The sequence below is a fragment of the Microbulbifer thermotolerans genome, assembly GCF_900112305.1.
GTDB lineage: Bacteria > Pseudomonadota > Gammaproteobacteria > Pseudomonadales > Cellvibrionaceae > Microbulbifer > Microbulbifer thermotolerans.
Map to the genome: position 1 here is coordinate 57,672 of NZ_FOKT01000009.1, position 115,343 is coordinate 173,014.

101 protein-coding genes and 1 other RNA gene (2 of these 102 cut by a window edge) are annotated in these 115,343 nt (G+C 57.9%); 55 read left to right on the top strand and 47 right to left on the bottom strand.

Annotated elements, in window-relative coordinates; genetic code table 11:
* Together BM155_RS14440 and BM155_RS14445 are read left to right on the top strand one after the other, a co-directional pair.
* Positions 1-349 carry the final stretch of a hypothetical protein gene (locus tag BM155_RS14440; protein ID WP_067156055.1) on the top strand. Its footprint begins 2,426 nt before the window's first position, so 349 of the gene's 2,775 nt are visible here — the last part of the coding sequence; its start codon lies off the left edge, out of view; it ends in the stop codon at positions 347-349.
* Between the two features lie 145 nt (positions 350-494).
* Complete coding sequence (locus BM155_RS14445; RefSeq protein WP_067156052.1) at positions 495-1,442, top strand: hypothetical protein; 948 nt, start codon at positions 495-497, stop codon at positions 1,440-1,442.
* A 367-nt stretch (positions 1,443-1,809) separates the two neighbouring features.
* On the opposite strand, the gene BM155_RS14450 is transcribed toward BM155_RS14445, so the two are convergent.
* From BM155_RS14450 to BM155_RS14490, 9 genes are all read right to left on the bottom strand, one after another.
* Positions 1,810-2,064 carry a hypothetical protein gene (locus BM155_RS14450; RefSeq protein WP_067156049.1) on the bottom strand — a complete coding sequence of 85 codons (255 nt, stop codon included), beginning with the start codon at positions 2,062-2,064 and terminating at the stop codon, positions 1,810-1,812.
* Between the two features lie 24 nt (positions 2,065-2,088).
* On the bottom strand, positions 2,089-2,844 hold the full coding sequence (locus tag BM155_RS14455) for a gluzincin family metallopeptidase (RefSeq protein WP_074903893.1): 756 nt from the start codon (positions 2,842-2,844) through the stop codon (positions 2,089-2,091).
* Positions 2,845-3,062: 218 nt separating this feature from the next.
* Positions 3,063-6,188, bottom strand: coding sequence for an efflux RND transporter permease subunit (locus tag BM155_RS14460; protein WP_074903895.1), 3,126 nt, complete (start codon positions 6,186-6,188; stop codon positions 3,063-3,065).
* 12 nt (positions 6,189-6,200) lie between these two features.
* Positions 6,201-7,376, bottom strand: a complete 1,176-nt coding sequence (locus BM155_RS14465) for an efflux RND transporter periplasmic adaptor subunit (RefSeq protein ID WP_074903897.1) — start codon at positions 7,374-7,376, stop codon at positions 6,201-6,203.
* Positions 7,377-7,624: 248 nt separating this feature from the next.
* A complete protein-coding gene (gene pepN / locus BM155_RS14470; RefSeq protein ID WP_067156034.1) occupies positions 7,625-10,306 on the bottom strand; it encodes an aminopeptidase N in 2,682 nt (893 codons plus the stop codon).
* 498 nt (positions 10,307-10,804) lie between these two features.
* Positions 10,805-11,833, bottom strand: coding sequence for a hypothetical protein (locus BM155_RS17155; RefSeq protein ID WP_139223286.1), 1,029 nt, complete (start codon positions 11,831-11,833; stop codon positions 10,805-10,807).
* 16 nt (positions 11,834-11,849) lie between these two features.
* A complete protein-coding gene (locus tag BM155_RS14480; protein WP_074903901.1) occupies positions 11,850-13,124 on the bottom strand; it encodes a hypothetical protein in 1,275 nt (424 codons plus the stop codon).
* A gap of 381 nt (positions 13,125-13,505) precedes the next feature.
* Positions 13,506-14,069 carry a phosphoribosyltransferase gene (locus BM155_RS14485; RefSeq protein WP_067156025.1) on the bottom strand — a complete coding sequence of 188 codons (564 nt, stop codon included), beginning with the start codon at positions 14,067-14,069 and terminating at the stop codon, positions 13,506-13,508.
* A 10-nt stretch (positions 14,070-14,079) separates the two neighbouring features.
* Positions 14,080-15,426 (bottom strand): NCS2 family permease, encoded by a 1,347-nt coding sequence (locus BM155_RS14490; protein ID WP_175487810.1) that lies wholly within the window; start codon positions 15,424-15,426, stop codon positions 14,080-14,082.
* A 403-nt stretch (positions 15,427-15,829) separates the two neighbouring features.
* Here BM155_RS14490 and BM155_RS14495 point away from each other — a divergent pair, with 403 nt between their 5' ends.
* Together BM155_RS14495 and gst are read left to right on the top strand one after the other, a co-directional pair.
* On the top strand, positions 15,830-16,243 hold the full coding sequence (locus BM155_RS14495; protein ID WP_197463000.1) for a cupin domain-containing protein: 414 nt from the start codon (positions 15,830-15,832) through the stop codon (positions 16,241-16,243).
* A gap of 33 nt (positions 16,244-16,276) precedes the next feature.
* On the top strand, positions 16,277-16,966 hold the full coding sequence (gst, locus tag BM155_RS14500) for a glutathione transferase, Atu5508 family (RefSeq protein WP_067156019.1): 690 nt from the start codon (positions 16,277-16,279) through the stop codon (positions 16,964-16,966).
* A 100-nt stretch (positions 16,967-17,066) separates the two neighbouring features.
* On the opposite strand, the gene BM155_RS14505 is transcribed toward gst, so the two are convergent.
* The 4 genes from BM155_RS14505 to BM155_RS14515 form a co-directional block, all read right to left on the bottom strand.
* The gene (locus BM155_RS14505) at positions 17,067-18,032 is read right to left on the bottom strand and encodes a linear amide C-N hydrolase (RefSeq protein WP_074903903.1); all 966 of its coding nucleotides are present in this window, start codon (positions 18,030-18,032) and stop codon (positions 17,067-17,069) included.
* A gap of 308 nt (positions 18,033-18,340) precedes the next feature.
* Positions 18,341-18,859: a DUF1993 family protein gene (locus BM155_RS14510; RefSeq protein WP_067156014.1), complete on the bottom strand. Its 519-nt coding sequence runs from the start codon at positions 18,857-18,859 to the stop codon at positions 18,341-18,343.
* Positions 18,846-18,977, bottom strand: coding sequence for a hypothetical protein (locus BM155_RS17740; protein WP_265965485.1), 132 nt, complete (start codon positions 18,975-18,977; stop codon positions 18,846-18,848). The genes BM155_RS14510 and BM155_RS17740 overlap by 14 nt, the downstream gene beginning before the upstream one ends.
* A 17-nt stretch (positions 18,978-18,994) precedes the next feature.
* Positions 18,995-20,137 carry an acyl-CoA dehydrogenase family protein gene (locus tag BM155_RS14515; RefSeq protein WP_074903905.1) on the bottom strand — a complete coding sequence of 381 codons (1,143 nt, stop codon included), beginning with the start codon at positions 20,135-20,137 and terminating at the stop codon, positions 18,995-18,997.
* Between the two features lie 299 nt (positions 20,138-20,436).
* Here BM155_RS14515 and BM155_RS14520 point away from each other — a divergent pair, with 299 nt between their 5' ends.
* A complete protein-coding gene (locus BM155_RS14520) occupies positions 20,437-21,639 on the top strand; it encodes an OmpA family protein (protein WP_074903907.1) in 1,203 nt (400 codons plus the stop codon).
* A 73-nt stretch (positions 21,640-21,712) separates the two neighbouring features.
* On the opposite strand, the gene BM155_RS14525 is transcribed toward BM155_RS14520, so the two are convergent.
* Positions 21,713-22,774 (bottom strand): AraC family transcriptional regulator, encoded by a 1,062-nt coding sequence (locus BM155_RS14525; protein WP_083421216.1) that lies wholly within the window; start codon positions 22,772-22,774, stop codon positions 21,713-21,715.
* Positions 22,775-23,090: 316 nt separating this feature from the next.
* Between BM155_RS14525 and BM155_RS14530 the strand changes: the two genes are divergently transcribed.
* Positions 23,091-23,417 (top strand): helix-turn-helix domain-containing protein, encoded by a 327-nt coding sequence (locus tag BM155_RS14530; RefSeq protein ID WP_067155999.1) that lies wholly within the window; start codon positions 23,091-23,093, stop codon positions 23,415-23,417.
* A 152-nt stretch (positions 23,418-23,569) separates the two neighbouring features.
* On the opposite strand, the gene BM155_RS14535 is transcribed toward BM155_RS14530, so the two are convergent.
* From BM155_RS14535 to rpiA, 3 genes are all read right to left on the bottom strand, one after another.
* Complete coding sequence (locus tag BM155_RS14535; RefSeq protein WP_067155996.1) at positions 23,570-23,938, bottom strand: DUF4168 domain-containing protein; 369 nt, start codon at positions 23,936-23,938, stop codon at positions 23,570-23,572.
* Between the two features lie 204 nt (positions 23,939-24,142).
* A complete protein-coding gene (locus BM155_RS14540) occupies positions 24,143-24,772 on the bottom strand; it encodes a transglycosylase SLT domain-containing protein (RefSeq protein WP_074903909.1) in 630 nt (209 codons plus the stop codon).
* A gap of 8 nt (positions 24,773-24,780) precedes the next feature.
* The gene (gene rpiA, locus BM155_RS14545; protein WP_067155991.1) at positions 24,781-25,455 is read right to left on the bottom strand and encodes a ribose-5-phosphate isomerase RpiA; all 675 of its coding nucleotides are present in this window, start codon (positions 25,453-25,455) and stop codon (positions 24,781-24,783) included.
* A 155-nt stretch (positions 25,456-25,610) separates the two neighbouring features.
* Between rpiA and ilvA the strand changes: the two genes are divergently transcribed.
* Both ilvA and BM155_RS17330 read left to right on the top strand, forming a co-directional pair.
* Complete coding sequence (gene ilvA / locus BM155_RS14550; protein WP_265965608.1) at positions 25,611-27,173, top strand: threonine ammonia-lyase, biosynthetic; 1,563 nt, start codon at positions 25,611-25,613, stop codon at positions 27,171-27,173.
* A gap of 238 nt (positions 27,174-27,411) precedes the next feature.
* Positions 27,412-27,549: a hypothetical protein gene (locus BM155_RS17330; protein WP_175487808.1), complete on the top strand. Its 138-nt coding sequence runs from the start codon at positions 27,412-27,414 to the stop codon at positions 27,547-27,549.
* Positions 27,550-27,620: 71 nt separating this feature from the next.
* Here BM155_RS17330 and BM155_RS14555 read toward each other — a convergent pair whose 3' ends face one another.
* The 4 genes from BM155_RS14555 to BM155_RS14570 form a co-directional block, all read right to left on the bottom strand.
* On the bottom strand, positions 27,621-28,214 hold the full coding sequence (locus BM155_RS14555; protein ID WP_074903913.1) for a 5-formyltetrahydrofolate cyclo-ligase: 594 nt from the start codon (positions 28,212-28,214) through the stop codon (positions 27,621-27,623).
* 21 nt (positions 28,215-28,235) lie between these two features.
* A non-coding RNA gene (gene ssrS / locus BM155_RS14560) (6S RNA) lies at positions 28,236-28,416 on the bottom strand.
* 304 nt (positions 28,417-28,720) lie between these two features.
* Positions 28,721-29,041 (bottom strand): cell division protein ZapA, encoded by a 321-nt coding sequence (locus BM155_RS14565; protein WP_067155981.1) that lies wholly within the window; start codon positions 29,039-29,041, stop codon positions 28,721-28,723.
* Entirely contained in the window at positions 29,041-29,244 is a 204-nt protein-coding gene (locus BM155_RS14570) for a TIGR02449 family protein (protein ID WP_067155979.1), read from the bottom strand. Before BM155_RS14570 ends, BM155_RS14565 begins: the two co-directional genes overlap by 1 nt.
* Before the next feature lie 182 nt (positions 29,245-29,426).
* Between BM155_RS14570 and BM155_RS14575 the strand changes: the two genes are divergently transcribed.
* The 9 genes from BM155_RS14575 (at position 29,427) to gcvH (ending at position 38,968) form a co-directional block, all read left to right on the top strand.
* On the top strand, positions 29,427-29,975 hold the full coding sequence (locus BM155_RS14575) for a UPF0149 family protein (protein WP_074903914.1): 549 nt from the start codon (positions 29,427-29,429) through the stop codon (positions 29,973-29,975).
* Positions 29,975-31,336, top strand: coding sequence for a Xaa-Pro aminopeptidase (pepP, locus tag BM155_RS14580; protein ID WP_074903916.1), 1,362 nt, complete (start codon positions 29,975-29,977; stop codon positions 31,334-31,336). Before BM155_RS14575 ends, pepP begins: the two co-directional genes overlap by 1 nt.
* Positions 31,337-31,341: 5 nt before the next feature.
* Positions 31,342-32,577: an FAD-dependent monooxygenase gene (locus tag BM155_RS14585; RefSeq protein WP_254773205.1), complete on the top strand. Its 1,236-nt coding sequence runs from the start codon at positions 31,342-31,344 to the stop codon at positions 32,575-32,577.
* Between the two features lie 36 nt (positions 32,578-32,613).
* Positions 32,614-33,846, top strand: coding sequence for a UbiH/UbiF/VisC/COQ6 family ubiquinone biosynthesis hydroxylase (locus BM155_RS14590; RefSeq protein WP_074903919.1), 1,233 nt, complete (start codon positions 32,614-32,616; stop codon positions 33,844-33,846).
* A 171-nt stretch (positions 33,847-34,017) separates the two neighbouring features.
* The gene (locus BM155_RS14595) at positions 34,018-34,962 is read left to right on the top strand and encodes a rhomboid family intramembrane serine protease (protein ID WP_074903921.1); all 945 of its coding nucleotides are present in this window, start codon (positions 34,018-34,020) and stop codon (positions 34,960-34,962) included.
* 5 nt (positions 34,963-34,967) lie between these two features.
* Positions 34,968-36,095 carry a hemolysin family protein gene (locus BM155_RS14600; protein WP_067155963.1) on the top strand — a complete coding sequence of 376 codons (1,128 nt, stop codon included), beginning with the start codon at positions 34,968-34,970 and terminating at the stop codon, positions 36,093-36,095.
* A 453-nt stretch (positions 36,096-36,548) separates the two neighbouring features.
* Entirely contained in the window at positions 36,549-37,115 is a 567-nt protein-coding gene (locus tag BM155_RS14605) for a CBS domain-containing protein (RefSeq protein ID WP_067155959.1), read from the top strand.
* Positions 37,116-37,425: 310 nt separating this feature from the next.
* Positions 37,426-38,514 (top strand): glycine cleavage system aminomethyltransferase GcvT, encoded by a 1,089-nt coding sequence (gene gcvT, locus BM155_RS14610; protein WP_067155956.1) that lies wholly within the window; start codon positions 37,426-37,428, stop codon positions 38,512-38,514.
* Positions 38,515-38,578: 64 nt separating this feature from the next.
* Positions 38,579-38,968 (top strand): glycine cleavage system protein GcvH, encoded by a 390-nt coding sequence (gene gcvH, locus BM155_RS14615; protein ID WP_067155953.1) that lies wholly within the window; start codon positions 38,579-38,581, stop codon positions 38,966-38,968.
* A gap of 90 nt (positions 38,969-39,058) precedes the next feature.
* On the opposite strand, the gene ptsP is transcribed toward gcvH, so the two are convergent.
* Both ptsP and BM155_RS14625 read right to left on the bottom strand, forming a co-directional pair.
* The gene (ptsP, locus tag BM155_RS14620) at positions 39,059-41,353 is read right to left on the bottom strand and encodes a phosphoenolpyruvate--protein phosphotransferase (protein ID WP_067155950.1); all 2,295 of its coding nucleotides are present in this window, start codon (positions 41,351-41,353) and stop codon (positions 39,059-39,061) included.
* A gap of 78 nt (positions 41,354-41,431) precedes the next feature.
* Positions 41,432-41,935 carry an RNA pyrophosphohydrolase gene (locus tag BM155_RS14625; RefSeq protein WP_082817633.1) on the bottom strand — a complete coding sequence of 168 codons (504 nt, stop codon included), beginning with the start codon at positions 41,933-41,935 and terminating at the stop codon, positions 41,432-41,434.
* A gap of 309 nt (positions 41,936-42,244) precedes the next feature.
* On the opposite strand from BM155_RS14625, the gene BM155_RS14630 reads away from it, so the two are divergent.
* Positions 42,245-42,910 carry a histidinol-phosphatase gene (locus tag BM155_RS14630; RefSeq protein ID WP_067155947.1) on the top strand — a complete coding sequence of 222 codons (666 nt, stop codon included), beginning with the start codon at positions 42,245-42,247 and terminating at the stop codon, positions 42,908-42,910.
* 44 nt (positions 42,911-42,954) lie between these two features.
* Positions 42,955-44,130, top strand: coding sequence for an imelysin family protein (locus BM155_RS14635; protein ID WP_231902401.1), 1,176 nt, complete (start codon positions 42,955-42,957; stop codon positions 44,128-44,130).
* Between the two features lie 150 nt (positions 44,131-44,280).
* Here BM155_RS14635 and BM155_RS14640 read toward each other — a convergent pair whose 3' ends face one another.
* The 7 genes from BM155_RS14640 to BM155_RS14670 all read right to left on the bottom strand — a co-directional run bounded on the left by BM155_RS14640 (position 44,281) and on the right by BM155_RS14670 (position 52,452).
* A complete protein-coding gene (locus BM155_RS14640; RefSeq protein WP_074903923.1) occupies positions 44,281-45,297 on the bottom strand; it encodes a GlxA family transcriptional regulator in 1,017 nt (338 codons plus the stop codon).
* Positions 45,251-45,802: an isochorismatase family protein gene (locus tag BM155_RS14645; RefSeq protein WP_067155936.1), complete on the bottom strand. Its 552-nt coding sequence runs from the start codon at positions 45,800-45,802 to the stop codon at positions 45,251-45,253. Before BM155_RS14645 ends, BM155_RS14640 begins: the two co-directional genes overlap by 47 nt.
* A gap of 164 nt (positions 45,803-45,966) precedes the next feature.
* Positions 45,967-46,500 carry a peptidoglycan L,D-endopeptidase MepK gene (mepK, locus tag BM155_RS14650; protein WP_067155933.1) on the bottom strand — a complete coding sequence of 178 codons (534 nt, stop codon included), beginning with the start codon at positions 46,498-46,500 and terminating at the stop codon, positions 45,967-45,969.
* Positions 46,501-46,884: 384 nt separating this feature from the next.
* Positions 46,885-48,057, bottom strand: coding sequence for a L,D-transpeptidase family protein (locus tag BM155_RS14655; protein WP_074903925.1), 1,173 nt, complete (start codon positions 48,055-48,057; stop codon positions 46,885-46,887).
* A 3-nt stretch (positions 48,058-48,060) separates the two neighbouring features.
* Positions 48,061-49,314: a L,D-transpeptidase family protein gene (locus BM155_RS14660; protein ID WP_074903927.1), complete on the bottom strand. Its 1,254-nt coding sequence runs from the start codon at positions 49,312-49,314 to the stop codon at positions 48,061-48,063.
* A 133-nt stretch (positions 49,315-49,447) separates the two neighbouring features.
* Entirely contained in the window at positions 49,448-51,367 is a 1,920-nt protein-coding gene (locus BM155_RS14665; protein WP_074903929.1) for a L,D-transpeptidase family protein, read from the bottom strand.
* A 260-nt stretch (positions 51,368-51,627) separates the two neighbouring features.
* Positions 51,628-52,452, bottom strand: a complete 825-nt coding sequence (locus tag BM155_RS14670) for an NRDE family protein (protein ID WP_074903932.1) — start codon at positions 52,450-52,452, stop codon at positions 51,628-51,630.
* Positions 52,453-52,645: 193 nt separating this feature from the next.
* On the opposite strand from BM155_RS14670, the gene lgt reads away from it, so the two are divergent.
* The 10 genes from lgt to BM155_RS14720 all read left to right on the top strand — a co-directional run bounded on the left by lgt (position 52,646) and on the right by BM155_RS14720 (position 61,189).
* Positions 52,646-53,485, top strand: a complete 840-nt coding sequence (gene lgt, locus BM155_RS14675; protein ID WP_067155923.1) for a prolipoprotein diacylglyceryl transferase — start codon at positions 52,646-52,648, stop codon at positions 53,483-53,485.
* 3 nt (positions 53,486-53,488) lie between these two features.
* Positions 53,489-54,322, top strand: a complete 834-nt coding sequence (locus BM155_RS14680) for a thymidylate synthase (protein WP_067155922.1) — start codon at positions 53,489-53,491, stop codon at positions 54,320-54,322.
* A gap of 10 nt (positions 54,323-54,332) precedes the next feature.
* Entirely contained in the window at positions 54,333-54,845 is a 513-nt protein-coding gene (locus tag BM155_RS14685) for a dihydrofolate reductase (RefSeq protein WP_067155920.1), read from the top strand.
* Positions 54,846-55,132: 287 nt separating this feature from the next.
* Complete coding sequence (locus BM155_RS14690) at positions 55,133-55,915, top strand: DUF3450 domain-containing protein (RefSeq protein WP_067155917.1); 783 nt, start codon at positions 55,133-55,135, stop codon at positions 55,913-55,915.
* Positions 55,912-57,282 carry a MotA/TolQ/ExbB proton channel family protein gene (locus BM155_RS14695; RefSeq protein ID WP_067155915.1) on the top strand — a complete coding sequence of 457 codons (1,371 nt, stop codon included), beginning with the start codon at positions 55,912-55,914 and terminating at the stop codon, positions 57,280-57,282. The genes BM155_RS14690 and BM155_RS14695 overlap by 4 nt, the downstream gene beginning before the upstream one ends.
* A 14-nt stretch (positions 57,283-57,296) precedes the next feature.
* The gene (locus BM155_RS14700; protein WP_067155914.1) at positions 57,297-57,824 is read left to right on the top strand and encodes a MotA/TolQ/ExbB proton channel family protein; all 528 of its coding nucleotides are present in this window, start codon (positions 57,297-57,299) and stop codon (positions 57,822-57,824) included.
* Positions 57,825-57,950: 126 nt separating this feature from the next.
* Positions 57,951-58,352, top strand: a complete 402-nt coding sequence (locus BM155_RS14705) for an ExbD/TolR family protein (protein WP_067155911.1) — start codon at positions 57,951-57,953, stop codon at positions 58,350-58,352.
* A gap of 5 nt (positions 58,353-58,357) precedes the next feature.
* Positions 58,358-58,981, top strand: a complete 624-nt coding sequence (locus BM155_RS14710; protein WP_067155908.1) for an energy transducer TonB — start codon at positions 58,358-58,360, stop codon at positions 58,979-58,981.
* Between the two features lie 11 nt (positions 58,982-58,992).
* Complete coding sequence (locus BM155_RS14715) at positions 58,993-60,330, top strand: tetratricopeptide repeat protein (protein WP_074903934.1); 1,338 nt, start codon at positions 58,993-58,995, stop codon at positions 60,328-60,330.
* 415 nt (positions 60,331-60,745) lie between these two features.
* Positions 60,746-61,189, top strand: a complete 444-nt coding sequence (locus BM155_RS14720) for an energy transducer TonB (RefSeq protein ID WP_175487812.1) — start codon at positions 60,746-60,748, stop codon at positions 61,187-61,189.
* Positions 61,190-61,231: 42 nt separating this feature from the next.
* Here BM155_RS14720 and ilvD read toward each other — a convergent pair whose 3' ends face one another.
* The 5 genes from ilvD to BM155_RS14745 form a co-directional block, all read right to left on the bottom strand.
* Positions 61,232-63,067: a dihydroxy-acid dehydratase gene (gene ilvD / locus BM155_RS14725; RefSeq protein ID WP_074903936.1), complete on the bottom strand. Its 1,836-nt coding sequence runs from the start codon at positions 63,065-63,067 to the stop codon at positions 61,232-61,234.
* A 188-nt stretch (positions 63,068-63,255) separates the two neighbouring features.
* The gene (gene argA / locus BM155_RS14730) at positions 63,256-64,566 is read right to left on the bottom strand and encodes an amino-acid N-acetyltransferase (protein WP_074903938.1); all 1,311 of its coding nucleotides are present in this window, start codon (positions 64,564-64,566) and stop codon (positions 63,256-63,258) included.
* A 169-nt stretch (positions 64,567-64,735) separates the two neighbouring features.
* Positions 64,736-65,887 (bottom strand): acetylornithine deacetylase, encoded by a 1,152-nt coding sequence (argE, locus tag BM155_RS14735; protein WP_074903940.1) that lies wholly within the window; start codon positions 65,885-65,887, stop codon positions 64,736-64,738.
* A gap of 163 nt (positions 65,888-66,050) precedes the next feature.
* Positions 66,051-67,325, bottom strand: coding sequence for an inorganic phosphate transporter (locus BM155_RS14740; RefSeq protein WP_067155890.1), 1,275 nt, complete (start codon positions 67,323-67,325; stop codon positions 66,051-66,053).
* A gap of 13 nt (positions 67,326-67,338) precedes the next feature.
* A complete protein-coding gene (locus BM155_RS14745; RefSeq protein WP_067155888.1) occupies positions 67,339-68,016 on the bottom strand; it encodes a TIGR00153 family protein in 678 nt (225 codons plus the stop codon).
* Positions 68,017-68,229: 213 nt separating this feature from the next.
* Here BM155_RS14745 and tfpB point away from each other — a divergent pair, with 213 nt between their 5' ends.
* Positions 68,230-70,005 (top strand): type IV pilus assembly ATPase TfpB, encoded by a 1,776-nt coding sequence (tfpB, locus tag BM155_RS14750; protein ID WP_067155885.1) that lies wholly within the window; start codon positions 68,230-68,232, stop codon positions 70,003-70,005.
* Between the two features lie 34 nt (positions 70,006-70,039).
* Here the strand turns inward: tfpB and traF are convergent, their stop codons facing one another.
* The 3 genes from traF to BM155_RS14765 all read right to left on the bottom strand — a co-directional run bounded on the left by traF (position 70,040) and on the right by BM155_RS14765 (position 74,291).
* A complete protein-coding gene (gene traF / locus BM155_RS14755) occupies positions 70,040-71,191 on the bottom strand; it encodes a conjugal transfer protein TraF (protein WP_083421217.1) in 1,152 nt (383 codons plus the stop codon).
* A gap of 51 nt (positions 71,192-71,242) precedes the next feature.
* Positions 71,243-72,982, bottom strand: coding sequence for a hypothetical protein (locus tag BM155_RS14760; RefSeq protein WP_074903944.1), 1,740 nt, complete (start codon positions 72,980-72,982; stop codon positions 71,243-71,245).
* Positions 72,983-73,364: 382 nt separating this feature from the next.
* Complete coding sequence (locus BM155_RS14765) at positions 73,365-74,291, bottom strand: winged helix-turn-helix domain-containing protein (protein ID WP_067155875.1); 927 nt, start codon at positions 74,289-74,291, stop codon at positions 73,365-73,367.
* Between the two features lie 185 nt (positions 74,292-74,476).
* On the opposite strand from BM155_RS14765, the gene glnE reads away from it, so the two are divergent.
* The 3 genes from glnE (at position 74,477) to BM155_RS14780 (ending at position 79,987) form a co-directional block, all read left to right on the top strand.
* Entirely contained in the window at positions 74,477-77,332 is a 2,856-nt protein-coding gene (glnE, locus tag BM155_RS14770) for a bifunctional [glutamate--ammonia ligase]-adenylyl-L-tyrosine phosphorylase/[glutamate--ammonia-ligase] adenylyltransferase (RefSeq protein WP_074903946.1), read from the top strand.
* Positions 77,333-77,450: 118 nt separating this feature from the next.
* Positions 77,451-78,413 carry a branched-chain amino acid transaminase gene (locus BM155_RS14775; protein ID WP_067155869.1) on the top strand — a complete coding sequence of 321 codons (963 nt, stop codon included), beginning with the start codon at positions 77,451-77,453 and terminating at the stop codon, positions 78,411-78,413.
* A gap of 182 nt (positions 78,414-78,595) precedes the next feature.
* Positions 78,596-79,987 (top strand): O-antigen ligase family protein, encoded by a 1,392-nt coding sequence (locus tag BM155_RS14780; protein ID WP_083421218.1) that lies wholly within the window; start codon positions 78,596-78,598, stop codon positions 79,985-79,987.
* A gap of 51 nt (positions 79,988-80,038) precedes the next feature.
* Here BM155_RS14780 and BM155_RS14785 read toward each other — a convergent pair whose 3' ends face one another.
* On the bottom strand, positions 80,039-81,382 hold the full coding sequence (locus tag BM155_RS14785) for a UDP-glucose dehydrogenase family protein (RefSeq protein ID WP_067155864.1): 1,344 nt from the start codon (positions 81,380-81,382) through the stop codon (positions 80,039-80,041).
* Positions 81,383-81,610: 228 nt separating this feature from the next.
* Between BM155_RS14785 and BM155_RS14790 the strand changes: the two genes are divergently transcribed.
* Positions 81,611-82,513, top strand: a complete 903-nt coding sequence (locus tag BM155_RS14790) for an ELM1/GtrOC1 family putative glycosyltransferase (RefSeq protein WP_254773206.1) — start codon at positions 81,611-81,613, stop codon at positions 82,511-82,513.
* A 51-nt stretch (positions 82,514-82,564) separates the two neighbouring features.
* On the opposite strand, the gene BM155_RS14795 is transcribed toward BM155_RS14790, so the two are convergent.
* Both BM155_RS14795 and BM155_RS14800 read right to left on the bottom strand, forming a co-directional pair.
* A complete protein-coding gene (locus BM155_RS14795; RefSeq protein ID WP_074903948.1) occupies positions 82,565-83,230 on the bottom strand; it encodes a YrbL family protein in 666 nt (221 codons plus the stop codon).
* Complete coding sequence (locus BM155_RS14800; RefSeq protein WP_254773207.1) at positions 83,223-84,338, bottom strand: glycosyltransferase family 4 protein; 1,116 nt, start codon at positions 84,336-84,338, stop codon at positions 83,223-83,225. Before BM155_RS14800 ends, BM155_RS14795 begins: the two co-directional genes overlap by 8 nt.
* 156 nt (positions 84,339-84,494) lie before the next feature.
* Here BM155_RS14800 and waaA point away from each other — a divergent pair, with 156 nt between their 5' ends.
* On the top strand, positions 84,495-85,811 hold the full coding sequence (waaA, locus tag BM155_RS14805) for a lipid IV(A) 3-deoxy-D-manno-octulosonic acid transferase (RefSeq protein ID WP_074903952.1): 1,317 nt from the start codon (positions 84,495-84,497) through the stop codon (positions 85,809-85,811).
* Positions 85,812-86,016: 205 nt separating this feature from the next.
* Here the strand turns inward: waaA and BM155_RS14810 are convergent, their stop codons facing one another.
* Positions 86,017-87,519, bottom strand: coding sequence for a TolC family outer membrane protein (locus BM155_RS14810; RefSeq protein WP_074903954.1), 1,503 nt, complete (start codon positions 87,517-87,519; stop codon positions 86,017-86,019).
* Positions 87,520-87,814: 295 nt separating this feature from the next.
* Here BM155_RS14810 and BM155_RS14815 point away from each other — a divergent pair, with 295 nt between their 5' ends.
* From BM155_RS14815 to BM155_RS14835, 5 genes are all read left to right on the top strand, one after another.
* Positions 87,815-88,480, top strand: a complete 666-nt coding sequence (locus BM155_RS14815) for a paraquat-inducible protein A (RefSeq protein WP_067155848.1) — start codon at positions 87,815-87,817, stop codon at positions 88,478-88,480.
* Positions 88,477-89,133 (top strand): paraquat-inducible protein A, encoded by a 657-nt coding sequence (locus tag BM155_RS14820; RefSeq protein WP_067155845.1) that lies wholly within the window; start codon positions 88,477-88,479, stop codon positions 89,131-89,133. Before BM155_RS14815 ends, BM155_RS14820 begins: the two co-directional genes overlap by 4 nt.
* Positions 89,126-91,507 (top strand): PqiB family protein, encoded by a 2,382-nt coding sequence (locus tag BM155_RS14825; protein WP_083421220.1) that lies wholly within the window; start codon positions 89,126-89,128, stop codon positions 91,505-91,507. Before BM155_RS14820 ends, BM155_RS14825 begins: the two co-directional genes overlap by 8 nt.
* 18 nt (positions 91,508-91,525) lie before the next feature.
* Complete coding sequence (locus BM155_RS14830; protein WP_074903956.1) at positions 91,526-92,071, top strand: DUF4136 domain-containing protein; 546 nt, start codon at positions 91,526-91,528, stop codon at positions 92,069-92,071.
* Between the two features lie 234 nt (positions 92,072-92,305).
* A complete protein-coding gene (locus tag BM155_RS14835) occupies positions 92,306-92,857 on the top strand; it encodes a DUF4136 domain-containing protein (protein WP_067155836.1) in 552 nt (183 codons plus the stop codon).
* 309 nt (positions 92,858-93,166) lie between these two features.
* Here the strand turns inward: BM155_RS14835 and BM155_RS14840 are convergent, their stop codons facing one another.
* Positions 93,167-94,219 carry a glycosyltransferase gene (locus BM155_RS14840; RefSeq protein WP_067155832.1) on the bottom strand — a complete coding sequence of 351 codons (1,053 nt, stop codon included), beginning with the start codon at positions 94,217-94,219 and terminating at the stop codon, positions 93,167-93,169.
* Positions 94,220-94,249: 30 nt separating this feature from the next.
* On the bottom strand, positions 94,250-95,290 hold the full coding sequence (locus BM155_RS14845) for a glycosyltransferase family protein (RefSeq protein ID WP_067155829.1): 1,041 nt from the start codon (positions 95,288-95,290) through the stop codon (positions 94,250-94,252).
* A gap of 146 nt (positions 95,291-95,436) precedes the next feature.
* Between BM155_RS14845 and BM155_RS14850 the strand changes: the two genes are divergently transcribed.
* From BM155_RS14850 to BM155_RS17845, 10 genes are all read left to right on the top strand, one after another.
* Entirely contained in the window at positions 95,437-96,093 is a 657-nt protein-coding gene (locus BM155_RS14850) for an NUDIX domain-containing protein (protein WP_139223287.1), read from the top strand.
* Between the two features lie 88 nt (positions 96,094-96,181).
* The gene (locus BM155_RS14855; RefSeq protein WP_083421221.1) at positions 96,182-96,703 is read left to right on the top strand and encodes a DUF1249 domain-containing protein; all 522 of its coding nucleotides are present in this window, start codon (positions 96,182-96,184) and stop codon (positions 96,701-96,703) included.
* 54 nt (positions 96,704-96,757) lie between these two features.
* Complete coding sequence (locus BM155_RS14860) at positions 96,758-97,570, top strand: metallophosphoesterase (protein WP_067155819.1); 813 nt, start codon at positions 96,758-96,760, stop codon at positions 97,568-97,570.
* 84 nt (positions 97,571-97,654) lie between these two features.
* The gene (locus BM155_RS14865) at positions 97,655-98,311 is read left to right on the top strand and encodes a DUF3313 family protein (RefSeq protein WP_067155816.1); all 657 of its coding nucleotides are present in this window, start codon (positions 97,655-97,657) and stop codon (positions 98,309-98,311) included.
* An 89-nt stretch (positions 98,312-98,400) separates the two neighbouring features.
* A complete protein-coding gene (locus BM155_RS14870; RefSeq protein WP_074903958.1) occupies positions 98,401-99,021 on the top strand; it encodes a YqiA/YcfP family alpha/beta fold hydrolase in 621 nt (206 codons plus the stop codon).
* Positions 99,022-99,078: 57 nt separating this feature from the next.
* Entirely contained in the window at positions 99,079-100,965 is a 1,887-nt protein-coding gene (parE, locus tag BM155_RS14875) for a DNA topoisomerase IV subunit B (RefSeq protein ID WP_074903960.1), read from the top strand.
* A gap of 636 nt (positions 100,966-101,601) precedes the next feature.
* Positions 101,602-101,910, top strand: a complete 309-nt coding sequence (locus tag BM155_RS14885) for a winged helix-turn-helix domain-containing protein (protein WP_139223289.1) — start codon at positions 101,602-101,604, stop codon at positions 101,908-101,910.
* Positions 101,910-102,125, top strand: coding sequence for a nucleotidyltransferase (locus BM155_RS14890; RefSeq protein WP_067155806.1), 216 nt, complete (start codon positions 101,910-101,912; stop codon positions 102,123-102,125). Before BM155_RS14885 ends, BM155_RS14890 begins: the two co-directional genes overlap by 1 nt.
* Positions 102,126-102,137: 12 nt before the next feature.
* Positions 102,138-102,509 (top strand): hypothetical protein, encoded by a 372-nt coding sequence (locus BM155_RS14895; RefSeq protein ID WP_139223290.1) that lies wholly within the window; start codon positions 102,138-102,140, stop codon positions 102,507-102,509.
* Positions 102,510-102,533: 24 nt separating this feature from the next.
* Positions 102,534-102,806: an AHH domain-containing protein gene (locus BM155_RS17845; RefSeq protein ID WP_082817547.1), complete on the top strand. Its 273-nt coding sequence runs from the start codon at positions 102,534-102,536 to the stop codon at positions 102,804-102,806.
* Positions 102,807-103,030: 224 nt separating this feature from the next.
* Here BM155_RS17845 and BM155_RS14905 read toward each other — a convergent pair whose 3' ends face one another.
* A complete protein-coding gene (locus BM155_RS14905) occupies positions 103,031-104,542 on the bottom strand; it encodes a CoA-acylating methylmalonate-semialdehyde dehydrogenase (protein ID WP_074903962.1) in 1,512 nt (503 codons plus the stop codon).
* A gap of 105 nt (positions 104,543-104,647) precedes the next feature.
* Entirely contained in the window at positions 104,648-105,244 is a 597-nt protein-coding gene (locus BM155_RS14910; RefSeq protein WP_067155794.1) for a GNAT family N-acetyltransferase, read from the bottom strand.
* A gap of 497 nt (positions 105,245-105,741) precedes the next feature.
* On the opposite strand from BM155_RS14910, the gene BM155_RS14915 reads away from it, so the two are divergent.
* Positions 105,742-107,067, top strand: a complete 1,326-nt coding sequence (locus BM155_RS14915; RefSeq protein WP_074903999.1) for a DEAD/DEAH box helicase — start codon at positions 105,742-105,744, stop codon at positions 107,065-107,067.
* 15 nt (positions 107,068-107,082) lie between these two features.
* Here the strand turns inward: BM155_RS14915 and BM155_RS14920 are convergent, their stop codons facing one another.
* Positions 107,083-108,381, bottom strand: a complete 1,299-nt coding sequence (locus BM155_RS14920) for a M20 family metallopeptidase (protein ID WP_074903964.1) — start codon at positions 108,379-108,381, stop codon at positions 107,083-107,085.
* A gap of 493 nt (positions 108,382-108,874) precedes the next feature.
* Between BM155_RS14920 and BM155_RS14925 the strand changes: the two genes are divergently transcribed.
* From BM155_RS14925 to BM155_RS14940, 4 genes are all read left to right on the top strand, one after another.
* A complete protein-coding gene (locus tag BM155_RS14925; RefSeq protein WP_074903966.1) occupies positions 108,875-111,871 on the top strand; it encodes a TonB-dependent receptor in 2,997 nt (998 codons plus the stop codon).
* A gap of 120 nt (positions 111,872-111,991) precedes the next feature.
* Positions 111,992-113,509 carry a tryptophan halogenase family protein gene (locus tag BM155_RS14930; RefSeq protein WP_074903969.1) on the top strand — a complete coding sequence of 506 codons (1,518 nt, stop codon included), beginning with the start codon at positions 111,992-111,994 and terminating at the stop codon, positions 113,507-113,509.
* Between the two features lie 19 nt (positions 113,510-113,528).
* The gene (locus BM155_RS14935; protein ID WP_074903971.1) at positions 113,529-115,061 is read left to right on the top strand and encodes a tryptophan halogenase family protein; all 1,533 of its coding nucleotides are present in this window, start codon (positions 113,529-113,531) and stop codon (positions 115,059-115,061) included.
* Positions 115,062-115,303: 242 nt separating this feature from the next.
* Positions 115,304-115,343 carry the 5' end (the start) of a glycoside hydrolase family 3 protein gene (locus BM155_RS14940; RefSeq protein WP_302848371.1) on the top strand. It continues 2,474 nt past the right edge of the window, so 40 of the gene's 2,514 nt are visible here — the first part of the coding sequence; the start codon lies at positions 115,304-115,306; the stop codon falls past the right edge of the window.

Genomic DNA, 115,343 nt, shown 5'->3' on the forward strand with positions numbered 1-115,343 from the left:
GAAGTTCACGGTGCGCATGGCGACCAGCGGTAGGCTTTCGGCCGATCTGCCTGAAATGGATCTAGAGCTTGTCGTGCGCCGTACAGGCTATGAGTCAGGCGATGCCGCTCTGGATGTGTCCTGGGGTGATGACAGGTTGAGAGTTGAGTATCCCTACACCGGAGAGGACAGCAGCCGTGTGGTACTGACAGATGGCGAGGGTACAAAGATGGAACTGGAACTCGCCGAAGTGAGTTCCAATGTCAAAGGTGCCATCGTGAAGGACGGTACCACCTACGGTGTCATTGCCGAAGAAAATGACGTTTACATAGTCAACTGGATCGACAATACCATTGAAACACTGTACTGATAACCACTATCTGTTGAGAAAGAGCCGCCATCGGTGGCTCTTTCTTTTTAGTTGTTTATCTGTCTTCTGCCTGCACTTTTTTCCGCAGATATCAAAAGCCGGAGAGCTGGAGCTTCAGTTTTCCAGCCGTACTGTCAGTGAAGCCATGTCTGTCGACAGTATTCTTCACGACTGGAATGGAAGACTGTACTCCGGTGAGCTCGCCTGGAGCAGAAATCGCTTTGAACTCTCCTACCGGGACCAAGTCTGGTCGCTGGCCTATGTGCAGCGTTATGACTATCAACTGCACTTTAACGATGCTACGGCAGACTTGTATTACAGAGAAGAAAACGACCTGCCGCTACCCGGTGGCGCAGTGCGGGTTAAACTGGATGTATGGCATTTGTATGCGGATGGCGTAAAGTTCGCTTATCGGTGGGCCTGGGAAAACGGCTTATTAATAGAACCTGCCGTTACCCTATTACGGCCACTGGATTTTCAGGACGGCTCTCTGCGGGGCGAACTGCAGCCAGGCAGTGGCCTGCTTTCGGGAACTGCTGATTTGAATTACCGCTATACTGAAGACCGCTTGCTGGAACACAGATTTGAGCAGCCCAGTGGAACCGGAGCCACCCTAGACCTGACTTTGAGCTGGAAATCTGAAGTCAGGGAGTTGAAGCTGCAGCTTCAGGATCTCTATGGTCGAGTCGACTGGAAGGATGCGCCTTATACACTTGGATCAATCAATACAGTAGATCGGGGAAAACCTGCAAAGGTAGAGCTGGAGCCGGCGTTTTCCGGCGTCCGCGGAGAAGAAAATTACCGGCAAAAGATGCCCGTTTATGCCAGGGCATTCTTTACTGAGACCCGGGAAGGGTTCTGTTGGCTGGTGGATGTGGACTACCTATTCGGTGAATTTTGGCTGCGTCCGGGGTTACGGTGGGATGGATTGCCCGGCAACCCTTACGTCGGATATGAAGCGCGCGATGGTCAGTGGCTGCTGGGCCTTAGTGATGACAGTAGTGCTTGGTTTCTGCAGTTAGGCAGTGACAGAAGTAATCTGCATAAAGCACGCAGTCTGACAGTAGCAGCGGGATTTCAAGTTTTTCTGTAAAACAAATAACTTTGGACTGCCGTCTTTGGATAGAATAAAACCACTCTCATTTCTCTGTGGCTTTAAAGCCAGCTGGCTCGTGTACTTTGTAAAGCTTTGTTGTATGTAGCCACAGTTTTCCATAAAAAGGCCCGCTCAGAAGGGTAAGCGGGCCGTGAAAGCATGAGGAGCCAGGGATCGGGACCCGCACTCCTATCCTGGCACTGTTTAACCCGCGCAGCGCCGGGGGCGCCGTGTTTCAGACTTTGCGATTGCCGTTCAGCAGTGCCGCCATATTCGGTCAGCGATTGTTTTCGTAGCGACGGTTCTTAAGCGCCTTTTCCAACAGCGGATTCAGTTGTTTGCCACTGTTGAGAATTTCGCTTAGCTACTGCACGCCTTTCTCGCTGCGGTTGAGCGGGAAAAACCTTGCGTAGATGTCGATAAATTCCGGGGCGATGACGCTGAGTTGGGAATGGTCGGAATTGTCTTTCGCTAGTTTCCGGGTTATCGCTTGCTTGTAATCGCCGTACAGATGCTGGTTCTGTAGTGCGATCAGGCTCCAGCGCATATTCGGGTCACGGGATAGGTCGTCGATGGTCATTTCCCACTCCAGCAATTGTTTGGCATTGACCAGGCACATGCGCTGGGACTGATTTTTTTCACCTCAGGCCACAAAGGGACCTGCGCGCAGAGGAAAGATATAAGTGGAGAATTTCTTGCTGGCCGGGAAGTGCCAGTGCCTGCGCCCATCTGCCAGCGTCTCAACTTTTTCTTCGCGTGTGGCGGTTACTACCCGCCAGTCCGCCGGAGTTTTGACGTCCACGGTGTAACTGGCTTTCAGATCTGGTTGGTAGAACAGCGGCGCAAAGCGGTTGGCTTTGTAGGGTTCGAAATGGGTGTACAGGTAAACGGCGCCGTCCTGTGGGTCTTTAAAACGGTGCAGACCGGAGCCATCGGTGGAATAGGGATGTGTGTACTCGATGGCGATACTATTGGGCCCCGGCTTTAACTTGTCCGCGTCTATGGTGATGAAATAGCCGTTGTATTGAACGGGAATTGTCTGGCCGTTGATGCTGACTGACTGCACCTCACCACCGGTGAAGTCCACGGTAAGTGGTTGTTGCAGCGGCCGGGCGATTTCGGTTTCGGCGATCACACGGCCGGAGAAGTGGTTGGATTTATCGTCCAGGGTTACCGAAATTCGGTAGTCCACATTGGCAATTTGCGCTCTGCGCAGGGCTGCCTGTGCGGCGGTCAGACCTGGTGCCGCGCGGCGGGCAACACGAGGGTCCGGTTTTGCTTCCGCAGCGGGTGCGCGGTTGTGTTCAGAGGTCTGTGGAGCATTTGTCACCTTTTCGCCACAGCTGGCGATCAGTAATGTGCAAAATAAGGCGCTGGTGAATTGTTTTTTTGTCTTCATAGCATTCTCCGACTGCCGGCGAGGCAATATGTCAGTGCCCGTGGTGTTTTCTAGTTTGTGTTATATCACGACCTGGAGCGTGTGATGAGTTGCTCCTGCGCTTAATGCGGTTTCCCGGCGAAGCCGAGCGTAAAGTATGGTTATTTGCAAATGGTGTGCCGGCCACTGAATAGTGAGGCACAAAAAAAGGCCCCGAAGGGCCTTGCTACAAAGTGTGATTAGTCTGCGGTTGCCCTGCTTGGCGGCATTCTTCCACGCAGTAATCCCAACAGGTGGCCGCGGGTGCGACCAGTGAGCGAGACAATATCCACACCGATGGCGTAGAGTGCGGGTACTAACAGCAGTGTCACAAAGAAGGCCATGAAGACGCCAAATGCCAGGGCCACTACGATGGGTTGCAGGAAGGCCGCCTGGATACTGCGCTCCAACATCATTGGTATAAGCCCGATAATGGTGGTGGTGGTTGTGAGCAGAATTGGGCGGAAGCGCGCCACGCCGGCTTCCACAATGGCTTGCAGTGGTTGCATGCCTTTATCCCGCAGTCGATTGCAGCAATCCATTAATACCAGGTTGTCGTTCACCACTACTCCGGCTGCTGCGGCGATACCGAAGTAGCTGAAAATCGCCATGGTCATGTTCAATAGGCTGTGGCCGAAGATAGCGCCGACAATTGCAAAGGGGATGGCGATTAGGATAAGTATCGGTTGGAAGTAGCTGCGGAAGGCGACTGCCAACAGGCTGTACATGGCGAAAAAGGCCATAGTGTAGAGCCCGATCACTTCGCGGATAAAACGCTGTTCGCCTTCCGCCTGTCCCACGGCACCGCGGATAATACCTGGGTAGCGTTTTTCCCATTGAGGGAAAAAGTTCTCGTCCAGATCCTTCATGATGTCGCCGCGCACATCGGCTTTCAGGTCCGCCATGACCCGCGCCGCGCGGTTGCCATTCCAGCGCTGGATGCGTTTGATACCCGGCGCGTATTCCAGTTCGGCCACCGCCAGCAGGGGCACTTCACGGCCGTCACTGGTGCGCACGCGGAAGTCTTTGAGGCTTTCAATGGAACGGCGCGAGGCGAGGGGGTAGCGCACCATGACTTTTACATCCTGGCCGGCCCTTGGCAGCCGCTGTACTTCTTCGCCGAAATAGGCTTGGCGCACTTGGCGGTTTACTTCCGCGAGCGTCAATCCCAGTTTGGCGGCGCCGGGTTTGAGGGTAATTCGGATTTCTTCTGAGGCACCCTCCAGGTTATTGCGCACATCATAGAGGCTCTCGTATGTGCGTAGCTGTGCTTCCAGGTCGGCGGTGGCCGCCCGCAATAGGTTCAAGTCGGGGTGACGGATGGATAGTTCGAAGCCGGGGCTGTCGTCTCCGCGTGTATAGCGCACGGAAACTTCTTTGGCGTCCGGCACATCGCCCATCAATTCGCGCAGGCGAACCGCGGCTTCTTTGGCGGACATATCGCGCACTTCTGGCGGGGCCAGTTTGACGATGGCCAAAACGCTATCGCGGCGCGAACGGGTATACCAGTTTTCGATCAGCGCGCCTTCACCGCCGGTGCGTTGGTTTACCTCTTCTTCAAGTGCTTTTTCCGCATCCTGTAACTGTGCCAGTACTTCCAGGGCGCGGCTGTAGGGGGCGCCTTCGGGCATAACCACATTGACAATGATCTCGTCGGATTCGATTTCCGGCATAAAGCTCTTTTTCACCCAGCCACTACTGAACATGCCGAAACCAATCATCAATACCGCGATAAAAATGCTCAGTGTCAGATAGCGGCGCTCCACTGCCCAACTGCCGATGCGGCGGTAGTGGTGCTGCGCAAAATACACGATGCCGTCGGCGATGCGTTTTTGCATGCGTCCAAAGCGCCCCAGTTTTTTCCGTGGTTTCAGGTTGCTGAGGTGTGCCGGCAGTATCAACAGGGATTCAATCAGTGAGAACAGCAGGGCCAGTATCACCACCCAGGTGATATGGCGGGTGAACTCGCTGGTGGAGCCGGAGAGGAACAGCCATGGCAGGAAGGCGAAAATAGTGGTGACCACAGCGAAAATCACCGGCTTGGCCACCAGTTGCGTGCCCAGGACCGCGGCACTGAGTCCGCCACCGCTCTTATGGGACTCGGTGTGAATACTCTCGCCGACGACGATGGCGTCGTCCACCACAATACCCAGTACCAGCAGGAAGGCGAAGGTGGAGAGCATATTCAGGGATACGCCCACACTGGGTAGCAGTACGAAGGCGCCGGCATATGCAGTGGCGATGCCCATCGCCACCCAGAAAGCCACCTTGGGGCGCAGCGTGAACAGCAGTACCAGCAGTACCAGAATCAGACCCTGCACTGCGGAGTTGCCGATGGTATTTAGGCGTCCTTTGAAGTCTTCGGCGTTGTCGGTCCAGAGGGTGAGATTGGCACCGGCGGGCAGCGTCTTGCGGCGCTCGGCAATCCAATTGCGGATCGACTCCGAGGCTGTGACGATGTCCATGGTTTCGGTGGTCATCACCTGAATCAGTACCGCTGGTTCGCCGTTGAGAGTAGCGAGTATCTCGTTGTCCTCGAAGCCATCGACTACGGTGGCCACATCGCCCACGCGGATGGTGCCGCCGTCCGCAGTTTGACGCACGATAATGTCCGCAAATTCCTGCTCGGTGTCCGCCTGGTTGCGTACTTTGAGTTGATAACTGCCCACTTCTGTGCGCACTGTGCCGGCGGATTGATTGAGGGAATTGGCTCGAATGGCGTCGGCCACGTCTTGAAAACTGAGGCCGTAGCGGCGCATAGCCGATTCGCTGACTTCAATGGATACCTCTTCCGGGCGGATACCGAAGAGTTCCACCACAGAAATGGCCGGCAGACTCGCGGCTTCACGCCGCAGTTGTTCCGCCAGGCGTTTAAGTTTGCGCTCCCCCAAATCGCCGTGTACCGCCACGCGGATAAATTCGTTGCGGTTGACCCACTGTTGCACCCGAGGGGGTTCTATATCCCGCGGCAGAGAGGAAATACTGTCCACACGGATCTTCACGTCGTTCATAAAGCGGGAAAAATCGACGCTCTGCTCTGCGAGGATATACACCTCGCCGACCCCTTCCGCCGACATGGAGCGGACCCATTCGATATTGTCCAGATCGCTGACTGCCTCCTCGATACGGGAGACTATCTGTTCTTCCACTTCCTGGGGGGCGGCGCCGGGCCAGGAAACCACTATTTGCAGACCGGGAAAGCGCACCTGGGGGTCCATTTCCCGCTCCATGGCAGCAAAGCCAAAGAGGCCGGCCACAAAAATCCCCACCATGGCGAGGTTGGCGGCAACGCTGTTGCGGGCCCACCATTCGATTAGTCTGTTCATCGGTGCGCTCCGCTATTTCCGGGCCAATTGGGCAATGGGTTGAACTTCCATACCGTCCACAGCATTGGCAATGGCTGAGGTCACTACCCGCTCACCGTCTGTCAGTCCGGAGGCGATCACCACTCGGTCTTTAGAGGTGGACAGCACTTCCACGGTGCGGATATTCAGGCGATTGCTTTCGTCCACTACATAAACCTTGTCGGCGCTGCGCAGCGCTTCTCTCGGTAGCACCAGGGCGGGGCGCTCACGTACACCCTGCGCCTCGGCGGAAACAAAGAGCCCCACCGCCAGGGGTACACCGTTGCTGGCGCCAGCTCCATAAGGATCGGCAACCTCGGCCACGGCGTAGATCAGTCGGGTTTGCTGATCCACAGCGGCCTGGGTGCGCACTATGCGCCCCTGCCACTGGTGCGCATCCCGCCCCACCTGGGCCGACAGAGTCACCGGTGGGCCGGGGTTTCTCTCTGTGGCTACAAAGCCCATAGGCAGATCCAACTCTTGCAGTTGAGCATCGGTGAGGGGCAAGCGCACCTCGACGCGGTCGGTGGCAAAAACCCGGCCCAGGACTGTACCGGCGGTGACATACTGGCCCACGCCTATATCTCTGCGAATAACGCGACCGCGGAAAGGGAGTTTGATTTGTGTGCGCGCCAGGTTCAGCTGCGCGTCCGCGAGTTCTGCTTTGGCGGAGCGCAGCTGGGCCTCTGCCTCAGCTACCTGGGGCTGATTAACTTGTAGTGGTGTGGGTTCGCGCCCGGGGTTGGCCGTCTCCCACTGCTGGCGTTTAATGGCAGCGGTTGCCCGCGCCTGCAACAGCACCACTTCGGCGGCGGCAACGCCAGCCTCGGCGCGGGCCAGGGCCAGGCGGTAATCGGCGTCGTCCAATTGGACCAGAGTTTCGCCGGGAGTAAACCCGGCGCCTTCGGCGAAGTTTTCAGAGATAGCGATAATACGCCCGGATACCTGTGGTGTAAGATCGATCTCAGTGTGTGGTCGCACCTCCCCCTGGGTGGCTACTGTTAGGCGCACGGCCTGTTCCCGCGCTTCGTCGTAGACCAGCGATATCGGGCGAGGGCTCTCCTCTTTCTTTTCCGGTGCCGGCTTGGCGGCACTCATCAGTTGTACCACCCCATACCCCAATGCCAGCACCAGGATGGGGGCGGTGGCTTTAAAATATTTTTTCTTCATCTTTCTATGCTTTGTGGAATGCGACTCTCGCCAGGGCGGTCCACTGGCGCCTATTGAGATTTATAAAATCACGAAGCCCGGGAATTGCTCATGGTCCGGTAGCTAGACAGAGCGAATTCAGCGGTGAATCTCCAAATTGACGACGTGGGGATAGAGATTAGATGCAGGTGGATAAAAAAAAGGCCCCGCGGGGCCTTGGGAGTATGGTGTGACCACCCCGGTGGAGCTGGGGTGGTCACTGGGCTGGTTTAGCCTTCGTGGCCGTTGCTCAGCATCGCAGCCATATTCAGGCAGCGCTGATTCTCATAGCGGCGGTTCTTCAGTGCTTTTTCCAACAGCGGATTCAGTTGCTTGCCGCTGTGCAAAATTTCACTCAGTTGCTGCACCCCTTTCTCGCTGCAATTCAGCGGGAAGAGTCTTGCGTAGGTGCCGACGAATTCCGGGGCGTCGCTGCGGTTCACTTCGTCCAAGGCGGCGACGATACGCTCCACATTGGCTTCGAAGAATTCGCTCTGCTCGGAGGGGAACAGGGAATAGGCCGCGTATTTCAGCTGGCTCAGCTTGAAGTTATCGCGGTGTTGCAGGATGTTCTCCAGCCACTTGGTTTTGCTCTCTGCCTGAGGCCGCACGGCTTCTGCAGCGATGGCGTTGAGCTGGGAGCGGTCGGAGTTATCTTTGGCCAGTTCCCGGGTTATTGCTTGCTCGTAATCACCGTACAGGTACTGGTTCTGCAGTGTAATCAGGCTCCAGCGCATATCCGGGTCCAGGGGCAGACCTTCGATGGTCATTTCTCCCTGCAGCAATTGCTTGGCATGGGCCAGGGCCGCATCGGTGTGTGCCACTGCGGTGAAGGTGGAGAACCAAGTCTTCTGCGCGTCGCTGCCGGGGGCCGCCTGCTGGAGTTGCGTCCAGGCAAAATTTTCGATCGCCAGCTGCAGTTCATCCCGTTTGGCGTTGTCGATAGCGACCTGGTTCAGGTAGCTGTAGGCGCGGCCCAAATGGCTGGAAACCAGGCGCACTACATTGATATCGCGCTCGCTGCCAGCGTTGGAAAGAGCAAAGCTGATGTACTCATCCAGTGGCAGTTTGGCATCGTAGACACTGTCGTAAAGGCTTTGCCACAGCATCAGACGGGTAAAGGGCTTCTCGATATCGTTGATGTGCTTGGACATATTCTCAACGGATACCGGGTCCAGATTGACCTTGGCGAAGGCCCAATCCCCCTCGTTGGGGTAAACAATCTGCGGGCAGGGTAGGCCGACGGCGTCGGTCACTTGGGTTTTCTCACCCTTATACAGCACCGGGATTGCCTTGTTCAGCACCATGCTGCCGTTTTTCATATTGTAGAAACCGATCTGCGTGCGTTGCTCGCGTAGTGTCGGATATTCTTCCGGCGCAGACTGGGTCAGAGTCAGGCTGGTGACCTTGTTGTTCTCACACTGGAAACTGGCTTGAATGGTGTTAAGACCCGCCTGGTAGAGCCACTGCTGTTGCCACTGGTCCAGGTTCTTGCCGGCAGCTTTGCCCAGGTGCCCCATAAAATCACTCAGGGTGGAGTTTTGGTAGGACAAGTCCTTCAGATAATTACTTACCCCTTTGCGGAACTCTTCCTTACCCAGATAGTAGGGCAGCTGCTTGAGAATGGAGCCGCCCTTACCGTAGGTGATGCCATCGAAGTTGGCGAAGGCTTCATCGGTATTTTTTACCGGCAGCTGGATGGCGTGAGTGGTGGGCAGCTGGTCGGAATGGTAGGCCCATTGCTTGGTACCCAGATAAAAGTTTTCCCAGGCGTTGTCGAATTCACTGTTCTCCGCCAGGGAGAGGTTGGCCATATAAGTGGCGAAACTCTCGTTCAGCCACAGATCGTCCCACCAGTTCATGGTTACCAGATCGCCGAACCACATATGGGCCATTTCGTGGGCGATCACGTTGGCCAGGCGCATGCGCTGGGCCTGAGTTTTTTTACCCCGGGAGACATATGTCTCGTTAAAGGTAACCGCGGCCACATTTTCCATGGCGCCGGCATTAAAGTCCGGCACGATCACTTGGTCGTACTTTTTGAACGGATAGTCAATTTCAAAATAAGGCTGGAAGAAGGCGAAGGACTGCTTGGTAAAGGTGAACCAGTCTTCCGGCTTCACATATTGCGCCAGTGTCTTGCGGGCCATCAGGCGCAGGGGGATGCCATCGGCGTCATCTTCCCACACATGGAAGGGGCCGGCGTGCAGGGAGAAAATATAGGAGGAGAATTTGGCTGATTGCGGGAAGTGCCAGTGGTTCACCGCGCCGTCCTTCTCGATTTTGTTCTCGCGCACAGAGCTGACGACGATCCAATCCTGCGGCGCGGTCACATTCAGCGTGTAGTGGGCCTTCAGGTTCGGCTGGTCGAAGTGGGGAAAGAGTCGGTTGGCATCGTAGGGTTCGAAGTCGGTGTACATATAGACGTTGCCGTCTTCCGGATCTTCGAAGCGGTGCAGGCCGGAGCCATCAGTGGAATAGGGGTGTTGATAGTTCACCGCAATGGCGTGCTCGCCGCCTTGCAGGTGCTCAGGCTGAATGGTGATGAAGTGGCCATTGTATTTAAATGGTACCTCTGCACCATCCACGCTCACGGATTCCACACTGCCACCGGCAAAATCGATCGTCAGCGGTTGCTTCAGCGCACCGTTAAACTTGGTATTGGCGACGACTAGCCCGGAAAACTGCTTGCCGTTCTTGTCGAGGGTGACTGACAGCTCATAGTCCACCGCGGCAATTTGCTGCTTGCGAAGCTTGGCGTAGGCCTCGGATAATCCCGGCGCATCGGCACGGCTAATGGCCACCGCCGCGGCAGACGACTCGGTGACTGGCTGGTTACTGGACTCCTGACTACAGGCCGTAAGAATGGCGCTGCAAAGCAGCGCCGCGGCGAATTTTCCGGTTTTGATCATGCTTACCCCGCAGGATTGCTAGCTAAAAGATTCGGCGTTAGCCGGGATGAGTTGTGGAAAAATCAATCGTCCCTTATACCACGATGGAAGGGCAGTAGTGGGCGCTTTATCGCACCTGGAAGTCAGGTTATCGAGAACTAGTTGACACTGCTGAAATATAAGGAAAGAAAAAAATTTTTAACTGCTTGTCTTTGCTTGTATGGATACGGATGTTGTTTGTGCTGACGGTATGCGAGACGAAAATTTTCACCGGCCGATGTACTTCTACCATATCGAGCGTAAGTGGGCCCTGATTAATGCACATGAGCGCTGCAGTTGGTTTCGAGGCACTCGGACAATGGGGTGAACATTACGAAAACACACGAGTTTTTCCATAACCCGCCGGATAACTCCCTGTATCTGACGATTTCTAAATATTCATCCCATCATCTGAGTTTCTCATCTGGCCTCGAAGCTTCTTTGCTGACAGGCGGTTAATTAGTGGATGCTTACTAATCTCTAGGTCGGCTGTTGTGCCAGCTTTAACAGCTCGCCTGGGGGATAGCTGTTTGGCAGCGGACGGGGTTTGATTCGCTCTTCAATAAAGGCCGCTACATCCTCGGGGTTTGCGCGGTGGTCGTCGTCCCTGCTTTTACCCGGTTCCTCATATCCGCGTCCGCTCCACATATAGAGCACATGCTTGGCCTCTTCCACCTGCTCAGGTGTACAGGTCAATATGGGTTTATCACTGGCGCCCGGCTGGGCCTGGACCTGGGCGCGGCGTGCCGCGGCCTTCGGGTTCAGATCCAGAGTCAGGGAGTCCATAATTTTGTGCATTAGTGCTAGGAAGTTATCTCTTGGTACGCGTTGTTCGATTCTGTAGGGATTGCCTGCATTTCTTGCCGAGCGAGATATGACAAAACTACAGCTCAAATAGTAGTTGTCATCGATGGCAGTGTGCCATGTGACTGTCTCACTATCACTAATTAGAGGCTGATCTTCAAAATAGAGCCAGTCTCGTTTGTTTTTGGCCAACCATTGACTGTTTATTGGCCCCAAATAAGTGGGCCATCGGTAAGGAGTAAAATCTAAAGGATCATCGGAATGTCCTCTATGTAAATCATTTAATTTGACAAATTCAAACGTACGATATGCCTCCTTTGCCAGTACTCGATTATCGAAAAGGCTCTCATTGATTGGCAAATCTTCCACTTTGACAATATCTATGAGGAAAATTATATGACCGCAGTAGCCTTGTAATATAGGGAGGCCGCGGAATTCCCATATATTGGAATAGGCTCGAGCTACATGGTGAGACGCAAATGTGCGTTTTTCTCCTGTCTTGTCACAAGTTTCTAATGTTTCGAATAAATTAGAATCGTAGATATCCAGGAAGTCAGATTCTTTTTCCCAATTTTTTAAGCTAGAGAATGGATCTTTGGTCTTTGGAGCGACAAAAAGTAATTTTGTCTCCGATAAATTTTTTTCAATAATTCTGCCCATTTTAATTTTAGGGCCTTTGGGTTTTTTTTCTGTTCCAATCAACACAAGTTTGTCCTATTCTTCAAGAACTGACTTTTTTAATTAGCTGTTTAAGTGGTTCAGTCGAGCTCTTGTGGTAACCCTCATTTAAACTTGGCACACTTGCTAAAATTGTTGATCCCAAGGCTTTAACCAAGGCAGAGGCAAATGCAGCGCTTAGTCCATATGTCGACGCTAATGTAATAGCAATACTTCCAGTTGATACAGCTTTTTTATACGATTCTTTTCCTTTCGCAATTATATCGATAATTTTTTCTATTCGTTGATCGCTTGGTGTATGGTGGATTAGTTCATTTATTGAGCATTTTAATTCTGCACTTCCAAATGCTTTTCCGGCTATTAATTGAGCAGCGCCAGGTGTAGCATTGTGCCACTTGGCATCACTAGTATTCATCTCTACTGCGCGACGTGCAATATCTGCATCAAAATGGCTAGAAGTATGATCACTCAAAAAGATCTTTTGTCTCCCTCCAAGTTTGACTTGACGTTGTGCAAGTAGCTTCATAGCCTGAGTCAGAACTTTAGAGCCACCGCGATGACTTGTCCATTCTACATAGAGGCCTTGTTCGTGAGCCTCTTTCATATGATGGGCAAGTATCCGGGCTGCCTCTAAATTATTGGGAGAAATCGAGCGTCCTAGGTCACGTATGAAGCTCCAGCCCGCTTTGATATTGGAACCACTTTGAGGTACGTAGAACAAATGATAACCAGTATCTTTAAGCTCGGTTAGAGTAGAATTATTTCCTCGAGAGATATGTATTGGCAGCATATTGGCCGCGTGCTCCAACTTATCGCAGTGTCCATTGATTCCTACTTTTATTGGCTTATCCGCATTGCCAGGAATTTTAGAGCTGGGGGCCAATACCGACTCAGGCTGTTCTTTGGTCCGCCAATCCCCAGCTTTAGTAGCATTGACTTGCCAAAGAGCTGCCCGCCGCTCGTCTTTGGCCCTATCATTGGTAAGGCGGATATCAACAATCACTACGTCGGTTTGCGGGCCCCCGTAATAACTGCCTGTTTCGTATTCAATCTCAAACCCTGAGAAGACAATGCAATGGCGATTGGGTTTGCCGTTTTTTATAAAGGAATTTACTGGCGCGGTACATCCCCGCAAGCTTTCAACAGCTTTAGTAATTGACTGGGCGTAATAGCCTTCACTGCTTGGAATTTCACTTATTTTTTTAAACCCATCAAGCAGCTGGCGGTGCTGTGCGGTGACAAGTAGTGTTCGCCCGGTTCCGGTTTGCCCGTATGGTTTTAGGCCGGAATATGTGATGGCTGCAGGTGCATTATTCATTGACTACTCCTTATCAAAACCCATAACACAGGTGCTGTGAATTAATGGTCACTGTACAAGGCCTTTATTTAAAGGGCCGGGAATTTATATAGGCATCCGTTAATCAAATAAAATCGACTTTTTAGTCAAATAGGTATGCCTATGTAAGTGAAAATTTCTTTAAATTTCAAGCAGTGAAAAAATCGGGTCAGAATACATTTTTGTATCGCAGTAAGGCCGTAGAAAAATGATGTTCTGTGCAACAATCATATTCCCCGAATATCGACTTCTGGATGGTTTTGGTGAGGTTGCGTTAATGAGGAGACTTAAAGTGGAGGCGGGGCTAGTGGGTGAGTGTTGTTATTCGGGGGCAATCTGAATTGCCCCCAGCGTGGCAGGAGGTCAGACCGCGGTCGCAATTCGGTCCAGATAGGGTTCAAGCTCGGGCTTGTGTTCGAGGATTTCTTCGCGCGACAGGCCGTCGATCTCGTGCGGAAATACCAGCCACTTATCCGTTATGTGGATGAAATAATCCGGTTCGCGATCGGTTTTGTTGTTGGCGGGTTTATAGTAGGGCGTCGCCACACGGATCTCCGGTGTGTTTTTTTTGCAGGCCGCGCGCAGATCCTTGATTGTTTGGTCGATACTGAGGCCGGAGTCGTGCACGTCATCGACGATCAGTAGACTGTCGTGGGATTCCAGGCGTTTAATCAGATATGTCAGGCCGTGTACGCGCACGTGTTTGTCGCGTTCACCGATACCCGTGTATGAGGAGGTGCGAATCGCGATATGGTCGGCGTCAACGCCCATTACATGTAGTAATTCCTGCACCGCGATACCCACCGGTGCGCCGCCCCGCCAGACACCGACGATATAGTTGGGGCGGAAACCGCTTTGAAAAACTTTCTCTGCAAGCGCATAGGAGTCGGTTAGAAGCTGCTGTGCACTGATAAAGTGTTTTTTCACGAATGTACCTCTAGAAGAAAACAAACTTGGCGGCGAACATGGCGGCCAGCAGATACACGCTGACGCTGACATCCCGGCGGCGCCCGCTCAGTGTTTTGATTACTGCATACGAGATAAAGCCGAGCGCAATGCCGTTGGCGATGGAAAAGGAAAGCGGCATCATAACCGCCGCGATTACTGCCGGAGCGGCTTCGGTAATGTCATCCCAGTCGATGGATGAAAGCCCGGAAGTCATCAGCACTGCCACATAGAGCAATGCGCCGGCAGTGGCGCAGGCGGGAATCATACTCACCAGTGGCGAGAAGAACAGCGCCAGCAGGAAGAGTCCGGCGCATGTTACTGCGGTCAAGCCGGTGCGGCCACCGGCGGCGACACCCGCCGTACTCTCCACGTAGGTAGTGGTGGTCGAGGACCCCAGTAGAGAACCGAGCGCGGATGCCGAGCTGTCGGCCATCAGCGCTTTGCCCATACCGGACAGCTTGCCGTTTTTGTCCAGCAGTTTCGCGCGGTCCGCGGTGCTGAGCAGGGTACCGGCGGTGTCGAACAGGTCCACGAACAGAAAGGCGAAGATCACGCTGACCATACCCACTTCATAAGCGCCGGCAATATCCAGCTGCAGAAGTGTGGGGGCCAGGTTCGGCGGCGCGGAGACGAGACCGCTGTACGACACTTTGCCCATCAGCAGCGCGATTGCGGTGACGGCGAGAATGCCGATCATCACCGCGCCCAGCACCTGTCGGAAAGCCAGTGCCGCGATTAGGAAAAAGCCCGATGCGGCGAGGACCGCGTCGCTGGATGTGAGGTCGCCGAGGGTTACCAGTGTGGCCGGACTGGCGGTCACAATTCCCGCACTCTTCAGCGCTATGATCGCAAGGAACAGGCCCACGCCCGCGCCCAGCGCCTGGCGCAGTGATAGGGGAATACTGTCGATAATCCACTCGCGCACGCGGAAAATACTGAGCAGTAAAAACAGCATTCCGGAGATAAACACCGCCCCCAGGGCAATCTGCCAGCTGTAACCCATTTCTCCGACGACCACATAGCTGAAAAAGGCATTCAGCCCCATTCCCGGCGCCAATGCGAAAGGGTAATTGGCGTAGAGCCCCATAATCAGACAACCGGCAGCCGCCGACAGACAGGTTGCCGTGAACACTGCGCCCTTATCCATGCCCGCGGCGGCCATCACGTTCGGGTTGACGAAGATGATGTAGGCCATGGCCAGGAAGGTGGTTACTCCGGCGATCAATTCCCGGCGTACAGTGGTATCGCGCTGCGAAAGCTTAAACAGTCGCTCCAACAGTGGAGGGTACCGAACTTCTACGGCGGTGGCGGTAGTGGAAGGCGAGTTTTCGGTCATGAGGGCCCCGTACAGGCAGCGAGTAAATGAGTTGTCAGCGGTTAAAAAATGAGCGCGAATGTACCGGATTGGCCGATGGTTTTCCACTGTTGCACTGGCGGTGGCCGCCCGTTGTGAAATTTTGATGCGCCAAGGGATGTAATTTTGAAAAAAATGGCTCTTGCGCCGTGACGGGCTGGGGAGGCGAAGCCGCATGTCTATGATTCGAAAGAGCGCACTTTGACCCGTGGGTGCTGTTATCCGGATGTGGAGTCCCGGAAGCTATAGTTGCTTTTTGTAGCGGTTGGATGCCCCGGTATTCAGCTTTTTCCGGCCGACCGATGCTCGATTGAATTCGCGGAATAGATGGGAGGTTAATGTGAGGCTTTGCAACTGGTTCCTGCTTCCTCTGGTCGCGATGACTGTGTCAACAAGTCCGAGTGCGGAGGAAATCAAAGGTAAAGAAGGCTATCTCGTCAATATCGAAGAGCGGACCGTATCGAACTCCAACTTTCGGGAAGTACTGTTCACAGGCCCCCGCAGCCAGCTTGTGGTGATGTCCCTGAAGCCGGGCGAGGAAATAGGGGAAGAAGTCCACGATCACATCGACCAGTTCATTCGTTTTGAGGCGGGCGAAGCGAAATTGATTCTCAATGGCAGGGAGCACAGCATCAAGGCCGACGACGCAGTGGTGATACCGGCGGGTGTGCGGCACAACATAATCAATACTTCCGCGAGCCGGGATTTGAAACTCTACACTATTTACAGTCCGCCGGAACACAAGGATGGAACCATTCACAAGACCAGGGCGGAGGGGATGGCAGACCATCACGAATAATCAGCGACAAAGGCTGCAATCGGGAGGCAGAAAATGTTGGACTATAAGCTGTATTATTGGGATCTGCCCTTTCGGGGTAACTTTATTCAGCTCTTCCTTGAGGAAGTGGGAGCCAGGTACGAAAGGTGTGAAGCTGGTGACTTATATCCTAAGCAGCGCTTAACAATCAGAAATCCCGGCATGGCCCCGCCCTACCTGTACGAGTGTAAAAGTAAAACCTATTACGCCCAAATGCCGGCGATACTAATGCACTTGGCCAGGGAGTACGACTATCTGCCTCAAAAGGCGGAAACGCATACCTTGGCCCTTAAAAGCATTCTCGACTGTAACGATGTGCTGATGGAAATTACCAATTTCTACGGCATGACAATGTGGGATAGGGAAAGTTGGAAACAGTTCCGCAGCTCCCGACTGGCGGATTGGATGCAGATCTTCGAAAAAACCGGATCGAAGCACGGCCTAAAAGGTGACAGCGGTTTTCTGCTCGGAGATACCATTTCTGTGGCGGATATTGCCGTCACCGCACTTTTTGGCACGCTGACACACGCCTTCCCCACATTGGGCCGCGACCTGCGGACGCATGCTCCACAGGTCGCCGGCCTCTGCCAGCGTGTGGAGTCGCGCAAGTCGATAAAGGCTTTTCTAGACAAGCAGAGAAGTACACTGGGAAATACTTATTGCGGAGGGCAGATAGAGGCGTCGCTAAGACAGATGATGGATTAGATAGCCTGGCTAGATAATACCTGAATAGACCGACTGTCAATAGCAGTACACCTCTTCAGCAATCTAGATGTTCCGTAGCTCCCTGTGCAAGGGTCGGCTGTCAAGCAGATAGAAATTGAAATGGTTCCGCTGCGACAAACCTACCGCTGACATCACCAACTAAATTGTCTTGAGAGAGATCAAGTTTTTGACACTGATGTAAGTTAACCCTGTCCAGGTGAATCCAGACGATATCCGGGCTAAATGAAGATTCAAACGCGTATATCCGTCGCTGAAGGTCGATGAGTGTCCGCCATATTGTCATTGAAATATTGGGTCGCGCCGGATCAGCGGTACCAAAAGGCTGGGCGGCATTGCGCATAACGCTCAGCAGTGCGGCATAGGCGATTTTTGGTGAATCTACCGGAGGCAATTTGGACAGGTAATAGCTTGCCCGTACGAAGCGGTCGGCGGCATCTGTGGTTCCCGGTAGTGGGAGTTGGCCGCCGAAACCTTGATATTGGGAGAGATGTTTTAGCTGTTCGTCGAATGGGGGCGAATTGGTCATTACAGTGTATTGCCGACCGTGGTGGATATGGGCTTTTCCGTCAATGTATTCGATCACTGCGGAATTTCCCGAAGCATCACTGAGGGCCAGGTGTACAGTGGACCAACGGCCGGATACGGGGTCATTTTGTGGGCAGATCTGAATCTGGTTCGCATGAGAGAAATTTACACATTCTTCTACACTGGAAAATTGATCGAGGTAAAACTGCGCCCACATAGATACTGACAGGCCGGGCATAGCGGGGTCTCGGGTTCCGTAGTCAGACTCGGCCAGCCAAAGAAGGTGTGCAGCCAAACCATTTGCATTGATGCCATCCACAGTGGCGAGATCATAGGCGGTGGCGACCAGGCTGGCATACTTCGACTTCCACTTTAACGGATTCTTATCGTTGTCGATTCCCTTCCGTTCGATGCCTGCAGGGATGACCCAGAGATTGGTATTGAGGCTCTGTGCCCAATCCATATTACGTCCCGCGATGACACCTTGGCCGCTGTTTAGCCATAGCGCTCTAGTACACATAGGCTCTGCTCGTAAGTTAGTAGTATGTTGAATTCCGGTGAGCTTGTACTGATGAAGTCACACTTAATATTAGGGGATATCCGATTTATTCGCTTCCTGGTGGTAAAGAAACTTTGCGCTATATGAGCCATGATGCTAATGGGGTCGAAGATGCGCCCACCGGAAATAAAGGCGGGCGTTGTGAAGAAAGACTCGCGCGATTTCTTAATGTCCGCTCCATTGCCTGAGGTTCTGTAATCAGCTATCGCGAGGAATTCAGAGAGTGTGAAATATTCCGCGCCCGATCGTGAGTATGGAAGTAAGCCTGTTTAGGTTTCTTTCATCGTGACATAGGGGCTTAGATGGAATGTAAAATCCGCCCTGCCAATGGGTGCACCGAGCTTGCGCAGAATCGCGTAGGCCACGGTGATGTGAAAGTACAGATTGGGAATTAGGAAGTCGTTTACATACCGGTGGGCCGGTAATTCACAGTAAGTGTCAGGCCCCAGATTGATGCACTTGATATCGTCGAGGCGGCTATCGTCCGCGGTAATACTGGCAACAAGATCGCAGGTTTGTGTAATCAGTGCGCGGGCTTTATCCGGCGAGTCCACATCGGTATTGAGATTTTCTATGGGATCGCCCGCGCACCACTGGGCAAAGCCGCGGGGTTGGTTGCAGGCAAGTGCGATCTGGGCACCGAATGGGAACATATCCTCCGCGAGGCGCTCGTGCATAATCGCCCTCATGTCGGAAAAATGCGCCTCTCCTACGGAAAGAATGTGCTCGAGCACTTTGATCCTGGAGGTGAAGATGCGTTTGACTTCACAGATCTCACTGCCGGCCATTACGGTGTATCTCCTTGTCGTTGAACCCCAAGCGCTCAGATAGCGGGTTGGGGTGCTCATCTGGGCGTGAAAAGCCTTTGCCGTCAGGTGGCGGATTCACCAGAACTTTTCGGGCCATCAATGCCTGCTCTCGGTTTACTGTAAAAGTTCCCGTGAAATGATTAATTTCATGATCTCGTTGGTTCCAGCGTAAATGCGTTGCACGCGCGCGTCTGCCCAGGCGCGGGCAATGGGATATTCCCACATGTAGCCGTAGCCGCCGTGCAATTGCACACACTCGTCCAGCAGCTTGCACTGAAAGTCGGTGGCGAGCAGTTTGGCCTTGGCTGCGGTGGCGACGTCGAGCTTATGCGCATAGTGTAGTTCCAGGCAGCGGTCGACAAAGACGCGCATCGCTGCAAGTTCAGCGGCGAGCTCCGCCAGTTTAAACTGGGTGTTCTGGAAGGCGGAGACGGGCTTACCGAAGGCCTTGCGTTCGCGCACATAGTCGACGGTCCACGAGAGGGCGGCTTCGGCGTTGGCGGTCGCACCGATGGCGACGCTGAGGCGCTCTTGGGGCAGTTCTTGCATCAGGTAGATAAAGCCCTGCCCCTCGGCGCCCAGCAGGTTTTCCGCCGGCACTTTGACATCGTCAAAAAATAATTCGGAAGTGTCTTGGGCCTTCATGCCAACTTTTTCCAGGTTGGTGCCCTTTTTGAATCCCGGACTGTCCGCCTCCACCAGCAACAGGCTGACACCGGAGGCGCCTTCGCCCGGATTGGTTTTGGCAACCACTATCACCAAGTTGGCGTGCTGGCCGTTGGTGATAAAGGTTTTGGAGCCGTTCAGTACATAATGGTCGCCGTTTTTGATTGCGGTGGTGCGCACGCCCTGCAAATCGGAGCCGGCACCCGGTTCGGTCATTGCGATGGCGGTAACCATGTCGCCGCTGATGCATTGGGGCAGATATTTGCGCTTCTGTGCCTCACTGCCGTAGTTGATAATGTAGGGAACGGCGATAGCGGAATGCAGGCCCCAACCGATGCCGGTGAGATTGAAGCGGGATATTTCTTCATCGATAACGGCGTTGTAACCAAAATCCAGGTTCAGGCCACCATACTCTTCCGGTACCTGTGGGCAAAGGAAGCCCATTTCTCCGGCTTTTTTCCACAGGCCCCGATCCAGCTGACCGTCCTTTTCCCACTGGGCGTGGAAGGGTAGGGCTTCTTTCTCCAGAAATTTACGTACCGTATCGCGGAACTGTTCGTGCTCTTCGTTGAAGACCGTTCTGGGAATCATGGTTGCTCTCCTGTGTTTTTATTGGACGATATCGAGGTGCTTGCTAGTGCCCCGTGGTGAGCGGACACTGCAATCCGATGGAAGCATTGACGGGCGCCTTGTGGTTGTGAGGCTATAAACATAGTTGTACCAGCGGGGGGTGCAATGATGGGAGCGATGTGGATGATGGATCCAGTGACAGTGCTGGACCATAAATACAGCGAATTTAACCCGCCGCCATTTATTCGGAAACAAACTAATCTGCCGGTTTGACTGCCATACACTCAGTGGAGATGTGCAGTGGTATTTAAGGTTTTGTTATGGCGGACAATTTACTGAAAATGGCGCTAGACCATATGGGAGGCGATGGCGTAGGCGCCTTGAGCAATGCGCTCGGTATCCCGGAAGAGAAAGGTGAGTCCGCCGTCGAGACCGGATTGGCCACTGTGATTGCGGGCATGCTTAATAAGGGCAGTAACAAAACGGGGATGGCCGGTCTGTTCAATATGGTGACGGACAGCGCCGGGTTGGATCTTTCCTCCATCACTCGTGTCATCGGTGATCCGGAGCAGATGGAAAGCCTGCAGAAGCGCGGTGGCAATATGCTGGCGGGGCTGTTCGGTGGCAAGGTGGATGAAGTCAGTGACCTGATGTCATCGGCACTGGGCGCCTCCGGCAAGGGAGGCAGCCTGTTGAAGATCGCAGCGCCGGTGATGATGGCATTGCTCGCGCGTCTGGAGAAAAGCAAAGGGTTGGATATTTCCGGGATGGCCGCGTTGCTGGCGGGACAGCGGCAGTTTATCAAGGGCAAGTTGCCCAGTGGCTTGCTGCAGGCGTTGAACTTGGGCAGTTTCGACGAGCTGGGAGAGGCACTGGAGACCCGCGGTCACGCGCAGCCGCAAGAGGCGCGTGCACAGGCGGTACACTCTGCCGGGAAAAAACGCGCTGGCATGGCCAAGTGGTTCTGGCCGCTGTTGATTGCGCTGGCCGCCCTCTATGCGCTGAATATGTGTGCGAAGCGGGAGAAGATGGACGATCAACCCGGCGAAGTAATACTCGACGAGGAGTCGGTATTGATCGAGGAGACGCCGGATGCGACAGCGGTGCCGCCAAGCGGCCAGCCAATGGATTTCGCCGCCAGCTTCCGCGCTTATCTCGCCAGTGCCGGTCGCGATCCCAACCGAGAGTTTCCTCTGGATATTCAATTTGCCAAGGGCAGTGCTCAGGTGACCAGTCGGGCACTGCCCGATTTGGAAGCGCTGGTGAGCATTATGCGGGAAAACCCGGGGCTGACTATCGCCATTGAAGGGCACACATCCGGCGAGGGAGACGAAGCCACCAATCAGCAGCTCTCCCAGGAGCGAGCCGATGTGGTGACGCAGATGCTGGTGGCCCGGGGCATTGATGCCAACCGGGTTACCGCCACCGGTATGGGGTCGGCCAAGCCACTTGCCGGCGAGGACACTGAAAAGGGTAAGCAGCAGAACCGCCGCATCAGTGTGCGGGTGGTGACTTTTGAGTGAAGACTTAATGCGAGGAGCGGGCTGTCGCAACGACAGCCCCCAAAGGCATCAGTGGACGCTGTGATCCACGGCGCTAGCCCCGATATTTTTCCCGGTAGGCCCCCGGCGCCAGGCCGGTCCACTTCTTGAACGCGCGGTTGAAGGCGCTCGGCTCGGAAAAGCCAAGGCGCTCCGCGATCTCCGCCACCGCCGTCTCGTGCTTTTTCAGCTGGTAGACCGCGATGTCCCGTCGCACCGAATCTTTGATGTCCTGCCAACTGTTACCCTCTTCCTTCAGGCGTCTCCGCAGTGTCTGTGGCGAGGTGTACAGGCGTGCGGCAACATCATCCAGAGAGAGATTCTCAATACCGTTTTGACCGGCGAGCATCCGGCGCACACGACCGGTGTAACTGTTGTCGGATTTGTATTGGGTCAGCAGGCACTCGGGGGCGCGGGCGAGGAATTCGGCCAGCTGTTGTTCATCGCGTACCAGCGGCATTTGCAGGTAGCGGGTGCTAAATACCAGGCAGGTCTCGCGCTGGTGAAAATAGTGCCGGCAGGGAAACATATCGCTGTAATCTTCGTTGTAGTCCGGGGGCGGGAAGGCGAGGTGTACCCGCTCGAGAAGAATGGTGCGGTCGATCAGCCAGCTGAAAAAACGCAGCCAGATGACGGCCAGTGACTCCACGAAGATCTGGTTCGGCAGCTGCTTGAGATTGCCGTGATGGATCAGCAAACGCGCCTCCTCACCGTCTTCCACCAGCTTGATTTGCAGGTCGTCACTGACGATGGACACAAAGCGGCTGGAGCGCAGCAGTGCGCGGCGCAGGTTGGGACAACTCAGGCAGGCGTGGCCCATCATGGCGAAAGTGCCGGGTATCCAGGGGCGGGACAGGAAACCGCCGGACTCATCGCCGAGCAGGTCCCACTCGCGGCGCAGCAGCTTCGCCACCTGTTCACGGCCGACACGGCTGTCGGGAATGTCCAATAGTGTGGGGTCAATGCCGCTGTCTAGTAATAGTTGGTCGCAGTCCAGTCCCGCGGCGCGGGCACCGGCCAGCTGGGCCCGCACCGCGGCGGCGAGCAGGCCTGGATCTGTGTCGAGGAACTCCACGGTTCTGTGTTCCTGGCCGGTTTCCAGATTGTCGCTTTGCACTGTCTCGGCCCTCTGTGTATCCGGAGTTCGGCACTTGAACGGAGCGCCATGGGGTTTGCATCGCGCGCTTATCCCCGCGCACGCCAATGGCGGCGCGCGGCCCGTTCTGCCGTCTGTGTGCCGTCATCGAAAGACTCCATTGCGGAAATCGTGGCGCCTCGATCTGCGCCGGTCTGTTTCCGCTGGTGTGAATACGGGATTATGCGGCGGAATCAGCAGTCTGTGCAAAGCTGCCGCGACAGTCAGATCTGGAGGCGTGGGGTGAGCGGCGCGGCGGCTTGTGGTAAAAGGGGGCAACGGGAGAGAGAAGAGTTCAATGACATCGACGCTAGAACAGCAACTGAATCACACCGTGTGCAGGCGGATGTTGATCGCCTACCTAATGGAAACCATGCCCAAACCCAACAACCCCGCTCTGGAAGCGGTCACCGGCTGGCCGCGGCGCACGGTGCAGGACATCATTGCCAAGGGGCTACCGGGCCACGGTGTGCGGGTGGAGTTTGTGCAGGAGGGGGTGCGCAACAACGACGGCTATTACCGTTTGCTGGACTGGGGCTCCTTTGACCGCGCCTGGGTGCGTCAGCACCTGGAGGCAATTTGCACGGTACTCGAGGTTCCCCTGTCGGGCCTGCCGCAGCCTTAGGGGACCCCGATACATCCTCCCCGTTTGCAAACAAGTACTTCGGGACTTGGCAAGAAGCCCAAAGAATTAGATGGCCACTGCCTGACCGCCGAAGCGACAGCAGCGCCTGCGCGATTGAACCAGAGGGGGCTGGCCCGGCAGCGGCCTCTGCGCTATCGCTGATCTTTTTGCAGCATTTTGTTGACCTTCTCCACCAGTGCCGGGTCAGACTTGAGACTGCCCGCTATCTGCTGATATTCCTCCTTGGTCAGCCCCGCGCTTCTGATCGCTTCGATCATCTTTCCCTGGGCTTCCCGGTTGATCGCCTCGGCTTCCTCGATATCCGCCGCGGCCTTGAGCTTGGGCGCGTACTCGCGACTGAGCTCAACGATGGCGCGATAGGCATTGGCAAACTGCTGCAGCTTGGGTTCGCTGTAAGAAACTTCCCGGGCAGCCGGTTGAGCGGTATCGGTTTGCGCCTGTGCCAGCGGCAGGGACAGCAACAGAGCGAGGATTGAGAGACAAATGGCTAGTGTTTTCATCGAGCACCTCGATAGATCGGGGGACGCTTTCGCTTCGGTGGAGGAGGATCCAGCGTCGCATTGGGGCGGTCCGGATTGTGACAAATACCGGGGCTACAACTTCTGACTTTCAGCGCTGCAAAAGTGAGGGGTTGTCCGCTCAGCGTAGACGTTTTGAGCGGCGTGTTGTGTGAATGCACGCCACCCTGTGAATTTTTCCGGTCGTCAAAACAGGCCGAGAAACTTCCTGCGCCTTTTCAGTGAGCTTTCGCAGCTGGCCAGCTGCCGCCGGTAGGTCTGCGCGCGGGCGGAGACCTTGTGTGATACCGACTTGAGCCAGCCTTTGCTGCGAAACGTCCGCCGGTTAAATCCGCCGTGGCCTTCGTGGTAGGCGAGATACAAGTGGTAAGTGTCGTCGGGCCGTATGCTGCACTGGCGGGCACTGGTGTTGTTGTACCAGCCGACGAAGTCGATGGCATCGCCGAAGTCGTCCCGGTCGGCGCCGTAGTTGAAGGTGGCGCGTTGGTAGGTGCGCCAGGTTGAGTTCAGCGCCTGCGGATAGCCGTAGGCGTCGGAGGGGCGGGGGCCGGGAATAAAACCAAGAATCTTGGTGCGCGGCGGCCGGGCGTCGTGCACGAAGCGGGATTCCTGGTACAGGATCGCCATCATCGTGGGCACTGGAGAGTTCCACTTCTCCTCGGCCTCTTTGGCTTCGCGATACCAGCTCTTCTTCTCGCGGAAGATGGAGCAGATATCGTCGGGATTGCTGGGCGGGCTGGTGGCACAACCCGCGGCCAGTAGTGCGTGGAAAGTCAGCACAAGTAACGAGGTGCGTTTGTTATTGATTTTTCCCATGGCGGTACTTAGTCGGCGGTAAACGTTTTGACTCCGGAAGCGGTGCCGAGCAGAAGCCTATCGGCGGGGCGCAGGGCGAAGATACCGTTGGTGACAACGCCGGTAATATTGTTAATCGCCTCTTCCAGGGCCTTGGGCTCGGTGATCTGCAGATTGTGCACATCGAGGATCACATTGCCATTGTCGGTGGTGACGCCCTGTCGGTAGACGGGATCTCCGCCGAGCTTGACCAGCTCCCGGGCCACCAGAGAGCGCGCCATGGGAATGACCTCCACCGGCAGCGGGAAGTTGCCGAGCACCGGCACCCATTTGCTTTCGTCGGCGATGCAGATGAACTCGTCGGCGCAGGTGGCGACGATTTTTTCCCGCGTCAGCGCCGCACCGCCGCCCTTGATCAGTTGCAGGGCGGGGTTGGTCTCGTCCGCGCCGTCCACATAGAACTGGATTGCATCGACACTGTTGAGATCGTAGACCGGAATACCGTGAGACTTGAGGCGTTCCGCGGAGGCCTCGGAGCTGGCCACGGTGCCGTCGAAGCGGCCGGCGATTTCCGCCAGATAGTCGATAAAAAAGTTGGCTGTGGAGCCGGTGCCCACGCCGACGATGGCGTCGGCCTCCAGTTTGGGGGCGATGTAGTCGATGGCGGCGCGGGCCGTGGCTTTCTTCAGTTCGTCCTGAGTCATGCTGTGGGAAGTTTCCTGTGCAATTTTTTGTTTTCTGCCGCCGTATCGGCGAGAAAATTTCGCGCAAAAACGGCTTTTGGGTGGTAAATATGTTGGCGTAGGATTAGACTTGCGTGCCAGTGTAGCGCGTATCCCAGCCTTGCAATAAGTGCATACTGAAAGCTGCCCGCGCACAGAAATTATGTTCCGCTACTGCCGCCGCTATGCCCAAGTCCTATATCAAGCGCATTTTAGACGCGCGTATTTACGATGTCGCCACCGAGACGCCTCTGGAGCAGATGCGCCAGCTGTCCTACCGCTTCAACAACCGCATCTTGTTGAAGCGCGAGGACCTGCAGCCGGTGTTCTCCTTCAAAGTGCGCGGCGCCTACAACAAGCTGTTGCAGCTGCCCGGTGAGCAGCGCGCCCGCGGTGTTATCGCCGCTTCCGCCGGCAACCACGCCCAGGGGCTGGCACTGGGCGCGGCGCAGCTCGGCGTGCGGGCAACCATCGTAATGCCGAAAACCACACCGCAGATCAAGGTGAACGCTGTGCGCATGCGCGGTGCCGAGGTGGTACTGTACGGCGATACCTTCGATGAAGCGGCGGCTCACGCGAAAATCCTGGTGGAGGAGCGGGGCCTGACCTTTGTGCACCCTTATGATGACCCAGATGTCATTGCCGGTCAGGGCACTGTGGCGATGGAATTGCTGCGCCAGCATCCGGGCAATCTGGATGCGGTGTTCATCCCCGTAGGCGGCGGTGGCCTGGCCGCCGGCATGGCTGCCTACATCAAATATGTGCGGCCCGAGGTGAAAGTCTACGCAGTGGAGCCGGAAGATGCCGCCTGCCTGAATGCGGCGCTGGAAGCGGGCCAGCGGGTGCGCTTGCCGCAGGTAGGGCTGTTTGCGGACGGTGTCGCTGTGGCACAGATCGGCGAGGAAACTTTTCGCGTGCTGCGAGAGACGGTGGACGGTGTCATTACCGTGACCACTGACGAAATATGCGCGGCCATTAAGGATATCTTTGAGGATACCCGCTCCATCGCCGAGCCCGCCGGTGCCGTGGGTTTGGCGGGGCTGAAAAAGTACGCCGAGGAGACCGGCAGCCGCAATGCCGCGCTGGCAACGGTGTGCAGCGGCGCCAATACCAATTTCGACCGCCTGCGCTATATCAGTGAGCGCACGGAGATCGGTGAAAAGCGCGAGGCGGTGCTGGCGGTAACGATTCCCGAGCGCCCCGGTAGCTATTTGCAGTTCTGCCGCGACCTGGGTGACCGCGCCATTACCGAATTCAATTACCGCTACGCCAACAGCGGTGAGGCGCATATCTTTGTCGGCCTCCAGGTGGCCACCGACACCGATCGGCACCAGCTGGTGGAGCGCTTGCAGGCCAGTGGCTACCGCGTGTCAGACCTGACCGAAAACGAGATGGCCAAATTGCATATTCGCCATTTGGTAGGGGGCCGCGCCCCAGGGTTGACCGACGAGGTGGTCTATCGCTTCGAATTTCCCGAGCGGCCCGGTGCCCTGCGCAAGTTCCTGGAACAGCTGGCCGGGCGCTGGAACATCACGCTCTTCCACTACCGCAACCACGGTGCCGCCTACGGGCGTGTGCTGGCTGGAATGCAGGTGGCGCCGGAGGAGCGCGGGCAGCTGATGGCGCTTCTGAACCAGTTGCAGTTCCCCTTTTGGGACGAGACCGATAACCCCGCCTACCGGTTTTTCCTGGCGAGCTGAAGTGTCCGCGATTGTGGGGCCGGGGCAGGCCGGACCCACTGCGGAGTTCTTGTCTAACTATTTCGCGTGGAAATGCGATACACCTCACAAAAAGTGCCCCGAGGCCGTTTACTATTTCGCCGGTACTCGAGTATCTTCAATTCCCGTTGAACTTTTGCGCCGAGCTGAGTCTAATCCGGGGCAGAACGCTTAAAACAAGGTTCAAAACAAAAACAAGTGATCGTACAGGATGGTTCCCATGAAATCCGATGCACTGACAATCGCCGTGATTGTCTTTGTTGCGGGCGTGTTGCTGAGTAGCACCGGTTTGACCGAGGTTTTCGCCTCGGATCCGGAGCCGCCAGCAGCACTGCAGCAGGGGGTGGTGACTCGCTGAGTGCTCCGCTTCCACGCAAATGAAAAAGGCCGAACGCTTCCGCGTCCGGCCTTTTTCATTTGCGTGTCTTGTTAACGACAGCGGTAAATACGCTTTTCTGTCACCACCGCATCCAGAGGAATATCCCAGCTATCCGTGGGCAGGTCGGGTATACACTGCAGCTGGTGCGCCGCTCCGACCAGTACCGGCCCCGCACCGCGCAGCAGATGTTTGAAGGCAAATGTGCGGTCGTAGAAACCGGCCCCCATGCCGAGCCGGGCGCCGCCGGGGCTGAAGGCCACCAGGGGAACCAACACCAGGTCGAGCCGCCGGGGCGACAGGCTGTGTCCGCGCAGAGGCTCAGGAATGCGGTAGCGGTTGCGGAAGCTCAGGGGGCCGCCGTGCCAACGGCGGAAGCGCAAATGCGGATGTGGTTCCGCGGGTAACACCGGCAGATAGAAATATTTGTGCGGGAAGCGCTCCTGGAGCCAGCGGATATCCAGCTCTCCGTCCATGGGCCAGTAAATACCGATATGCCGGGCACATTGCAGCAAGGGGCTGCGGATCAGCCGGTTGACTGCCGCGCGACCGTGCAGGCGCTGCTGGTAAGGGGAGAGGCTGCGTCTGGCGCTGCGCATGTGGCGGCGCAGCTCGGCCTTTTCAGATCGGGCTTGATTCTCGGACATCTTTGGGAAGTGGAGAAAATAGGGAACCCCGAGTGTGCGGCTGAAGACGTGGCCTTGAACCGTGAAGTTCAAGGTGGTGGTGTCCGGGATACATTAGGCTTTCCGCTACGTGGCGGACCTGCACACCAGCATCCGCTGGAAACCACCTGGGCAAGATTATCGGCTCGAGGACATAGTCAACTGGCCAACACCCCAGGGCAAGGAAATTATAACGCGGCGGGACAGAAAAGGCTAAAGAACCTCTGATGAGATGAGTTCCTGCCAGTAAAAGTACTTTGAGGTCTGAAGAGCGGCTCGCGGGATGGAAATTTGAAACCGTTGGATAGCGGGATGTGTCCGCGGAGATACAGCACTGATACGGAGGCATCCGAGCAATGGCGGGGTGACTGTCACGTTACAGCGCGGTCTTCCCGCCCGCTACCGAAGCTTCATTTGGCCCCGGTAGCAGGTTGATCGTTGATAGGCGGTTTATTAACGCGTGAACTGGTATTGGCGATTGGGGGGTGTCAGGAGTCGGTAGTATCCAGTTCGCCCAGTGCCGACTGCACTTTTTCCTGGAGCCGGTCCAGCATTTCCTGCTCCAGCGGCACCCGGGTGAGTTCGGCTTTGGCCTGGATAAGCTCGTGGGCAATATTAAGCGCGGCCATCACGGCGATGCGCTCGAGGCCGATCACCGAGCCGCTGGCGCGAATACGCGCCATGCGTTCGTGCAGGAGGCGTGCGGAAGCCTGCAGCTCCGCGCGTTCCTCTTCGCGGCAGGAAACTCGGTACTCTTTATCGAGTATGGAGACGGTGACCGTTTCGGCGGTCGCAGCTGAATCACCCATCAGGAATCTTGCGCTAGCCCCTTGAGCCGGTTGATCATGGCCTCAACCCGTGAGCGGGCGGCCTCGTTGTTTTTTATCAGACGCTGGCGCTCGCGCTGCCAGTCGGCTTCCTGCCGACGCAGCTCGCGGTTGTCCTTCGCCAGCTGCTGGCAGCGGGCGATCAGGGAATCCACGGTGCTTTCTAATGCTTGCAGCTTGTTCATAATTCCTTGTGTAAACGGCGGCTGGCATCGTTACGGACTGCGTAAGCCGGGCTATTCCGCTACTATATTGCCGGCGTTTGGACGGGTCAATTGTCCCGTCCGGGCAGCGAATCACAAATTTTGTCCCTCCGAATTTCGCTGGGCAAAGTCTGACCACATTGAAACGATATTGAGCGGTAATTATGACGCGTGCAGCGATAGAATTTGAAACCCTCGCCAATGCCATACTCGCCGCCGGCGGCGAAGCCGACCCCAGCGAACTGCACGGATTTGTCTGCGGTGTTCTGGCCGCCGGCACAACACCGGATAAAAGCCGCTGGCAAAAGGAATTGGGCGCGTTGCTCGAACTGGATGCGGTACCCGCCGACTTGAACCGGGATTTCCTGCAGTTAGCGCAGGAGAGTGAGTTGCGGCTGCAGGACAGTGATTTCGATTTTCAATTGCTGCTCAGCGAGGACGAAGACATCGGCGCCCGAACTCTGGCTCTGGGTCACTGGTGTCAGGGCTTCCTGCACGGATTCGGTGTGGGCGCACACCGAGGCGAGCTGCAGCCCACCAGCAAGGAAGCGCTGCGGGACATCGGCGCCATCGCACAGGTGGACGCCGAGGGCGCCGAGCAGACCGAGGAGGCGGAAAACCAGTTGCTGGAACTGCAGGAATATGTGCGCGTGGCGGTATTGAATATATTCACCGAGGTGCGCGGAAAAAAAACCGGTCCCACAGTGCACTGATGACCGGTGCCAAACACGCTCCATCAGGTATTACCAGGGCGGAATATGCCCGTCGCCGCGCGCGCCTGGTCGCCGGCATGGCACCGGGCAGTCTGGCGATAGTGCCGGCCGCGCGCGAGCAATTGCGCTCGCGGGATACCTATTTCCCTTTCCGACAGGATAGCGATTTTCTCTATTTGACCGGTTTTAACGAACCGGAGGCGCTGCTGGTTTTGGTCCCTGGCCGCCCTCAGGGAGAGTCCCTGCTCTTCTGCCGCGAGCGCGACGCGGAAAAGGAAATGTGGGACGGCCCGCGCCTGGGGCCCGAGCGCGCAGCCGAGCAGTGCGGCCTTTGCGACGCCTTTCCGATCGGAGACCTGGACGACATACTGCCGGGATTACTGGAGGGCCGCAGCCGCATTTACTACAGCATGGGCCGTTTTCCTCAACTGGATCGCCGTTTGCAGCAATACTTGCAGGTCATAGACGCCGCACCGGGCAACGCGGGCAGCCCGGAAATGGTCAACCTGGACTACCTGTTGCACGACCTGCGCCTTTCAAAGAGCGCCGCCGAGCTGCGCATTATGGCGCGCGCGGCCGAGATCAGCGCCGAGGCGCACCGCCGCGCTATGGCCTGCTGTCGACCCGGGTTGTACGAGTATCATTTGGAAGCGGAAATACTGCACGCCTTTGTCGCCGCTGGAGCCCGTGAGCCGGCCTACCCGACCATCGTTGGCGGCGGCGCCAATGCACTGGTGATGCACTACTGCAGCAACAGTGCGCCACTCAAAAATGGCGACTTGGTGTTGGTGGACGCCGGTTGCGAGTACCGCGACTATGCCGCCGATATCACCCGGACTTATCCGGTCAGCGGCCGATTCAGCGGGGCTCAGAAGGCGCTGTACGAAATCGTGCTGGCGGCACAGTTGGAAGCCATAGAGCAGATCCGCGAGGGCAATCACTGGGATCAACCCCATGCCGCCAGTGTCGAGGTGATTACCCAGGGGCTGATCGATCTGGGATTGCTGCACGGCGATCTCGGAGGGCTGATCGAGTCGGGCGCCTACCGCCGTTTTTACATGCATCGCGTCGGCCACTGGCTGGGAATGGATGTGCACGACGCTGGTGACTACCGGGTGCACGGCCAGTGGCGCCAGCTGGAGGCGGGGATGGTAATGACGGTGGAACCGGGTATCTATATCGCGGCGGATGACGAAGCAGTGCCGGAGAAATTCCGCGGCATCGGCATCCGCATTGAAGATGACGTGGCGCTGACGAAACAAGGTCCGATCGTGTTGTCGGCAGCGGCACCGAAGACGGTTGCGGAAATCGAATACACCATGCGCCAGGGACAAGGCCTGGTACAGGAGGAGCTGTGGTGACCGGAGTGAATAAACAAAAGGTCGATGTGGCTATCGTCGGCGGCGGCATGGCCGGTGCCAGCCTGGCCTTGATGCTGGCCCACTTCTGCCCGCACCTTTCGGTAGCGCTATTGGAGCAGCGCGCGCTGCCCGATGCGGACGCCAGCGTGCGGCTGCCCAGCTTCGACACCCGCGCTACGGCGATCGCCGCCGGCAGCCTGCAACTTTTCTCCGAGTTGGGTTTATGGAATCAGTTGCGGGACTACTGCGCGCCGATCGAGAGAATACAGGTCAGTGACCGCGGCCGCCCCTGTGGCATGTCGATGCGCGCGGCGCAGCAGCCGCGGGCCAGCTTTGCAGGTATGCTCGGCGCGGTGGTCGAAAATGCCGCCCTGGGACCGGTATTGCACCGTGCACTGGCACAGACACAAACGCAGGTGTTGGCCCCTGCGCGGGTTAACAGGGTGCAGATGGTGGCGGACGGGGCCCAGCTGGACTGGAGTGCGGGAGCGGGTTGCCCCGATACCCAGTTGCAGGCGGGGCTTCTGGTGGTGGCGGACGGTGCTGACTCGCCGCTGTGCCGCGGGCTCGGTATCGTCACTGAACGGATTGAGTACCGTCAGCGCGCGCTGGTCACTACCCTGGGGGTGCAAAGGGACCACCGCGGTACGGCTTATGAACGCTTCACCGATGCTGGACCAATGGCTCTGTTGCCGCTGCCGCGGAGGGATGGCAGTCATCGCATGGCGCTGGTTTGGACCTGCTCAGAGGAGGATGCGGCAATTCTGCGCGAACTGCCGGAGCATGAATTCATCGCGCGGTTACAGAAAAGGTTTGGCTGGCGCGCCGGGCGTATTGAGCGTGCGGGCAGGGTGAGCGACTACCCCTTAAGCCTGTCTCTAGCGCGGGAGCAGTGGCGCCGGAATCTGGTATTGCTGGGGAATTGCGCACACTTTTTGCACCCTGTGGCGGGCCAGGGTTTCAATCTGACGCTGCGGGATTGCTACGGTCTGGCGCGTGCCTTGGCGGGTGCTGATTTGGCGCAAAATTCAACTGTAGGTCTAGAATTATTGGAGGCCTATGGACGGGATCGTCGCCTGGACCAGCAATTGACGATCGGATTCAGTGACCGAATACCGCCGCTCTTCGCTTCCCCCGGGCTCTTCGCACGGGGACTGCGCCAAGCCGGCCTGCTGGCGCTGGCGCTGACACCACCCCTGCGCGCCGGCTTTGTCGGCCAGGCCGCGGGATTTGGGCTTTAATTGTCAGCCGGGACTAATAAGCGGGGCAGATACCCTATGAACCGAAAACGTCAGGATATCACGATTGTCGGCGGCGGCATGGTGGGCATGGCACAGGCTGCGCTGCTCGCGGTGCGCCACCCGCAGTTACAGTTGTCCGTGCTGGAGGCGGCCACCGAAGCGCCGCAGGTGCCGGATGAGCACTACGATGCGCGTGTGGTCGCCCTGACACAGGCATCCCGGGATTTGCTGGAAGAGGCCGGTGCCTGGGGAGAGATAGGCCTGCGGGCCTGTCCCTACACGGAGATGCGTGTGTGGGACGCGGAAGGCACTGGCTCCGTCTGTTTCAACAGCAGGGATGTGCAGTTGCCGAATTTGGGTCATATCGTCGAAAACGGTGTTGTGGCGGCGGCGCTGCGCGCGCGCCTGGAGGCGCTGCCCAATGTGGAATTGGTCAGTGGCTTCCGCCTGGAGAGCTGGTGGCGAGACTGCGGCCACTGGCATCTGCAGCCGCGCAGTGGTCGCACCGATATGCCTGAGGGGCTGGAGGAGCGCGCAGAAGTCGTGCGCACTCGCCTGCTGATCGGCGCCGACGGCGCCCGCTCCAAAGTGCGGGACCTGTTGCGTATTCGCTGTCAGGATACCGACTACCACCAGACGGCGCTGGTGTGCGTAGTCCGCTGTGCAAAGCCACACCGCCACACTGCCTGGCAGCGCTTCCTGAAGACCGGCCCTCTGGCTTTTCTGCCGCTCGCCGGACTCGGCGACGACAATCACTGTGCGGTCGTTTGGTCCGCGGACGAGGAGTTGGCGCGGGAATTGGTCATGTTGGATGATGCCGCTTTCGCGTTGAGCCTGGAGAAGGCCTTCGAAAGTGCGCTCGGCAAGGTGGAGTTTGTCGGCGATCGGCTGTCGTTTCCACTGCGTGCGCGCCATGCGGAGTCCTACTTTGGCCCCGGCGCAGTGTTGGTTGGCGATGCCGCCCACAACATTCACCCCCTGGCGGGACAGGGGGTGAATTTGGGGTTGCAGGATGTGCGTGTCCTGAGTGATGAAATAGGCCGCGCCCTGAAACGTGGACTGGAGCTGGCGGACCCTTCGGTGCTGGCCCGTTACCAACGTCGCCGCCGCGGCGACAACGCCATCACCCTAAAGGCCATGAGCACCTTCAAGTCTCTCTTTGGCGCCGGCGATCTGCACTGGCGCTGGTTGCGCAATACGGGCTTGAGTATGGTGGACGCAAGCCCCATGTTGAAAAAGCGAATTATCCTGCGCGCCATGGCTGTGTGACGCACCGGGGAGCTTATCCTGCGATCTCTTCGCACAAAGGGGGAGCGCAGGATTGGGGTGGCGTTTGCAGAAACGCTACCCGTTGGGGCTGACAGCCCTAGAAGCTGAGTCCAATATAGGTATGGGCCCGGATAACTGCCGCTGGCGCGCTATCAATAAAAGATCATAACCTTGAGCCACTGGATACCGATTTACCAATTTCCCCTCGACAGAGACCTTGCCGATCTGGCGCACTTTATCCGCCGCCACCGGTTGCCCCTGCGTATAACCGAGGAAAACAATTGCCAGGTTTTAAGCGGGCCTGACTCGCAGTTGGCTGAACTCCTGTTGCCGCTGTTGCGGCGTTGGGATGCCGGTGAGATTGATCTCGCCACAGTGCGTCTGGAACCGATCGACACACGAGATGCGGAGGCGTCCGGCGCAGTGTCTCGTGAAGTAGAGGAGCAGGATAGTGGGGAACTCGGGGAGCTTCCCCTGGCCGGCTGGCCGTTGCGAAAAACGCCACTGAGCCTGGTTTTGATCGCCGTTTGTTTTATCGGCTGGTTACTTCGGCACTACGGTTTGGTGGATGGGCTGTTGATTTATCCAGACCCTCGTGCTGATTTCCAGTTGGCTAGTTCGAGCCTTGCCTGGCACTGGGCGCAGGGTGAGTATTGGCGTCTGTGGACGCCGGCGGTCGTACACCTTTCTCTGCCCCATGCGCTTTTCAATGCCTTGGGTATCTGGATCCTGGGCCGCCCCTTGGAGGCGCGTGCCGGCACTTTGCTGTTTGCGCTGTTGGTGTTTGTCAGCGCGGCAGTCGCGAATTTGGCGCAGTATTGCTGGTCTCCGGAGATTCAGTTTGGCGGTATGTCCGGTGTGGTATACGCCCTGGTGGGCGCTGTATTCCTGTTGCAGCGCTGGGTACCCGGCTGGCGGGAGCTGCCCGCGGGGCTGGTTCCCCTGGCACTGGGCTGGCTGTTGTTGTGCGCCAGTGGCCTGGTGACTTATGTTATTGGCACGGGTATCGCTAACGCCGCGCATATCGGCGGCTTTATCTGCGGTTTGTTGCTGGCTTTGATTTACTGTCTTGCCGGTGGCGCACACCAATTTATCGGTAAGCCGGCTTCCGGCTGATTTTTATGATTCTACTGATCACCTATATTCTCATCGCACTCGGCTTCTCCTTTTTGTGTTCCATTGCCGAGTCGGTCATCCTCAGCGTGACCACGCCCTACGTCAGCCTGCTTGAACGCGAGGGGCACAGGGCTGGACGCATACTGCGCAAGTTGAAAGAAGACATCAATGCGCCCTTGTCGGCGATACTGACTTTGAACACCATTGCCCACACTGCCGGTGCCGCCGGTGCTGGCGCCCAGGCAGCGGCGGTTTTCGGCAGTCAGTACCTGGGCCTGGCGTCGGCGATTCTGACGCTGCTGATTCTGATATTTTCCGAAATCATACCGAAAACCCTGGGGGCCTTTTACTGGCGGCAACTGGCTCCGCTGACCGCCTATGCCTTGCGCGGGCTTGTGTGGATACTCTACCCCTTTGTGAAAATGTCTGAGTGGTTGACCCGCGGGCTGTCTCACGGCCCGATGCTGACCGGATTCAGCCGTGAAGAATTCGCGGTGATGGCGGAGCTGGGTGAAGCGGAAGGGCAATTGGAGCAGCGCGAGTCGAGCATTCTGCGCAACCTGTTTTTTACCCTGCGCGATCACTCGGTGCGCGAAGTGATGACGCCGCGCACCGTTGTTTATTCCCTTTCCCAGGACGATACGGTGGGCGAGGCCTATGAGGATGTTGAAAAGAGCCGCTTTTCCCGTATCCCTGTATACGAGCGCGGCACGCCCGAGTGCGTGGTGGGTTTCGTGCTCAAGCAGGATCTTTTGCTGGCCTATGCCAAGGGCGAGCAGGATAAAAAACTGGCGGAGTACCGTCGCGATATGTTGATGTTGCCGGAGACGGCAACCATCTACCAGGCTTTCCAGAAAATGTTGGCCCGCCGGGTGCAAATCAGTGCGGTGCTGGATGAATACGGCGGTCTCGAAGGTCTGGTGACACTGGAGGATATTCTCGAGACTCTGCTCGGCGAAGAAATTGTTGACGAGGCGGACAAAACCCCGGACCGCCAGGCGCTGGCCAGGCGCTTGTGGCGTTTGCGTTCAAAGCGTCACGGTCTGCGGGTGGATAAGGCGGCCGAGGCAGAAGAGGGAGCAAAGGCCTTGGATGAAGAGAGCAGTGGGGAACAGCATCGCCCCGGTGGTTGAAATCGCGGAACCCCGCCCCGATAGATGTGTCCCAGGTTTAGATAGTTTTCTGGAATCGCCATAGTGCATACTGGGATCTGCATATTCATACTTCAATCTTTGCTGCTATGTGCGGTAGCGCAGGCCGATCCCGGTGCGAATGTTTTCCAGGCCGACGATTCCGCTGTTATCCAGCTTGCGGACAGCGGTATCGATTCTTCGGCGGGTGAAGGGGGCGGCAACGAGGATTTACACAAAGCTGTCGACCCGGCGGCCTTGCCGTGTGCGGCTCTAACAACCCGTGACCTTTCTACCCGGCGTGCGCCGCGAATTCCCTATCGCGCATGTCCCGCCATACGCGCTCCTCCCGTTCCGGCATAACTCCATTTATTTCCCAATTTTTATTGCTGCGCTGCCAAAGCGCATTCGATTTCTGGCATGTCTGTTGGATGTGCCTCACAGAGAGTTATTGCCATGAAAAAACTGAACGTTTCTCAACTGCAGGATCGCGACAGGTTGGTTTTCCCCGAAGAGTTTACAGAGCTTACCCTGGACTCCCCCGCACTGTGTTTTGTCACCGATTTCAAAAGTCATCACCCGGCCCTGGTGACGCCATCGGTATCTGCCATGCAGGCCGCTCAGATGATGGACGCGGGACGTTTGAACGCACTGCTTGTTCTCGACAGAGACGGTGCGTTTGCCGGCCTGCTCACCGCGGAGGATCTCAGCTATCAAAAGGTGATGCAGTGGGTGGCTGCCGGTGTGCCGCGCCACGAACTGACGGTCGGTGATTTCATGCGCCCCCGCAGTGAACTGAAAATACTGAGTTATCCACAGGTGGAAAAAAGCAGTATCCGCGACGTGCTGGAGACGATGCGCCAGCACGGCCAGCGGCACTGTCTGCTGGTGGATCAGCACAATCACCATGTGCGCGGACTGATCAGTGTCGCGGAAGTGGGCAGGCGCCTGCAGGTCGAGATTGATATCGACAGGGTGCCGACCTTCGCGGAAATCCAGCGTGCGGTGGCACGGGCACACTGATGGAACCGGCGATGGCCGCTAGCGGCCATCGCCGGTATGCAGCGCGATTCCAGTCCAGTGCGGGATAACGGGATGGGTAGCCGCGCTGGCGGTGTGCGAGAGATCAATATTTCATATTGTTATATTTATTCGCTCTAATATGCATTTATGGAATTTACTGGGCCGCGCGGAATCTTTGGCGGCAAGCGCGGCCGAAAGCAGTTTATAGTCCCGGTGCCTGCTAGGCTTGCAGCATAGCGCCGTCTGGTATCACTGGCGGTGGGGCCGGTAGAATACGCGGCTTTCTAGGCTTGCAGATTGAGAGCATCAGATGGGTAACAAAACGCCATTGTACGACACGCATGTCGCCATGGGCGGCAAGATGGTGGATTTCGGCGGATGGGACATGCCGCTGCATTACGGATCGCAGCTGGAAGAGCACGAAAAGGTGCGCACTGACGCGGGCATGTTTGATGTGTCCCACATGACAGTGGTCGATATCGATGGCGACGGCGCCCGCGATTATCTGCGTTATCTGCTGGCCAACGATGTGGCAAAACTGGATGGGGTGACGGGCAAGGCACTCTATACCGGTATGCTGAATGAAAAAGGTGGCGTGATCGACGATCTGATCGTCTACCTCAAGGAGTCTGGCTATCGGGTGGTGGTCAACTGCGCGACTCGGGAAAAGGATCTGGAGTGGATGTCCAGGCAGGCTGAGGCCTTCGATGTCTCCCTGAGCGAGCGTCCCGAGCTGGCCATGGTGGCCATTCAAGGTCCCAACGCGATTGACAAAGTCAAGCAAGTGATGGGCATCGAGTGGGTTTCCGCCATCGACAATCTCAAGGTGTTCCAGAGCGTGGCCCGCGGTGACTGGTTTGTCGCCCGCACCGGTTATACCGGTGAAGACGGCCTGGAGATTATGTTGTCCGGTGAGGATGCGCCCGGATTTTGGCGCGCCCTGGCAGATGCGGGTGTGGCACCCTGTGGCCTGGGAGCCCGGGATACCCTGCGCCTGGAAGCGGGAATGAACCTGTACGGTCACGAGATGGATGAAGATACCTCGCCGCTGGTGGCGAATATGGGTTGGACTATCGCCTGGCAGCCGGAGGACCGCGACTTTATCGGCCGGACTGCGCTGGAGGAAGAAAAAGCCCAGGGTGTTAAAGAAAAACTGGTTGGCCTCGTTTTGAAAGAGCGCGGTGTGCTGCGCGCCGGGCAACCGGTAGTGGTGGACGGCAGTGAAGAGCGCGGTATTATCACCAGCGGCACCTTTTCCCCGACTCTGGGCTACTCTATTGCGTTGGCGAGGGTACCGGTTTCTGTGGGAGACACGGCGCAAGTGGAAATGCGCAAGAAACTGGTGTCCGTGAAGGTGGTGAAACCCTGTTTCGTACGCAACGGCAAATCGGTGATTTGACGGGCCGTCTTGAACTGAACTTCGAAGTCTGAATTATAAAATTACTTAATCGAGGGATCACAGAATGAGTGAGATTCGCAGTGAACTGAAATACCTGTCCAGCCACGAGTGGGCGCGGCTGGAAGAGGATGGCACTGTCACCGTGGGTATCAGCGACCACGCCCAGGACGCCCTCGGGGATGTGGTTTATGTGGAAACGCCGGAAGTGGGAACCACTCTGGCGGCTGGTGACGAAGCCGGCGTTGTGGAGTCCGTCAAGGCGGCCAGTGATATCTACTCACCGGTGTCCGGTGAAGTGATTGAAGTCAACGAGGCTTTGGAGGACGCACCGGAAACCGTCAACTCCTCTCCCTACGACGACGGCTGGTTTTTCCGCGTCAAGCCCAGCGATCCGAGCGAGTTGGATAATTTGCTCGATGCCGACGCCTACCAAAGCGAGTGCGAAGAGGGCTGACCCCCGCGCGGAACACGCATGCTGTCAGCAGGTGTTCCGCCTTGCCCGCGCCCGGTCTGTCCGGGCGAGGGTACTGCCCGTTTGTATCCTTTACTCTTTCCGCACAGCTTTTCCGCTATGGTTGCCGTCCTCTGTCGGCTGTAATAGCGCTTTGAGCCCCACCTGCTTCATATAGGCCTGCACGCTTTTTTCGATTTCTTCCGGACTTTCCATGACCATCACTTGCTTTAGCAGCTCGTCGGTGTCTGCCTTGTTCACCGCGCGGAGGGCTGATTTCACCCGCGGCAGGTTGGTCGCATTCATCGACAGCATGTCATAGCCCATAGCCATCAACAGCAGGGCACCACCGGGTTCGCCGGCTAACTCTCCGCAAATTCCCACCTTTGTTCCGGCAGCGTGTCCCGCCTCCACTACTTGGTGCAGGGCGCGCAATACCGCCGGGTGCAGCGGGTGGTAGAAACTGGCTACGCGGCTGTTGTTGCGGTCCACGGCCAGCAGGTATTGGGTCAAATCGTTGCTGCCCACAGAGATAAAGTCCGCGCGTTCGGCCAGCTCGCGGGCCTGGTAGACCGCCGAGGGTACCTCGATCATGATGCCGAGCGGCGGCATGGCGATGTCGTAGCCTTCCTCCTGCAGTTCCCGGTGGGCGCGCTTAACCAATTTGCGGGCCGCTTCCAGTTCGCCGATGCCGGTGACCATGGGGAGCATGATGCGCAGGTTGTCGAGGCCAAGACTGGCCTTCATCATTGCGCGCACCTGGGCGAGGAATATCTCCGGGTGATCCAGGGTCACGCGGATGCCGCGCCAGCCGAGAAAGGGGTTGGTTTCATCGATAGGAAAGTAAACCAACGCTTTGTCACCGCCAATATCCAGGGTGCGCATGGTCACGGTGCGCGGGGCGAAGGCCAGCAACTGCTCGCGGTAGATTTCCCGCTGCTCTTCCTCCGACGGAAAACGATCCCGCAGCAGGAAGGGGACCTCAGTGCGGTAGAGCCCGACCCCTTCGGCACCGCGCTCCAGGGAGCGCACCACATCCGCCATTAAACCGGTATTGACCATCAGGCGCACCCGGTGGCCGTCGGCGGTTTCGGCGGGCTGAGAGGCCAGGTGATCGAGGTTGCGCGCCAGTTCACGCTCTTCCTCGACGATGTTGTCGTAGCGGCGGCGCAGCTCAGCGCCGGGGTGCACATAAAGCTCTCCCCGGTAGCCGTCCACCACTATATCGGCGCCGTCTATCTGTTCGTAGGGCAGGTCCTGCACGCCCATTACGGAAGGCAGCCCCATGGCCCGGGCGATAATGGCCACGTGGCTGTTGGAGGACCCTTTGACAGAGACCAGACCGGCGAGTTTTTCCTGTGGCACCTCCGCCAATACTGCGGCGGTGACCTCTTCGCCGACCAGTATGGTGTTGTCACTGAACTCCCGCCGACTCTGCTGCTCGCTGCGCAGGTGCATCAGGACTCGCGCGCCCAGATCACGCACGTCAGCGGCGCGATCGCGGAAATAGGAGTCGGACATGGCTTCAAAACGGCGCACATGCTCCAGCATCACCTCGGCCCAGGCGCGCGGCGCGCTGATTTGCTGGCGTATGCGGTCGCACACTTCCGCCGTCAGAGAGTTGTCGTCCAGCATGCTGATATAAGCGTCGAACAGGGCGCGCTCCTCACGGCTCAGCTGATCCTTCAGGCGCTCGCCCACGTCGCGGATCTCTTCGCGGGCACTGGCCAGGGCCGTGTGAAAGAGTGCCAGCTCGGCATCCACGTCGATACAGCAGGAGTAGGGGACAGATGCCAGGTTGGTTGGCGGCGCGACAATATGCACCCGGCCGATAGCGACCCCGGGGGAGGCGGCGATACCGCTGAATTTTGCTTCGCGTCGCTGCTGGCCGATGGCGGCAAGGGCGCCGGTGGCCTCTGCGTGGGCGATGACGCCCGCCAGCTGGGCGGCCAGAGTGACCAGGAAGGCCTCTTCCCCCTCGTCGAAGCGACGCATTTCCGCCTGCTGTACCACCAGTACGCCGAGTACTTCGCGGTGGTGAATAATGGGGGTGCCGAGGAAAGCGGAAAAGCGCTCTTCACCGGTGGCGGGGAAATACTGATAGGCGGGGTGAGCTTCGGCCTGTTCCAGGTTGATCGGCTCTTCGCGGGTGACCACATTGCCCACCAGACCCTCGCCGGGCGCCAGGTGCACTTGGCCGACGGCGTCCGGGTTCAGGCCACGGGTGGCCATGAGGACATAGTCGCCGGACTGCTTATCGCGCAGATACACGGAGCAGACGCGGGTCCGCATCACCTCGCGCACCCGGCGCACGATGATATCGAGCACCGCGGACAGGTCCCGGGCCGCGTTGACTTCCTGAACGATACTGCGCAGAGATCCGAGCAAAGGCCTATCCTCGTCGTCTGGTGGATTTGTAGTTTAGCTGCCGTCTGTTCGGCAGAGGACTCACCGGTCGCGACGATATTACTCGTGCTCTCGCAGCCAGCGTCTCTCCAATTGTATTTGCTGCGGGGCCAATTCGGTCAGCGCGCGCCGGTATACTTCGCGTTTGAAGCTCACCACTTTGCTGAGGGGGTGCCAGTAACTGACCCAGCGCCAGTGGTCGAATTCCGGCTTACAGCCGTTGTCGAAGCCGATGGCGCTGTCCGGCGCCTCCAGCTTGAGCAGGAACCACTTCTGCTTCTGGCCAATGCACAGAGGTTCGGAGCGCTTGCGCTGCAGCCGCTTCGGCAAGCGGTAGCGCAGCCATCCGCGCGTGCAGGCGATGAGGCTGACCTGGTCGCGGGTCAGCCCCACCTCCTCGTAGAGTTCCCGATACAGCGCCTGCTCGGGAGATTCTCCCGGGTTGATTCCGCCCTGGGGGAATTGCCAGGCGTCTTTGCCACCCACCCGCCGTGCCCACAGCACCTGGCCGCGGGTATTGAGCACAATAATGCCGACATTGGGGCGGAAGCCCTCGGCGTCGATATTGTTGCTGCCGTCGCTGCCGCTTCCCCGGCCTTTCCTGTGGTTGCCGGAGTTCTCGATGCGGTTGGACTGCTTGGCGGTTCTGCGGCGGTGATTTCGCCCGGCTTGCGCCGGTTTGCCGTCGCCCAAAATACCGTCCTCAAATTTATTGTGCGCGGTCGTTTGCCGCGCAAGCTTGTTCCACATTGTTCCACAGCGGGAGGGGTTACGGCAATTCGGTGAACTGTGCCGTGTGAAGTGCGGGCCGGCGGGGTAAAATTGCCCGCCGGCCTGGCGCCGGAATATCTATAGTGGAAGAGGGAGTGCGCGGTGCACTTGGCGATTTTCGATCTCGACAACACCTTGATCGGCGGCGATAGCGATCATGCCTGGGGTGAATTCCTGGTGGAGCGGAGACATGTGGACGGTGAGCGCTACCGTGCTCTGAACGATAACTTTTACCGGGACTACCAGCGCGGTGAGCTGGATATCTTCGCCTATCTGGAATTCGCTCTGGAGCCGCTGGCCCAGCTGTCCCGCGGTCAGCTCAACAACTTGCAGCGGGAGTTTATGGAGGAGGTGGTCAGCGAGATCTGGCTACCGCAGGCGGAGGATTTGATTTCCCGTCACCGCCGCCGGGGCCACCACATTATGATTATCACCGCAACCAACCGTTTCGTGGTGGAACCGATCGCCGAGCGCCTGGGAGTGGACACGCTGCTGGCCACTGAGCCCGAGGAAGTGGAGGGCCGCTTTACCGGGCGCGTGGTTGGTGAACCCTGCTACCAGGGCGGCAAGGTTGTGCGGCTGCATCAGTGGTTGGCGCACAATCCGGGGTTCTCCGCCGCAGAAAAGTGGTTTTATAGCGACTCCATCAATGATCTTCCACTGTTGCAGGAAGTCGATCATCCAGTGGCGGTGGACCCGGACGCGCGCCTGAGTGCGGAGGCCGAGCGCCGCGGCTGGCCGATTATCAGTCTCCGCTCTGGTGGATAAAGAGGAGAATCGATGTGCCGCGCAGGGAAATTTTGGGGAATTTTATGGGCGGAAAAATGACAGGGCGTGGAAAATGGGTGTTGTTATTGGCGCTGCTGACGGGACTTTCGGCCTGTGAGTCCCGCCGTGAGGTGCCGGAGCCGGAGATAAGCACGCCGGCTCCGCGGGTGGTTAATGAGCAGGCGGCGCAAGAACTGTCCCGAGCCTTCTGGGAGGCAGGCGAGGCCGCGGTGAGCGACGCTCAGGGCGCGCTGGAATCGCTGGAACGCGCCGTGGTTACGTTGCTCGACAGCCCCAGCGAGGATCATTTGGAAGCGGCTAAACTGGCTTGGCTGGAGGCGCATCGGGGATTTGCCGCCGCGTTGCCATACATGCGCGTGGCTTTCGCGCCGGCACCGCTTCAGAGCGAGGGGCGGGCGTTGCAGCTGGCGCTGGACAGTTGGCCGGTTCAGCCCGGTTATCTGGACACTGTCCCCGGTTATTCGGACAGCGGTATCGTCAATGACACGGCGATTGACTTGACCCTGGCTAACCTGCGTAAACAACACCGGTTGACCGCGCACGAGGAAGCAAGCACCGGCTTTCACGCGATGGAAGTCATGCTCTGGGGGCCCACCGGCGAGCGCACCGCGGGCGAATTCAAGGCCGTCAGCGAGGGGGAGAAGCCCGAGGCTCTGGCGGTCAACCGCCGGCGTGAGCTGACCCGCCTGATCGGCCGCGCCATGGCCGAGGATATGGATGGGCTAGCGCGCCGTTGGCCTGCCACCGCCAACGATCTATCGCGCCACTACCTGGCACTGAGGCCGGCCGAGCGCCTGCAACAGGTCCGTTCCGCCCATATTGCCGTCGTCGACGAGGAATTGCTGCGCCGCCTGCCGGAGAGCTCCGAAAGCGATGTGGAGAGTCCCCGTGCGGCGGATTCCAAACAAGCGATGTTGGCGATGCTGGCTGTGCTCCGGGATAACTGGGTACCCGCCGAAGGTGGGGGATTGGCAGAATTGCTGCTGGACCGCCACCAGGCTGCTGCTCTGACACAGACATTCGCTCAGCTGGAGGCGTTGATGCTGAAAATGGAGGACCCGGTGGAGCTGGCGGAACTGCGACAGCTTGCCCAGGCGCGCCAGCTGATGGAGCAGCTCGCCGGGTTGATGTCGGGCTCGGCCAGTGTGCCGGCGGACGACGATGAGATGACTCCGGTGAGTCTTCCACCCGAAGACTGAAGACTGGGGCCGGATGAATTCGCGCGAGCGCTTCACTGCGCTGTGGGCGCTCAGATAGTGGTGTGAACAGTTCGCAAGTGACGCGCACTTCCCTGTAGCGCCCGGCCCGATACCCAGGGCCGGCAATGCCCGCTCCAACCTCTGAGCCTCTTATCTGTCCGCAGAGTTTCTGTACGTTACGGGAGCTTCCTTGCCGATAGACTGGCTCGGAGGCCCGCCTCGATACCGGTGCCACAGGCGCCGCAGCTGGCGGGCGGACTCATAACCTACCGCCTCCGCCACCTGGTCCACAGTCATGCCGCCCTCGCGCAATAACTGTTCCGCATAAGCCAGCCGAACCTGCTGCAGGTAGCTTTTTGGCGATAGCCCCAACTGTTCCTTGAATAGGCGTGACAGGTGTCTCGGGCTCAAGTGTGACTCCTCCGCCAGTGCCTGCACCGTCCAGGGATAACCTGGGTTCTGCAGTATTCGGTCTTGAAGTTGGTGCAGGCGCTGATTGACGTGATTGCGGTGTTGCAGCCTGATATCCAATTGCGGATCGCCACCACTGCGGCGGTGGTAGAGGACCAGGTCTCGGGCTACTGTATTGGCCGCCTCATAACCCCAGTACATGGCTACCAAGTGCAGGCACAGGTCCATACCGGATGCGATGCCGGCGCTGGTCCAGAGGTTGCCGGAATGGGTAAATAGGCAGTTCTCTTTGACCTGTGCATGCGGAGCCATCGCGCGCAGTTCAGTCAGCAGTTGGTGGTGGGTTGTACAACTGCGGCCATCGAGCAAGCCGGCCTGCGCGGCCAGCAGGGCACCGGAACAGATGCAGGCGGTCAGGTCGGATTGGGCCGCTGCCCTCGCCAGCCATTGGGCCAGCCTCCTCCCGTTCGCGCTGCGCAGTAGCTCGGACGATTTTTGACAGCCGATGACTAACAGCCAACTTCGGGGAGGCAGTATCCGGGGCAGCGGCTCCAACTGATACAGCGCCAGCCCCTGGGCCGCGCAGAGCTCTTTCGAACTTCCGATGAAGTGGGGCTGCACGCCTCCGAGCCGCTGATGTGTCAGTACCTGTGCTGGCCCGGCCAGGTCCAGCAGGTGGACGCCGGGCGGTAGCAAAAACCAAAGGTGTTCAGGTCGCGGTCGCGGTGAAGTCTGCCACTCGGGCGATTCGGGCAAATCGGTTCTCCAGTACCAGTTCGGTTTTCAGTTTGATTTCTTCGGCGCCGAAGAGTACACCGCTGCTTGTGTGGCGCATCGGGAAGGTGTGAGTGGCATCGGTGACAAATACCACCTCAAAACCCAGGTCGCTGGCCACCCTGGCGGTGGCCTCGCAGCACTGTTCGGTGCGCAGGCCGGCAATCAACAGCCGGTTTATGTCCCGCTCCTCCAACCATTGGTGCAGCCCGCTGTCCGTCAGTGCGTTGTGTACCCGCTTGCGGAATTCGGTATCGCCCTTGCGCCTGTCTACGCCGTTCATGGATCTGACCAGTGGTCCGGTCGGATCGAAGGGGCTGCCGCTACGTTCGTGGAGTATATGAACCACCTGCCAGCCCTGGTTGCGGGCGTGGCGGATCAGCCGGTTCAGGCGCTCCAGGTAGATGTCGAAGCCTGTGTCGTCCCAGTAGGGCATGTGGCGGAAGGAATCCTGGACATCGATGACCAGAAGGGCCGTTTTTGCCATTGCTGTTCTCCTGTGTCAATTGAGGACATGATCCTACGCGGTCGCAATGGTCGTGAGGCTGGTCGTTAAGGGCTTTCAGCGGGCGGTTTCGGACATTTCGGGGCGCAGCCGTGCAATGAAAAAAGCCGCCGGGTTGCCCGGCGGCTCTGAGGGGTGAGGTGGGATTACCAGCGGCGAACCGGGCCGGTATCCACGTGTACAAAGTTGCTCTTCGGGTAGTAACCCACGCCACCCGCTTTCAGGTCCAGTGCGGCCCTGCGGAGCTTGGACAGCGGCACACCGGGCATGCGGATGTCCAGTGCCATGCCGCGGGTATGATAACTCCGGCGGGCAACCCCGCGCCCCATGGCGCGCAGTTTCTCATTGGTGGCGGGAGACCGGTAACCGGAAATGATTTCGATCTCGCCGTTAAAGTTCAGCTTTTCCTTCAGCTTGTAGACAATGTCAAACAGCTTCGGGTCCATGCGCGTCACCTCATTGGCGCGGTGGTCGCGCAGCAAACGGTTGAATTTCTTCAGGCCGCTGCTCAAGTAGCCACCATCTGCCCAATAGGCTGTGCTCAGCCTCTCTCCGGTGTGCAGGTTGCGCATTTTCAATGTGCGGGATTTACCCACTTTTGCAAAAGTCGGCCCGGCACTGACCGCCGCAACTGTTGCGCAGGTTGCTGCCAGGAATCGACGTCTGGATGGATTTTTCATACCGGTTTCCGCCTCGTCGTGGATCTCTTTTATGGGGTTCCCTTGGCGCGCGTTGCGGCTCTGGGTACGGCGAAAATGTACAAAAAATAACCTGTGGTTACAAACTGATCAGTGCTAATTCGCAAACAGTCCTAGGAAAGTCTTGGGATTTTGTTTCCTCTCAGACTAAGTGGGTTCTTGGGAAATCTGGGTATTTTCGGTGGCTGGAATCCAGAAATGGAGACAGCGTTGTCATTTATTGCGATTGCATTGAAAAAAAATTTTTTTGTGACTGATCAGTGCTAAACCGTGCCCTGCAGTCGTTTTTCGGGGGCTGTGGCATACCCGCCCCAAGGCTTGCTCCACAACCGCTGGAGTTCCCGCGCCGTGGGGGTTGTTGGTGGGCTACGGGGTGTCCAAATGGTAAATATCGCGACGAAACTGCGGGCGTCCTTCGTTATCCACCCAGGCGGTGAGATAGGTGATAAAGAGTCGTGGAGGCTTGTCGACTCTGACGTTGAGTGTCTCGTTGCCGGTGGCGGTCTGGGCGATACGGGTTCTGTCCCACCCCTGAGAATTCAGCAGTGCGTAGGCCAACTCTTCCGGTTTTTCCAGGCGTACGCAGCCGTGACTGAAGGCGCGCTCTTGCATTGCGAACTGGCTGTGGGCCAGGGTGTCGTGCAGAAATATGGCCTGGTTGTTGGGGATCACAAATTTCACTTTTCCCAGGGCATTGTCTGGGCCGCTCAGCTGGCGCAACGTGGCACCTCCCTCCGCGGCGCGGGCGATGCTGGCGTCGGAGATGGGGGCAATATCGCCGCCGCGATAGTTGATTACCCGGTAACCGCGTTTGTGCATGGCCTCGGGATTATTGCGCGCCTTGGGTAGCAGCTCTGTGAGCAGTATATTGCGCGGCACAGTCCAAGTGGGGTTGAAAACCACGTTGGTGATGCGGCTCTTCAGTTCGGGGGTGCGGCTGCTGGTTTTGCCGACCACGATTTTCATACTGAGGGCCACCCGGCCCTTGTCGATCAGCTGCAGCCGGTAGTCCGGCACATTGACCAATACATAGCGTCCGTCGGCTGGCAGAGAAAGCTTGTCCCAGCGTGATGCGTTTAGCTCCAGGCGGCGTGCGCGTTCCTTCGGCGGCACTGCAAGCGCCGCTAGTGTGGCGGGCCCGGCGACACCGGTGACCGCCAGACCGTGGCGCATTTGGTAGTTCTCCACTGCCCGTTGCAGGGCGCTGTCGAAGCGCTGGCGATCCGCTACCCATTCCGGTAGGGGGCCAGGTGTGCCTTTGTAGTCTCCATAGAGTTCGAGCAAGTGGCGCAGTTGAGTTACTCTCTCCCCCCTATCCCCCGGGGCGAGTGGCATTTCTCCGGACAGTGGCCGCCACTGTTGTTGTAACTGGCGGTAGCGATCCGCGGTGCGGCGCAGTGCCGCGCTGACATCGGCGGGAACCAGTGCCGGCGCCCCCTGCGCTGGTGTGTATGCAAGCAGAGGCGTGGCGGTCGCCGCCAGAATAAGCAGGGTTGCCAGCCAGTGGCCCGGTCGGAAACGGGCTTGTCTCTGTGTCATGGCTTACTCCGGCTGTCGATTTTCCTTGCGCCCTGGATCGTCATCGGCAGTTTCCTCCTTGTCGAGGCCGTAGATATCGGGGCGAAATTGCAGCAGACCTTCCCGGTCAACCCACGCGGTCCAGTAGGCGATGTAAACCGGTATCGGCTTTTCCAGCGCCACTCCCCGCGTGCGATTGCTCAAGAGGATGCGGTCGATGCGCGCATCGCTCCAGCCGTTTTGTTGCGCCAGTATCAGGCGTGCAAATTCGAGCGGCTTTTCCAGGCGGATACAGCCGTGACTAAAAGCGCGCAGGCTGTGTTTGAACAGGTGTTTGCTGTTGGTGTCGTGGAGAAAAATGGCTTCGCGGTTGGGAATGACAAATTTAACCCGCCCCAGGGCGTTCCCAGGCCCGCCCCGCTGCTGCAGCATCACCTTGCCTTTGCGGATCGCGGCGATATTGCCCCTAGAGAAGGGGAGCGTCCGCCCTCGCTGATTCACCAGCTGGTAACCACTGGCAGAGAGGCTGGCGCCGCCTTTTGGCAATAGTTCGCGCAGGGCGATTTCTCGCGGCACCCGCCAGGTGGGGTTGACCTCCAGCCGCGTCATGCGTGTGGCCAGTTGCGGTGTTTTGTGCTCGGGTTTGCCCACCACCACGCGTATGCGGAACTCTTCCTGTCCGCCGTCGATTAGCCGCAAGCTGAAGTCGGGAATGTTGATCAGGATATAGCGCGGCCCCAATTCCTTGGGCAGCTCCCTCCAGCGTTTTAGGTTGGCGGCCAATATCCTCGCCACTTTTGCGGGGGGGACATTCAGGCGCGCGCGGGTGCGCTTGTCCACCAGGGCATCGGCTTTGAGCCCGTGGCGGCGCTGGAATCGGCGCACGGCTGCCCGCAGTCGTTCGTCGTATTCGTCTGCGGCGTGGCTGTCGCCGGTGTGATCGTTAAGCGGGTAGTCTCCGTACTGCATCAGCAGGCTGCGCAGCTGCTTCACTCGCGGATCGCGCATGCCGGGCGCCAAGGGTTGTCCTGCGTCCAGGGGGACCCAGATTTCGCTATCGGCAAGTGCCAGGTAGCGCGCCAGTGCTTCGCGCAACAGCATGTGCTGGCGGCCGTAGGGTGTAAAGGGGTTGCTGGCACCGCTCTCGGTGGAAGCTGTGGCCTCGGCCGCGTGGACTTGTCCCGGGCCGGGAAGTAGCCACAGCGTAAGGATTGCGGCGATAAAACTGCCGCGTGTGATCAGGTTTTGGAGGAAATGGAGTCGCTTGCCAACACCCATGGGTTACCCCTGTCAACAGGATGCCTTGCCTGCTCACATTGGTAACCTGCGGCGGGAATGGGGCGAAATACCTTTAGGGAATATCGGTGGCGGGTGGTTAGCGGCCGGTGCTCGGAGTCACCGGCCGCCGATCTCACCACTGATTTGCGGAGAGGCCGTCTTTGCCGTAGATGTCGTCGCGGAAGTTGAGATGGCCCCGGCCATCCACCCATGCGGTCCAGTAGGTGATATATACGGGCACCCGCTGCTTCAGTTCGACCTCGGTGGTTTCGTCACCGGTGGTGAGCTGGTCGATGCGCCACTGGTCCCAGTTCCCTTCTGGCCGCAGCAGGGCTTCGGCCAGGTGGCGGGGTTTTTCCAGGCGTATGCAGCCGTGGCTGTAATCGCGGTCGGTTTTGGCGAAGAGGCTGCGGGCCCGGGTGTCGTGCAGATAAATATCGTGCCGGTTGGGGATTTCGAACTTCACCCGCCCGAGGATATTGTCCTCGCCCCCCTTCTGGCGCAACAGGTAGGAGCCTGCGCCGGCCGCGGATAGGTTTTTCGGTGTCAGCGGCAGATATTCACCGCTGCCGCTGACTACCCGGTAACCCATGTTTTCCATGCCCGTGGGGTTGGCGCGGGCCTTGGGGAGTATCTCGTTGACCAGAATGCTGCGCGGCACTGTCCAGGTGGGGTTGAAGATCACTTTGCTGACCCGGGTGGTCATCTCCGGGGTCGCGTGTTTCTTTTTGCCCACCACCACATTCATCGACAGCCTGATGCGATCGTCTTCCACATAGTGCAACTTGTATTCCGGAACATTGACCTGAACGAAGCGGTTGCCAAGGTGTGCAGGCAGCTGTTCGCGGCGGCGGATATTGATTTCCACAATTTGTGCGCGTGCGGCCGGCGACAGATTCAGGCGTTTTCGGGTTTCTCGCCCGACAATGCCATCGGGTTTGAGGCCGTGGCGTTCCTGAAAGCGCAGTACCGCTTCGTGCAGTCGCTGGTCAAATCTGTCGCTGTTGGGCTCGCCGCCGTAGCTGTAATAGTCACCGTAGAGTGCGAGCATATTGCGCAGCAGGGCCACATGAGGGTGGCGCGCGCCAAGAGTCATAGCTGGTCCGGGAGGCAGGGGGCGCCAGCGGCCACTGGCGGAAAGGCCGCGGAGTCGCGCCAGCTCGTTGCGCAGGGCGGCCACATCCCCACCGTAGGGGGTGTTTTCCTCTATGTAGGGACCTTCACTGTTTCCAGACAATGGCTCGGAGGTCGCCAGATTACCAGCCTCTTGCCGGGATTCTTGATAGGGGTAGTTGCGGGCACTGGCACTGTAGTTGCGGGTACTGTAACTGCGGCTGCCCCAGGTGGAATAGTGACGGAAGCGGGTTATGCCGCGCCCGCGATTGTAGTAGTAGCGTTCACGGCTGCGGTCGCGCGCGTAGTTGCCGGGGGGGCTCACGTCGCTGACGGTGCGATAGCCGCTGTCGGTGGCATTGTTCTGGCGTGATGTGTTGAGCTGCGCTAATTGAAATCCGCCCGCCTGGTGATAGACGGGGGTGACGCCTTTCGGTGGGCGGCTTTTCGGTGTGAGCTTGTCTAGCTGAGTATCCCGCGCGTAGGAGACGAACGCATCGGTCAGCAATACGTCCAATACCGCCGCCATCTGCAGGCGTTGGGGTGTGTCGCGGAGAGTGCGGTCGAAGTAGCCCAGGTGGTAGCGGTAGTCCACCATGCTGCTGGGGTTGCCGGAGCTGGCTGCGGTGAGCTGCTTTAACAGATCGTTGGCCGTATCGCTGAGGTTGTAGTTGTCGAACCACAGCAGCCGGTAGTCGGTGCGCCGGTAGATGCGGCGCACCGCAGCCGGATTAAAAATGGGGTCCTGTGCCGGCCAGGCGTCGGGATTTTCCTCCAGCCAGAGCACCAGGTGCGGGCGCACAGCATTGTCCGGTAGCACCGGTTCTGTCTGTTGATTGGCGGCAAATGCGTAGTAGAGGGCAAAGACGCACAGGCTGCCCAGAGTCAGCAACGGCAGAAGCGATTTACGTGTGCGGCGTTTGGGGGTGAAATACGACATGGTACCTCAGCAATACTGCGGGGTCCGGTTTGCTGTCAGCGAGCCGGATGCCAGATCGTTAATACCTTCCCAACCTGCGGTGGACCAATCCCGTTGTTCGTCGATGTATCGACAGCCCACCTTTGTCATGCATCCCGCGCGACCTTCCTTTATATAGGCCGTGGTCCGGGTCACTTTGCGCGTAACTCAACCAAACCTGGCCTGTGCAACTAAGTATGGCAACAAATCCGGGATTTGCTTGGCGTGGGCTTCATTTCGCGTTAATGACAATCTTGGCTGCTGAGCCGAAAATGACGGACTGGTCCGCAGGGTTCGCCGTTGTCGTAATTCTGCTCCCACAACTGGGTGGCGCCGCTGTCGTCGACGGCGACCAATGTACTGGCGCGGGTCCCGTAATCACCAGCCCCGTCCGCGACGGGGTTGCCGTCGCGCTCTTTGATTTGAACGAAGATCGGAGATAGGGCCATTTCCAGCTCCGGGCCAACACCCGTGTTGGGCAGTGTCTCCGGGTGTGCCCGGGATCTGTCTTGTAGCAGGGTCAGCGCCGGGCGCACGAAATTGTTGTCGGTGATCTCGCCGCTGATGCCATCCAGCAGCTCCCGCAGCTCAGCCCGGCCTTTTTCGACTTTGGGCCATGGGGCATCCGGTGTGCCGTTGGAAATACCGTGGACTCCACGGGAAAAATTAAAAGGCTTGTGCCGGTTTCCGGCGCAGACCAGCTCCGCCTCGGCACCGAACTGGAACAGCAGGGCGTTGAAACCGCGGTAAGTCCGATTTGCCAGGCCGGCGGCAAATTCACTGGGAGTGGCATGACTGTGCAGGAAGTCTCTCGGTATATCGCCGCGGGACAGAACCGCTTCCGGCTCTGCGCGTCGGGGTTCTCTGATATTGGTCACTGCCGCTACGCGCCCGCGGGCGATGCCGGCCCAGGTGCCGCCCGCTTGTAGATCGCGCCCGGCCACCACGCCTTCTCCCTGCCAGGGCGCTGCCGGTGCCGCGGGCCTGTCGTAGAACTCGTCGCGATTGGCGAGAAGCAGCAGTGGGTATCGGGGGTGGCAGCGATAGGCGAATAGCAGCAGACACATAGTGGTGGCGTGAAAGTGGGACGAACCGGCAGCATAGCCGATTTGCTCAGACCGGGGATGAATTTCGGCTGCAGGCCACTGGGTGTGTGCCGGATGGTCATAAAGGCCGACTACTGGTGAAGATAAAATCGTGATTCATCATTCCTCATCCTTCCTTCATAATGTCGTCCGTTTCGAAAGGTTGTGAACATCGATGATTCCATATCCCGAAATTGATCCGGTGGCCATTGCGATTGGCCCGCTCAAGGTGCACTGGTACGGACTGATGTACCTGGTCGGCTTTATCGCCGCTTGGTTGCTGGCATTGAAGCGCTCCGCCAAACCCTGGTCGCCAGTGATTAAGTCGGAGGTGGAGGATTTGATTCTCTACTGTGCCATTGGCGTGGTCGCCGGAGGGCGACTCGGGTATATGGTTTTCTATAACTTGGGGGAGCTGGTAGAGCATCCCCTGTCCCTGTTTAAAGTGTGGGAGGGGGGCATGAGTTTTCACGGCGGCCTCTTGGGGGTGATTGTGGCCGCGACCCTGTATGCCCGCAAAATTGGTACAACTTTCCCAGCCTTGATCGACTTTGTGGCGCCGCTGGTGCCCATTGGCCTGGGGCTCGGCCGTATCGGAAATTTTATCGGTCAGGAACTCTGGGGGCGACCCACCGATGTGCCCTGGGGAATGGTGTTTCCGCGGGATCCCGAACTGTTGGTACGCCATCCGTCACAGCTTTATCAAGCGCTCCTCGAGGGCGCGGTCCTGTTCGCAATACTTTGGTGGTTTTCCAGTAAGCCGCGCCCGCGTTTGGCGGTTGGCGGTCTCTTCCTGACCCTGTACGGCATCTTCCGCTTCCTCGTGGAGTTCGTGCGCGAACCGGACGCCCATATCGGCTACGAGTGGTTCGGCTGGATGACTCGCGGCCAGGAATTGTGCCTGCCGATGATTGCGATCGGTATAGCGCTGTTGGTGTGGAGCTACCGCACCCAGCCGCTGCCGGAGTCGCGCAGCGATAAGAAAAACGTTGCCCAGGCGAAAGAGGGGGCCTGATCGATGAAGCAGTATCTGGATTTGATGCGCCATGTGCGTGAAAAGGGCACCCGCAAGAGCGATCGCACTGGAACTGGCACTCTGAGTGTGTTCGGCTATCAGATGCGCTTTGATTTGTCCGCGGGTTTTCCGCTGGTCACCACCAAGAAATGCCACCTGCGCTCGATTATTCACGAGTTGCTGTGGTTTTTGCGCGGCGATACCAATATCTCTTATTTGAAAGAACACGGTGTGCGCATCTGGGATGAATGGGCTGCGGATAACGGTGATCTGGGGCCTGTTTATGGCCGTCAGTGGCGTAGCTGGCCGGCCCCGGATGGCCGTTATATTGATCAGATGGCTCAGTTGCTCGAGCAGTTGAAAGCCCGTCCGGATTCCCGTCGCTTGATCGTCAGTGCCTGGAACCCCGCCGACCTTCCGGACGAGGGCGTGCCGCCGAAGGCGAATGTCGCTGAGGGGCGCATGGCGCTGGCCCCCTGCCACGCGTTCTTCCAGTTTTATGTGGCCGACGGCCGCCTGTCTTGCCAGCTGTACCAGCGCAGTGCCGATATCTTTCTCGGTGTGCCGTTCAATATCGCTTCCTACAGCTTGCTGACACTGATGATTGCGCAGGTGTGTGGCCTGAAGCCGGGTGAATTCATCCATACCTTCGGCGATGCCCACCTGTACTTGAATCACCTGGAACAAGTGGAAGAGCAGCTTGCTCGCGAGCCGTTACCGCTGCCGCAGATGCACCTGAATCCCGAGGTGAGCGATCTTTTCGCCTTTTGTTACGAGGATTTTGAGTTGCGCGGCTACCGGGCGCATCCGCATATCCCGGCGCCGGTGGCGGTATAGGTTCCCGGCGATGAGAGATATCCCCGTAGCCTTAATCGCCGCAGTGGCGCGCAATGGTGCCATAGGCCGTGCAAACCAGTTGCCCTGGCGTTTGTCCGGTGATTTGCAGTTCTTCAAGCGCGCCACACTCGGCAAACCGGTGGTGATGGGGCGCAAGACGTTTGAGTCTATCGGCCGGCCGCTACCGGGCCGCGAAAATATTGTGATCAGCAGCAATCCGGAATGGTCCGCTGCAGGAGTAAAATGTGCTCCATCCGTGGAGCAGGGGCTCGAGTTGGCCCGCCGGTCGGCTTTGGAGTCGGGCGCCGCGGAGATTATGGTGATCGGCGGCGGGCAAATTTACCGGCAGGCCATGCCCCGGGCCGTGCGCCTCTACATCACTCATGTGGACGCAGAGGTGGAAGGGGATGCTTTTTTTCCAGCGCTGGGTGACTGCTGGAAGGAGATCAGTCGCGAGTGTTACCCCGCGTCTGACAGGGACGAATATAGCTACTGCTTAGTTCAGTACGACAGGTTAAAATAAAATCATATTGATCAAAAAGCTATCATTCTGGTAGCTTTTGTTACTATCCGCACAGGTCAGATTGCCACAAGTGTGTGCATATCTCCCGGGTTTGTTACCTGGTTGTTACCTTGCTACACACATGGGGCAATACTGTCAATCGGCATTTGAATAATCAATTCTGCTGTTTACAATGTGCGGCTCTTAGCTGTCTTGACACTACTGTTTTTAAAACAAAAGGACACCGCGTTGTGGCAGCTAACTCATCGCGACCATGTTGTGAAATATTGAACCCACTGGGGGGTCTAATGAAAACCAAGCGATTCATGGCTGTGGCGCTGACCACTGCGCTCTCTGCCGGCGCGCTCTACGGCAGCGTAGCCAATGCGGATACTCTCGATAATGTGCTCGCCGTCGGTCAACAGAAGACCGCAGCGGCCCAGGCCTCACAAAAGCGCATCGACAAGATTGCCGAAGAGACCAGCAGCCTGCTGCAGGATTTCAAGGTGGTCAACAAGGAAATCGACGGTCTGCGAGTCTACAACCGCCAGCTTGAGAAGCAGCTGGCCAACCAGCTGGAAGTCATTAAAGAGCTGGACGAATCCATTGAAAACGTTACCGTGATCGAGCGCCAGATCCAGCCGCTGATTCTGCGTATGCTGGAAGGTCTGGAGCAGTTCATCGAGTTGGATATGCCCTTCAAGCTGGATGAGCGCCTCGCCAACCTTGAAGGTGTCAAGAACAACATGGACCGCTCGGATATCACTGTCGCGGAGAAATTCCGCCAGGTTCTGGAGCTGTACAACTTCGAAGCCGAATACGCGCGCAAGATCGACAGCTATAGCGATACCTTGAATGTGGCTGGCCAAGATCGCGAAGTAAAAGTGCTGCAGATCGGCCGCATCGCCCTGTTGGCTCAGACTACCGATTCCAAAATCTCTCTGGCCTACGACAAAGACCAGAAGGCCTGGGTTGAGATCGACTCCGGCGAATACCGCCGTGCAGTCATGAACGGCCTGAAGATCGCCAAGAAACAGGCCACTATCGATATTATGACCATGCCGATCCCGGCTCCGGAGGCAGCGCAATGAAAACCTCTATCGCCAAACGCGTAATAGTAGCAGCAGCGGCTGGCCTGATCAGTTTCTCCGCCGTTGCCCAGGATAAAGCCACTTCCCTGGATCAGCTGTTGAAGATGGTTCAGCAATCAAAAATTGCCGAATCCAAAGAACACAAGCAGCGTGAAGCCGAATTCCGTCGCCAGAAAGCCAATCAACAGGCCCTGTTGACGAAAGCCAAGAACACCCGAGCTGCCGAAGAGGCCCGTTCCGAGCGCTTGGAACAGAAGTACCAGGAGCAGGAAGTGATGGTTCAGCAGAAGCGTCAGCAGCTGGACGAACGCCTCGGTTCTCTGAAAGAACTTTTCGGCCACCTGACCTCCACCGCCGGCGACCTGCGCGCCAACCTCGACAACTCCATCGTATCCGCTCAATACCCCGGCCGCACCGAGTTCATCGATACGCTGATCGACAAAATGAACTCCGCTACCAAGCTGCCGACTATCGAGGAAATCGAGCGCCTGTGGTACGAGCTGCAGCGTGAGACTGTTGAGTCCGGCAAAGTGGTCAAGTTTACAGCCACCGTTATCAAGCCCGACGGTGAGCAGGTTGAACAGGAAGTTGTACGTGTTGGTAACTTCAACCTGGTCTCCAACGGTAAATATCTGGAAATGCTGGAAGGCTACAAGCTGGCCGAGCTGGTGCGCCAGCCCGATGGCAAGTACCTGAGCATGGCTCAGAACCTGCAAAACGCTTCCGCTGGCTTTACCGCTTTTGGCGTTGACCCGACCGGTCCTACTGGCGGTTCCTACCTGAAAGCCATGATCAACAGCCCGAGCCTGGTTGAACGTTGGCATCAGGGCGGCATTGTTGGCTACATCATCACCGGCGTCGGTGCGGTTGCGATGCTGCTGGCGATCTGGCGCCTGATCGTACTGTCCGGTGTCAGTGCCCGGGTTAATGCACAGCTGCGTTCTTCCTCCGCCAATACCAACAACCCCTTGGGTCGTGTACTGGCCGTAGCGGAAGAGAACAAGGGCGTGGACGGCGAAACTCTGGAACTGAAGATGGAAGAGGCGGTGCTGAAAGAGCGCCCGGCCATCGAGTCCGGTCTGAACCTGTTGAAGATCATCGCCATGGTGGCGCCGCTGCTGGGTCTGCTGGGTACCGTAACCGGTATGATCATCACCTTCCAGGCGATCACCATCTTCGGCGCTGGCGATCCGAAAGCTATGGCCGGCGGTATCTCCTCTGCGCTGGTAACCACCGTGCTGGGTCTGTGTGTTGCTATCCCGACAGTACTGATGCACACCATCGTAAACGGCCGGGCCAAGCGCATCCTGCACATCCTTGAAGAGCAGAGTGCAGGCATCGTGGCGGAAAACGCCGAGCGTAACTAAGAGGAGGCGGCAACATGCACGCATTGTCTGACGCATGGGCCGCCGTCAACGCCTTTATGGCGTCGGGCGGGCCAGTACTGTTTCTGATCGCCGGCCTGACCTTCTTTATGTGGACGCTGATTTTTGAGCGCGTCTTCTACTTCCACAAATCGTTGAAGGAAGACGTAAAGGGAGCGGTGGAGCAGTGGGAAGAGCGCGCTGAGCGCAAGTCCTGGAATGCCCATCGCATTCGTGAAGCGCTGATATCCCGGGTATCCGAGAAAATTCAAGACAACATGGACATGATCCAGACCTGTGTGGCTCTGGCCCCTCTGTTTGGGCTGCTGGGCACCGTTTGGGGCATGATCAATGTGTTTGAGGTTCTCGCGATCACCGGTGGCGGTGATGCCAAGCAGATGGCCAGTGGTGTTTCCATGGCAACTATCCCGACAATGGCGGGGATGGTTGCGGCACTGTCAGGCGTATTTGCCAACACCTACATCACCCGCAAGGCGGAGCGCGAAACCCAGCTTCTGGAAGATCATCTGACGATGGATCACTAAGGCGCCACAGGCGGCAGATACAGCCCGGCTTTATTTGCCGTGAAGGTTTAGCCAAGCCAGAAACTTTCGCCGGGGCATCTCTTATTGTGGAGAGCCCCGCCGAGAAAGTTTGCTAAGAGAGTTGCTATGAGCAGAAATCAAAATACGGCAGAAGAAGAAGCAGGCGCGATTGACCTCACTCCCATGCTGGACGTGGTGTTCATCATGCTGATCTTCTTTATCGTCACCGCTACCTTTATCAAGGAGCCGGGTGTCGATGTGTTGAAGCCGGAAGCGACACAGGCTGAACTCAAAGCCACCTCGATTTTGGTAGCGATCAAAGATAACGACGAAATCTGGATTGCCAAGGAAAAAGTAGACGAGCGCCAAGTGAAACTTACTCTGGAGCGCCTCTATGCGGAAAACCCGAAAGGGTGGTTGGTAATTCAGCCCGATAAAAAAGCGAGTATCGAGAAGATAGCCCTGATTGCAGACGCCGCCAGGAAAATCGGTATCGAGAAAGTTTCGGTCGCGACAGAAAAGAGTTAACAGCTATGAATCCGGTAAGACTATTAGGGGCGGGTGTACTGGCGGTTGCCACCACCTTTGCCCTGATCTTCACCATGCACGCGCTGATCGAGGCAAACCTCGGTGCTCCCAAAGAGGAGCAACAGATCAAGGTTGCCGATGTGGTGATGCCTGAGCAGAAGATCGAAACCCAGTACGATACCAGCAAGCCGGACAAGCCCGACGAGCCGGAAACGCCGCCGCCGGAAATGCCGGAGCCTGAGTTTGATCAGCCCGACCTGGATGACTCCATCAGCATGTCCGCACCGCGTGCGCAGGCTGACTTAAAGATCGGTGGTCTCGGCGGCGCATTCAGTGAGGGGGATTACCTGCCGATCGTGAAGGTGCAGCCGCAGTATCCCCGCCGGGCGTTGCAGCGGGGCATTGAAGGCTGGGTGATTGTGGAATATACGGTGACCAAAAATGGTTCCGTGCGCGATCCGCATGTGGTGGAGGCTTATACCGTAGACGGCAATCCCACTACCATCTTCAATCGGGCTGCGATCAAATCCGCGCTGAAGTACAAATATAAGCCGCGGGTAGTCGATGGAGAGCCGGTCGAAGTCCCTGGTGTACAAACCAAGATCAGCTTTAACCTGGCCAAGAACTAAAGGGGAAGCATATGAAGTTGACGACAGTGACGAGAGCTTTCACTAGGCTCGCCCTGCACACGTCGGTAGCGCTGCCCCTCGTACTGGCTCCGGCGGTGAGTGTCACCGTGCTGGAAAGCGCGGGTATGAAAGTCTCTTTTGCTCAGGCTCAGGCCCAGCAGAAGACACGCAAAGTGCCCGCGATGCGCGAGAATGTGTTTAAGAAGCTGGGTAAGGTGCAGGAAGCGGCCGATGCTGAGGACTGGAATGCGGCCTTGGCTGCATTGAAAGAGATGGAAGCCGGGAAGGCGAAGTACAATGCGTACGAAATCGCGCAGATGTACTATTTCTACGGCTACGTCTACTACAGTATGGAGCGCTTCAATGAAGCGATCACCTACTACAAGAAGGTGTTGGCGCAGGGGGCTGAAAACCTGCCTGTGGCACTGGAAGTGGGTACTCTGCTGACTATTGCCCAGCTGTATTTCGCAACAGAGAACTACGATCAGGCTCTGAATTACCTGAACAAGTGGTTTGCTGTAGCCGAGAAAGATCAGATTACTGCGGATTCCTATGCCCTGCGCGGCCAGGCCTATTACCAAAAAGGCGATAATGGTAAAGCGCTGTCGGATATCAATACTGCTGTGTCGATGTACGAAAAAGAGGGCAAGGTGCCGAAGGAGAGCTGGTTTGGCTTACAGCGCTTCCTCTATTACGAGAAAAATGATTACAAGAAAGTAACCTCGATTCTCGAGAAACTGGTCAAGCACTATCCGAAAGCCGAGTACTACAAGCAGCTTGCAGGTATGTACGGAGAGCTGAAGCGGGATAAGGATCAGCTGCATATGATGGAGGCGGCCTATATCGCTGGCGCTCTGCAGAAAGAGAAAGAGCTATTGAATATGGCCTATCTCTTTATGGGGAACGAGATGCCCTACAAAGGGGCCAAGGTCATCAAAAAAGGGCTCGCGGAGAAAAAGATCAAGCGCACTTCGAAGAATCTGGAAACCCTTGCACAGGCTTACCAGATGGCGCAGGAGTTGCAAAAATCTATCCCCGAGCTGGAGGCCGCGGCTCAGCTGTCCGACAAGGGTGACATTTATTCGCGTCTGGCCGGTATCTATCTGGATCTGGACAAGAATCAGAAAGCCGTTGAAATGGGTGCCAAAGCGCTCAAGAAAGGGGGCATCAAGCGCCCGGACCAGCTGTACATCGTTCTGGGTATGGCCAATGCCAACCTTAAAAAGTATGACACTGCATTGAAGCATTTGAAGGAAGCGAAAAAATACGATCGCTCCAAAAAATTTGCCGAGCAGTGGATTGCCTTTGTTGAGAGCGAGAAGAAACGCGAGGAGCAACTGGCGATCTGATTGCCATACACTCTTCCCATTGAAAAGGCCGCGCAGTGATGCGCGGCCTTTTTTTGTGGTGTTTGTTTTACAAGCGGTTGAAAAATGCACAGTTAATTGCGAATTATTTACAAATGCATGTAAATCGGCTATTAAATAACAGTAGCTGATCAGCTCCTTCCAACACTGGTGATGTTTACCGATTTAACACCCAAATAATAAAAGGAGAGGTGTTATGGGTAGAGCTTATCTGCTAATTTCCAATCTCCCGCTTGTTTCCCACCAACTGGCCCACTACGGGCGAAGTTTCGCAATGGCAGCTGTAGCCACCACGCTGCTAGTCGTGGCGATGAGTCGGTTGATTGCCACAGATTTTTCGGAGCCGCCTGCTGAAGAATATTCACCAATAAAGTCGGTTCATATGCCGGAAATGAAAGTGACAACGATCAGGGAGGAGCCGCCTCAACCGCCACAGCCGGTGCCCTCGCAGCCTACCTTTGATCCGCCAGCAGTGGACCCGACCATACCGAAAATCCCCACCGTAATGGCGCCGCCTACTGTCAGTAATGAGGCTAATCAGATAGTAGTTTCCAGGGATCCGGTACCGGTATTCAAACCCTCGCCCCGCTATCCCAGCGCCGCGTTGCGTAAAGGCATAGAGGGCTATGTTGTGGTGGAATTTACAATCACCAAGACGGGTAGCGTAAAGGATGTACGTGTAGTAGCGGGCTATGACAGCGCCGGCAATCCGACGAATGTTTTTAACCGCTCAGCGATCGCAGCTGCGGCGAGATTTAAATATCAGCCGCAGCTGAGGGATGGAGTGCCAGTGGAGCAATACGGTGTACGTAACCGTATCCGCTACAAGCTGGGGGATTAAAACAGGTGCAGGCGCGGCCTCAGGCCGCGCTTGTGGACTCGTTCAGTCTATTTCACGCACTGCACCCCTGTCTGCGCTGGTAGCCAGCAATGCATAGGCTTTCAGTGCTTTGCTTACTTTGCGCGGGCGCACCTCGGTAGGCTTCCAGGCATTCGCGCCTTTGGCTTCCATCGCGGAGCGCCTGCGCTCTAGTTCTTCATCACTGATCAGTATTTCAATACTGCGCGCCGGGATATCGATACGGATAGTGTCCCCATTTTCCACCAGTCCAATAGCGCCACCAGAGGCAGCCTCGGGTGATACGTGGCCGATGGAAAGTCCGGAGGTGCCGCCGGAGAAACGGCCGTCGGTAATCAATGCGCAAGATTTGCCCAGCCCCTTGGATTTCAAATAGCTGGTGGGATAGAGCATTTCCTGCATGCCGGGTCCGCCCTTGGGCCCCTCGTAACGCACAATGACAGCCTCGCCGGCCTCAACTTTGCCGCCGAGTATGTGCTCCACCGCAGCTTCTTGGCTTTCGACGATATGTGCTGGGCCCTCGAACCGCCACAGCGCCTCGTCAACGCCGGAGGTTTTCACCACACAGCCATTTGGGGCCAGGTTACCGAACAGCACCGCCAAACCACCCTCTGAGGTGTAGGCGTGTTGCACCGAGCGGATACAGCCGTTCTGCCGGTCATCGTCCAGACTGGGCCAGCGGGTGTCCTGGTGGAAGGCCGTCTGCGTGGGGATACCCGCCGGGCCGGCGCGGTAGAAACTGTGTACCGATGGGTCGTCGGTACGGCGTATGTCCCACTGTTCCAGGGCCTCAAGCAGTGTACGGCTGTGTACGGTGGGTAGGGATGTATCAAGCAGTCCCTCTGCCTCCAATTCGCCGAGAATGGCCATAACGCCACCGGCGCGGTGTACGTCCTCAATATGGTATTTCTGGGTGTTGGGCGCCACTTTGCATAATTGTGGAATATGTCGGGACAGGCGGTCGATGTCCGCCAGATTAAAGTCGATACCCCCCTCTTGGGCGGCGGCCAGAAGGTGCAGGATGGTGTTGGTGGAGCCCCCCATGGCGATGTCCAAGGCCATGGCATTTTCGAAAGCGGCGCGACAGGCGATGTTGCGCGGTAGGGCGCTTTCGTCGTCATTCTCGTAGTAGCGCTTGGCCAGGGAGACGATCTCACGACCGGCGCGGAGGAATAGCTGCTTGCGGTCGGCGTGTGTCGCCAGCAGGGTGCCGTTGCCTGGGAGGGCCAGGCCCAGGGCTTCGGTCAAACAGTTCATCGAGTTGGCGGTGAACATACCCGAGCAGGAGCCACAGGTGGGGCAGGCGGACCGCTCATATTCGGCTACCGTCTCTTCGGAGGCGGTGTCGGTGGCCGCGATCACCATTGCGTCGACGAGGTCCAGTTTGTGCTCGGCAAGCTTGGTCTTGCCGGCCTCCATAGGGCCGCCAGAAACAAATATGGTGGGAATATTCAGCCGCAGCGCGGCCATCAACATTCCGGGAGTGATCTTGTCGCAGTTGGAAATACAGACTAATGCGTCGGCACAGTGGGCATTGACCATGTACTCAACCGAGTCGGCGATAATCTCGCGGCTGGGCAGGCTGTAGAGCATACCGTCGTGCCCCATGGCGATGCCGTCGTCCACCGCGATGGTATTGAATTCTTTGGCCACGCCGCCGGCACGTTCTATTTCTTCCGCCACCAATTGGCCCATATCCTTTAAGTGCACGTGTCCGGGTACGAACTGGGTAAAGGAGTTGGCGATGGCGATGATCGGCTTTTGAAAATCGCCGTCTTTCATACCGGTCGCTCGCCACAGGGCGCGGGCGCCGGCCATATTGCGACCGGCGGTGGAAGTTCGGGAGCGGTATTGGGGCATAGAGAATTCCGGATAGATTCACTCAGTTGTGGTTTTGCACCGCCCCTAGCCGGACGGTACGACGTAGAAGGCGAAGGTTACCAAAATTGTGAAAATTTTGCGCGCTGTGAGGCTGTTATGCCCTAAGGGGAGATTTGCATCCCAATTTTTGGGGATGCAAAGGGTTATAGTCCTTTTAAATCCCGGTGTTATGGATGCAGCCGCTTTCGCAAAACACGCGAATTGCGCTGTATGTTGTACAGGGATTGGCGCGAAGCCGGCAGGTCTTTTGCTGTCGCCGGGTTAAAGCCCTGCTCGATAAACCAGTGTTCAGTCTGCGTGGTCAGTACAAAGAGTTCATTAATCCCGAGCACACCCGCCTGACGTTCCAGGTGACGCAATAGCTTGGCGCCGCGACCGCTGCCGCGGAAATCCGGGTGTATAGCTACACAGGCAAGTTCCGCCGCGACAACCTGACCCTGTTCATCGTGAATCGGATACAGCGCGGCGCAGGCGACCGGAGTGCCGTCCACTTCTACCAACGTGAAGTGGTCGATTTCCGCTTCCAGCTTTTCCCGCGGGCGTCGCACCAGTATGCCCTGTGTCTCCAAGGGGCGAATCAGGCCGAGAATGCCTCCCACATCGGTGATACGTGCGCGGCGGATCACTTCGTAGCTGTCGCGGTAAATCATGGTGCCGGCGCCCTCGCGGCGAAACAGCTCCTGTATCAGCGCTCCGTTCTGCGCGTAGCTCAGCAGATGTGTGCGCGGCGTGCCGGCATTGCAGGCGGCGATAGCGCAGCGCAAAGCTGCGCTGTCCACCCGCGAGGTGATTTGTTCCGCCTGCACGATACTGAGCTCCGTGACACGTTCGCCGTCAATCGAGAGTTGTGGTGCTTCGCGAAACAACACCAGTTTTTCTGCCTGCAAGGCACGCGCGGCTTCCGAGGCTAAATCGAGATAATTGAGGTTGAACAGTTCGCCGGTCAGCGACGTGCCCAGCGGAGACAGCAGTACCAACGCGCCCTGCTCCAGAGCGTGCTGAATGGTTTTTACCTCCATGCGGCGTACAGTACCGGTCCAGCGCAGGTCCACACCGTCGAGCACGCCGATAGGGCGCGCGGTAATGAAATTGCCCGACACGACCTTCAGTGCCGAACGCGCCATTGGTGAGTCCGGCAAGCCCTGGGAAAAAGCGGCTTCCAGTTCGAAGCGGAGTTTGCCTACCGCGGCCTTGATTACCTCCAGTGTTTCGCGGTCGGTAACGCGGGTGTTGCCGTGAAATTGATTCGCGATACCGCGCTCGGCCAGGGCCCGATTTATCTGCGCGCGCGCACCGTGGACAACCACCAGACGTGCTCCCAGGCTGACCAGCAGCGTGAGGTCATGCACCAGGTTGCGGAAATTTGCGTGTTCCAGTGCATCGCCGGGAAGGCCGATCACCAGGGTACGGCCGCGCAGGTCGTTGATATAAGGTGCGGCGTGGCGAAACCAGTTTAGGGAGGCGTTGTCATCGCTCACTAATTTGTACCCCGTTTGTTTTGCAGCCCTGGCGAATATACAGCAATTTTACCTTTCCCCTATAGCTGCAGTTGACGAACCGGTGTTACCTTCAGAGGGGGTTTCATCCGGGTGCGAGCGAAGTGGGATTGCCACCTAAAAAGACTCATGAGTACTTTTTCCTGCTGCATCAAAGGCAAAATCTTGCGATCAGTCCGCGCAGTATCGATACCATTGGTTCGATACGCTCCAGCCCGAGAAACTCATCTGGCTGGTGGGCTTGATTGATGTCGCCCGGCCCCAGAACGATGGTGTCCATCCCCATACTTTTCAAATAGGGGGCCTCGGTGGCGAAGGCCACGCTTTCGGCGCTGTTGCCGGTGAGCTTTTCGGCGGTTTTTACCAACTCTGAGTGGATATCCTGTTCGAAGGCCTCGGTGCCCGCAAACAGCGGCGCATAGTCGAGTTTGATTTTTTCGTCCTCGATACATGCGTGCAGGCGTTGTTGCAGTTCCGCGCGCAGGTCAGTCAGCGCCATGCCTGGCAGGGGGCGAATATCAAACTGCAATTCCACATGGCCACAGATCCGGTTCGGATTGTCTCCACCGTGGATGCAGCCCAGATTCATTGTTGGAACCGGTACGGCAAAACCGGGGTTGTGGTAACGCTGCTGCCACTCTCCGCGCAATTTCAACAATTCGCCGATAGCAGTGTGCATCGCTTCCAGAGCATTGGCGCCCAAGGCCGGGTTGGAGGAGTGGCCGGACTGGCCGGTAATACGTACCGCCTCCATCATGGCGCCTTTATGCGTGTAAACGGGTTTGAGCCCGGTGGGCTCGCCCACTACGGCATAGCGGGCCTTGGGCCGGCCGGCTTTAACCAAGGCGCGGGCGCCGGCCATCGAAGTTTCTTCATCAGCGGTGGCAAGCACGATCAATGGCTGCCGCAGCGGTTTGTCACTAAAAGTTTTTGCAGCCTCTATAGCGATCGGGAAAAAGCCTTTCATATCAGTGGCTCCCAGGCCGTAGAGGCGGTTGTCCCGCTCCACCAACTGAAAGGGGTCAGTTTGCCATCGGCCCTCGTCGAAGGGCACTGTGTCTGTGTGCCCGGCCAACACGAGGCCGCCGTCACCCCGGCCGAGGGTAGCGATCATATTGACCTTTTGCGGCTGGTTTGCGATTGGCATCAGCTCGACATTAAAGCCCAGGGTTTCCAGCCAGACCGCCAGAAGCTCAACGACTCCGCGGTTGCCCATGTCGAGAGCGGGGTCGGTGGCGCTGATGCTGGGGCTGGCGACCAGTTGCCGCAGTTGCTGCTTCAGATCCGGAAGCGGTTTGACCATGGTGGTTTCCTTTTGTTGGCCCTTTCCTCTTTTTAGTATCGGACCGCGGGTGTCGCATGGGCGGCTGTGCGCAAAGTGCGGGAATCTCTATTCCCGTGCATAAAAAAAGGAGGCGCTTTGCGCCTCCTTTTTATCAAAGTGCTTGGGGTGGAACCAGCTGTTTCTAGCCGAATACGCCCTTGAAGAAAAAGAAGAACAGGATTGCGATACCGGCACCTGCGGGCAAAGTAACCACCCAGGATACGGCAATGGTGCTGACCATACGCAAGTTGAGCGCACCGATACCCCGGGCCAGTCCTACCCCCAGTACCGCTCCGACCAGTGTGTGGGTGGTGGATACCGGCAGGCCGGTACCGGAGGCCAGCACTACAGTGGACGCAGCGGCGAGCTCTGCGGCAAAGCCGCGGCTGGGCGTCAGTTCGGTGATCTTTTTGCCGATGGTGGCCATTACCTTAAAACCGTAAGTGGCCAGCCCGACAATGATTCCCACTCCCCCCAGCAGCAAAATCCATGACGGCATGGTTGCCTTGGCCAATACCGCGCCACTCTGCACCGTGCTGACTACCGCGGCCAGAGGTCCCACGGCGTTGGCCACGTCGTTGGAGCCGTGGGCAAAGGCCATGGCACAGGCGGTGAAAATCATCAGGATTGCGAAGAGACGCTCGACACTGGCGAAGCGGTTGCTCTGCTCCTCAGCCGGGTTGCGTTTGATGCGCTTCAACATGGCGATGCCGACGGACATCACCAGCAAGCCCACCAGTGCGGCGATGCCGGCGTCTTGCAAGAAGCTCAGCTTTATATCCAAATCCTTAAACAGGTGTTTGAGCCCTTTGGTGAGGGTGACCATGGACACCATCCAGCCCGCCGCGAACATATACATGGGGATATAGCGCTTGGCGTTGGCAAAGGGGTCGGCGGTATCGAGAATAAGGCGTTGGACACTGCGGAACAGCAGAAAGGAAATGGTGCCGGCCAACAGCGGTGATACCACCCAGCTGGCGACGATGGATACCACCTTGCCCCAGGCCACCGCTTCGATGGATATCCCCACGGCCGAGAAGCCGACAATGGCACCGACAATGGAGTGCGTGGTGGATACCGGCCAGCCGAGCAGGCTGGCAATCAGCAGCCACGTACCCGCCGCCAGTAGTGCCGACAGCATTCCGTAGACGAGCAGCTCCGGTTGATCCGTGAACACTTGGGCATCGATGATGCCCTTGCGGATGGTGGCGGTCACTTCGCCGCCAGCCAAATAGGCTCCGGCAAACTCGAACACCATGGCGATGACGATTGCCTGTCTGACGGTCAGGGCGCGAGAGCCTACAGAGGTGCCCATGGCGTTGGCCACGTCGTTGGCGCCTACTCCCCAGGCCATAAAAAAGCCGAATACACAGGCGAGAATCAGCAGGATATTCCCGTATTGACTCAGAATTTCCACTGTCGATCCCCCGTTAACGCGCCAGCAGTAACTGCAAGCGGTTGCCCACGCTGAGGGCGCGATCGGCCAGATCGCCGACCCACTCGATAATCCGGTAGAGGAATATCACATCCACCGGCGGCAGGTCTTTCTCGATGGCAAACAGGGCTGCACGAATTTCCACTTCCAGCTTGTCGGATTTGCGCTCCAGTTCGTCCAGTTCTTCGATCATACGCCGGACGATATCCACTTCGCGGCCGGCGAAACCGCTTTCCAGCAGCTCATCCAATTCGTTGATCGCGCGCAGGGCTTGCGCGGAAGTGGCGACGGCGCTGTCGACGAAGGTCTTCATCAGCGGCTGGAGAGGGGCGGGAATCTGCATCTTGCGGCCGATCGCCAAGCCGGCGATATCCTGGGCGGTGTTGGCCACCTCGTCCTGAGCGTGCAGCAGCACTAGCAGGTCGGACCGGGATACCGGCATAAACAGACTGTCAGGCAAGTGTAAGCGCAGGTCTTTTTTGATGTCGTCGGCGCGGTTCTCCGCGGCGGAGATGCGTTGCTGCACAATTTCCGCCTCGGTGAGGTCTCCGCGCATCAGTGCCTCGAAAAAGGGAACCAGATCCGCCGAGGCCTCGTGGGCCGTGGCCATGTGCTTTTCGATCGGTTTTATCGGCGAGCGGCCAAACAGGTTGGCGATATTGGACAGGGGCATGGTGAGCTCCTTTGTAGAACATCTGGGAACCACTGAGTGCCCCCGCAGTGCCACTGCGGTGAGTTTCAGGGAACCCTCGGGTGCGAAATGGCCGGCATGGTACCCCAAGTTGCCGCAAAATCGGTAACCTAGCGGTCACAGCGCACTGTTGCAGGGTGCGGATAAAGCTACAATGCGCGGTTGGCAGCAAAAGGATAGACGGGGGTTTTCCCTATGACAGTGAGCAAAGCGGTGAACCGGATTCTGGATTTACCCGGGTTGCTGGACGACTTAGTAGCCCAGGGCTATGTGAGCCGCCAGGACGCCAATCGCCTGATCGGCACTCCGCGCACCGCCGAGCAGGCGCAGATGCACCCGCTCAGCTATATCGCCAGCTGTGAGCTGCAAAATCAGAGGCGCCCTGGCAAGGTATTGGACGCGGCTACCTTGACCCAGTGGCTGGCGGATACCTCGTCGCACGGCCTCTACCATATAGACCCGCTGAAGGTGAATGTGGGCGCTGTGACCGAGGTAATGAGTTTTCAGTTCGCCAAGCGCCACCAGATTCTCTGTGTCGAAGCGACGAAGGAGATGCTACTGGTCGCCACCGCGCAGCCCTACGCCAGCGGCTGGGAGGAGCAGCTGGAACACACCAGCGGTCGCACCGTACAGCGGGTGGTGGCCGATCCGGCGGATATCCAGCGCTACTGCGTCGAGTTCTATTCCCTCGCCAACTCAATCTCCGGTGCCAGTGGTCTCAAAGGCAGTTCATCTGCCGGGAATTTTGAACAGCTTCTGGAGCTGGGCAAGCTGAACGAGCCGGACGCCGACGATCAGCACATTGTCAATATCGTCGACTGGCTGTTACAACACGCATTTGATCAGCGCGCCAGTGATATTCATATAGAGCCGCGTCGAGGGGTGGGCCGTATCCGCTTCCGCATTGACGGTGTCTTGCATCCAATTCACGAGTTACCGGACGCGGTCAATGCGGCAGTGACCAGCCGCCTGAAAATTCTCGGGCGAATGAACGTTGCCGAAAAGCGCAAGCCCCAGGACGGTCGCATCAAAACCAAGCGCCAGGACGGCAGCGAGGTGGAGCTGCGTCTTTCTACACTGCCTACCGCCTTTGGCGAGAAGCTGGTGATGCGTATTTTCGATCCCGAGGTCTTGGCGCGCTCATACGCGGACCTGGGCCTCGGCGGCGAGGATTTGGCGCGCTGGCAGAAGATGTTGTCACGCCCCAACGGCATTGTACTGGTTACCGGTCCCACTGGCTCCGGCAAGACCACGACCCTCTACACTGGCCTCAAACAGCTGGCCACCAGTGAAGTGAATGTGTCCACCATCGAGGACCCGATCGAGATGGTGGAGGAGAGCTTTAATCAGACTCAGGTGCAGCACAGCATCGGCCTGGACTTTGCCGCGGGTATCCGCACGCTAATGCGCCAGGACCCGGACATTATCATGGTGGGTGAGATCCGCGATCTGGAAACTGCCGAGATGGCGGTGCAGGCGGCACTTACCGGGCATTTGGTGATATCCACTCTCCACACCAACGACGCCCCCACCGCGGTGACTCGTCTGCTGGATCTGGGACTGCCGCACTATTTGTTGAAATCAACGGTGATCGGGGTTATGGCGCAGCGGCTGGTGCGTACTCTGTGTCCGGCCTGCAAGCGCAAAGGCACTATCAGTGAAGAGGACTGGCAAACGCTGGTGCGCCCGTGGAAGGCGCCGCTGCCGGAAACCACATATCGGCCGGAGGGCTGTCTGGAATGCCGCAACACCGGCTACCTCGGCCGCCAGGGAATCTACGAGATACTGCCGTTCACCGAATCCATCCAGGCGCTGGTGACTGCGGACTGCGATTTGCAGGCGCTGCGGCACCAGGCGATGCGCGAGGGAATGAACAGTTTGCGGTTATCCGGTGCCCGCAAGGTGGCGGCGGGTATCACTACTGTTGCAGAGGTGCTGCGGGTCGCGCCGCCGCCGGATATTGCGTTTTAGGGTGGACTTCCTTGTCCGAAAACGGCCAGACTGCTCAGAAGTTGACGCCAAACTGCATTGCCGCGCCGTAGGTGTCGTTATCTCCGTAGAGTGCCGAGATATCCATATTGATAACACCGAAGGGCGTGAGCCCCAGGCCCAGGGAGACGGTGTCATCCATTGCCGATTTTAAATCGGTCTTGTACCCGAGGCGCAGCTGGGCCCAGCCCCAGGCATTCATTTCCAGGCCAATCCGCGCGAACTGAGTGTCTGCACCCAGACCGGGGATTTCCGCCGCGTTGGCATCTATGTCAAATGCCGCGGTCAGCCAGCCGTTGCGGTAACCGCCTCCGAGCGTTAGACGCGGCTCCAGTGTCACCTTCTCCCCGGAGATGGTTTTGTAATCTTTGGCGATCAGGTTGCTGAGGGTGGCGCCTACCTGCCAATTGCCGAACGCTTGCTGATAGCCCAGATCCAGGTTGAAGCCGGAATCTTCGCTGCGGTATTCGTCTGCGTCGAACTCCTCGTCATCGAAGTCCGCCACGGTCGTCAGGTATTCGAAGGTCTCCACCTGTTGCAGTTTCGGTGCTATGCCGAAGGACATATCGCCAAACTGCCGCGCTATGGTTACCCCGCCTTCGGTGATTAGGGCACCCTGTAAGAGAACGGCGCTGTTCAGGCTGTCCGAGTCGAAAACTGCATTCAGGTCTCGGGCATTTTCGATCAGGGTCACGTCGCCGTCATCCACCAGCGTGGTGCCCGCCAGCATCAGGTTAGTGCGGGCGAAGAGGCTGGTGGAGTAATCGCCGATGGGGAGACTCAGGGATAGGCCGCCGCCGCCTTGTAACCAGATCTGACTGTCGTCGATGGCTTCCAGCTGGTTGATCAGCGTATCTGCGGTGGTTTCGCCTATCAGCATCTGATCCACTTCGTCGAGGGTATCGCTGAGTTCCTCAGCGTTATCCAGCAGTTCGTCTTTGTCGGATGCTTGCAGGCCCAGATCCAGGTGCAGGTTGTGACTGTTGTCCCTATCGTAACCGGCCATGGCGGCCGGGTTGAGGCTGGCCGCTCGGCTGTAGTCGGCGGTGGCGACACCTGCACTGGACATGCCCATGGCGCGGGCGTCAAAACTGTCCGCATGGACTGCCGCGGAGACGCCGAGGGTTGCGGTGACCCATAGTGAAATGTGTCTGGGTAAGGGCTTCATGAATAGTCCTGTTTACTTCTTGTTGGTTTTAAAGGTCGTTGGGATGAGGCGCTACAGCAGTTCTCCGCCCAGTACATCAGTACAGGCTGCCGCATTTTCTTCATAGGTGATGAAGTTGTCGTCCGCGCAGCGATAGGGGGTCCGGTATTGTTGCGGGCACTGGCCCTCACCCGCTGAAATCAGGCTCGGGTCAACTTCGGGGTAATAGGAGACAGATCCGTTGATCGTCTCTACGAGTGTTTGCCAGGAACCAGAAGCATCGGATTCCATCACCACTTCATTATCTTCGACCCAACGAATTTCTTCGCAATAGGTTTCCTCGGTATCACCGCCCCAGATGAGGTGTAAGAGAATACCGTCGTCATTGCTTGTCTGGCTGTTGTCAGTATCGGTATCGTTACCGGAGGAAATTCCTGCCGGGCCGGCCCCAAGGCGATTGAAGATGACCTGTTCTTCACTGGTCTCAAAGGTCATTAAGTTGCCATTGACGAACATTTTCAGGTCTGCGGTGCCGACAAAATCGGAGAGACCGTATTCATTAGTGTCAACAAAAATGTTGCTGATGGTCACTACGCCGGTTTCCGCATCGTAGCTGTAGTTGCCCACCTCGGCGCCGTCGTCCTCAGCTTCTACATAGGTGCCGTTTTCCAGGAAAGCGATCATCACTAGATCCCCTTCCTCAAGGGCATCGGAGGATTCGGTGTCGGCAACCCAGACACCCTGCAGACCGTTGGCTACTACCCGGTAGGTGGGGATGCTTTCTGCTAACTGGTCTTCCTCGCCGTTTTCCGCAGACTCAAAAATACTGAGGGTGGCGTCGTTGCCGTCGACCTCGAAAGTAATATATTCACCATCCTCTTGGTTGAAGTCGCCGTCTTCCGGGTCGTGTAGACCGATACCTCCATTTTGGTCAGAAATCATTTCGGTGGCTTTCAGTACTTTGTCCGAGCCCAGACTGTAGAAGCCCCATTCCAATCCCTCTTCGGTTTCGTCTGGGAACTCCTTTTCCTCCACATGGAGGTAAGTGCCGTTGGTCTCATCGAAAGCCAGGAAAATAAAGTGGTTGGTACCATTTCCGGTTTCATCGCTGGTATCCAGCACCCAGCCTCCGGTCAATGAGTATTCGTTGGTATAGCCCAGCTGCTCTTCCTCAAGTGTGCTCTCCAGGTGGGCTTGGGCCTCTTCCATGCTGACCAGCTCAGTGACGACTTGATCCTGCCCGCCATTCTCAATCAGAGACTGGACTACTGAAGATGTGGCGAAATCTTCAGGCGATTGAGCGAAGAATTCCTCAGTGGACAAATTGGGGTCCTTGCTGCCCACTGCCGTGTCGCTGATAGTGATGTTGTTGCTCGGGTCTCCATCCGTATCCAGAGATTGCAGCAGGCGTGCCATGTTGATTACGGTGTTATCGGAGGTATCGGTAGTGCCGGCAATATCCAGTGGGGTCACTTTTCCCATGGCGGCCGCCGGAGGAAACTCCAGGCTACCAATAAAGAAAATCACTGTGTCACCTGGCTCGTAGTCGTATTCACCATTGGCGTTGGTGACCCCTTCGTGGGTTGTATTGCCGTCGCTATCTACTGTGCGATAACCGATATTGACCACTGGGCTGTCGATAAAAACACCAGTTTCGGTTTCGACTGGATCTTTTGGATCAGTCGTTTTTACCGGTGGAGAAGTTGGGTTGTCTTGTTTGTCGTTATTGCTGCTGCCACCGCATGCAGACAAAGTGCTGATCAGTAGTGCGGTGGTGGATAAACGTAAGATTTTATTTAGGGATGGTGACATGACGTTGGCCCTTTCTATTGTTAGCGGCTTGGGAGTCCGAGCCCCGGTCCCGTGTCTGAATGGCGCCGGGCTGAAGAGGAGGCATTCGGAGTACTTCTTTGTCAGAGTGATGAGTTAAGAAAGGTTAAGTGGCACTGCTTAAGGGAGTCTTTCCTATGGCTGAAAGGATGTGATCAGCGGTGAAAAGTTGTGACGAGATATGACTGGAGGAAGAATTAAGGCGTTTCTGATTAATTTGTATCCTGGCGGCAAAGATACTTCGAGGCTTGAGCAGCCCGGAGCCAACCACAAGCGCACGTAAATTCATCGCGGCCGTTTAGCCTGTTTCCTCACCTGGCGGTCGCTGGCCGCAGGGTGAGCAGGACATATCAAGATGAAGGCGTTATAGGGCGTGGGCGGGTTGGTTATTGCTGTGCTCGAAGAGCGGCAGGATCAGGTCATAAAGGTCTTGTGGGGTGGCGGCGACGCCTTGGCCGCCGAGTTCGGCGAGCAGCTCGCGCTGCGCATTACTGGGTAGAATGGTGTAGAGGAAAAAAGGGGTATTGTCTTCCCTTCTGCGCAGCTCTTCTACAAGCCTGAAGCCTGCCAGAGGCTTTTCTCCGCGGCCGAGATCCGAGATCACCGCGGTATAGCTGTCATACATTGACAGTATTCTGAGGGCATCGACACTATTGGTGACTTGGTACACCGCGATCCCCTGGCTCTCCAGGTAGCGGGCTTCCGCCACATTGTTTTCCGGGTGATCATCCACCCACAGCACGCGACCGATGGTGTTTGGCGGTTCTCCGATACGCAATTCCTGTGTTTCGTCCTCGCGCCGGAGCTCCAGTCCCAGCCAGGTAGCCGCTACCGTGGCCGCCAGCGCTGCGCCAGCCCAGGGGCGCCAATGCGCGATCCGGCGAGATGGTTTGGTGGGGCGTCCGGGGGAGGGGGCGATAGCCGCGTCGGCGCTGATGAAGCATTGCGCCGTGATACGGTAGCCAAAGCCATGCACTGTTTTCAGGGCTTGCCCATCGGTGCCTAGGCTCTTGCGTAGGCGCCCGATCAGTTTGGCAAGGGAGTTTTCCTGCACTACCTTGCCTGGCCAGGCTATCTCCAGTAGATCCTGCTTGCTGACCGGCTCACCGTTATTGCGCAGAAGCGCAATTAGAACGCTGTAGCAACTCCAGTCGAGATTGACGGGGTTTTCGCAAATATGAATAGTGCTGTTGCCTTCTTCGACCAAGGTATTTCCGAATTTCCATGACTTCGGCTGCTTTAAGCCTTTTACTGATTCGGAATCCGGTTTCGAGGCTAATTCTTGTTTCATCTGTAACGGTGAGAGAGGCGAAGGTGGATTACATAGTAAAGTTTGGCGCCAATTTCCCGCACATGATACGTCGTGTGGTCATAGTGTGCCAGGAGATGCTCTTGCTCTTCTCGAGAAGGGGGAGAAGATTAGCAGGATAACCCAGAGCCGAGATAACATTACGCGACTGCGATAGGAAGTCGGAAATGCCACTACGAATTGAATCTTGCCCGTCACAATTTCAACACCAACTCAATGAGCGGTGGACTCAATGGCGGGAATCCGCAGGAGAAGATGTCGTCGGGAATACAGACACTTTGTTGGAGGATGTATCCCTGCAGCGGGCTGTGGCGCGTAGCTTCGTCGGCTCTGACTTCTTCTATCGGCAGTGCTGCCGCAGTCCTGAGTTACTGCCCGAACTGCTGCAAAATGACGATTTGGGTCTCGCTTCTATTGATATTGAGCAGTTTGGCGATGACGAAAGCCTCGACCGTGAATTGCGCAAACTGAGAAACCGCGTTACAGCCGAAGTAATTTATCGGGATTTCGCAGATCAGTGGGATATTGCGCGGGTTTGCCAGCGCCTGACTGAGCTGGCTGAAACCTGTATACAGGCTGCACTCGCCTGGCATTACCGGCAACTGGTCAACCGCTACGGTGAACCGCGCGATAGAGAGGGGAATACCCAGTCCCTGATCGTGCTGGGCATGGGCAAACTGGGAGCCCGCGAGTTGAACCTGTCCTCGGATATCGATCTGATCTTCGCCTACCCCGAGCCGGGCGAGACAAGCGGCGAAAACAGTGTCGACAACCAAAAATTTTTCCAGCGTCTGGGCCAACGCCTGATTAAGTCCCTGGATGCGATCACCGCGGACGGCTTCGTCTTTCGCGTCGATATGCGCCTGCGGCCCTATGGCGACAGCGGCCCGCTGGTGAGCCACTTTGCGGCGCTGGAGGATTACTACCAGACACAGGGCCGCGAATGGGAGCGCTACGCAATGGTAAAGGCGCGCCCTGTCGCCGGTGACGCTAATGCCGCTGCCGAGCTGATGGAGCTGCTGCGGCCTTTTACTTACCGCCGCTATATCGACTTCAGTGCCATAGACGCATTGCGCGAGATGAAAACCCTGATCCAGCGCCAGGTGCGCGCCCGGGGCCTCGGCGATAACGTCAAGCTGGGCCGCGGCGGAATCCGCGAAGTGGAATTTATCGTTCAGGCTTTTCAGCTGATCCGCGGCGGCCGAGAACCCGCCCTGCGCGAGCGCAATCTGTTGCAGCTTCTTCCCCTGCTGGAGAGTGGTGGTCACCTGGAGCCCGGTATCGCGCAAAAACTGGCAGACGCATACCAGTTGTTGCGGCGGGTAGAGCACGCCCTGCAGGCAGAGCGCGATCAACAGACTCAGACTCTGCCGGCGGAAGAGGAGCGTCGGCAAAAACTGGCCTTCGCTCTCGGTCGAGACAGCTGGGAGCAATTGTGGGGTGAGCTGACCGAGGCGCGCGCGGTGATAGAGCGGGAATTCGACGCGGTGATTGCCCCGCCGGAGGACATTGCCCCGCCGAGTGCCGCGGAAGAGTGGGAAGCGCTCTGGGCCAGCTGTGACAGTGAGCCTGCCGCCAGCGAAGCGCTGAGAACTTTGGAGTCCGCCGGTGTGGAGCCTGCGCATGAGGCGCTGGATTTATTGGCGGAGCTGAGGGTGTCGCCCGTGGTGGCGACGCTGCCGAGTGCCTCACGAGAACGCCTGGACCAGTTTATGCCGCTGCTGCTGGCGGCCGCAGCGCGGGAGCAACAGCCATTGTTGGCATTGACCAGGGTGCTGCCGCTGGTGCGCGCGGTACTGCGCCGCAGTGCTTATCTGGTGCTGATTAACGAAAACCCGCCAGTATTGAAACAGCTGCTGCGTCTCTGTGCCGCCTCCCCGTGGATCGCTGAGCGACTGGCCAGGCACCCGATACTGTTGGACGAGTTATTGGACCCGAGGCGCCTTTTGGCGCCTGCGAAGGCCTCCGATATTTCCGACGAGCTGCGCCGTGAACTGCTCAGAGTTGATCCCCAGGATCTCGAAGTGCAAATGGAGGCGCTGCGCCACTTCAAGCAGAGCCAGAGCCTGCGCATTGCCGCCCAGGAAGTCAGCGGCGCACTGCCACTGATGAAGGTCAGCGATTCCCTGACCTGGCTGGCGGAGGCGATATTGCAGCAGTCGCTGCAGTTGGCCTGGACTCAGCTCGAGGAAAAACACGGCGCGCCCGCGGGTGCGTCCCGGGAGGACATGCGCTTTGCGATCATTGCCTACGGCAAGCTCGGCGGCCTTGAATTGGGGCACGGATCAGACCTGGATCTTGTCTTTGTGCACGATGCCGATCCGATGCAGTACACCGGCGGAGAGGCTTCCATCGACAACCTGCGTTTCTATACCCGCCTGGCTCAGCGCCTGATCCATATATTGCAAACGCGCACACTGAGTGGCCCCCTGTATGAGGTGGATACGCGCTTGCGCCCTTCCGGTAACTCTGGCCTGCTGGTGACATCCCTCGCCGCTTTTGAGAAATACCAGCGCGAAAATGCCTGGACCTGGGAGCACCAGGCACTGGTGCGCGCGCGCCCGGTGGCGGGCAGCCGGCGGCTGTGCGGGGCCTTTGAGCAGCTGCGACTGGAATTGCTTTGCCAGCCGCAAGATGAAAAAAAACTGCGCGAAGAAGTGGTCGTCATGCGCGACAAAATGCGCGCGCACCTGGATAAGAGCAACGATCAATCCTTCGACTTAAAGCAGGGGCGGGGCGGTATTGTCGATATCGAATTTATGGTTCAATATGCAGCTCTGGCCTGGGCGCACAAAGCGCCATCGATAGTGCGTTATACCGACAATATTCGCATTCTCGAGAGTCTGAGGGACGCGGGCCTGATGCCGGCCCACCAAGCCGGGCATCTGATCGACGCCTACAAAGCCTACCGATCTGAAGGTCATCGCCTGGCATTACAACAATTGCCAGGGGTTGTTAGCGGTGACCAATTCACAGCGGAAAGAAAGACCGTTCAAACAAACTGGCGGCAACTGCTCGGCTGAATAACTGCCGGAGTCTCTGCAGCCTACACTGTTTTTATCGGATTTCCTGCACCCGCAGGAGCGCCCGCCGGCGGCTCCTGCGCGCGGTGCAGACAGCGAATTTTGTAGGAGTTTCCCCATGTCTTTTGCCGACCGCGACGGCGTAATCTGGTTTGATGGCGAATTGATTCCCTGGCGTGACGCGCGGGTCCACGTGCTCACCCACACGCTGCACTACGGAATGGGCGTCTTCGAGGGGGTGAGGGCTTATCAAACGGAATCCGGCACCAGCATCTTCCGGCTGCAGGATCACACCCGGCGGCTGTTCCGCTCAGCCAAAATCATGAATATGGCCATGCCCTTCGACGCCGAACAGTTGAACGAAGCGCAGAAACTGGTGGTGCGCGAGAACAATCTGAGCGAGGCCTATCTGCGGCCGATGGTGTTCTACGGCTCCGAGGGCATGGGCCTGCGCGCGGATGCGCTGAGGACACACGTGATTGTCGCCGCCTGGGAGTGGCCCAGCTACATGAGCCCGGAAGCGCGGGAGCTGGGAATCAAGGTGAACACCTCTTCCTATACCCGTCACCACGTCAATATCACCATGTGCAAGGCCAAGGCCAACGGCAATTACATCAACTCGATGCTGGCCCTGCAGGAAGCGATCCGCAACGGTTGTGAGGAGGCGCTGCTGCTCGATCCGGAAGGCTATGTGGCCGAGGGCAGTGGCGAAAATATTTTTATCGTCGCCAACGGTATTCTTTACACGCCGGAACTCACCTCCTGCCTGGATGGCATCACCCGCAACTCGGTGATCGAGCTGGCGCGGGAGTGCGGCTATCAGGTGGTGGAAAAGCGTATTACCCGCGACGAGGTTTATATCGCCGACGAGGCTTTTTTTACCGGTACTGCCGCCGAAGTACTGCCGATCCGCATGCTGGACGGTCGCACTATCGGCGCCGGGCGCCGCGGTCCTATTACCAAGCGTTTGCAGCAGCTGTACTTCGATGTGGTGCAGGGGCGCAGTCAGGCTCATCTGGGCTGGCTCACCGATGTCGCTGAAGTGGGACTGGGTGAGACAGGCCGCCTGGCCGCGGTCTAGCAGCTGTGAAACTGTTCTCGCTGACGGCCTGTTGATTTGTAGAGCCGTCAAGCGACTTCCCGTAAAATAGCCGCCCTCCGCTGCCGGCCTTCCGCTGGCGGGGGCGGCTATTTTTATCTCTGTTGCCGCCAGCCGCTTGCCATATAGATCACCGGTGCATCAACGTACTTTGGGAGCGGCTTTTGATTCTTCCAGACGGTATTTCCGAAAGGCTGAGCAGCGCCGGGGGGACACTCTGGCAGCGCAACCACCTCTTGGATATTCCTCCTTTCATGCAGTTATTCGGTGGCCTGGTCGTACTTTTTAGTGCGATTGCCTGGCCCCTGGCGGAACCCTTGTCGGGGCCCACGGCCATTCTGCTGGTGTTGATCACGGGCTGGGCGGTGTTCCGCCACGGCCGGCATTTGCTCCGTTCTCCGGTCGCCTGGCTGTTCGCCGCCGCACTCGCGGTGCAAATCGCTTCCTGGATTTCGGTGCAATTGTCGCATCCGGAGTGGGCCGAATCCTCGCCAAAGATGCACAGACTGGGACACTGGTTTGCCTTTGCCGCTATCGCTTGCTGGCTCGGTGGCAGCACACGCAACGCGCTGGCCTTGTGGACGGTGGCGCTGGTCTCCCTGCTGCTGACCCCCTGGGTGACCGGCGGTGGTTTCGCCGAGTGGACGGCGGGCGCCGCCGGTAAACGCGTCGACTTCGGTATTCGCAATGCCCAGCATACCGCCATGTTGTTTGGCACTGCACTGATCGGCCTTCTGGTGTTGGCGCCGCGCCTGTTTCGCTGGGCTCGCCGTTCCGCCTATACCCTGTTGCCGGTGGGCCTGTTGTGGTTGGCGGCTGTGATTGCCTGTTCTTTGGCTGTGCTCTACACCCAGACCCGCGCGGTGTGGCTGGGGTTGGCGCTGGCCGTGCTGTTTCTCCTGACGGCGGTCCTGTGGGCGCAATTTGCCGGGTTTGGCCGCCGCCGCTTGCGTCGGCTAGTGGTGATGTCGACGTTGATTCTCGCGCTGTTGGTCGCTTTGGGGGGCAAGTTCGGCGGTATAGTGGCCGAGCGACTGGAGTATGAACACCATGCGATAGGCCTGGTCCTTGCGGGGGATATCGATTCGGTGCCCTATACCAGTACCGGTATCCGCGTACATACCTGGGTGGACGCGCTGCCGTGGATTCAGGAGCGTCCCCTGTTGGGCTGGGGCGGCAAGGGGCGCCGCTTGGTGATAGAGCATTCCGAGACTATGCCCCGGCAGTTGAAAGACACCATGGGGCATTTGCACAACAGTTATTTGGATCTGCAGGTGAACAACGGCTTGCTGGGCAGCCTGCTGTTGCTTGCTCTGATCGGTTGGCTATTGCTGGCGAGCCTGCGGGCCTGGCGGCAGGGTGTGTTGCCGGGAGATCTGTTGCTGTTTTTCCTCGGCTTTATGCTCTACTGGCTGTGGATCAACTGTTTCGAGTCCTATCTATTTTTCGGTAGCGGCGGTTATGTGTTCGGCCTGGTTTGCGCCGGTGTGGTGACGCACGTCTTGCGGGCGGGGTATTCAGTGAAAGGCGCTGAGAGTGCTCTGAAGGGAGCGTGAGCTGCAGGTTCGGTTCACAGTCGGGGCGCTGCGCGCCCCTTCTTTTAGCGGTTAGCGCGCCGCCGGTATCCGCGGGCGCCCCACGCAATAGTAGTCGATGCCGGAGCGGGCCAGCTGTTTGGGGTCGTAGAGGTTGCGGCCGTCGAAGATCACCGGGTTTTTGAGACCGGAGGTCACGGCTTCGACATCGATGGCTTTGAACTGCTGCCACTCGGTGGCGATGATCAGAGCATCGGCCCCGGCCAGTGCACTCTCCTTGGTACCGCAAAGTTGCAGGCCATCGCGCACACCGTAGATGCGCTGGCATTCTTCCATCGCCTGCGGGTCGAAGGCCTGCACTCTGGCGCCTCGCTGCCAGAGTTGCTCCATCAGCACACGGCTCGGCGCTTCGCGCATATCGTCGGTATTGGGTTTGAAGGCCAGGCCCCACAGCGCAAAGGTTTTGCCGCTCAGGTCGTCGCCGAAGTGCGCGCAAATTTTTTCCAGCAGGTAGCGCTTCTGGCGCTCATTTCTCTGTTCCACGGAAGCCAGGATTTCCGGGGTTACGTCCAGTTTACCGGCGGTGGTGATCAGTGCCTTGACGTCCTTTGGGAAACAGGAGCCGCCGTAGCCGATGCCGGCGTAGATAAAGTGGTAGCCGATGCGCGGGTCCGAGCCTATCCCCTGGCGCACCTGCTCTATATCCGCGCCGACGCGATCGGCGATTTCCGCCATTTCGTTCATAAAGCTGATCTTGGTGGCCAGCATGCAGTTGGCGGCGTACTTGGCCAGTTCGGCACTCTTGATGTCCATGGCCATGATTTTTTCGTGATTGCGGTTAAAGGGCGCATACAGCTCGCGCAGGGCCTCCTCCGCTTCCTTGCTGTCGGTGCCGATAATAATGCGGTCCGGGCGCATGCAGTCCGCGACCGCGGAGCCCTCCTTGAGGAATTCGGGGTTCGAGACCACGTCGAAAGCCAGATCTCCCGCGCCGCGCTTGTCCAGTTCGGATTTTATAGCCTCGCGCACCTTATCGGCGGTACCCACCGGCACAGTGGACTTGTTGACGACGATTTTGGATTCTCCCATGTGTTCGGCGATAGTCCGAGCCACGGTCAGCACATGGCGCAGGTCGGCGGAACCGTCTTCGTCCGGCGGAGTGCCCACGGCGATAAAGATAATCTCGCCGTGGTCCACACCGGTTTTGGCATCGGTGGTGAACTGCAGGGTACGGCTGGACAAGTTGCGTTCCACAAGGGGGGCCAGACCCGGCTCGTAGATGGGTACCTGGCCCTTGTTCAAGGACGCTATCTTGTTTTCATCGATATCGATACAGATAACCTTGTGCCCGGCTTCCGCCAGCACCGCCGCTTGAACCAAGCCCACATAGCCGGTCCCAAATACAGTTACATTCATTCGCTTGTCTCAACTTCCGTCGATCTCAGGGTAAACAGCCGATGCTGGCGTTCAATGCGGCAATTGTACCTGAGTTCGCGTGGATACCCGAACGGGATCCCACCGGAGAATCGCCCTCGCGAGCTTGTCTTTGTATGGGTGCGGCTTGCCTCGACGCAGGGTTTCGCTTGGAAGCGGTGGATGGGCTATGCTTTACGCCCATTTTTTTGCTGGTTTGAGGCGGTTTCTTTGCAACTGACGGTCTGGCGTTTCCTGGACGGCAACCGCGCGCACGAAAAACAGAGTGCGGCACTGGTGGCTGGTCTGCGGGCCTCTTTTGGTGGAGAGGGTGGAGTGGCGAGTTTCGATATTCCCTGTCCGCCTTCGTTCTTTTCGCGCGTGTTTTCCGATCCCGCGCAATCGCGCGGACTGCCAAAGCCGGATTTTATTATCGGCACCGGCAGCGGCAGCCGCTGGCCCATGCTGGCCGCCCGCCGGCATCACGGTGGCCGTGCGGTGGCGATCAATTTGCCGCTTCTGCCGTATCGCTGGTTTGATTTCGCCATAGTGCCGGAGCACGATCGGCCGCCGCCGCTGCCCAATATAATTCTGAGTCAGGGGGCGCTGACCGAGCCGCTGCCGAACTCCAGTATTCAGTCCGGGCGCGGCTTGATACTTGTGGGAGGCCCGAGCAAACACTTCACCTGGGATCTGCAGTCGTTGCGGCAGCAGCTTGAGCGCTTGCTGGCACACCCACTCGACTGGCGGCTGTCCGACAGCCGCCGCACACCGGATGGAAGCCTGGAATCCGTCACGGGGGCCAAGCTTGTACACTGGCGGGAGTGTCCGCCGGGCTGGCTGCAAGAACAACTGGCCACGGCGGAGCAGATCTGGGTGACCGAAGACAGCATCTCCATGGTGTTTGAATCCTTGCAGAGCCGCGCGCGAGTGGGAGTTTTGCGGGTGCCCAGTAAGAAAAAGGCCAACAAGGTGCGCGCCACAGTGCAGCGCCTGGTGGATCAGGGAATGGTGACCGACCGTCTGGAGGACGTGTCCGCGCCGTTTGCGCCGGTCCGCGAGCCCCTCAATCAGTACCTGGTGTGCGCGCGGGCGCTACTGCGCCGCTGCGGCTTACCGGTTGCGGACACCTGAGAGGGTGCGCTTGCCCGAGTATAGGGGAGCCCCTATGTCACAGACGCTTCCTCAACGTTTGAGACCGCGCGCCTCGAATTTGCGCCAGGGCAGGCTTTTATCGGACAGTTCCCACTCAGTGCGCAGCCACATGCGCGCAATGCGCCGCTCGATATAGCTGTCGGCGAAATAGTCGAAATGCGCCGGCAGAGGTAAAAAGGCCGCGCTGCCGAGACCGTCGATCAGGTACAGCTCCAGTTGCCCTTTCTCTTCTCGCACCACTAAATTGTGGGGGATCAGGTTTTTGGTCAGTACCCGGTGGTGCCGCAGCCAGTCGCAAAAGCGTTCCATCGCCGGGTGGATACGATCGTCCAGGCCTTGGCTGTTTAGGTATTGGCGCAGTGTCGGCGCCGGCTCTCCCCGTGCATCCAGGATCATATCGGTAACCGCGCCCGGCCCCAGGCTGGTCTCGCGGATGCCATACCAGCGCGGCAGATGTCGCCACAGCGCATCGTCGCCTTGGCGCAGAGCGCGCTGGGCATAGCCCTGTTGCTCGCGCAGGTTGTCGTCGAAGTAACTCTCACCGCGCCAGCGCTTGTACCAGGGCGCGCGGGCGACAAGTTCCGCACAGCGGCCCGGGCGCATTACCTTGACGCATAGTGCCGGGTCTTGCGGGTGGCGGAAGCAGAGGCGGTTGCCGCCGCTGGCGAAAGGCGTGCTGTCGCTCAAGTCAATCACGGTGCAGCTCCCGCTCTTCCAGTAGCGATTGATAGATTTCGATGGTGTGTTGCGCCTGGGCTTGCAGGGTAAACTCCGGCGCTAGATGTGCCCGTTCCGCCGGCGTGTCGAGCAGTTCACAAGCTTTGCGGTACAGGGCGTGGGGATCGGATTTTTGCACCAACCCGCGGGGGAAGCAGGCGCGCAGGGACTCCGCCGGGCCGCCGATATCGTAACCGATGATTGGTGTACCCACCGCCGCCGCTTCGATGACGGTGCGGCCGAAAGGCTCGGGGCGTTGCGACAGGTTGAACACCAGCGCGGACTGCTTGTACCAGTAACGGATATCTCCGCGGTGGCCGACGAAGGTCACCCGGTCTTCAATGGCGAGACTGCGCACCCGTTCTTTCAGTTCTTCCTCGTAGTGGGTTTTGTTTGGCTCGCTGCCGCCGAGAATAACGCCGTGAATATCCGCGTGCTTCTCCGCAAGGCGCGCCATCAATTCGATAAAATCCTCCTGCCCCTTCCAGCGAGTCAGGCGCCCCGGTAACAACAGCCAGCGCTTGCCGCGCAGCTCGGGAAATTCACCACAAATGTTTTCCAGCCAGTTATCCGGCAGTTGCAGTGTCGGGAAAAATTCATTGGTATCCACACCGCGGTAAACGAGCGCGGGCGTTCGCTGCAGATATTTGCCGTAGTTTTCCTGCAGGTAGTCGAGCACGCAGCTGGATATCGCGATTACCTGCTCGCTTCTCGCCATGATGGCGCTATAGCGGTTGATCGAATAGAGACCGTGGGCGGTACTGACCAAGCGGGGCCGGGAGGCTTGCGGCATTTTCTTCCAGGCCAGGTAAGTCAGCCAGGCGGGAATGCGGGAGCGCACGTGCAGAATATCCGCCTGCAACTCCGTGAGCAGTTCGCGCAGTGGGCGCACCTGCCACAGGCTGGAGAGGGACTTCTTGTGGATCGGCATGGCGATATGCCGCGAGCCTTCGCGCTCGAGCTGCTCGACCATGCGGCCGCCGTTGGAGATCACAATGGATTCATGCCCGGCTTCGACCAGGGCGCGGGCGAAATCCACGGTGCCGCGCTCAACGCCGCCCGAGTTTAAGGCGGGCAGCAGTTGCACTACTTTCAAAGGCTCAACTCCGATTACAGACGTGGTAGGTATCCGCTCGATGGTATGATGGCGGCCTCCCGGAAAGGGTGGCAATTATAGGCAGCGGGGCTGTATCGCGTACAGCGGAGGGCCCGCGGCCAGGAATTTTTTCGGTTCTTTTCTTAGATGCGCAATCTTTACACTTGGTTATTTCGTGCCGCTGTCCCTTTGATTCTGTTACGTCTGTGGTGGCGCGGGCGGCGGGAGCCGGCGTACCGGCAACGGCTGCGGGAGCGCCTGGGGCGGGTACCGGTGCGCGCCAGCCGTGCGCCCCTGATCTGGGTGCACTCGGTTTCTGTGGGGGAGACCCTGGCGGCGGTCCCGGTGATCGAACAGTTGGCGGCGCGCCACCCCCACTGGCAGTGGCTGGTGACCACCACCACCCCCACCGGCTCGGAGCGGGTGGGCGCGGCACTCAAACCGCTGCTCGGCGGGCGGCTGCTGCACTATTACCTGCCATACGATCTGCCCGAATGTCTGCGTCCCTTTCTCGACGCTCTGCGGCCGAACCTGTTGGTGATTATCGAGACGGAATTGTGGCCCAACCTGCTCGCGCTCTGCGCGGAGCGCGGAATGCCCACCTTGCTCGCCAATGCACGCCTGAGCGAGAAATCCGCCCGTGGCTATGGGCGTTTCCCGCGCTTGACCCGAGCTATGCTCAACAACTTGACCCGGGTGGTGGCTCAGTACCCGGCCGATGCCGGGCGCTTTGTCGAGTTGGGACTGCCTCAAGAGCGCGTGGTGGTCAGTGGCAATATCAAATTCGATCTGGATATCGACTTGGGCATGGTCAGCGAGGCCCAGGCGCTGGCGCACCAGTGGCGCGGTCGCGACCACCGGCGGGTGTGGCTGGCAGCCAGCACCCATGCGGGCGAGGAAGAAGTGGTGCTCGATGCCTTCGCCCGGCTGCGGTGCGGGCACAAGTCGTTTGAAGACCTGCTATTGGTGCTGGTTCCACGCCATCCGCAGCGTTTTGATGATGTTGCGCGTCTGTGCCGCGATCGAGGTTTTCGGCTGCTGCGCCGCAGTGACGGCGGCCCTCCCGGGCCGGAGCATCAGGTTTTGCTCGGCGACACTATGGGTGAACTGCTCAAGTTCTACGGTGCCTGCGAGCTGGCCTTCGTCGGCGGCAGTCTGGTACCGGTGGGCGGGCACAATATGATCGAGCCCGCCGCCTGGGGTGTGCCGGTGATTTGCGGCCCGCATCTGCATAACTTCGCCGCAGTGGCCGAACTCTTGTCCCGGGTTGGCGCCTTGGCGGTGGTGGAAGATGCAGAGAATCTGGCGCAGCAGGTGCGGAAGTGGCTCGAGGATGACAGGGCCAGACGCAGTGCGGGCGCCCGGGGCAGAGATGTGGCACAGGAGAACAGCGGCGCACTGCTGCGGCTGCTGGAAGAAATCGAGAAACTGCAAGAGAGCGCTTTCCGGGGAGTCGCTGATTGACGCGTTTGAGCGCTGTCAGTGATTCCGGCGTTCAGGCAGCGGGACAGCTGCTTCACATCAGTGCAGGCGACTGCCAAACACGCCCTGTATCCAGGGTCTTCGGAATCTTCCCCTCAGCGTTGGGGCCTTATCCAGCGTTGGTCTTCCCACATGCGCATGAGCAAATCAATTAGAAGCGGGCGGACAATGTCCGCCCGCTAGCGATTTATTTAACTGCCGGCACGGCGCTGGTTTCCGCAACGCGGTTGACAGGTTGGGCCGGGTTGAGCCTGGCTTCCAATTGCTGCAGGTCGTCCGGTGCCAGAAGGCCCGCCACCCGCTTCAAACTCAGGGTGTTGATAATGTAATCGTAGAGGGCATTGGCGTAATCGGTCTGTGCCTGGAACAAAGTGCGTTGTGCCAGCAAGACGTCGACGATATTGCGCGTGCCCACCTCGTAACCGGCCTGGGTCGCATCCAGGGCGCTTTTAGCGGAGACAACCGCCTGTTCGCGGGCCTTCACCCGGGAGACATCCGTTACTACCGCGCGGTGCAGCGTGCGCGTGTTCTGCACCGTGTTGCGCTGGGTCAGGTTGCGCAGGTCTTCCGCCTGGAAGGCCAGATTGCGCGCCTCGCGGCGGCTGGCACTGAGGCCGCCGCCGGTGTAAATGGGGACGCTCAGTGTGAGCGCTGCGTACTTGGTTTCAGTGGTGGTATCGATGGGTAGCCTGATGTCGTCTGCGTCCGGGACAGACGTGTCTGCATGGCCGTCCTGATAGTACTTCTGATAGGTCAGGGAGCCGGTCAGGGTCGGCAGGTGTTCGCTGGCGGCGGCGCGGGCGCCGTAGCGCGCGGCGTCCGCGGCCAGGCGCGCGGCTTTGAGGTCAAAGTTATTGGCCAGGGCGAAATCCACCCAGGCGGCGCGCTCGATCGGCTCCGGCGGCGCCACCTGGAAATCCCCCCGCAGAGGGGCGACTGTGTCGTGGTGCGAACCGGTAAGTACCGAAAGTGCGTCGAAATTGCTCAGTAGGTCGTCTTGGGCGGTGAGGCGGCGGGCCACGGAACTGTCGTAGGCGGCCTGAGAGTCGTATACATCGGTGATCGCCGTCAGACCCACTTCAAAGCGTTGCTGGGTTTGCTCCAGCTGCTTGGCCAGGGCCTCTTCCTCGGCAAGGGCCGCTTCCAGTACATCGTGGGCGCGCAGTACATTGAAGTAGGCGGTGGCGACGCGCAGCATCATTTCCTGCTGGTTGGCACTGAACTCCGCCGCGGCCTGTTCGCTGGCCATGGCGCCCTGCTTATAGCCGAACCAGGCCGGCAGATCGAAGATGGCCTGGCTCAGGGTCGCGGAGTAGGTGCGCTCGTCCGTGTCCGAGTCAGTGGTGTTGGGTACCGGCAGAACGCCCTGATCGAGGAAGGTATAGTTAAACTGGGTTGAATTGTTGCGGGTCCGGCTGGCTTCGGCCGAGGCGCTGATCTGTGGCAGCAGCGCCGAGCGCCCCAGGTTTTTGGCCTCGAGGCCCGCGTGGTAGGCGGCGCGGTCGGCGGCCAGTTGCGGGTCGTTTTCCAGAGCCTGCAGGTATACCTCCCACAGCGTGTCCGCCTGTGCCTGCATGGCGCCGAAGCCGAGCAGTGCGGCGGCGAGCGGTGCTTTCAGGGCGGCGAAAATCTGGTTTTTGAGCGGGCGCAAATGGCTGCCCCGCGTTTTGTTGCGTTCACTTCTTTTCATCGGTATCGACTTCCTGTGACGGGTGCGGTCTTACAAGCGGGCAATGCTGCCAGTCTCCCCAAATCTGTCGCGTGAGTGTACCCGTGGGCCGCGGGGGCGTCGAGGCGACGCCCGGGGCTTTTTGGTATATCTTCGTTAAACCGAAGCGGCTGTGCGGCAACCGGTAAACACTGGTGGCGCTGGGGAATAGCCGCGGTTCCCTGATTGGGGCGTCGCGCGACAATTCAATAGACGCGACAAAGCCGGTTTTGGATGCGGCAAATATTATGCAGAAAAAGGCAAGGATTTCCGGCAGATGCAAAGAGGGGCAGATGTGATGCAGCGCCGCTGGCAGCGCGCCTGCCACGAGTGCGATCTGCTGATAACCGATGCCCTGGCACCGCCTGGGCAAAAGCTGGTGTGTCCGCGGTGCAATGCCGTGTTGCACCGCAACCCAAAAAACAGCATCCGCTACACTGCGGCGCTCAGCCTCACCGGACTGCTGCTTTTTATTCCCGCCGCGACTTTGCCGCTCATGCACTTTTCCATCTTTGCCTTCAGTGGGGAAAGCACGCTGCTAAATGGTGTCGCCGCGCTGTTTAATGCCGGTTATGTATGGCTATCCGCTTTGGTACTTTTCTGCAGCGTGTTGGCCCCGCTGGTCAAATTTCTGTTGCTGGCTTTTATTTGCTGGGGCAGTGCCTGGGCTTTTCTCGACGGTCCGGTAGCCGTCGCGGTGCGCTGGTACCGGCACCTGAAGGAGTGGGGCATGTTGGACGTGTACATGCTCGGGGTATTGGTGGCGCTGATCAAGATGCGTGATCTGGGCAAAATGGAAGTGGATGTCGGCCTCTATTGTTTTGTTGCCATGATGCTGGTGGCCAATCTGACCACGTTAAGCTTCGACCCCCATGTGGTCTGGGCACGCATGGAGCGTCGCCGGCGGCGCGCGAGGGCGGCCGTTGCGGGGGGCACGCAGTGAGGCTTCCGCAGAAGGCCCTGTCGCACGGGCTCACCAGCTGCCTTTCCTGCCACCAGCTGGTGCGGTTGCCCGCGTCTGGCTCCTGTACCTGCCCCCGCTGTGGAGGTCGGGTGCACGGGCGTATCGAAGGCAGTCTAATGCTGACCTGGGCGCTCGCCATCACCGGTGCACTGCTTTTGCTGCCGGCCAATATTTTGCCGGTGATGACGGTGATTTATCTAGGCTCCGGCGAGCCGAGCACGATTATCAGCGGTGTGATGCAGCTTTATAACGCCGGTCTCTGGGGGATTGCGTTGGTGGTGTTTGTGGCCAGTATCGCGGTGCCGGCGATGAAGCTGATGGGACTGTTCCTGTTGCTGATCCAAGTTCAATTGCGTCTGCCGCTGCTGCCGCTACAGTCAATGAGACTCTACCGTGTGGTGTCCGGAATCGGCCGCTGGTCTCTGCTGGATCTGTTTATGATTTCCATACTGGTGGCGCTGGTGGATATGGGGGTCATAGCGCAAGTGGTTGCAGGCCCGGGCAGTACCGCCTTTGCCACCGTGGTGGTAGTCACCATGTTGGCGGCGCGCAGCTTTGATCCGCGCCTGATCTGGGACGTTTACGACCAGCGCTGTTTCGACAACGAGAACCCGGGGGCGGGGAATGAGTGACGATGATTCGCCAAAAAAACTGCCGCCGGGCAGCGGGGATTACAGCGACGGCCCACAGCAGGGGCTGGTTAGGCGCAGTCGCGGTCTGCCGTTGGTGTGGTTGTTGCCGCTGACCGCGGCGCTGATCGCGCTGTGGTTGCTGTACAAAAATTTCACCCAGGGAGATATCCACGCGACCATTCTCTTCCGTTCCGGCGACGGCTTGGTGAAAGGCAAGACACCGGTGAAATACTCCGGTGTGGATATCGGGGTGGTGACGGATTTCAAGCTAGTACCGGACGCACCGGAGCTGGGCGGTGAAGACGGTGTACTGGCGGAGGTGGATTTCAGCCGCAGCGCCGAGCACCTGCTGGTGGAGGGCTCCGATTTCTGGCTGGTCAGACCCGAGTTCACCATTACCGGGGTCCGCGGTCTGGAGACGTTGCTGTCCGGCAACTATATCGCCGTGGAGCCGGGCAGCGGCGCGCGCAAGCGCAAATTTGTGGCTCTGGATCGACCGCCGGCCTTTGTGCGCGGAGACGGCCTGCGGGTGGTGCTCAAGGCGCCGCGGCTGGGTTCTTTGAACCGCAGCTCTCCGGTCTACTACCGACAGCTGAATGTGGGGCAGGTGGAGGACTTCCGCTTGAGCGAAGACGGCAACGGTGTAGAGATCAACCTCTTTATCCGCCGCGAATTCGCCCACCTGGTGCACCGGGGCAGCCGCTTCTGGAACAGCTCTGGTCTCAGTATTGAAGGTGGCATCAGTGGAATCACCATCAATCTGGAATCCCTGGCCGCTCTGGTAGCCGGCGGGGTCAGCTTCCACACCCCGGAGGAGCAGCGCCACTCCCCCCTTGCGGTCAACGGCAGCCAGTTTGAACTCTACGACAGCTTTGCCGCTGCCGATGCCGGCATTCCGGTGACCTTGAATTTCGATCGTGGCGTCAGTGTCAGCCCCGGCACTCAGGTGGTTTACCAGGGTATAAAGGTGGGGGAGGTGAGCGAGGTCAAAGCCAACCGCCAGCTCAATGGCATGGAGGTCAAGGTGTTAATGGACCCCATTACCGATGACCTGCTGACCGAAAACACCCGTTTCTGGACCGCGCCGCCGACGCTGGACATCGCCGGAGGGCTGGACAACCTGCTCAAGGGGACCCGTATTGAAGTGGATCTGCGCCACGGCAGCTATTCCCGCCGGGCCTTCGACGCCCGCGCCGGGGCGCCACCGCGGGACCCGCGAGTGCCGGGGCTGCACCTGCGCCTGACCGCGCGCAACCCCGGCTCCCTGCAGCGCGGCGCCTCAGTCTATTACCGCCGCATCGAAGTGGGGCGTGTTCAGGGAATGGAGTTGCGCGAGGATGGCAGCGGTGTGGAAGTGTACGCGGTGATCGAGCCGCGCTACGCGCACCTGGTAAATCGGGAGACCCGCTTTTGGAATATCAGTGGTCTGCGCGCCAGTGCCAGTTTGAGCGGCATTGAAGTGGAAGCGGATTCACTCTTGTCGTTACTGCGCGGCGGTATTGCATTCGGCAGTCCGCCATGGGCACATAAGACGGCTGCGCCAGCTCAGAGTGGCGACAGCTTTCCCCTCTACAGCAGCCGCGAAGCGGCGCTTGAGGAAGGGGTCACTATTCACATCATCCTGCCCGATGCCGAGGGCCTGCGGGAGGGGGCGCCGGTGCGCTACAAGGGGATACAGGTGGGCGAAATCACACGCCTGCGCCTGGAACAGGATCTGGGCGCTGTGCGGGCACGGGCCAAACTCTATCGGCGCGGAGAGGATTTCGCCCGCGAGGGTACCCGAATTTGGGTGGTGTCACCGCAAATCGGTATCGGTAAGCTGGCCAACCTCGATACCTTGGTTACCGGCCGCTACCTGGCGCTGGAGCCCGGTGACGGTGGCGAGCAGACCGAGTTTGTCGCCAGCCTGCAGCCGCCGCGGGACCCGCTGGCGGAGGCCATGAGCCGCCCGGGCCTGACCCTGATTCTCGACGCCGCTCGGCGGGGGTCTCTGGTGGCCGGCAGCCCCGTCTATTATCGCCAGGTGCAGGTGGGTGAAGTGACCGGCTTTGACCTGGGGGAACTGGCGGATCGGGTCTACATCTATGTACATATTGCGCCCCGCTACCGTACTCTGGTGCGCGAAAACACGGTATTCTGGAACGCCAGTGGCGTGGAAGTGAACTTCGGCTTGAAAACCGGACTCACCGTCCATACTGAATCCACACAGGCGCTGCTCACAGGCGGCGTCGCCTTTGCCACGCCGGAGGCGCCGAAAATGGGGCGTGAGGTGGAATCCGGCAGCCACTTTCCCTTGTATTCGGAGCCGAAACCCGAGTGGTTCCGCTGGAGCCCCAAGATAGAACTGTATCTTGCCGACGAGCCGGCCAAGTAGAAAACGAAAGGAGTTGTTATGAGAACTGTAATTGTTGGTCTGCTCGGGCTGTTGCTCGCAGCGTGCCAGGACGTTCAAGTGCAGAGAATCGAGCCCGCGGCGGCACCGGTGGCTTTTTCCACTTATGCCTGGAGTCAGGCGGCGCTTTCCGATGTCCCAGAGGCATCGGCACAACTGGTGGAGCTGGATCAGGAAATGCGCGCGGCGGTGACCGCGGAACTGCAGATGCGCGGCTATCGACAAGTGGAAGATACCGGAAGCGCGGATATGCTGGTGGACTACCAGGTGGCGGTGGTGGAAGAGACGTTTTCCGGCGACCCCACCGATCCCAGCTGGGATGCCCAGTTTGACAGTAACGCCCCCGCTGGCGTGGTGGAACTGCCGGCTCGCACTGGCGCGCCGCGGGTCACCCTGACGCTCGGTATCGGCCGTGCCGACAGCGTGCCGATATGGGGAGGCAGTGCGACAAAATTGCTGACGCGCCCGGAGAGCGCCGAAGAGCGCCAGCGCGTGATTGGTAACACGGTACGCGAGCTGCTAAAAGATCTGCCGGCGGCCTATTGAGGACAGCTCACAGTAGAGCAAAGCGACTTCCGGGCGTTCTTTGTGGGGCGGTTAGCCGCTCCGCTCCCGGAGGAAAAGCGCAAATGATGGAATAGCGATAGTGACGCCGCCACATAAAGCGATGTTCACGTGTGAATCAATCGGCGGTTGTCACATGTGAAAAAACAAACAATAAGGAATAATTTTTTCGGTACGGATGCCGATTCTTCAGCAATCTTGTATTTGGAGGCAGGCATGAGTGCCATTCTGCGGTCCACCTTTTTGTTGCGCTCGGGAATTCTGGCCCTGGTGGTGTTGTTGGCGAGCTGTGCGTCCGCGCCGCCAGTGGCGGTGGACTACGATCCCCAGGCAGATTTTTCCAATCTGCACAGTTACTACCTGCTCGATCCCCTTGCCACTGGCCCTGTGTCGCCGCTGGAAATTAAGCGCATGAAGCGGGCGGCGGACGACATACTGCGGCAGCGCTATATGGCGGCCGACAACGCCGAAAGTGCGGATTTTTTGGTGCGGGTGCAGCTGCACTCCGTGGATAAGGTCGCAGTTTATGACGACACCCTGGCATTTTACGGTGGTTACCGGTACTGGGGCTTCGGTTGGCGCGCGCCGCTGCATGTGCGCGAGTACCGGGAAAATACCTTGGTGATGGATGTCCTCTCCCCAGACAATTCACCGCTCTGGAGTGGCAGCCTGCGCTCCACCGCCGCCCGCTATGACGACCCAGTGCAGCGGCAACAGCAGTTGCGGGAAGAAATGGCGCAGCTGCTGGGCCGTTTCCCGCCCAACTGATCCGACATCCCCTTCACAAGCGCTCCGCCGCCTCAGCAGGCACTGCCAAACGGGGCGCGGAGCCTAGGGAACCTCTGATTCATTCACTTCCCGGCGTAAAACTCTTTGGAGCCAGATGAGAAGCTCAGGTGATAGGCTGGCCATTTCGAAACCGTCGGATACAAGGATGTATCCGGCGGAGCTACAGGGAAGTACTCGTGCGTTTTCGAAATGGCCAGCCTATTGCCTGAGCGCCCCGGAAGCTACCATAGTATTCACGCGAATTAATCAGAGGTTCCCTAGCTGCAAAGTGCTTTTGTAAAACGCCGTTTACCGCCCCTTTTCCAGCAGATGCTGGTATAGCTCCGTGTAGGCGGCGACAATATGCTGCTTTGAATAGCCCTTCGCGTACACCTCCGCGGCACTTTCCACCAGCTGTTCGCGCAATCCGGGGTTTTCCAGCACTGACTTGATGGCCGCAGCCAGTGCGTCGGCGTCGTCGATGGGGGTGAGCAATCCGCTCAGTCCATCGGTGATAACCTCGCCCGGCCCCTGAGACTTGGTGGCAACGATTGGACAGCGGTGGGCCCAGGACTCCATTACGATGGAACCCAAACCCTCATGCCGCGACGGGCATACAAAAAGGTCTGCTGTACGCATCAGCGCCGTGACATCGGTGCGCCAGCCGAGAAAACGCACCCGGGTGTCGAGCCCCAGCTTGTGACACAGCGCTTTGAGCTTGGCCTCTTCCGGGCCGGAGCCCGCCAGCCACAGCATTGCATCGGGAATCTGCGTTAGGGCGTGCAGCAGTACGTCAAAGCCCTTGTTTATGTGCAGGCGGCCGGCCGCCAGTATCAGCGGCCTGTCGGCCGGGGTGTCAAAACTGTCCCGTGCCAGCGGCTCCACCGGTGTTTCGTCGGCGAAATTGGGGATGTGGAAAATCCGTTCCTTGGGCAGCCCGCCGTCCACCATATGCTGGCAGATGCCCTTGCTGATACCGATCCAGTAATCCGCGTGGCGGTAATACTTGAGGTTGTAGTAGTGTCCCAGTCGGTTGACCAGCAGATAATCCGGGGAGGATTTGGTTGTGATGCTGGCCCGGCCCATCCAGGTCATAACGATATCCGGGCGGTAGTTTTTCAGCGCGCGCCGGTAGGCCGACTTGCCGATCACATCAAGCGGGCCGCCAAAGCTGAAACCTTCGGTTTCCACGCCGTTGTGGCGCAGCGACTGCACGCGATGCGCGTGGTTGCGGATAAATGCCTTTTGCGCAAGTTCCGGGCGTTCGTTGAGGCCGCTGACCAGACGCACGAAAAAATTTTCCGCTCCACCCCGTTCGGCGCCGGCCAGCACCTGGGCTACTCGTATTGGCTTGTTGCTCATAAATAAAAAACTTCGTGAGTTGCGCCGACGTTATTTCAGTGTGCCGTCCAGCTTGATATCGCGTGCCCAAACATAATCGTGGCTGAAAGGCTGAAGGGTAGATGCCTCGACAATGTATTGGGCATAGAGTTTCGAATTCATCTCTGTGTGGAAAAAATTCCGTGCACGTGCGGCCCAGGCACGGCGCTTGGCGTCGTCGCCGTGGAATTCACGGATCTTTGCCAACAGGTCGTCTTCGTTGCTGAAGTAGACTACGCTTTCCGGTGGCAGCAGTTCGTCGAAGTGCAATTTATCACTGGTGAATTGCAATATGCCGTTGCCCGCCAGCTGTGCCATGCGCGCGGAAGCGTACCAGTAGTGGGTATCCTGGCGGTTGAAGTTGAGGCCCATTTTGGTTTGTGCCAAAGCCCGGTCGTAATCCCGCCCCCACACCGGCGGTTCGCCGAAACTGCCGTAGGTTTTGAAATTCAGCTCGTCGCCGAGCTGGTCTTTGAGGTATTTCACCATCTGCAGGCGCTTGGTGAAATTGTTGCTGTTGCTGCAGAAAAGCAGGTCGATGGGGAGATCGGTGCGCTGCGAGTTGTCCAAATTCTCAATTGCCGGTTCCACCGGGTTCGGCATGTGGTAGACGCGTGCTCCGATACCCTCGAACATTTTCAATTCGCGGCGGCCGGTGGAGACAAAAATCGCATCGGTCACTTCGGCGCGGTGCTTGATCCGCTCCACATTGCTGGGTACGAAGAGCGGGTCGTTGTTGCAGTGGGCGATAATGCAGTTCGGTTGTTGCCGTTTGATCGCTTTGAGTGTGTCGTTGCTGATCATGTCGCAATGGCCTGCGATCACCAAATCCGGATCGAAGGCCTCCACTGTCTCCAACAGGCGGCGGTTGGCTTTGCCCACCCCCAGATCGCGGATGCCTAGCGGCGCCTCGAAGGCGGCTACATCGCGGTCGCTGAAAACCTGGGTATAGTGATCGTTCTTGATAAGACCAAAGGTCAGCTTCTGCGCCCAGCTGACCCGGGTCTTGCCGTAGCGGCGCAGTTGCTGGTAGGCGATGTTGAGCACTCTCATAAGGTGCGTTCTCTGTACTGCCAGGGGAAAGTGAGGCGGAAAAATTTCTGGCCGCGTGGTCACGGATTTTTCCAGGCGGCAAAGTATAACAGCTGGCCGGAGGCGAGATAGCCCGCCAGCGCGGTTCACGGAGTGCAATAATGAAAATGAAAGACAGAAATGAGGACTTGTCCCCGGAGTTTGATCGCAGCTCAGTAGAAATTATTTCCCGCAAGCCCGTTTTTCAGGGATTTTTCACCATGCTGCGCCTGCGTTTGCGCCACCGTTTGTTTCGCGGCGGCTGGAGCGCTGAGTTCGACCGCGAATTGTTCGTGCGCGATCCGGCGGTGGGGGTGCTGCTATACGATCCCGTGCACGAACTGGTGGGGCTTACCGAACAGTTTCGCGTTGGCGCGCTGGAGCGCCCCGGGGGGCCCTGGTGTCTGGAGGTGGTCGCGGGTATGGTGGAAGAAGGCGAGTCCTTCGAAGATGTGGCCAGACGAGAGGTCTACGAAGAGGCGGGCCTGCAAGTGGAGCGTCTGAACTTTATTCGCAGCTATATGCCGAGCCCGGGCGGCAGCTCCGAGCGACTGCACCTTTACTGTGCGCTCGTGGACCTGCAAGGCGCAGGGGGAAATTTCGGTCTGCCACAGGAAAACGAAGATATCCGTCTGCGGATATTTCCGCTGCAAGCGGTGTTGGATGCGATGGAGCAGCGGGAGCCGGGAGCCCATTGCCCGATCGACAACGCGGCTACCGTTATCTGTATGCAGTGGCTGCAGCTCAATTACCGGCAACTTGCTATGCAAACGATTTCGGAATGACTGGTCAGCGTAAATTTTGTTCGTCTGCCCGTGAGGGTGTGCAAACTGAGATCTGAATCACAGCGATATTAGAATTGGAGTGTCAATAATGGCCCTACTGACCGAGACCGGGACGGTTGCCGAGCAAAAGGCAAAGCTGTCGCTAAAGGGCAAGAAAAAACCGGCATATCGCGTAAATCTGCCGGCCTATCACGCTGACTGCGATGCCAATTATCTGCGTCTGTGCAAACTGCTGCCGGAGCTGGACAGCAGGGAGCGCTGGCGTTACCGCATGCCCCATGGGACTGTTGAACTGCTCGTGCTGGAGCGCTCCAGGTATACCACGGAAGTGTGCCTGAGTGCCGAGGCTGTTGCCGGCGACCGCCGTTGGATAGCGCCGCCGAACATTACCGTGCGCCTCTATCACGACGCGCGCATGGCGGAGGTAATCGCAATTGATGGACACGGGCCCGTGGGCGGCACTGGTGTCGATCACGTTTATCCCAATCCGCGGATGCAGAGGGCAGATGAGCGGCAGCAAGTTAATCGTTTTCTCGGAGAATGGCTCGGCCACTGCCTCGCCAATGGTCGCGCAGAATTTGAATTAGTGCTGGATGGCCGGCGATTCTAGTATTTCCGGCCCGCACAAATCGGTATGACATGGATGTCAACAATAGGTGAGTAAGTGAGTTGCGAGCACAGAGAATCGAGTGGGCCGTCACATCGCCTAGTTCAGTTTACTGACCCCCATATTGGCGGTCGGCCCGACTATCAGTTGTTGGGACTGGACACCGGGCGCACCTTGGACGAAGTGTTGCGCGCCATCGCCCGCGACCAGGCGAAGGCCGAACTAATGGTGGCCACCGGAGACATCAGCGCCAATGGTAGTGAGGCCGCATACCGCCGCTTTCTGCAGAAAATGCAGTCGGTGCGTACGCCCTGGCGCTGGCTGCCCGGTAATCACGACGACCCTGCGCGCATGCGGCAGCTGGCCCCGCGCCGCTCGGCGGAGGTGGCCAACTTGGGCAACTGGCGCCTGTTGCTGCTGGACACCAGCGTGGAGAATCAAATCTGCGGCGGTCTCAGTGAGGAGCAGCTGCGGCGATTGCAGCAGCTACTCGAGGAATCCCGCGAGCACCCGGTGATGATTCTGATGCATCACCAGCCGGTGCCTGTGGGCAGTGACTGGATCGATGGCCATATGCTGCGCGAGGGCTGTGAACAGTTCCTGCGCCTGGTCCGCGCGGCACCCCACGTTAAGGCCCTGGTATGGGGGCATGTGCACCAGCAGTTCGATGGCAATTTGGACCATATTGGCCTGCATGCGACCCCTTCCACTTCGGTGCAGTTCACTCCCGGCAGCGGCCCCTTCTCGGTGGACGATGAAATGCCGGGCTACCGCTGGTTCGACCTAAAGGAGGACGGTACCTATACCACCGGTGTAGAGCGGGTCACCGTATCCGAATACAGTGTCGACCTGGCCTCCGCCGGTTACTGAGGCGTCCCTTTACGGTTCTTGGCTGTTATTGCCGGCTGCCAGTTTTACAATGGGGCGTCTCCAGGGAAAGTGATGAGGTCGGATATGAGAAGAATTTTCCAGCCACTGGTCTTTATCTCCCTTCTGTTTATTGGCGCCTGCGCCCAGCAGTCTGCACTGGAGGAGCGGGCGCAAAATGCTGATGCGGACGGTTTGCTGCCGCGCGAGAGCGGTCTGGATGAGGTGGCCGCGGTGTTCGCATTGGATTTAAGTGGTGCTGCCGTCTATGTAGAGCCCGTTGAGATCGAATATACAAAACGCTTCAAAACCGGCCCCGGAACCGCCCGTGCGCGCGATTACGAACTGGATGAAGGCGATCGACAGAAACTGAATGAACTGCTGGCGCAGACCTTCAGTGAGAAATTCCTCGCTCCCCGTGGAAGCCGCTTGGTGGACGACCCCGCCGAGGCGGATTACCGGCTGCAACTGCGCCTGGAAAACTTCTCCCTCGCCGCGCCTCTGGACCCCACTGCCACTTGGGTTTGGCGTGTCTACACCGACCAGAGCGCCTACGGTGTATTGGTGGGTAGCCTTTACGATAGCGACGGCAATCCGGTGATGCGCTTTCGCGACCGCCGCGATATCGGCGATAACTTTGTCGCCGGCCCCGGGCGCTTCGAGCGCTTTAACAGCGTGACCTTCTGGGGCGATATGAGAATTGATATGCGCCGCGCATTCGCCAGTTTGGATAAATCCCTCTGAGGAATTTCTCGAAAAAGCGCAGCGGTGTCTTTGGCTCCGTTGCGCTTCAGCCTCTGCTCTGCAGCGCGAGAGCGCTATAATCTCCCCCCATGTCTTACTCAGAACAAGCAAAGCGGCCGCTGCTGATCTATCTGCACGGCTTTCTGTCCTCGCCGCAGTCCTTTAAATGCCGGCTGATGCGCGATTGCCTGATCGCGGACTATCCGCGGATTATCTTCTGTGCGCCGCAGATATCCCCCTATCCCGAAACCGCCAGACAGGCACTGGTGAGCCTGCTGGAAAACTTTCGCAGCGATGACAGCTGTGGGCCGATCGGCCTGGTAGGCAGCTCCTTGGGTGGCTTCTGGGCCACCTACCTTGCGGAACACTACCGGTTGCCGGCGGCACTGGTGAATCCGGCGGTGAACCCCGCGCGGCGCATGCCGGAATACGTCGGGCAAACACTCAGACCTTACGGTGGTGGAACAGAGGAGTATCGCCTTACCCCGGCAGACGTTGATACCATGCATCGCCTGGAAGCCGGGTTGCAGCACCCGCTGCGCGGCCGCTATTGGTTACTGGCTCAGCGCGGCGATGAGACACTGGACTACCGCGAGGCAGTGGACTTCTACCGCGGTCAGCGCCAGACCGTCGAAGATGGCGGAGATCACGGATTCCAGGGCTTCGCGCGCTACTGCAAGCCGATTGTAGAATTTTTATTTAATCCATAAGAGCACCAGCTTCTGTTGGATAAAAACCGCATTTGTTAACGAGCAGTCAATAAATATATGGCCAATTATTCCGCCGAAGATATCGAGGTACTCACGGGGCTGGACCCGGTGCGCAAACGCCCCGGCATGTACACGGATACAGCGCGCCCCAACCACCTGGCGCAGGAAGTGATCGACAACAGTGTCGACGAAGCCCTCGCCGGCCACGCGAAGAAAATCGAAGTGGTACTGCACAAGGACCACTCCCTGTCGGTCAGTGACGACGGTCGGGGAATGCCGGTGGACATACACCCGGAGCAGGGTCGCCCCGGGGTTGAAGTCATCCTCTCTACCCTGCACGCCGGCGGCAAGTTCTCCAATAAGAACTACCAATTCTCCGGCGGTCTGCACGGCGTGGGGGTATCAGTGGTTAACGCCCTCTCCAAAGTGCTGGAAGTCACCATCCAACGGGAGGGAAAAATTCATCGCATCGGCTTCCAAAACGGCGAAAAAGCCTCGGACCTGGAAGTGATCGGAGACTGCCCCAAGCGCACCACAGGGACCAGCGTGCGCTTTCTGCCAGACCCGAAATACTTCGACTCCGCCAAATTTTCCGTGCCGCGCCTGCGCCACCTGCTGCGTGCCAAGGCGGTACTCTGCCCAGGCCTGAGCGTCACCTTTATCAATGAGCAGGACGGCGAATCCGATCAGTGGTATTACGAAGACGGCCTCAAAGACTATCTATCCGACGCCAACCGGGGCTGGGAAGTGCTGCCCGAGGAGCCCTTTATCGGTAGTTTCAGCGCACAGACCGAGGCCGCCGACTGGGCAGTGCAGTGGCTGCCCGAGGGCGGTGAAATTACCGCTGAATCCTATGTGAACCTGATCCCCACCGCCCAGGGCGGTACCCATGTGAACGGTTTGCGCTCGGGCCTGCTGGAAGCCATGCGCGAGTACTGTGAGATCCGCAACCTGGTACCGCGGGGTATTAAACTGGGGCCGGAAGACATATGGAGCCAATGCTCCTACGTGCTCTCCGCCAAACTCGCCGACCCACAGTTTTCCGGCCAGACCAAAGAGCGTTTGTCCTCCCGCGAGGCCACAGCGTTTATTTCCGGTGTGGCCAAGGACGCCTTCAGCCTGTGGCTGAACCAGCACACAGAAGAGGGCGACCGCCTTGCCGAACTCTGTATCAGCAATGCGCAAAAACGTGTGCGCTCGGCGAAAAAAGTTGCGCGCAAAAAAGTCACCCAGGGACCGGCCCTGCCGGGCAAACTGGCAGACTGCTCCAGCGGCGACCCGGCCAGAAGCGAACTCTTTCTGGTGGAAGGCGACTCCGCCGGCGGCTCCGCCAAACAGGCCCGCGACCGAGAATTCCAGGCCATCATGCCCCTGCGCGGAAAAATCCTGAATACCTGGGAAGTGGACTCCACGGAAATTCTCGCCAGCCAGGAAGTGCACGATATCGCCGTGGCTCTGGGGGTGGACCCGGGCAGCGATAACCTGGAAGGCCTGCGCTACAACAAAATCTGCATCCTCGCCGACGCCGACTCCGACGGCCTGCATATCGCCACCCTGCTGTGCGCCCTTTTTCTGCGCCACTTCCGCCCCCTGGTCACCGGCGGCCACGTTTACGTCGCCATGCCGCCGCTGTTCCGCATCGATGTGGGCAAGGACGTCTACTACGCGCTGGATGAAGCGGAAAAACAGGGCATTCTCGATCGTATCAATGCGGAAAACAAAAAAGGCAAAATTCAGGTCACCCGCTTTAAAGGCCTGGGCGAAATGAACCCCCTGCAACTGCGCGAAACAACCATGGACCCGGACACCCGCCGGCTGGTCCAGCTCTATGTGGATGCCGGAGATGACAGCAACCAACTGCTGGATATGCTACTGGCGAAGAAAAGGGCTGGGGATCGCAGGCAGTGGCTGGAGAGTAAGGGGAATTTGGCTGAGGTGAGTTGATTTTTAAATTAACAGTTTGAATAAAAGCCCCAACAACTTCACTTGTTGGGGCTTTTTTGTTGGAATAACGTGGCTGTTTTTGCTTTCGGCTACTAAAAGATAATGAATCTATTTCAGTATTTTGTAAGAATGTTGTCGCTTATTTCAAGCTGCTTACCTGAATCTGGTTAAGCTTTCATTCGGGTTTGACTCGAATTTATGGGCGCACTGCCGGCCAACTGCACCTGATCTTGTGTGAAATTATCGGGCTGGCCTCAGGTTATCGAAGATCACTTCAAACGCTTCCTGCATGCCTATTCAGCACTCACAGTAAAGCCGGTTTGGTTTCTGAGTCTGATGAAAAACTACACCTCCCAGCACGGTTCTATCATGACCGAAAAGCTGTATGAGGCTCGATTTCCCTCTGTCCCACACGAGACAATTGATGATGCGTTTATGGCCAACGATATAAACGAACTGGTAGCCGCGTTTAAGACTTTCTTACGGGAAGGGGGGGAAGAGGGGACTAAAGGTGTACCAAGGTGTGGTTAACATATACCAATAAGTGAATTATATTGGCTGATTATTGGTACAAAGGCGTGAGTCATGCTCATTCTTAGGGGGCTCCTGCGGGCTAAATCACAGGAAAATGCGCTGGTGTACTTAATGTCGCGCGGCGAGGGTTATGCTCGTGCAATTGCCGGTTTTTACGGTATGCCAGTTAACCCCATGCAAAAGCAACTGGCTCGGTTGGAAGAGGATGGCGTGGTCGTCAGCGAGCTAATTGGTCGGGTGCGTAACTACCGCTTAAATCCGCGCTACCCATATATCGAGCCACTTACCGCGTTGTTAAAAGCCGCCGTAGCCGCTTATCCCGTCGAGCTGAAAAACCGCCTCCTAGTGCAGCGCACCCGACCACGTAAGGCGGGTAAGCCGTTAGTGGCTGCGCGAGGCGAGGGCAAATAATGGACTTTAGCAATACCAGCATGACCGATTTGGCGGCCATTATTGTCCGCCACTTGGCAGAGCTCGGCATAGAAGTAGTGCTGGTGGGTGGCCTGGCTGTGGAAATTTACAGCAGCAACCTATACCTCACCAAAGATATTGACTTGGTCAATACCAGCTATGCTCCGGCTAAAATGTTGCACCGCGCAATGGCCGAACTGGGTTATTACAAGTAAGGTCGCGTGTACGTGAATAACACCACCGAAGTGACGGTTGATTTCCCATCCGTGCCTTTATCGGTAGGTGATGAGTTGATTACGCAAACGACCAGGGTGCCCACAGCAAATGGTGACATACCCATCTTAAAAGTAGAGGACGTGGTGAAAGACCGCTTAGCCGCGTATATCCACTGGAAAGATACCCAGTCTCTGGTGCAAGCCGTCGCTGTAATGCTGAAGCACGAGCTAACCCCCAATGTATTTCGGGCCTTTATTGAACGCGAAGGCTCCGGACAAGACTACGCCTTACTGCAATCGCTATTTTCCGCAGGCAGGCAGGGCGAGGTCACCATGACCGCGCTGGAAACCTATTTGGCAGATATTTTGCTACAACAGCCTTAATAAGAGAGATGGCTTCAGGAAGAGATAGCACAGGCGAGAGCCAACTTGCACCTTGCGGGCATTGGCATTCAAGATCCACGAAACGGCATTTACCTGCCTATAACCAAGGCGCACAAGGGACACTGGTCCGCTCCTAAAGCTCCGGCTCACACAGAGATACACAGGTTTAACTACGAGACATGGATTTATACCAAGTTTTCGCGACCATTGCCGACTTTAGCTTTTGAGGCTGTGCTTTTGGTGGTAAAGACCCAGCTTAAGAACGGCGAGCACCCGAAAAAGATCTTAGAGCTGTAGTGGCATAGTGGGTCTGGCCATTTTCAGCGCAAGCTCTAAAACTTCCTTAGACCGGAGTATTGTCAAGCTAATCAAGCTTTGGAGCTAGCGGTAGAACCTCTTTTTCTGGATACCGATATGTAGCGCTGCATTTATTAGGGCGTCTCTGATTAATTCGCGTGAGCGCTGTAGTAGATCCCTGCGTGCATCGTTAACAAGTGAATTAATTATAGATCCCTTGGGTTTTATTTCAGTTGAATCGTCATATTCGGATGCTCCGCCTGTTCAATATCCGAATCAAACCAGCGCGCAGTCACTGTCTTGGTTTCGGTATAGAAGCGCACGGCCTGCTTGCCGTAGGCGTGTTGGTCGCCGTAGAAGGAGGCGCGCCAGCCGGTGAAGCTGAAGAATGGCAGGGGGACGGGTATGGGCACGTTGATGCCCACCTGGCCCACCAGAATTTCGTGCTGGTATTTGCGCGCGGCGGCGCCGCTGGCGGTGAAGATGGCGGTGCCGTTGCCGTAGGGGCAATCGTTGACTAGGCGTATGGCGTCGTCGAGGCTGTCCGCATTGACCAGACAGAGCACCGGGCCGAAGATCTCGTCGGTGTAGATGGACATTTCTGGGGTGACATCGGCAAACAGTGTCGGCCCTACCCAGTTGCCGCTGGGGTAGCCATCGACCTTTACGTCCGAGCCGTCCAGCAGACAGCGGGCTCCTTCCGCCTTGCCTTTGGCGATATAGTCCAGTACCCGTTTGCGCGCTGCGGGTGAAATCAGTGGGCCGAAGTCTGCGTTGGGGTCTTTCCAGTGGCCGGGTTTGGCCTTGGCCATAGCGTCGCGGATGTCGGTGATCCATTGCTGTGCCTCGCCCACCAGTACGGCGACAGAAATGGCCATACAGCGTTGGCCAGCGGCGCCTGCGGAGGCGCCGATTAGGTTGTTGACCACTACCTGTTTGTTGGCGTCCGGCATAATTACCATATGGTTTTTGGCTCCGGCGAAGGCCTGCACTCTTTTCAGATGATCGGTGGCGGTGCGATAGATATGTTGGCCTACAGGGACAGAGCCGACAAAAGAGACAGCCTTGATATCCGGGTGTTTGAGCAGGAAGTCCACCTGCTGGCCGCCGCCGTGCACGACTTGCAATAAGCCCTCGGGGGCGCCGGCTTCTGTAAAAAGTTCCGCCAGTTTACAGGCAGTGACCGGGTCTTGTTCCGAAGGCTTCAGCACGAAGGTATTGCCGCAGGCGATGGCCATGGGGAACATCCACAGTGGAATCATGGCCGGGAAGTTGAACGGGGTGATACCGGCGCAGACTCCCAGGGGCTGGGTGTAGGAGTAGCAGTCGATGGCGGCGGCGACATTCTCTACCGTTTCCCCCATCATCAGCGCGGCGATATTGGCCGCCTGTTCCACCACTTCTATGCCGCGCCAGATATCCCCTTTGGCATCCTCGTAGGTTTTTCCGTTCTCCTCGCAGAGAATTTCCGCCAGTTTTTCCTGGTGCTGTTTGAGCAGCTCCTGGTATCTGAGCATTAAGCGGGCGCGCGTGGGAACCGGGGTTTCTCGCCAGCTGTGGAAGGCGGTTTTGGCTGCCTCTACAGCCCGCTGCAGTTCCGGTTCTGTAGTGCAGGGCACCTGGGTCAGTGTCTCGCCGGTAGCGGGATTGGTTACATCGATCCAGTCGCGGCTTTGGGAAAGGACCGGGCTGCCATGGATATAGAGCGGGAGTTTGGGGGGAATGGTTTTGTCCATGGGGCGCTACCTGATGTCGTCATCGGGGCGGAAGTGCATGGACAGTTTAGGCCTAAGTGCGGGAGGAGAAGGAAAGCGGCGCGCCGCTTTCCCATGTGCCGGACGCTAGCGGGCGTAGGCAGGCTGGCGTTCGGTGTTGTATTGCTTTTCGACCGGTATTTGCTGCAGGTGCAGAGTATAGGTCAGCAGTGTGTAGTCGCGTGGGTCCGCTTTGCATTCGAAGCCCATTTCGCCAGCGAAACGTTTTACGCGCATGTTGTCGGCAGATTCGATGGAGTAAATCCGCTCCAGGCCGTATTCGCGTGCCTTGTCGATCAGGCGTTGTAGCATCAGTCTGCCGAGTCCCAGTCCCTGCCAGTCGTCGCTGACCACTACTGCGCACTCGGCGGCGCGGCCGTCTTCATCCAGTGCATAATGAGATACCGCGATGGCTCTCTCTTTCCCATTTTGGGTAACAATGGCGATAAAAGCCTCGTGCCGTTGATCGTTGTCGGTCAGTAGTTCAATCAATTTGGCACTGGCTTTGCAGCTGCCGCCGATAAAGCGGTCGCGGCGCGTCTCTGGAGACAAGCCCTCGATTAGGTCCTTCTCCAGCTGGCCGTCACTTCTGCATATCGGTCTGATCAGCACTTGGCGCCCATTGCCCAGAGTTACATATTCTCCCGGCTCGCATTTTTCCGACGTATCGTAAGTAGACGCCATCAGTCACTCCTCACCGCAATGCAATTTCAATCCTCGGTCGCGTTTGCAACCGTCAGCAAATACTATGATAGCCACCCTGTGGTCCCAAGGGTTACTGGCGTATCGGTCTAAACAAGTGGTGGACTACAACCACCGGGTATTTGCGAAAATAAAACTATGCGGTCGCTGTGAGTGTGCTATAGTGGCGCGCCAAAGCATTGCGTTATCCGCAGGCCGTCGGGCCTGCCGGCATTTCCCCCGGAATTTTTTTCCACCCCCCTGGAATCCATCTGGTTTATGAGGCGCAAGTGGTGGCTGATGGCGGTCGCCGTGTGCTGGTGTGCAATGTGCGGGGAGAGGTGGTACCTGGTTCACGCGCAGTTCTGCGCTCGGTTTTTCGGTATAACGCTGCGGCGGGCTTCCGCCGGCGATTTGGGAACCCGAATTATTCACAGCGTCCGCAAGTGGGCGTAACGGTTTGCGATTGCGTTGGAACGCAACTCGAGGTTGATTTTTATATGCTATTTGAAGATCTGGGCTTGGTGCGGGAAATTGCCCGCGCTGTCACAGAGAAAGGTTATACGGAGCCGACTCCGATTCAGGCTCAGGCAATTCCCGCGGTGATGGCCGGCGGGGATATTATGGCGGCGGCGCAGACAGGTACCGGCAAGACAGCCGGATTTACTCTGCCGCTGTTGCATCGGTTAAGCCAGGGAGAGCGCGCGCGCAATGGCCGCGTCCGCACCCTGGTGCTCACCCCCACCCGCGAGCTGGCGGCGCAGGTGTTCGACAACGTGCAGGATTACAGCAAATACCTGCCGCTGCGCCATGCAGTGGTTTTCGGCGGGGTGAAAATCAATCCGCAGATCGCGCGCCTGCGCGGTGGCGCTGATATTCTCGTGGCCACTCCGGGCCGCCTGTTGGATCTGCACGGCCAGGGGGCTGTGCATTTTGACAAGCTGGAGGCCCTGGTGCTGGATGAGGCCGATCGCATGTTGGACATGGGCTTTATTCACGACATCAAGCGCATCCTGAAACTTCTGCCCGCCAAGCGTCAGAACCTGCTCTTCTCCGCGACCTTTTCACCGGAAATCCGCAATCTTGCCAAGGGATTGGTGAAAGATCCGCTGGAGATTGACGTCAGCCCGCGCAACACCACCACAGAGACGGTGCAACAGAAGTTGTACCCGGTGGACAAGGGGCGCAAACAGAAGCTGTTGAGCCATTTGATCCGCGAGAACAACTGGTATCAGGCTCTGGTGTTCAGCCGCACCAAGCACGGCGCCAACCGACTGGTGAAACAATTACAGGCGGACGATATCACCGCTGCCGCCATTCACGGCAACAAGAGCCAGAATGCGCGCACTAAGGCGCTGGCGGATTTTAAGAGCGGAAAGGTGCAAATACTGGTGGCCACGGATATCGCTGCCCGCGGTATCGATATCGACCAGCTGCCCCAAGTGGTGAATTTCGATCTGCCCAATGTGCCGGAGGATTATGTGCACCGCATAGGCCGCACCGGTCGCGCCGGTGCCCGCGGCCAGGCGGTATCCCTGGTGAGCGCGGATGAGATCAAACAGCTGCGGGATATCGAGCGGCTGATCAAGATGGCGCTGCCGCGGGAAGAGGTCGCGGGATTTGAACCGAGCCAGCCACTGCCGGAGTCGGGCGGCCCGGCGAAGGGGGGCAGGCGCCGCAGCGGCGGCAAGAGGCCTAGTGATGGCGGTCGCGGCAACGGACAGGGACGGCGCCGCAACGACAGTAGCCAGACTCCGCGCGGTGACGCCCAGCGTCCCCGCCGCCGCCGGCGCCCGGCGCGCAGCAGCGAAAGCGCATCAGGGTAGTGCCGGGACTGGGGCTTATTGCCCGCGGGCGGCGGACAAATAGTTCAGCGTCAGCCGGGTAATGGCCTCAGTACCGGTTTTCAGCGCCGTTTCATCCACGTAAAAACGCGGTGAGTGATTACTCGCTGCGGTGGCGGGGTCTGTGCCCGCGGGCGTTACGCCGAGGAAGTAATAGAAGCCCGGCACTTCCAGGGCAAAGAAGGAGAAGTCTTCGGCCCCGGTGATTTTGGGAATTTCCATAACGTTTTTATCCCCGGCAACCGCTTTCAGCACGGGTACCGCTTGCTCGGTTAATGCGGGATTGTTGACGGTTACCGGATAGCCCTCGAGTATTTCCACTTCGGCTTCGGCGCCGCTGCTCTCCGCAATCCGTTCCGCGGTGGTTTTCAGCTTCTTGAAAATCTGCTGGCGGTTGTCCATATCGAAGTTGCGAATGGTGCCGTTCAGGAAGACGCTGTCCGGGATGATGTTGTTGCGCACACCACCTGCGATTTTGCCGAAGGAGACCACCGCCGGTTCCTTACTGATATCGATCTGACGGCTGACGATGGTCTGGGTGCCCATGACGATCTGCGCTGCTGCGGTGATCGGGTCAACACCACCCCAGGGGCGGGAGCCGTGGGTCTGGCGGCCTTTGACGGTGATGCGGAACTCGTCCGAACTCGCCATCAGGGGACCGGATCTGTAGCCGATCACGCCGCTTGGGAGGGTGGAGGTCACGTGCTGGCCGAAGGCCACTTGCGGCTTGTATTTCTCAAATAGCCCCTCTTTCAGCATCAGCTCGGCGCCACCCTCTTCGCCGTCCGGCGCACCCTCTTCCGCAGGTTGGAAAACAAACAGCACATTGCCATTCAGTTCATCGCGCATAGCAGCCAGGACTTCCGCCGCGCCCATCAGCATGGCCACATGGGTGTCGTGACCGCAGGCATGCATGACACCCACTTGTTCGCCGTTGTACTCGGTTTTTTCCTTTGATGCGAAAGGAATATCCACTTGTTCGGCCACCGGCAGTGCATCCATATCCGCGCGCAGTGCCACTGTGGGACCTGGGTTGCCGCCCTTGAGTAGAGCGACCACGCCGGTGTGCGCTACGCCGGTCTCCACTTCCATGCCGAGGGATCTCAGGTGTTTCTCAATATATTTGGCCGTTTTGAACTCTCGGTTGCCGAGCTCCGGGTACTGGTGGAGGTGGCGGCGCCACTCGATCACCTTGGACTCTGTTTGCTTCAGCAGTTGTTGCGGGTCTGTGGCGGTGGCCGGGTTGCTGCTCAGTAGTGCCGTGCCCAGGGCGAGCGGCAGGAATAGACGTTTCACGGTGGCCTTCCTTATCTATGGGTAATTTGTGACCGGTGTCACGACGCCTCTTATGTACTGGCGCGGAGACACTCGGACAATGTCCATCCGATCATTTTCTTCTCACTGCCGGGTGCAGCGCGGTGTAGAAGCGCGTGCCAGATAGCGAGGGCAGTGATCAGTCAACGGTAGAAATATACGACAAATTGCACAAGATCCAGTGTTTTGTGATTGGTTGCTTACCATCCCAAACGTCTCCTGTATACCCTGCCGAAGAGGGCATTTACTGAGACGTGTTTTTAACTTATTGATTTATAGAGATTTTTTGATTCCCACTGAGCGCTGGGAAAAATGGGATAGCTCATCTTCTCCGCTCCGGCCCAAACTGGGACGACACCTATTGCCGATTCGCCGAGGATTCTCCCGCCTCGATGACTCCGTTGGCGCTAGGCAGTAGCGGCGATCATCTGAGCAGATAAAAAAATAACGACATCACGATGGTGGAGAGAACTCCATGAGCAATCAATTTGGGTTTAGGAAAAAATCCATGGCCGCGGCTATCGCGGCAATGACCATGAGCAGTGTGACAATCGCTCAGAGTCAAGAAACCCCGGCACTGGAAGAAGTGACGGTGCTGGGGGTGCGCGGCGCTCAGGAGAGTGCCGTCAATCTCAAGCGTGACTCCTTGTCCATGGTGGACGGTATTGTCGCTGAAGATATCGGCAAGTTGCCGGACGTGACTGTTGTGGACTCCTTGCAGCGTATATCTGGTGTTCAGATTAAGCGCGATGCGGGCGAGGGGGCGACAGCCAACATCCGCGGCCTGCCACAGGTGATGACCCTGCTAAACGGCGAGCAGTATCTGACTGCCGGTAATCTGGGCGGTGCCCAACCGACCCTTACAGACATCCCCTCCCAGCTGATGGGCGGAGTGAATGTTTACAAATCTGCTGACCTAAGCAATGCCTTGAATGGCATCACCGGCACATTGGACTTGCGCACCCTCCGCCCCATGGGGCTCGACGAGGGTTTTACCAGCACCGTTGCCGCCGAAATGGCCCAGGGCGATTACACTGGCGAGACCGATCCTTCCGTTAATGGGTTGGTGAGCTGGCGCAATGAAACGATGGGCGTTTTATTCTCCGCCAGTAAGAGTGAAGCGAATCTGGGCAACAACTACTCCGGTATTTCCGGTGGCGTCTTCGGCAATAACGATTGGGGCGGCGACGGCAAGAACTTCAACGCGCCCCACGGCTACGACAGCTTCAACCGAGTGGTGGAACGCAACCGCACAGGTATGAATCTGGCCTTTGAGGCGGATCTCGGCAATGGCTTCAATGTTGTCGCGGAGGGCTTCTACACCGAGCTGGAAGAGCACAATCGTGCGGTGGGCCTGAACATTTCCAACCGCTGGCAGACACTGGATTGGCTGACGCCCACTGATTACACGGATACTGGGATTGCCGGTAACAACGGCGAGAGCTGGCTTTCCGTGGATGAGTACGATGTGCACGCCCAGTGGGTCAACTCCTTTACAGTAAACCGTACCAATACGTCCGATTCCAAGAACATTAACCTTGAACTGAATTACGACAACGGCGGCAATTTCCGCGGCGGCCTGCGCGCCATTCACGGCGATGCCAACCGTCTGTCCATGAACGGCCAGGCCCAGGGGGACCTGTCCAACTGGCGCGACGATACGCCCAAGCAACTATTGCCTTTCTATCCCGCCGATATCGCCGCCCTGTACGACGAAGACCGCTATGTGGGCGATGTGGGGGAGAATGGCGGCCGCTTTATCGATCCCAACCCGCTGGGTTACGGGGAGACTCCGGAGCTGCATTACGATATCAGCGGCAGTCATCCGCGCTGGAGTGGTTTCGATAACCCGATTTCCGGCGGTCTGGGGGCAGGCGCCACCATGCGCGATTACATGGCTAACCTGGACAGCTACGCGGTGGCCGCCTTCTCTTCCGAGGGCAATAACGAGTCTGACGCTACCCTGGATGTCTTCTCGGCCAAGGGCAGTTACGACTTTGACCAAGCCGTGGGCGGATTTATTACCAAAGTGGATTTCGGCCTGCGCCGCAGCGACCGGCAGGTAGAAATTGAACAGTTCCACCTTTTCTCCCGCTTCTACGCCGGCAACGGCGCCACAGATCCCGCCGGCTGCGAGGCCCAGTGGAAAGCGATCGATGTGGTGATGGATCAGGACCAGTGTCAGGCGGGCGAACTGGTCAACGGAGAATTCCAAGGGTACACGGTCAACCGCCCCACCAAACTATACGACTACAACAACGTAATTTTTGTGGATGACTATGGCTCAGTCACCTCTGGCCTGCCCGGTGTCTGGGCTATTGACCCCAAAGACTTTGACGATGTGGAAGCCTTCCAGAAACGTGTATTTGGCGATGCCTATCGCGTAATCGTGCCCGGCGAGAGTTACGATGTCGGGCTGGTGGAGAACAGCTTCACTCTGAGTGCGGATTTCGAATATGGCATAGTGACCGGTAATCTGGGCCTGCGCGTGATCGATACCGAGATCAGTGTTCGCCAGAATGTCACTGGCGATATCAAGAATTACGGTGATACCAATATCGATGCCGGTGATGTCTTCTCCAAAAACAGCTACACCGATGTCTTGCCAGCGCTCAATTTGACTGCAGCACCCTATGATGAGTTGTTGCTTCGATTCGCCGCCAGTCAAAACATGATGCCGTTGGACCTGGGGTGGTACGGCGGCGGCCTGGACATTAATACTTCTGACTGCCCCGAGTATGGATACGGCACACGCTGTGTTACCAGTGCCAATGCCGGCGGCAACCCCGAACTGGATCCCTGGCGCTCTACCAATTTTGATGTAGCGGTGGAGTATTACTTCGGTGGCGCCTCCATGGCCAATCTGGCGCTGTTCCATGTGGATATCGACAGCTTCGTGGTCGGCGGTACCGTTGAAATGCGGGAATTCGCCGACTCAGACGGTGTGGTGCGCCGCTCGGTACCCGTAACCGGCCCCGTAGAAGGGGAGGGGGGCAAAGTTCAAGGTGTGGAACTTGGAGCCAAGCTGGCATTTGGGGACTTTACCGACGGCCTGTTAGGCAACTTTGGTATCGACACCAACTACACCTATTCGCCCAGTAGCAGTAACGACGTCGACAAGAAAGGCAATGAGCTGCCCTTCTACGATACCAGTGAACATCAATTCAATTTTGTTGCCTGGTATCAAGATGAAAAACTGCAAGCGCGAATTGCCTACAACTACCGAAGTGATCGGCTGCAGGATGGCAACGTCGGTGGAACTGGCTTCCAGGTGTATCAGGAGGCCACCAACTATGTGGATGCTCAGGTCAGCTACGATGTCACGGACGAGGTCACCGTATTCCTGAACGGCTCTAATATCACCGGAGAAATCGAAAATTACTATATCGATTACGCCGGTGAGGCGGAGCAGTATCACTCCCAGAACGAGTTCGAACCCCGTTATACACTCGGTGTCAGAGCCCGTTTCTAAAAAGGTGTGCCGGCTCTTCGGAGCCGGCTTTTTTTATTAGGAATATTCATTTAGCAAACTTTTGGAAAAATTGTTTCAAAAATTCGTTATAAAAATAAGCGCAATGCGCAAAGCTGTACCATGACAACAGACAAACGAATTAAGTCCCTAGTGATTGTCGGCGGCGGCACCGCCGGTTGGATGGCGGCGGCGAGTCTGCAACGCCACTTTTCCGGAACACCCCTGAAAATCACTTTGGTGGAATCGCCCGATATTGGCACCATTGGTGTCGGCGAGGCCACTACACCCACCTTTCGCCGTTTTTGCCACAGACTGGGATTGCAGGACCTGGACGTAATGCGCGCAATCGGCGCCACCTGCAAACTCGGTATTCAGTTCAACCACTGGAAAAACCAAAACCACAGTTTTTTTCACCCCTTTAGTGTTTTCGGCCAGTCACTGAATCAAGTGGATTTTCTGCATTACTGGCTGCGGGCACGCAAGGCGGGGTTGGACGCACAACTGACAGACTTCTCTCTAGGTGCGGGCTTGGCGCTGGCCGGTAAATTTTCTCCGCCCTCGCCCAACCCACCCTCCACACTCAGTGTCTATGACTGGGCGCTGCACTTGGATGCGGGACGTTTCGCCGCGCTCCTGCGCGAGAAAGCGGTGGCCGGAGGCGTGGAACATGTGCGGGCTACTGTTCATCGAGTTACCAGGGCTGAGAACGGATTTGTTCACAGCCTGTTACTCGACGATGGCCGCGAGCTGGCCGGAGACTTGTTTATCGACTGCTCCGGGTTCCGTGGCCTTTTGATCGAAGATGCGCTGCAAACCGGCTTTGAGGACTGGAGCCACTGGCTGCTGTGCGACGGCGCCTGGGTGGCGCCCAGCGCGCGCGAGACCGCAGCAAAACCCTACACACAGGTAAATGCCCACAGTGCGGGTTGGCAGTGGCATATCCCCTTACAGGAACGCAGTGGTAACGGCCGGGTCTTTTCCAGTCGATATATCGACGCAGAGCAGGTACGGGATGAATTTTCCCAGAGCTTGGGTGAAAGCGCCTTGGATGAACCTCGGCTTATAAGGTTCAAACCGGGTATACGCCGCCGGGCCTGGAATAAAAACGTCATCGCTCTGGGGCTTTCTGCCGGTTTTATCGAACCGCTGGAAAGTACTTCTATCGCACTGATAGAAACGGGGATAGAGCGGTTGAAAACCCTCTTCCCTCAGCGGGATTGTCACCCCGATATCGCTACTGAGTTTAATGAACAGACACGCCTTGAGTATGAGCGGGTGCGGGATTTCGTATTACTGCACTATGCACTAAATGGCCGGGAAGACAGTGATTTTTGGAGAGAATGTCGCGCTATGGCAAAAAATGGCAATTTGCCGGAAAGCCTGCAGCGGAAAATAAACGTATTTTTATCCAGCGGTTATTTGCTGCGCTATCGCTGGGAAATGTTTCAGCCCGCCAGTTGGCTGGCCATATTCGCTGGATTTGACTGCTTGCCGCACAGCTGGAATCTCGCCGCTGATGCGTTGGATCAAACACAACTTTTACAGGGACTGCGGGGCATGCGTGACAGCGTCCGCCAGGCGGTGCGGGAAGCGCCAGCGCATCAGGAATTCATTGCGCGTTATGTGCAGAAAAAATAGCCTGGTTCAGAAATAATCTATGAAAGACAAATTCGATTTAGACGACAGAATTCGCCATATCGTCGTTGTGGGTGGTGGTAGCACCGGCTGGATAGCCGCTGCGGTGCTCGCCCACCAGTTCAAGCCAGATGTATGTAAGGTGACCTTGGTGGAATCGGAGGATATCGGTACCATCGGTGTAGGTGAATCCACGATTCCTCCGTTTATCGGACTGCTGCGTGGTCTCGGTATCGACGAAGCGGATTTTATCCAAAAAACTCAGGCAAGCTTTAAGCTGGGAATTCAGTTCCACGATTGGCTGGAAAAAGGACAGAGTTATTTTCACCCCTTTGGCGTTCTAGGGCAGCGCCTCGGTATTATTGAATTTTATCAGGCCTGGCTGTGGGCACAGTTGAACGGGCACTCTTCCGAGCTGCAGGATCACGCACCCTGTGCTGTTATGGCAAGGGAAGGGCGCTTCTATCTGCCGCAGAAAGCACAGAAAACGCCAATCGGTGGCGCCAGCTATGCACTGCACCTGGATGCCAAGCTGGCGGGACGCTATCTACGCAACTATGCCGAAGCGCGCGGTGTTGAGCGTGTCGAGGGGCGGGTTGTTGAAGTCTTTAGCCATGACAACGGTTTTATCGACAAGGTGCGGTTGACCGATGGACGGGAAATCAGCGGAGATTTCTTTATTGACTGCAGTGGCTTTAGAGCACTGCTGATCGAACAACAGCTGGGTGTAGAGTTCGAGGACTGGAAAGATTTTCTGCCCTGCAACAAAGCCGTTGCCGTGCAGACTGAGAATACCGGAGCCACTACTCCTTATACCCAGGCGAGTGCCGAAAGTGCCGGCTGGCGCTGGCGTATCCCGTTGCAGCACCGCACCGGCAATGGCTATGTATTCGATACCCGCTTTATCAGTGACGATGAAGCGCGCGCGCGCCTGCTGGAAGCTGTGGATGGCAAACCTATCACAGAGCCGGCATTGATCCCCTTTCGTACCGGCATTCGCACAGAGCTGTGGAAGCACAACTGCCTGTCCCTCGGGCTCGCCTCTGGGTTTATTGAGCCATTGGAGAGTACCGCTATCCATTTGGTGACACGGGGTATGGATTTCTTCTTGCGCTTTTTCCCTGGAAAGAGCTGTGATACAGAGCTTGCAGCGGAGTACAACCGCCGCATGCGTCTGGATTACGAAGAGATCCGCGATTTCGTGGTGTTGCACTACTGCCTCACCCGCCGCCGGGATACACCCTTCTGGCGCTGGTGGCAGGAAGAGGCGGAAATCCCGCAGACGCTGCGGGAACGCATCGCGCTGTTCCGCTGCCAAGGGGCGCTGCGCGAAGGCATTGATGAGCTTTTTCACAGTCCCAGTTGGTTTTCTGTTTTCGAAGGCATGGGGGTGCGCCCGCGCCGCTATGATGCCCGCCTGGATAACCTGCCGGCAGCGCAGATTATCCAGCACCAGGAAACCGCGAGAGCGGCCATCGCACAGATGGTCGATACCCTGCCCAGTCACGACGATTTTCTGCGTGAGCACTGCCCGGCAGTTACTATTAACAATTGACGCTCTCTGGAATGGAGTCAGTTGCTTTTCGACCCGTAATGCGGGTCTTTTTTTGCCCCAAAATCGTTCATTCCCCTTCCCACTTTTCGTGCGCACCCCAAAAAAATGTGATCTGGACCATATTGCCTCGCATTTTTAAAGTGGGACGACGTCTTTCTGTACATTGCGTACAAGGGGAACAGATATTGGCGTTTCTAAAGCGTTGTACGAAATCTGTGCAGATAAAAAATAGGAGTTCTGCGGTGATAAAAAAACGAATTCTCCAGGGGGTCATCTCCTGCC

Coding starts and splice junctions, on each gene's coding strand:
- BM155_RS14935 (WP_074903971.1), top strand. CDS start 113,529: ATGAAAGACAAATTCGATTTAGACGACAGAATTCGCCATATCGTCGTT.
- BM155_RS14590 (WP_074903919.1), top strand. CDS start 32,614: ATGAACCGAAAACGTCAGGATATCACGATTGTCGGCGGCGGCATGGTG.
- BM155_RS14765 (WP_067155875.1), bottom strand. CDS start 74,291: ATGAAACAAGAATTAGCCTCGAAACCGGATTCCGAATCAGTAAAAGGC.
- BM155_RS14460 (WP_074903895.1), bottom strand. CDS start 6,188: ATGAACAGACTAATCGAATGGTGGGCCCGCAACAGCGTTGCCGCCAAC.
- BM155_RS14535 (WP_067155996.1), bottom strand. CDS start 23,938: ATGAAAACACTAGCCATTTGTCTCTCAATCCTCGCTCTGTTGCTGTCC.
- BM155_RS14925 (WP_074903966.1), top strand. CDS start 108,875: ATGAGCAATCAATTTGGGTTTAGGAAAAAATCCATGGCCGCGGCTATC.
- rpiA (WP_067155991.1), bottom strand. CDS start 25,455: ATGACTCAGGACGAACTGAAGAAAGCCACGGCCCGCGCCGCCATCGAC.
- BM155_RS14530 (WP_067155999.1), top strand. CDS start 23,091: ATGACATCGACGCTAGAACAGCAACTGAATCACACCGTGTGCAGGCGG.
- BM155_RS14540 (WP_074903909.1), bottom strand. CDS start 24,772: ATGGGAAAAATCAATAACAAACGCACCTCGTTACTTGTGCTGACTTTC.
- pepP (WP_074903916.1), top strand. CDS start 29,975: ATGACCGGTGCCAAACACGCTCCATCAGGTATTACCAGGGCGGAATAT.
- BM155_RS14840 (WP_067155832.1), bottom strand. CDS start 94,219: ATGAGCAACAAGCCAATACGAGTAGCCCAGGTGCTGGCCGGCGCCGAA.
- BM155_RS14695 (WP_067155915.1), top strand. CDS start 55,912: ATGAAAACCTCTATCGCCAAACGCGTAATAGTAGCAGCAGCGGCTGGC.
- BM155_RS14575 (WP_074903914.1), top strand. CDS start 29,427: ATGACGCGTGCAGCGATAGAATTTGAAACCCTCGCCAATGCCATACTC.
- BM155_RS14450 (WP_067156049.1), bottom strand. CDS start 2,064: ATGTGCCTGGTCAATGCCAAACAATTGCTGGAGTGGGAAATGACCATC.
- parE (WP_074903960.1), top strand. CDS start 99,079: ATGGCCAATTATTCCGCCGAAGATATCGAGGTACTCACGGGGCTGGAC.
- BM155_RS14520 (WP_074903907.1), top strand. CDS start 20,437: ATGGCGGACAATTTACTGAAAATGGCGCTAGACCATATGGGAGGCGAT.
- BM155_RS14505 (WP_074903903.1), bottom strand. CDS start 18,032: ATGTGTACTAGAGCGCTATGGCTAAACAGCGGCCAAGGTGTCATCGCG.
- BM155_RS14815 (WP_067155848.1), top strand. CDS start 87,815: ATGCAAAGAGGGGCAGATGTGATGCAGCGCCGCTGGCAGCGCGCCTGC.
- BM155_RS14565 (WP_067155981.1), bottom strand. CDS start 29,041: ATGGGTGATTCAGCTGCGACCGCCGAAACGGTCACCGTCTCCATACTC.
- BM155_RS14905 (WP_074903962.1), bottom strand. CDS start 104,542: ATGGACAAAACCATTCCCCCCAAACTCCCGCTCTATATCCATGGCAGC.
- BM155_RS14760 (WP_074903944.1), bottom strand. CDS start 72,982: ATGTCACCATCCCTAAATAAAATCTTACGTTTATCCACCACCGCACTA.
- BM155_RS14715 (WP_074903934.1), top strand. CDS start 58,993: ATGAAGTTGACGACAGTGACGAGAGCTTTCACTAGGCTCGCCCTGCAC.
- BM155_RS14830 (WP_074903956.1), top strand. CDS start 91,526: ATGAGAACTGTAATTGTTGGTCTGCTCGGGCTGTTGCTCGCAGCGTGC.
- BM155_RS14605 (WP_067155959.1), top strand. CDS start 36,549: ATGAAAAAACTGAACGTTTCTCAACTGCAGGATCGCGACAGGTTGGTT.
- BM155_RS14810 (WP_074903954.1), bottom strand. CDS start 87,519: ATGAAAAGAAGTGAACGCAACAAAACGCGGGGCAGCCATTTGCGCCCG.
- BM155_RS14785 (WP_067155864.1), bottom strand. CDS start 81,382: ATGAATGTAACTGTATTTGGGACCGGCTATGTGGGCTTGGTTCAAGCG.
- BM155_RS14825 (WP_083421220.1), top strand. CDS start 89,126: ATGAGTGACGATGATTCGCCAAAAAAACTGCCGCCGGGCAGCGGGGAT.
- BM155_RS14870 (WP_074903958.1), top strand. CDS start 98,401: ATGTCTTACTCAGAACAAGCAAAGCGGCCGCTGCTGATCTATCTGCAC.
- BM155_RS14455 (WP_074903893.1), bottom strand. CDS start 2,844: ATGAAGACAAAAAAACAATTCACCAGCGCCTTATTTTGCACATTACTG.
- traF (WP_083421217.1), bottom strand. CDS start 71,191: ATGAAGCCCTTACCCAGACACATTTCACTATGGGTCACCGCAACCCTC.
- argE (WP_074903940.1), bottom strand. CDS start 65,887: ATGGTCAAACCGCTTCCGGATCTGAAGCAGCAACTGCGGCAACTGGTC.
- glnE (WP_074903946.1), top strand. CDS start 74,477: ATGCCACTACGAATTGAATCTTGCCCGTCACAATTTCAACACCAACTC.
- BM155_RS14910 (WP_067155794.1), bottom strand. CDS start 105,244: ATGGCGTCTACTTACGATACGTCGGAAAAATGCGAGCCGGGAGAATAT.
- BM155_RS14555 (WP_074903913.1), bottom strand. CDS start 28,214: ATGTCCGAGAATCAAGCCCGATCTGAAAAGGCCGAGCTGCGCCGCCAC.
- lgt (WP_067155923.1), top strand. CDS start 52,646: ATGATTCCATATCCCGAAATTGATCCGGTGGCCATTGCGATTGGCCCG.
- BM155_RS14480 (WP_074903901.1), bottom strand. CDS start 13,124: ATGAATAATGCACCTGCAGCCATCACATATTCCGGCCTAAAACCATAC.
- BM155_RS14915 (WP_074903999.1), top strand. CDS start 105,742: ATGCTATTTGAAGATCTGGGCTTGGTGCGGGAAATTGCCCGCGCTGTC.
- BM155_RS14635 (WP_231902401.1), top strand. CDS start 42,955: ATGGGCGGAAAAATGACAGGGCGTGGAAAATGGGTGTTGTTATTGGCG.
- BM155_RS17330 (WP_175487808.1), top strand. CDS start 27,412: ATGAAATCCGATGCACTGACAATCGCCGTGATTGTCTTTGTTGCGGGC.
- BM155_RS14645 (WP_067155936.1), bottom strand. CDS start 45,802: ATGGCAAAAACGGCCCTTCTGGTCATCGATGTCCAGGATTCCTTCCGC.
- BM155_RS14835 (WP_067155836.1), top strand. CDS start 92,306: ATGAGTGCCATTCTGCGGTCCACCTTTTTGTTGCGCTCGGGAATTCTG.
- BM155_RS14705 (WP_067155911.1), top strand. CDS start 57,951: ATGAGCAGAAATCAAAATACGGCAGAAGAAGAAGCAGGCGCGATTGAC.
- mepK (WP_067155933.1), bottom strand. CDS start 46,500: ATGAAAAATCCATCCAGACGTCGATTCCTGGCAGCAACCTGCGCAACA.
- BM155_RS14700 (WP_067155914.1), top strand. CDS start 57,297: ATGCACGCATTGTCTGACGCATGGGCCGCCGTCAACGCCTTTATGGCG.
- BM155_RS14665 (WP_074903929.1), bottom strand. CDS start 51,367: ATGTCGTATTTCACCCCCAAACGCCGCACACGTAAATCGCTTCTGCCG.
- BM155_RS14710 (WP_067155908.1), top strand. CDS start 58,358: ATGAATCCGGTAAGACTATTAGGGGCGGGTGTACTGGCGGTTGCCACC.
- BM155_RS14660 (WP_074903927.1), bottom strand. CDS start 49,314: ATGGGTGTTGGCAAGCGACTCCATTTCCTCCAAAACCTGATCACACGC.
- BM155_RS14690 (WP_067155917.1), top strand. CDS start 55,133: ATGAAAACCAAGCGATTCATGGCTGTGGCGCTGACCACTGCGCTCTCT.
- BM155_RS14510 (WP_067156014.1), bottom strand. CDS start 18,859: ATGGCCGGCAGTGAGATCTGTGAAGTCAAACGCATCTTCACCTCCAGG.
- BM155_RS14445 (WP_067156052.1), top strand. CDS start 495: ATGTCTGTCGACAGTATTCTTCACGACTGGAATGGAAGACTGTACTCC.
- gst (WP_067156019.1), top strand. CDS start 16,277: ATGTTGGACTATAAGCTGTATTATTGGGATCTGCCCTTTCGGGGTAAC.
- gcvH (WP_067155953.1), top strand. CDS start 38,579: ATGAGTGAGATTCGCAGTGAACTGAAATACCTGTCCAGCCACGAGTGG.
- BM155_RS14600 (WP_067155963.1), top strand. CDS start 34,968: ATGATTCTACTGATCACCTATATTCTCATCGCACTCGGCTTCTCCTTT.
- BM155_RS17740 (WP_265965485.1), bottom strand. CDS start 18,977: ATGGCCCGAAAAGTTCTGGTGAATCCGCCACCTGACGGCAAAGGCTTT.
- pepN (WP_067156034.1), bottom strand. CDS start 10,306: ATGATCAAAACCGGAAAATTCGCCGCGGCGCTGCTTTGCAGCGCCATT.
- BM155_RS14685 (WP_067155920.1), top strand. CDS start 54,333: ATGAGAGATATCCCCGTAGCCTTAATCGCCGCAGTGGCGCGCAATGGT.
- BM155_RS14850 (WP_139223287.1), top strand. CDS start 95,437: ATGAAAGACAGAAATGAGGACTTGTCCCCGGAGTTTGATCGCAGCTCA.
- BM155_RS14570 (WP_067155979.1), bottom strand. CDS start 29,244: ATGAACAAGCTGCAAGCATTAGAAAGCACCGTGGATTCCCTGATCGCC.
- BM155_RS14930 (WP_074903969.1), top strand. CDS start 111,992: ATGACAACAGACAAACGAATTAAGTCCCTAGTGATTGTCGGCGGCGGC.
- BM155_RS14670 (WP_074903932.1), bottom strand. CDS start 52,452: ATGTGTCTGCTGCTATTCGCCTATCGCTGCCACCCCCGATACCCACTG.
- BM155_RS14745 (WP_067155888.1), bottom strand. CDS start 68,016: ATGCCCCTGTCCAATATCGCCAACCTGTTTGGCCGCTCGCCGATAAAA.
- BM155_RS14490 (WP_175487810.1), bottom strand. CDS start 15,426: ATGACCGAAAACTCGCCTTCCACTACCGCCACCGCCGTAGAAGTTCGG.
- BM155_RS14465 (WP_074903897.1), bottom strand. CDS start 7,376: ATGAAGAAAAAATATTTTAAAGCCACCGCCCCCATCCTGGTGCTGGCA.
- tfpB (WP_067155885.1), top strand. CDS start 68,230: ATGACAGTGAGCAAAGCGGTGAACCGGATTCTGGATTTACCCGGGTTG.
- waaA (WP_074903952.1), top strand. CDS start 84,495: ATGCGCAATCTTTACACTTGGTTATTTCGTGCCGCTGTCCCTTTGATT.
- ilvD (WP_074903936.1), bottom strand. CDS start 63,067: ATGCCCCAATACCGCTCCCGAACTTCCACCGCCGGTCGCAATATGGCC.
- BM155_RS14855 (WP_083421221.1), top strand. CDS start 96,182: ATGGCCCTACTGACCGAGACCGGGACGGTTGCCGAGCAAAAGGCAAAG.
- BM155_RS14845 (WP_067155829.1), bottom strand. CDS start 95,290: ATGAGAGTGCTCAACATCGCCTACCAGCAACTGCGCCGCTACGGCAAG.
- BM155_RS14865 (WP_067155816.1), top strand. CDS start 97,655: ATGAGAAGAATTTTCCAGCCACTGGTCTTTATCTCCCTTCTGTTTATT.
- BM155_RS14515 (WP_074903905.1), bottom strand. CDS start 20,137: ATGATTCCCAGAACGGTCTTCAACGAAGAGCACGAACAGTTCCGCGAT.
- BM155_RS14655 (WP_074903925.1), bottom strand. CDS start 48,057: ATGACACAGAGACAAGCCCGTTTCCGACCGGGCCACTGGCTGGCAACC.
- gcvT (WP_067155956.1), top strand. CDS start 37,426: ATGGGTAACAAAACGCCATTGTACGACACGCATGTCGCCATGGGCGGC.
- BM155_RS14680 (WP_067155922.1), top strand. CDS start 53,489: ATGAAGCAGTATCTGGATTTGATGCGCCATGTGCGTGAAAAGGGCACC.
- BM155_RS14890 (WP_067155806.1), top strand. CDS start 101,910: ATGGACTTTAGCAATACCAGCATGACCGATTTGGCGGCCATTATTGTC.
- BM155_RS14775 (WP_067155869.1), top strand. CDS start 77,451: ATGTCTTTTGCCGACCGCGACGGCGTAATCTGGTTTGATGGCGAATTG.